At 70.5% G+C, this 95,398-nt stretch carries 81 protein-coding genes and 4 pseudogenes; 46 read left to right on the top strand and 39 right to left on the bottom strand.

Going from position 1 to position 95,398, the window contains the following annotated elements; translation table 11 throughout:
• Nucleotides 1–138: 138 nt before the first annotated feature.
• Nucleotides 139–1,041: an oxygenase MpaB family protein gene (locus tag ACZ37P_RS34675; protein ID WP_391161808.1), complete on the bottom strand. Its 903-nt coding sequence runs from the start codon at nucleotides 1,039–1,041 to the stop codon at nucleotides 139–141.
• A 161-nt stretch (nucleotides 1,042–1,202) separates the two neighbouring features.
• Here ACZ37P_RS34675 and ACZ37P_RS34670 point away from each other — a divergent pair, with 161 nt between their 5' ends.
• Nucleotides 1,203–1,799 carry a GNAT family N-acetyltransferase gene (locus tag ACZ37P_RS34670; RefSeq protein ID WP_467350391.1) on the top strand — a complete coding sequence of 199 codons (597 nt, stop codon included), beginning with the start codon at nucleotides 1,203–1,205 and terminating at the stop codon, nucleotides 1,797–1,799.
• On the opposite strand, the gene ACZ37P_RS34665 is transcribed toward ACZ37P_RS34670, so the two are convergent.
• The 6 genes from ACZ37P_RS34665 to ACZ37P_RS34640 form a co-directional block, all read right to left on the bottom strand.
• Entirely contained in the window at nucleotides 1,775–2,215 is a 441-nt protein-coding gene (locus ACZ37P_RS34665) for a GNAT family N-acetyltransferase (RefSeq protein WP_402711824.1), read from the bottom strand. The genes ACZ37P_RS34670 and ACZ37P_RS34665 overlap by 25 nt on opposite strands.
• 61 nt (nucleotides 2,216–2,276) lie before the next feature.
• Nucleotides 2,277–3,488 (bottom strand): MFS transporter, encoded by a 1,212-nt coding sequence (locus ACZ37P_RS34660; protein WP_391049942.1) that lies wholly within the window; start codon nucleotides 3,486–3,488, stop codon nucleotides 2,277–2,279.
• A gap of 5 nt (nucleotides 3,489–3,493) precedes the next feature.
• Nucleotides 3,494–4,096 carry a GNAT family N-acetyltransferase gene (locus ACZ37P_RS34655; RefSeq protein ID WP_355348379.1) on the bottom strand — a complete coding sequence of 201 codons (603 nt, stop codon included), beginning with the start codon at nucleotides 4,094–4,096 and terminating at the stop codon, nucleotides 3,494–3,496.
• Nucleotides 4,093–5,304 carry a type III PLP-dependent enzyme gene (locus tag ACZ37P_RS34650; protein WP_467350388.1) on the bottom strand — a complete coding sequence of 404 codons (1,212 nt, stop codon included), beginning with the start codon at nucleotides 5,302–5,304 and terminating at the stop codon, nucleotides 4,093–4,095. The genes ACZ37P_RS34655 and ACZ37P_RS34650 overlap by 4 nt, the downstream gene beginning before the upstream one ends.
• An 8-nt stretch (nucleotides 5,305–5,312) precedes the next feature.
• Nucleotides 5,313–6,632, bottom strand: a complete 1,320-nt coding sequence (locus tag ACZ37P_RS34645) for a DUF6271 family protein (RefSeq protein WP_467350386.1) — start codon at nucleotides 6,630–6,632, stop codon at nucleotides 5,313–5,315.
• Entirely contained in the window at nucleotides 6,614–7,675 is a 1,062-nt protein-coding gene (locus ACZ37P_RS34640) for a phytanoyl-CoA dioxygenase family protein (protein WP_391161801.1), read from the bottom strand. The genes ACZ37P_RS34645 and ACZ37P_RS34640 overlap by 19 nt, the downstream gene beginning before the upstream one ends.
• 569 nt (nucleotides 7,676–8,244) lie before the next feature.
• Between ACZ37P_RS34640 and ACZ37P_RS34635 the strand changes: the two genes are divergently transcribed.
• Together ACZ37P_RS34635 and ACZ37P_RS34630 are read left to right on the top strand one after the other, a co-directional pair.
• Complete coding sequence (locus tag ACZ37P_RS34635; protein WP_467350384.1) at nucleotides 8,245–9,756, top strand: glycoside hydrolase family 3 protein; 1,512 nt, start codon at nucleotides 8,245–8,247, stop codon at nucleotides 9,754–9,756.
• Between the two features lie 136 nt (nucleotides 9,757–9,892).
• Entirely contained in the window at nucleotides 9,893–10,855 is a 963-nt protein-coding gene (locus tag ACZ37P_RS34630) for a helix-turn-helix domain-containing protein (RefSeq protein WP_467350383.1), read from the top strand.
• An 80-nt stretch (nucleotides 10,856–10,935) separates the two neighbouring features.
• On the opposite strand, the gene ACZ37P_RS34625 is transcribed toward ACZ37P_RS34630, so the two are convergent.
• The 5 genes from ACZ37P_RS34625 to ACZ37P_RS34605 form a co-directional block, all read right to left on the bottom strand.
• Nucleotides 10,936–12,405 (bottom strand): FAD-dependent oxidoreductase, encoded by a 1,470-nt coding sequence (locus ACZ37P_RS34625; protein WP_467350381.1) that lies wholly within the window; start codon nucleotides 12,403–12,405, stop codon nucleotides 10,936–10,938.
• On the bottom strand, nucleotides 12,402–12,698 hold the full coding sequence (locus tag ACZ37P_RS34620) for a (2Fe-2S)-binding protein (RefSeq protein ID WP_355348400.1): 297 nt from the start codon (nucleotides 12,696–12,698) through the stop codon (nucleotides 12,402–12,404). The genes ACZ37P_RS34625 and ACZ37P_RS34620 overlap by 4 nt, the downstream gene beginning before the upstream one ends.
• Complete coding sequence (locus ACZ37P_RS34615; protein ID WP_391161795.1) at nucleotides 12,682–13,923, bottom strand: NAD(P)/FAD-dependent oxidoreductase; 1,242 nt, start codon at nucleotides 13,921–13,923, stop codon at nucleotides 12,682–12,684. The genes ACZ37P_RS34620 and ACZ37P_RS34615 overlap by 17 nt, the downstream gene beginning before the upstream one ends.
• A gap of 106 nt (nucleotides 13,924–14,029) precedes the next feature.
• Nucleotides 14,030–15,031 carry a proline racemase family protein gene (locus tag ACZ37P_RS34610; RefSeq protein WP_391049962.1) on the bottom strand — a complete coding sequence of 334 codons (1,002 nt, stop codon included), beginning with the start codon at nucleotides 15,029–15,031 and terminating at the stop codon, nucleotides 14,030–14,032.
• Nucleotides 15,028–15,936 carry a dihydrodipicolinate synthase family protein gene (locus ACZ37P_RS34605; RefSeq protein ID WP_467350379.1) on the bottom strand — a complete coding sequence of 303 codons (909 nt, stop codon included), beginning with the start codon at nucleotides 15,934–15,936 and terminating at the stop codon, nucleotides 15,028–15,030. Before ACZ37P_RS34605 ends, ACZ37P_RS34610 begins: the two co-directional genes overlap by 4 nt.
• Nucleotides 15,937–16,378: 442 nt before the next feature.
• Here ACZ37P_RS34605 and ACZ37P_RS34600 point away from each other — a divergent pair, with 442 nt between their 5' ends.
• From ACZ37P_RS34600 to ACZ37P_RS34555, 10 genes are all read left to right on the top strand, one after another.
• Nucleotides 16,379–17,032: a GntR family transcriptional regulator gene (locus tag ACZ37P_RS34600; protein WP_355348412.1), complete on the top strand. Its 654-nt coding sequence runs from the start codon at nucleotides 16,379–16,381 to the stop codon at nucleotides 17,030–17,032.
• A gap of 313 nt (nucleotides 17,033–17,345) precedes the next feature.
• Nucleotides 17,346–18,422: an ABC transporter ATP-binding protein gene (locus ACZ37P_RS34595; RefSeq protein ID WP_355348415.1), complete on the top strand. Its 1,077-nt coding sequence runs from the start codon at nucleotides 17,346–17,348 to the stop codon at nucleotides 18,420–18,422.
• 99 nt (nucleotides 18,423–18,521) lie between these two features.
• Nucleotides 18,522–19,703, top strand: a complete 1,182-nt coding sequence (locus tag ACZ37P_RS34590; protein WP_355348418.1) for an ABC transporter substrate-binding protein — start codon at nucleotides 18,522–18,524, stop codon at nucleotides 19,701–19,703.
• Between the two features lie 118 nt (nucleotides 19,704–19,821).
• A complete protein-coding gene (locus tag ACZ37P_RS34585; protein WP_467350378.1) occupies nucleotides 19,822–21,615 on the top strand; it encodes an ABC transporter permease in 1,794 nt (597 codons plus the stop codon).
• An 88-nt stretch (nucleotides 21,616–21,703) separates the two neighbouring features.
• Nucleotides 21,704–23,299 carry a DUF885 family protein gene (locus ACZ37P_RS34580; RefSeq protein ID WP_467350376.1) on the top strand — a complete coding sequence of 532 codons (1,596 nt, stop codon included), beginning with the start codon at nucleotides 21,704–21,706 and terminating at the stop codon, nucleotides 23,297–23,299.
• Nucleotides 23,296–24,945 carry a gamma-glutamyltransferase family protein gene (locus tag ACZ37P_RS34575; protein ID WP_467350375.1) on the top strand — a complete coding sequence of 550 codons (1,650 nt, stop codon included), beginning with the start codon at nucleotides 23,296–23,298 and terminating at the stop codon, nucleotides 24,943–24,945. The genes ACZ37P_RS34580 and ACZ37P_RS34575 overlap by 4 nt, the downstream gene beginning before the upstream one ends.
• Before the next feature lie 62 nt (nucleotides 24,946–25,007).
• Nucleotides 25,008–25,787 (top strand): IclR family transcriptional regulator, encoded by a 780-nt coding sequence (locus ACZ37P_RS34570; RefSeq protein ID WP_355348430.1) that lies wholly within the window; start codon nucleotides 25,008–25,010, stop codon nucleotides 25,785–25,787.
• Nucleotides 25,788–25,888: 101 nt separating this feature from the next.
• Complete coding sequence (locus tag ACZ37P_RS34565; RefSeq protein ID WP_355348433.1) at nucleotides 25,889–26,875, top strand: succinylglutamate desuccinylase/aspartoacylase family protein; 987 nt, start codon at nucleotides 25,889–25,891, stop codon at nucleotides 26,873–26,875.
• 60 nt (nucleotides 26,876–26,935) lie between these two features.
• Nucleotides 26,936–28,150, top strand: coding sequence for a metal-dependent hydrolase family protein (locus ACZ37P_RS34560; protein WP_355348436.1), 1,215 nt, complete (start codon nucleotides 26,936–26,938; stop codon nucleotides 28,148–28,150).
• A gap of 59 nt (nucleotides 28,151–28,209) precedes the next feature.
• Nucleotides 28,210–29,109 (top strand): aldo/keto reductase, encoded by a 900-nt coding sequence (locus tag ACZ37P_RS34555; protein ID WP_355348439.1) that lies wholly within the window; start codon nucleotides 28,210–28,212, stop codon nucleotides 29,107–29,109.
• 26 nt (nucleotides 29,110–29,135) lie between these two features.
• Here ACZ37P_RS34555 and ACZ37P_RS34550 read toward each other — a convergent pair whose 3' ends face one another.
• Nucleotides 29,136–29,456 (bottom strand): DUF6191 domain-containing protein, encoded by a 321-nt coding sequence (locus tag ACZ37P_RS34550; RefSeq protein ID WP_355348442.1) that lies wholly within the window; start codon nucleotides 29,454–29,456, stop codon nucleotides 29,136–29,138.
• A 132-nt stretch (nucleotides 29,457–29,588) separates the two neighbouring features.
• On the opposite strand from ACZ37P_RS34550, the gene ACZ37P_RS34545 reads away from it, so the two are divergent.
• A complete protein-coding gene (locus tag ACZ37P_RS34545; RefSeq protein WP_467350372.1) occupies nucleotides 29,589–30,104 on the top strand; it encodes a malectin domain-containing carbohydrate-binding protein in 516 nt (171 codons plus the stop codon).
• 115 nt (nucleotides 30,105–30,219) lie between these two features.
• On the opposite strand, the gene ACZ37P_RS34540 is transcribed toward ACZ37P_RS34545, so the two are convergent.
• Nucleotides 30,220–31,026: a LysR substrate-binding domain-containing protein gene (locus tag ACZ37P_RS34540; RefSeq protein ID WP_467350370.1), complete on the bottom strand. Its 807-nt coding sequence runs from the start codon at nucleotides 31,024–31,026 to the stop codon at nucleotides 30,220–30,222.
• A gap of 59 nt (nucleotides 31,027–31,085) precedes the next feature.
• Between ACZ37P_RS34540 and ACZ37P_RS34535 the strand changes: the two genes are divergently transcribed.
• The 4 genes from ACZ37P_RS34535 to ACZ37P_RS34520 all read left to right on the top strand — a co-directional run bounded on the left by ACZ37P_RS34535 (nucleotide 31,086) and on the right by ACZ37P_RS34520 (nucleotide 36,049).
• On the top strand, nucleotides 31,086–31,478 hold the full coding sequence (locus tag ACZ37P_RS34535) for a DUF5997 family protein (protein ID WP_391161785.1): 393 nt from the start codon (nucleotides 31,086–31,088) through the stop codon (nucleotides 31,476–31,478).
• Between the two features lie 191 nt (nucleotides 31,479–31,669).
• On the top strand, nucleotides 31,670–32,503 hold the full coding sequence (locus ACZ37P_RS34530) for a GntR family transcriptional regulator (protein WP_467350368.1): 834 nt from the start codon (nucleotides 31,670–31,672) through the stop codon (nucleotides 32,501–32,503).
• Nucleotides 32,504–32,598: 95 nt separating this feature from the next.
• Nucleotides 32,599–33,738: a glycosyl hydrolase family 18 protein gene (locus ACZ37P_RS34525; protein WP_467350366.1), complete on the top strand. Its 1,140-nt coding sequence runs from the start codon at nucleotides 32,599–32,601 to the stop codon at nucleotides 33,736–33,738.
• Between the two features lie 154 nt (nucleotides 33,739–33,892).
• Nucleotides 33,893–36,049 (top strand): ATP-binding protein, encoded by a 2,157-nt coding sequence (locus ACZ37P_RS34520; RefSeq protein ID WP_467350364.1) that lies wholly within the window; start codon nucleotides 33,893–33,895, stop codon nucleotides 36,047–36,049.
• Nucleotides 36,050–36,208: 159 nt separating this feature from the next.
• Here the strand turns inward: ACZ37P_RS34520 and ACZ37P_RS34515 are convergent, their stop codons facing one another.
• Nucleotides 36,209–36,985, bottom strand: a complete 777-nt coding sequence (locus tag ACZ37P_RS34515) for a CAP domain-containing protein (RefSeq protein WP_391049990.1) — start codon at nucleotides 36,983–36,985, stop codon at nucleotides 36,209–36,211.
• A gap of 276 nt (nucleotides 36,986–37,261) precedes the next feature.
• Entirely contained in the window at nucleotides 37,262–37,825 is a 564-nt protein-coding gene (locus tag ACZ37P_RS34510; RefSeq protein WP_401858425.1) for a hypothetical protein, read from the bottom strand.
• A gap of 35 nt (nucleotides 37,826–37,860) precedes the next feature.
• On the opposite strand from ACZ37P_RS34510, the gene ACZ37P_RS34505 reads away from it, so the two are divergent.
• Nucleotides 37,861–38,559, top strand: a complete 699-nt coding sequence (locus ACZ37P_RS34505) for a response regulator transcription factor (RefSeq protein ID WP_355348469.1) — start codon at nucleotides 37,861–37,863, stop codon at nucleotides 38,557–38,559.
• Nucleotides 38,556–39,923, top strand: coding sequence for a HAMP domain-containing sensor histidine kinase (locus ACZ37P_RS34500; RefSeq protein WP_467350361.1), 1,368 nt, complete (start codon nucleotides 38,556–38,558; stop codon nucleotides 39,921–39,923). The genes ACZ37P_RS34505 and ACZ37P_RS34500 overlap by 4 nt, the downstream gene beginning before the upstream one ends.
• 59 nt (nucleotides 39,924–39,982) lie before the next feature.
• Here the strand turns inward: ACZ37P_RS34500 and ACZ37P_RS34495 are convergent, their stop codons facing one another.
• Together ACZ37P_RS34495 and ACZ37P_RS34490 are read right to left on the bottom strand one after the other, a co-directional pair.
• Entirely contained in the window at nucleotides 39,983–41,137 is a 1,155-nt protein-coding gene (locus tag ACZ37P_RS34495) for a cytochrome P450 (RefSeq protein WP_467350359.1), read from the bottom strand.
• Between the two features lie 455 nt (nucleotides 41,138–41,592).
• The gene (locus ACZ37P_RS34490; protein ID WP_467350357.1) at nucleotides 41,593–42,897 is read right to left on the bottom strand and encodes a family 16 glycosylhydrolase; all 1,305 of its coding nucleotides are present in this window, start codon (nucleotides 42,895–42,897) and stop codon (nucleotides 41,593–41,595) included.
• Nucleotides 42,898–43,320: 423 nt separating this feature from the next.
• On the opposite strand from ACZ37P_RS34490, the gene ACZ37P_RS34485 reads away from it, so the two are divergent.
• Together ACZ37P_RS34485 and ACZ37P_RS34480 are read left to right on the top strand one after the other, a co-directional pair.
• Nucleotides 43,321–45,609 carry a DUF4139 domain-containing protein gene (locus ACZ37P_RS34485; protein ID WP_467350355.1) on the top strand — a complete coding sequence of 763 codons (2,289 nt, stop codon included), beginning with the start codon at nucleotides 43,321–43,323 and terminating at the stop codon, nucleotides 45,607–45,609.
• A 3-nt stretch (nucleotides 45,610–45,612) separates the two neighbouring features.
• Entirely contained in the window at nucleotides 45,613–47,331 is a 1,719-nt protein-coding gene (locus tag ACZ37P_RS34480) for a mucoidy inhibitor MuiA family protein (protein WP_467350353.1), read from the top strand.
• A gap of 33 nt (nucleotides 47,332–47,364) precedes the next feature.
• Here ACZ37P_RS34480 and ACZ37P_RS34475 read toward each other — a convergent pair whose 3' ends face one another.
• A complete protein-coding gene (locus ACZ37P_RS34475; protein WP_467350352.1) occupies nucleotides 47,365–48,540 on the bottom strand; it encodes an epoxide hydrolase family protein in 1,176 nt (391 codons plus the stop codon).
• A gap of 249 nt (nucleotides 48,541–48,789) precedes the next feature.
• Here ACZ37P_RS34475 and ACZ37P_RS34470 point away from each other — a divergent pair, with 249 nt between their 5' ends.
• From ACZ37P_RS34470 to ACZ37P_RS34460, 3 genes are all read left to right on the top strand, one after another.
• Nucleotides 48,790–50,328, top strand: a complete 1,539-nt coding sequence (locus ACZ37P_RS34470; RefSeq protein ID WP_467350350.1) for an alkaline phosphatase family protein — start codon at nucleotides 48,790–48,792, stop codon at nucleotides 50,326–50,328.
• A 148-nt stretch (nucleotides 50,329–50,476) separates the two neighbouring features.
• The gene (locus tag ACZ37P_RS34465; RefSeq protein ID WP_467350348.1) at nucleotides 50,477–51,358 is read left to right on the top strand and encodes an alpha/beta fold hydrolase; all 882 of its coding nucleotides are present in this window, start codon (nucleotides 50,477–50,479) and stop codon (nucleotides 51,356–51,358) included.
• Between the two features lie 315 nt (nucleotides 51,359–51,673).
• Nucleotides 51,674–52,057: a PPOX class F420-dependent oxidoreductase gene (locus tag ACZ37P_RS34460; RefSeq protein ID WP_467350346.1), complete on the top strand. Its 384-nt coding sequence runs from the start codon at nucleotides 51,674–51,676 to the stop codon at nucleotides 52,055–52,057.
• A gap of 36 nt (nucleotides 52,058–52,093) precedes the next feature.
• Here ACZ37P_RS34460 and ACZ37P_RS34455 read toward each other — a convergent pair whose 3' ends face one another.
• The 3 genes from ACZ37P_RS34455 to ACZ37P_RS34445 all read right to left on the bottom strand — a co-directional run bounded on the left by ACZ37P_RS34455 (nucleotide 52,094) and on the right by ACZ37P_RS34445 (nucleotide 56,190).
• Nucleotides 52,094–53,902 (bottom strand): gamma-glutamyltransferase family protein, encoded by a 1,809-nt coding sequence (locus tag ACZ37P_RS34455; RefSeq protein WP_467350344.1) that lies wholly within the window; start codon nucleotides 53,900–53,902, stop codon nucleotides 52,094–52,096.
• Between the two features lie 200 nt (nucleotides 53,903–54,102).
• Nucleotides 54,103–54,774, bottom strand: a complete 672-nt coding sequence (locus ACZ37P_RS34450; protein WP_391050013.1) for a DUF4232 domain-containing protein — start codon at nucleotides 54,772–54,774, stop codon at nucleotides 54,103–54,105.
• Nucleotides 54,775–54,924: 150 nt separating this feature from the next.
• Nucleotides 54,925–56,190: a saccharopine dehydrogenase family protein gene (locus tag ACZ37P_RS34445; RefSeq protein ID WP_467350342.1), complete on the bottom strand. Its 1,266-nt coding sequence runs from the start codon at nucleotides 56,188–56,190 to the stop codon at nucleotides 54,925–54,927.
• Nucleotides 56,191–56,332: 142 nt separating this feature from the next.
• Here ACZ37P_RS34445 and ACZ37P_RS34440 point away from each other — a divergent pair, with 142 nt between their 5' ends.
• The 3 genes from ACZ37P_RS34440 to ACZ37P_RS34430 all read left to right on the top strand — a co-directional run bounded on the left by ACZ37P_RS34440 (nucleotide 56,333) and on the right by ACZ37P_RS34430 (nucleotide 58,722).
• Complete coding sequence (locus ACZ37P_RS34440) at nucleotides 56,333–57,040, top strand: TetR/AcrR family transcriptional regulator (protein WP_467350341.1); 708 nt, start codon at nucleotides 56,333–56,335, stop codon at nucleotides 57,038–57,040.
• A gap of 319 nt (nucleotides 57,041–57,359) precedes the next feature.
• Nucleotides 57,360–57,707 carry an ATP-binding protein gene (locus ACZ37P_RS34435; protein WP_188283376.1) on the top strand — a complete coding sequence of 116 codons (348 nt, stop codon included), beginning with the start codon at nucleotides 57,360–57,362 and terminating at the stop codon, nucleotides 57,705–57,707.
• 94 nt (nucleotides 57,708–57,801) lie between these two features.
• Entirely contained in the window at nucleotides 57,802–58,722 is a 921-nt protein-coding gene (locus tag ACZ37P_RS34430; RefSeq protein WP_467350340.1) for a hypothetical protein, read from the top strand.
• 270 nt (nucleotides 58,723–58,992) lie between these two features.
• On the opposite strand, the gene ACZ37P_RS34425 is transcribed toward ACZ37P_RS34430, so the two are convergent.
• Nucleotides 58,993–59,901 (bottom strand): LysR family transcriptional regulator, encoded by a 909-nt coding sequence (locus ACZ37P_RS34425; RefSeq protein ID WP_391050021.1) that lies wholly within the window; start codon nucleotides 59,899–59,901, stop codon nucleotides 58,993–58,995.
• A gap of 88 nt (nucleotides 59,902–59,989) precedes the next feature.
• Between ACZ37P_RS34425 and ACZ37P_RS34420 the strand changes: the two genes are divergently transcribed.
• Nucleotides 59,990–60,370 carry a DoxX family protein gene (locus ACZ37P_RS34420; protein WP_391162205.1) on the top strand — a complete coding sequence of 127 codons (381 nt, stop codon included), beginning with the start codon at nucleotides 59,990–59,992 and terminating at the stop codon, nucleotides 60,368–60,370.
• 95 nt (nucleotides 60,371–60,465) lie between these two features.
• On the opposite strand, the gene ACZ37P_RS34415 is transcribed toward ACZ37P_RS34420, so the two are convergent.
• Together ACZ37P_RS34415 and ACZ37P_RS34410 are read right to left on the bottom strand one after the other, a co-directional pair.
• A complete protein-coding gene (locus tag ACZ37P_RS34415) occupies nucleotides 60,466–61,101 on the bottom strand; it encodes an NAD(P)-dependent oxidoreductase (protein ID WP_467350339.1) in 636 nt (211 codons plus the stop codon).
• An 86-nt stretch (nucleotides 61,102–61,187) separates the two neighbouring features.
• Nucleotides 61,188–61,463, bottom strand: a pseudogene (locus ACZ37P_RS34410) (discoidin domain-containing protein); the annotation flags it as partial.
• Between the two features lie 26 nt (nucleotides 61,464–61,489).
• Here ACZ37P_RS34410 and ACZ37P_RS34405 point away from each other — a divergent pair.
• The gene (locus ACZ37P_RS34405; RefSeq protein ID WP_467350337.1) at nucleotides 61,490–62,617 is read left to right on the top strand and encodes an SDR family oxidoreductase; all 1,128 of its coding nucleotides are present in this window, start codon (nucleotides 61,490–61,492) and stop codon (nucleotides 62,615–62,617) included.
• Here ACZ37P_RS34405 and ACZ37P_RS34400 read toward each other — a convergent pair.
• Nucleotides 62,608–63,636: a helix-turn-helix transcriptional regulator gene (locus ACZ37P_RS34400; RefSeq protein WP_467350335.1), complete on the bottom strand. Its 1,029-nt coding sequence runs from the start codon at nucleotides 63,634–63,636 to the stop codon at nucleotides 62,608–62,610. The two genes, ACZ37P_RS34405 and ACZ37P_RS34400, sit on opposite strands and share 10 nt — an antisense overlap.
• A gap of 40 nt (nucleotides 63,637–63,676) precedes the next feature.
• A complete protein-coding gene (locus ACZ37P_RS34395; protein ID WP_355348527.1) occupies nucleotides 63,677–63,844 on the bottom strand; it encodes a hypothetical protein in 168 nt (55 codons plus the stop codon).
• Nucleotides 63,845–64,391: 547 nt separating this feature from the next.
• Between ACZ37P_RS34395 and ACZ37P_RS34390 the strand changes: the two genes are divergently transcribed.
• A complete protein-coding gene (locus ACZ37P_RS34390; protein ID WP_467350334.1) occupies nucleotides 64,392–64,736 on the top strand; it encodes a hypothetical protein in 345 nt (114 codons plus the stop codon).
• 439 nt (nucleotides 64,737–65,175) lie between these two features.
• On the opposite strand, the gene ACZ37P_RS34385 is transcribed toward ACZ37P_RS34390, so the two are convergent.
• A complete protein-coding gene (locus ACZ37P_RS34385) occupies nucleotides 65,176–66,468 on the bottom strand; it encodes an IS256 family transposase (protein WP_467350332.1) in 1,293 nt (430 codons plus the stop codon).
• Between the two features lie 152 nt (nucleotides 66,469–66,620).
• On the opposite strand from ACZ37P_RS34385, the gene ACZ37P_RS34380 reads away from it, so the two are divergent.
• Entirely contained in the window at nucleotides 66,621–67,061 is a 441-nt protein-coding gene (locus tag ACZ37P_RS34380) for a hypothetical protein (RefSeq protein WP_467350330.1), read from the top strand.
• A 126-nt stretch (nucleotides 67,062–67,187) separates the two neighbouring features.
• On the opposite strand, the gene ACZ37P_RS34375 is transcribed toward ACZ37P_RS34380, so the two are convergent.
• The 6 genes and pseudogenes from ACZ37P_RS34375 to ACZ37P_RS34350 form a co-directional block, all read right to left on the bottom strand.
• Nucleotides 67,188–67,493 carry a hypothetical protein gene (locus tag ACZ37P_RS34375; RefSeq protein WP_467350459.1) on the bottom strand — a complete coding sequence of 102 codons (306 nt, stop codon included), beginning with the start codon at nucleotides 67,491–67,493 and terminating at the stop codon, nucleotides 67,188–67,190.
• 291 nt (nucleotides 67,494–67,784) lie between these two features.
• Nucleotides 67,785–67,922, bottom strand: a pseudogene (locus tag ACZ37P_RS34370) (ISAs1 family transposase); the annotation flags it as partial.
• Between the two features lie 2 nt (nucleotides 67,923–67,924).
• Nucleotides 67,925–68,047, bottom strand: a complete 123-nt coding sequence (locus ACZ37P_RS34365; RefSeq protein WP_467350328.1) for a hypothetical protein — start codon at nucleotides 68,045–68,047, stop codon at nucleotides 67,925–67,927.
• A gap of 1,292 nt (nucleotides 68,048–69,339) precedes the next feature.
• Nucleotides 69,340–70,083 (bottom strand): HEAT repeat domain-containing protein, encoded by a 744-nt coding sequence (locus tag ACZ37P_RS34360; RefSeq protein WP_467350327.1) that lies wholly within the window; start codon nucleotides 70,081–70,083, stop codon nucleotides 69,340–69,342.
• Nucleotides 70,080–76,895 carry a putative toxin gene (locus ACZ37P_RS34355; protein WP_467350325.1) on the bottom strand — a complete coding sequence of 2,272 codons (6,816 nt, stop codon included), beginning with the start codon at nucleotides 76,893–76,895 and terminating at the stop codon, nucleotides 70,080–70,082. Before ACZ37P_RS34355 ends, ACZ37P_RS34360 begins: the two co-directional genes overlap by 4 nt.
• 182 nt (nucleotides 76,896–77,077) lie before the next feature.
• Complete coding sequence (locus ACZ37P_RS34350; RefSeq protein ID WP_467350323.1) at nucleotides 77,078–81,328, bottom strand: LamG-like jellyroll fold domain-containing protein; 4,251 nt, start codon at nucleotides 81,326–81,328, stop codon at nucleotides 77,078–77,080.
• A gap of 221 nt (nucleotides 81,329–81,549) precedes the next feature.
• Here ACZ37P_RS34350 and ACZ37P_RS34345 point away from each other — a divergent pair, with 221 nt between their 5' ends.
• On the top strand, nucleotides 81,550–82,110 hold the full coding sequence (locus ACZ37P_RS34345) for an RDD family protein (RefSeq protein ID WP_467350322.1): 561 nt from the start codon (nucleotides 81,550–81,552) through the stop codon (nucleotides 82,108–82,110).
• 102 nt (nucleotides 82,111–82,212) lie between these two features.
• On the top strand, nucleotides 82,213–82,506 hold the full coding sequence (locus tag ACZ37P_RS34340; protein ID WP_467350321.1) for a hypothetical protein: 294 nt from the start codon (nucleotides 82,213–82,215) through the stop codon (nucleotides 82,504–82,506).
• Between the two features lie 410 nt (nucleotides 82,507–82,916).
• Here the strand turns inward: ACZ37P_RS34340 and ACZ37P_RS34335 are convergent, their stop codons facing one another.
• Both ACZ37P_RS34335 and ACZ37P_RS34330 read right to left on the bottom strand, forming a co-directional pair.
• A complete protein-coding gene (locus ACZ37P_RS34335; RefSeq protein ID WP_467350319.1) occupies nucleotides 82,917–83,099 on the bottom strand; it encodes a hypothetical protein in 183 nt (60 codons plus the stop codon).
• 438 nt (nucleotides 83,100–83,537) lie between these two features.
• Nucleotides 83,538–84,050 (bottom strand): hypothetical protein, encoded by a 513-nt coding sequence (locus ACZ37P_RS34330; RefSeq protein WP_467350317.1) that lies wholly within the window; start codon nucleotides 84,048–84,050, stop codon nucleotides 83,538–83,540.
• A gap of 100 nt (nucleotides 84,051–84,150) precedes the next feature.
• Between ACZ37P_RS34330 and ACZ37P_RS34325 the strand changes: the two genes are divergently transcribed.
• Nucleotides 84,151–84,573 (top strand): hypothetical protein, encoded by a 423-nt coding sequence (locus tag ACZ37P_RS34325; RefSeq protein ID WP_467350316.1) that lies wholly within the window; start codon nucleotides 84,151–84,153, stop codon nucleotides 84,571–84,573.
• 1,119 nt (nucleotides 84,574–85,692) lie between these two features.
• Entirely contained in the window at nucleotides 85,693–86,109 is a 417-nt protein-coding gene (locus tag ACZ37P_RS34320) for an SsgA family sporulation/cell division regulator (protein ID WP_467350314.1), read from the top strand.
• Between the two features lie 45 nt (nucleotides 86,110–86,154).
• Here ACZ37P_RS34320 and ACZ37P_RS34315 read toward each other — a convergent pair.
• Nucleotides 86,155–86,970: pseudogene (locus ACZ37P_RS34315) on the bottom strand (DnaJ C-terminal domain-containing protein); the annotation flags it as partial.
• A 1,005-nt stretch (nucleotides 86,971–87,975) separates the two neighbouring features.
• Here ACZ37P_RS34315 and ACZ37P_RS34310 point away from each other — a divergent pair.
• The 8 genes from ACZ37P_RS34310 (at nucleotide 87,976) to ACZ37P_RS34275 (ending at nucleotide 93,044) form a co-directional block, all read left to right on the top strand.
• A complete protein-coding gene (locus ACZ37P_RS34310; RefSeq protein ID WP_467350312.1) occupies nucleotides 87,976–88,200 on the top strand; it encodes a dTMP kinase in 225 nt (74 codons plus the stop codon).
• Between the two features lie 508 nt (nucleotides 88,201–88,708).
• The gene (locus tag ACZ37P_RS34305; protein ID WP_467350457.1) at nucleotides 88,709–88,870 is read left to right on the top strand and encodes a hypothetical protein; all 162 of its coding nucleotides are present in this window, start codon (nucleotides 88,709–88,711) and stop codon (nucleotides 88,868–88,870) included.
• Nucleotides 88,794–89,435 carry a sigma-70 family RNA polymerase sigma factor gene (locus ACZ37P_RS34300; protein WP_467350449.1) on the top strand — a complete coding sequence of 214 codons (642 nt, stop codon included), beginning with the start codon at nucleotides 88,794–88,796 and terminating at the stop codon, nucleotides 89,433–89,435. Before ACZ37P_RS34305 ends, ACZ37P_RS34300 begins: the two co-directional genes overlap by 77 nt.
• Nucleotides 89,432–90,211 (top strand): hypothetical protein, encoded by a 780-nt coding sequence (locus ACZ37P_RS34295; RefSeq protein ID WP_467350311.1) that lies wholly within the window; start codon nucleotides 89,432–89,434, stop codon nucleotides 90,209–90,211. Before ACZ37P_RS34300 ends, ACZ37P_RS34295 begins: the two co-directional genes overlap by 4 nt.
• Before the next feature lie 140 nt (nucleotides 90,212–90,351).
• Nucleotides 90,352–90,906 (top strand): hypothetical protein, encoded by a 555-nt coding sequence (locus tag ACZ37P_RS34290; protein ID WP_467350310.1) that lies wholly within the window; start codon nucleotides 90,352–90,354, stop codon nucleotides 90,904–90,906.
• A gap of 285 nt (nucleotides 90,907–91,191) precedes the next feature.
• Complete coding sequence (locus tag ACZ37P_RS34285) at nucleotides 91,192–91,326, top strand: hypothetical protein (RefSeq protein ID WP_467350308.1); 135 nt, start codon at nucleotides 91,192–91,194, stop codon at nucleotides 91,324–91,326.
• A 1,020-nt stretch (nucleotides 91,327–92,346) separates the two neighbouring features.
• The gene (locus ACZ37P_RS34280; protein ID WP_467350307.1) at nucleotides 92,347–92,619 is read left to right on the top strand and encodes a hypothetical protein; all 273 of its coding nucleotides are present in this window, start codon (nucleotides 92,347–92,349) and stop codon (nucleotides 92,617–92,619) included.
• Between the two features lie 158 nt (nucleotides 92,620–92,777).
• A complete protein-coding gene (locus tag ACZ37P_RS34275) occupies nucleotides 92,778–93,044 on the top strand; it encodes a hypothetical protein (RefSeq protein ID WP_391050043.1) in 267 nt (88 codons plus the stop codon).
• 116 nt (nucleotides 93,045–93,160) lie between these two features.
• Here ACZ37P_RS34275 and ACZ37P_RS34270 read toward each other — a convergent pair whose 3' ends face one another.
• Nucleotides 93,161–93,328, bottom strand: a complete 168-nt coding sequence (locus ACZ37P_RS34270; RefSeq protein ID WP_391049368.1) for a hypothetical protein — start codon at nucleotides 93,326–93,328, stop codon at nucleotides 93,161–93,163.
• 417 nt (nucleotides 93,329–93,745) lie between these two features.
• Between ACZ37P_RS34270 and ACZ37P_RS34265 the strand changes: the two genes are divergently transcribed.
• Together ACZ37P_RS34265 and ACZ37P_RS34260 are read left to right on the top strand one after the other, a co-directional pair.
• Nucleotides 93,746–94,027, top strand: a complete 282-nt coding sequence (locus ACZ37P_RS34265) for a hypothetical protein (protein ID WP_467350306.1) — start codon at nucleotides 93,746–93,748, stop codon at nucleotides 94,025–94,027.
• Nucleotides 93,979–94,427: pseudogene (locus tag ACZ37P_RS34260) on the top strand (IS701 family transposase); the annotation flags it as partial. The gene ACZ37P_RS34265 and the pseudogene ACZ37P_RS34260, both read left to right, overlap by 49 nt.
• Nucleotides 94,428–94,963: 536 nt before the next feature.
• Here ACZ37P_RS34260 and ACZ37P_RS34255 read toward each other — a convergent pair.
• On the bottom strand, nucleotides 94,964–95,398 hold a 435-nt coding region (locus ACZ37P_RS34255; protein WP_467350304.1), incomplete at its 5' end, for an RHS repeat-associated core domain-containing protein.

Below are 95,398 nucleotides of genomic sequence, written 5' to 3'. Positions count from 1 at the left end.
AGCGCGACCAGATCGACCGCCCCCACACCCATGCTCGCGAGCCCCCCGCCCCCCCCCCCCCCCCCCCCCCCTCCCCCCCCGCCCCCCCCCCCCCCCCCCCCCCCCCCCCGCCTCTGCGCCGTCTTCCGGCCCCGCCCGTCAGCCTTCTGACGGCCCGTCGGACCGCGCGGCGGCCTCCGGAGCCATCGCCCAGCGGATCGTCCTGGTCAGACCGTGTCCCGCGAGCCGGACGCCGGTCGCCTCGGTGATCGGCAGATACGGCAGCCGCAGCGGGCTGCGGGCCCACGAAGGAAGCAGCCCCACCGCGCCCGCGGCCAAGATCGCGTACGGGCCGCGGGCGGCCCACGGCAGCGGCGGGTCGAGCAGCAGGAAACGCGCGGCGTCCCGCGCCTCGGCCGTGGACCGCAACTCCGGCCGGTACGCGGCGAGCCGGGCGGTCAGCGCCGCCTGGTCGCGCGGCGGGTCGAGGACACCGAGGGCCTCCGCGACCCGCGCGGTGTCCGCCACGTAGGCGTCGCAGCCCGCGGCGTCCAACGGCCGCGCCCCGTACCGCTGATGAGCGCGCAGGAAACTGTCCACCTCGGCGACGTGCACCCAGCCCAGCAGATGCGGATCCGACGCCCGGTACGGCTCCCCCTCCGCGGTCGTGCCGCTGACGCGCGCGTGCACCGCCCGTACCTGCTCGACGGCCTGCCGCGCGTCCTCGGCGGTGCCGAAGGTCGTGACCGCGAGAAAGGTGCTGGTGCGCTGGAGACGGCCCCACGGATCTCCCCGGTAGCCGGAGTGCGCGGCGACCGCGGCCATCGCCAGCGGATGCAGCGACTGCAACAGCAGCGCACGCAAGCCCCCGATGAACATCGACGCGTCACCGTGCACCACGCGGATCGGCCGCTCGGGACCGAACCACCGCGGCCCCCGCGCGTCCTGGATCCGCGCCCGGTTCTCCGGCCCCGAGGGCCCCGCCACCCGCGCCAGCAATTCCGCGCGCAACCGCTGCCGCACGGCTGCGACGCCGGGAATGTCCAGAATACTGACGGCCATGTCGCCACTGTACGACTCGGGCGTGAACGCGGTCGCGCGGGGAGGTGTCGGCGAGATCCCGCCGGAGATGATGTGGGACGGAAACGGGCGGCCGGACCCCGGCGGTACCCGGGCGCGGCGGCCCACGGACGGAAGCACCTGCGCGGGAGAGGCGGAACGCGATGACGACGGCTGAGGCGGGCGCGCTCGGGGACGGGCTGCGCATCGAGCGGGCGCGAGCGCTGGACCCCGGAGCGGCGCACGCGCTGCTGGCCCCGCTGGTTCAGGGCGGCGCCCCGCTCGGCTGGCTGGAGCCGCCCGGCACCGACGAGGTCACGGCCCTCCTCGACCGGGTCCTGACCGCGGTACGGGCCGGCGACGGGTCGCTGCGCGCCGCGTATCTCGGTGAGGACCTGGTCGGTTTCGGCTACTGGCTGCGGTACACCCGCCCCACCCACCGCCCCCACGCCGACCTGGAGCGGCTCGCCGTGGACGGCGCCGCCCACGGCCACGGCATCGGCCGCGCCCTGACCGCGGCGCTGGTCGCCGACGCCCGCCGGGCCGGGATCGAAGTGCTCACCCTCGACGCCCGTGGCGACAACGCCCGCGCCATCGGCCTCTACGAATCACTGGGCTTTCGCGAGTACGGCCGCCTGCCGGACTTCGTGGCGGTCGGGCCGCGCCGCTACGACAAGGTGTTCCACATGCTCGACCTGCGCCCCGGCCGCCACGGCGGCGGCGCGGAGGACGCCGCTCAGGGCAGCCGCAGCGTCACGTAACGGATCGTGTCGCCCGGCAGCAGATACCGCTCGACCTCGACGAAGCCCTGCGTGAGCGCGAAGCGCAGCCCGTCCTCATTGGACTCCAGCACCACCGTCTCGACGGCGCCCGGCCGCAGCTCCCGCGCGTGCGCGAGGCCGCGCGCGTACAGCTCCCGGCCGAAGCCCCGCCCCCGGTGTGCGCTGAGGACCCGCGCGATGACCGTGACCACCGGCTCGTCGTCGGTCGGCGGCCGTACCGTCATGTTTCCGACCAGGACGTCGCCGAGGTAGGCGACCTCCAGGAGGTGGCGTCCGCTGCGCTCCCGGACGTCGTCCAGGGACAGCGGATGCGTGGGGATGACCGTGTTGTGGACGGCGCGCCAGTCCTGGACGAAGGCGTCGGGGCGCACGCGTTCGATGCGAAGTGTGCTCACCTGCACAGCGAAGCGGGCGCGCCCCGAGGCGTCAACCGTGATTCGGGGCGCGGCCCGCGGCTCAGGCGGTCGACGTCCAGCGGATCTGCGTGCTGCACAGGGACACGACCAGCGCCGAGGCGGCCACGGCGCCCAGGCCCCAGACCAGACCGGTCGCGTTGGCGATGAAGCCGATCACCGGCGGCCCCGCGAGCAGCCCCGTCGTGCCCATCGTCGCGACCAGCGTCAGCGCGTCCGAACCCTGACCGGCCGCCGCCACGTACACGCACGGCGTCACGGCGGCGATGCCCAGGCCGACCGCGGCGAAGCCGATCAGCGCCGGGACCACGCCGCCGCTGAGCAGCGCGATGGCCAGGCCCGCCGCGGCCAGGGCGCTGCCCGCACGGACGATCAGGCCGTCACCCCAGCGGCTGCGCCAGCCGTCGGCGAAGAGCCGGGCGAGCACCATCATGACCGAGACGACGGCGATGCCCATGGGCGCCAGTTCGGCCGAGGCCTTGGCGACGTCCTTCATGTAGATCGCCGACCAGTCGTTCATCGCACCCTCGGTGACCGTGCCGAAGGCCATCGCGCAGCCCATCCACAGGGTCATACGGGCGGGCAGTGTCCACTTGCCGCGGCTCTTGGCACCCCGTTCCTCCGCGACCGCGACCGCGTCCTCCTTCTGCTCCTGCGCCTCGGCCGCCTCGTCCTTGGCCGCGATTTGCTCTTGCGTCAGCAGCCCGGTCCTGGCGTACGCGGTCAGCAGGAGCAACAGGACGGCGGCGGCGCCGAAGTGCACCGCCATCGTCGAGGTGACGGTGTTCATTCCGGAGGCGAGCAGGGCCGCGCCGAGCGAGCCGCCGCTGAAGGTCGCGTGCAGCTTGGCCATGGCGTTGCGCCGGTGGACGGCCTCCAGCGCCGCGCCCTGCGCGTTCATCGCCACATTCAGGCAGGCCACGAGCACCCCGTCACATCCCATGACGAGCAGCGCGACCGGGTAGTTCGGCATGACGGACAGCGGGATGAGCAGCAGCGTCAGGCCGACGGCCGAGAGCAGCGACAGCAGCCGCGAGCCCAGCCGCCGCATCAGCATCGCCACCAGCGGGAAAGCGGCGGCGGCGCCGATGCCGGTGGCCATCAGCAGCAGCCCCACCTGCGCGGCGGTCAGGTCCAGATGCGCCTTGATCGCGGGCAGCCGCGACGCCCAGGTGGCGTACTGGAAGCCCAGCGAGAAGAAGAGCGCCCCGATCGCCAACTGCCCGCGCCGGAACGGATCGTGAACGTGCAACACAGGCGTTATCCCACTTCGTTTCGCGTTGGTGCCCCGCTCAGCAGGCCGCTGGTCGGCGTCGGACTCTCGACGGTCGGCGCGGTCGGCAGCGCCATGGACATGTACACCGAACCGGCCCCGTAGCTCTCGGAGTTCACGACCTCCTTCTGGGCGGCGAAGCCGTTCGCCGCCCAGAAGGTGTGACTGCCGCCGACCGCGACGAGCGACATCTGTTCGTATCCCTGCCGGAGCGCCCGCCCGGTGAGGTGGTGCAGCAGGCGTTTGCCCAGGCCCCGGCCGCGCAGATCCTCGGCGATGACGAGGTCGTGCACATGCAGATTGCGCGAGCGGAAGACCACCTCCTCGCCGCGGGCGAGGTCGGGCGCCTGCGAGACCGGGTACGGCAGCGCCAACAGGTAACCGGCGAGCCGCTGTTCGACGTCGAGGACGAAGCACGTCGTCGGCGACGCCCACGCCTTCGACTCCAGCGCGGCCCGCCCCTCGGACAGACCGAGGGAGGTGTAGGCGGCGGCTTCGAGCGCGACGAGGTCCGCCCAGTCGCCGTCGCCGACAGGGCGGACGCGCGCGTGCTCCGTCACCGCGCGCCGGGGTGTCTCGCGGTCGCTCACCTGTCGTGCTCCTTCCGCGGGCGGCCCGGCCCGTCGCCCGCGCCGCGTACGCACACGTACGGCAGTGGGCTGAAGCCGTTGAACCCCTGGGTCATGTAACTGACGGCGTAGGCACCGCTGGACAGCACCCACACCGGGTCGCCCGACTCGACCGACTCGGGTACCGGGACCAGGCTGTGCTCGCGCGAATAGGCGTCGTCGCTGTCACAGGTCGGACCGGCCACGGTGGCCTCGACGCGCGGGGTGTCGGGGTGGGTGGGGAAGACCAGCCGGTACTGCAACTCGTCCATCTCGTACAGGCCGTTGAACTTCCCGCAGCTCAGGTAGAGCCAGCGGTGGGCCGTGCCGTCCGCCGTGTGCCGGGTGGACAGCCGGGAGACGTGCGCCCGGACGGCCCCGTGGTCGGCGACCAGATGGCGGCCCGGCTCCGTCACGAAGCCCAGGCCGTCGCCCGCCGCCTCCCGGCACCGCTGCATGCCCTCGCGGATGACGGCGAAGATCTTGTCGATCGGCGGGTCGAGCGGCCTGCCGCGCTTGTCGAGATAGCCGAGCGCGGGCAGGCCGCCGCCCAGATTGACGTACCGCGGCGGCATACCGCGCTCGCCGAGCACGGTCAGCGTGTCGACCAGTTGCTCGAACGCCCGCTGCCACGCCTCGGCCGTGATCTGCTGCGAACCGACGTGCACGGAGAGCCCGGCCGGCCGCAGCCCGGACTCCCGCGCCTTCTCCAGCACGGCCAGGGCGTCCTCGGCCGAGCAGCCGAACTTGTTGCTCAGACCCCAGAGCGCTCCGTCACCGTCGGTCGCCAGCCGGCAGAACACCCGCGAGCCGGGGGCGTGCGCCGCGACGGCGGCGACGTCCTCCAGGCTGTCGGTGGCGAAGTCCCTGACACCGAGGCGATAGGCCGCCGCGATGTCCCGGTCCGACTTGACGGTGTTGCCGTAGTGAATTCTCCCGACCGCGACGCCGGAGCGTACGGCCTGCTCGATCTCGTTGATACTCGCCGCGTCGAATCCGCTGCCTTTCGCGACAAGACAGGCGAGCACTTCGTCCACGGGACAGGATTTCATGGCGAAGCGCACCGCGATTCTCGGCAGCTCGCGCAGCAGGGAATCGTAGCGTTCCTCGATACCGCTGAGATCGAAGACGATCCGGTCCTCGGCGCTGGCCGAAAGAGCGGCGAACAGTGAGGCGTTCTCGTGCGTCATGTGCGGCGTCAGCCAGGCAGCCGCTGGAGTGTGTCGAGACCCGTTTCCCTGCTCGCCCGAATCATCGCCGACCATGTTTCCGTCAACAGGGCGTAGTCCTCGATGTCCCCGCGGGCCTCGTCTAGCAACCGCTCGCGCCGCTCCGTGAGCGATTCCGCGAATTCCGCGTACCTGCCGCCGAGCTTGCGGTAGGACCGGTCGAGGATGTCCAGCCGCTCCACATTCTCCGCACGGTCCAGCAGAGCGCTGTCCCGCAGCAATTCGGCGACCGCGGCCACCCGTATCCGGTGGTCGTCGTCCAGCAGCGCGGAACCGGCCTCGGCCATCCGGTCGTACACGGCGTTGAGATACAGCATCGACAGGAAGAATTTGGCGAAGCGCAAGTGATACGCCATGAACCCGGCGTCCGTCTTCCGCTCACCGGTGTGGTAATTGACGATGTTCCGGTTGTGCAGGACACCGGGCAGCGTCGCGTCGTGGACGAGGTGGATCAGGAAGTAGTCGCTTCCGATCGTGTCCGTCGCGGGCATCAGCGGGACCTGCTCGTGGACCCCGTGGAAGGCGATGTTGCACATGTCGACCCGCATCGGGTCGACCAGGGTGAGCGTCGAGTGGTCGCCCGCGAAGGGCTCGTGGCCCGCGCCCTTGAAGGACTCGTCGACCAGTTCGCGCTTCTTCCGCGACGACCAGTGGACCGGCGCCCACAGCCCGACCACGTCGTAGTAGGCGTCGCGGTCGAGCCGGTGCATCTCCTCGATGTCGACGGACATCTCGCCGATGAAGGAACTGCCCACCATGGAGACGGTCTTGCCGGTGTGCGCGTCCGCCAGATCGGTCTCGGTCACTCCGGCCGCCGCGTCGGCCGCCCGCTTGCCGAGCGACAACAGCTCATGGTGGACGGGGAAGACCGGCAGACCGTCCACGGACTGGTAGCGGCTGTCGGAGTCCCTGCGGTGTACGGACTCGCAGCCCAGCGCCGCGGCGATCAGGAACGCGCGGTTGGTGCAGGCGCCGTACGAGAGCCCGGCGGGCAGCATCAGATCGAGCAGCAACTCGGGCTTGTCCGGCGCGGCCCGCTCGATGACCCGCCGCAGGAAGTCGCGCTGCTCCGCCTCGCCGAGGTGGTGCACGACGACGCCCGGTACGGCCGGCAGACCGCGCACGACCCGAGCGTGCTGCTCGCGGGCTCCGGCGTCGGAGGAGTCCAGGACCAGCAGACGCACCTCGACGTCGAAGTGCGTGGCGGCGTGGGCCGCCTCCTCGTGCACCGCCGATATCGTTGTCGCGCAGGGCCTGTTGGTGGGAAGCGTCAGGCAGATTCGGCGCATGTCCGCTCCCCGGTCCCCTGGTCCGCGGACGGCTGCTTCCAGGAGTCACGGCCCAGCAGCTTGGCGCCCAGGTCGGTCAGCTCCGCGGGTCCGTACCGCAGGGACTCGTGCCGGGTGGCGTCGCCGACCAGCGTGCCGTTCCACTCCGGAGTGCTGAGCGTCCGCCAGGAGTTGACGCGCGAGTCCCGCAGCTCCTGGTGCGACTCCAGGGCGGGCATCATCGAGAGGTACTGGGCGGCGCGGACGCCGCTCTGCGAGGTGTTGGGCGCGACGCCGTGCGCGAGCAGCCCGTTCCAGATCAGCAGGTCACCGGCCTTGAGATCGGGCTGGATGACGGGGTATTCGGCGCGGTCGACGCTCGGCCGGATCGGGTCGCGGTCCTCCGGCTGGAGCGCCTTCCACTCCTCGAACCGGTGGAAGAGGTCGGGCGCGCACTGGAAGCCGCCCTGGTCGGGCTTGGTGTCGTTGAGCGCGATGATCCCCTGGACGCGCTGCGGGAGCACCTCCAGCGTGGTGTCGATGTCCCAGTGCAGCGTGATGTCGAAGCCGCGCTCGGTCGGCGCGATGTGGGCGCGGTCCCGGTTCTTGATGTTGGGCGGGTTGAGGTTGAGCCGGTCCAGCGTCACCCACAGCTCTTCGCAGTCCCATACGTCGACGAAGGCGTCGTAGACGCGCTGCGACTGCCGGCTGTCCCACATGAGCTGGTGCTGGTAAGCCTCGACGAAACCGTAGATGTGCAGTTCCCTGTCGAGATCCGAGCGGAACTCCCGCTCCTCGTACCAGGTGTCCGGGCGGGCCGGATCAAGTCCCTGGAAATTCCAGGCGAATTCCAGGAGCTCGTCGGCCGCGACGGCGGGTATCGCCTGCCGCACCACGACGTATCCGTAGGTCTGCCAGAAAGTGAAGTCCTCTTCCGACAGCACACGGAGTTTCTGTGTCTTGCGGAGGTTCCGCAGCGGAGTCGGTGTGAGGTAGGTCTCGCCGTCCGAGCTGAAGTACGGGCGTTCGGAAGAGGCTCGAAAAGAATGATCAGGCGCCGACAAAGCAGTCGCTCCAGGGTTCGGTTCTCTGATGCGGATCGCCCCCGGGCTTTCCTTCGGCCGGGACGGATCGGCCGTGTGGGGACAGGCAATCGCGTCCGGTGCCGAGAGTGGTTCTGGGCGACCGCCACTACATGTGCCTACGCCAAAGCACGGCGGAACCGTGCGTTGCCGTCGGTGGGCGAGTGGATGCGTACGGCAACGGACGTTCGCAACTTGCCCATCATTCATGGCACTACGCCGCGCTTGTCGCTCGCTGAACTCGCGTCCCACTAAAATGGATTAGACCAACCGCCCATGTCAACCGTGGAGTTGACGTGTCGCGGCGCCCGAAGGCGGCGATTCGGCCACCTCGTCGCCGTGCGCGATCCGGGCCCTACCACGGGTGACGCGGCTTCCCCGGCGGCGACGGACCAGGTCAGGCGCGGTCTCCCGGACGCCCCGGCCGATGTGGCCGGTGTACGTGCGTCAGGCACTTGACACCCCAGATCACGCTGGGCGAGTATCCGGATGGTCTGTACCAATGTCCGCCGTGTCACAAATGCGTTGGCTCTACGTGGAAGGCCCAGTTGATGTCCTCCAGCACGCCCGACAAGGAGCTGCGACGACTCGCGCTCTCCGTTCTCCAGCCCGGCTTCGTGGGGACGGAGGCGCCGGAGTGGGTGCTGCGGGCCATCGGTGACGGCCTGGCCTCCGTCGTCCTCTTCTCGCGCAACATCGCCTCGCCCCAGCAGGTGGCCCGGCTGACCGCGCAACTGCGCGCCGAGAACCCCGCGTTGATCATCGCGATCGACGAGGAAGCCGGGGACGTCACCCGTATCGAGTCCTCGACCGGCTCCACCCGGCCCGGCAACTTCGCGCTCGGCGCCGTGGACGACCCCGACCTCACCGAGTCCGTCGCCCGCGACCTCGGCCGCCAACTGCACGCCGCCGGCGTCAGCCTCAACTACGCGCCCAGCGTGGACGTCAACTCCAACCCGGACAACCCGATCATCGGGGTGCGCTCCTTCGGCGTCGACGCCGGTCTGGTCGCCCGGCACGCGGGCGCCTGGATCCAGGGCCTCCAGTCGGCCGGAGTCGCCGCCTGCGCCAAGCACTTCCCCGGTCACGGGGACGTCGCCGTCGACTCCCACCACGGCCTGCCCAGCTACGACGCCGACCTCGCGACCATCGCCGCCCAGGCCCTGCCGCCCTTCGAGGCCGCCGTCCGCGCGGGCGTGCGCGCCGTGATGAGCGGTCACCTCCTCGTGCCCGCCTACGACCCGCACGTTCCGGCCACCCTCAGCAGCCGCATCCTCGACGGACTGCTCCGCAAGGAACTCGGCTTCGACGGCCTGATCGTCACCGACGCCATCGAGATGGGCGCAGTCACCGACCGCTACGGCATCGACGGCGCCACGGTGAAGGCCGTCGTCGCGGGCTGCGACGCGGTCTGTGTCGGCGGCGAGAACTCCGGGGCCGACACCGTCGACCTGCTCACCGACGCGCTCGCCGACGCCGTACGGTCCGGCGACCTCACGCAGGCGCGGCTGGAGGAGGCGTCCGAGCGGGTCCGCGCCTTCGCCGAGTGGTCGACCGGCCTGGCGCGGGCGGTTCCGGTCAATCCGGTCAGCGGCGACATCGGTTACGTCGCCGCCCGCCGCGCCATACGCCTCGGCGGCTCCGCGAGCGACGTCCTCCCGCTGACCGCGCCCCCGCACGTGGTCGAACTGGTGCCGTCCACCAACCTGGCCATCGGCAAGGAGACCCCCTGGGGCGTCGCGGCCCCGCTGCGCGAGCGGCTGCCCGGCACCACCTTCGTCCGCGTCCACCACCAGGAACTCGCCGCCGACGCCGCCCTCCTGGAGTCGTACGCGCTCGCGCCCGCCGCCGGGCGCCCGCTGGTCGTCGTCGTCAGGGACGCCTCCCGCAACAAGTGGATGGGCCGCGCGCTCGCCGAACTCGCCGGGGCACGTCCCGACGCGATCGTCGTCGAGATGGGCCTGCCGGGCGACTCCGTCCAGGGCGCCGCGCAGATCTTCACCCACGGCGCGACGGCCGCCTCCGGTGTCGCCGCGGCGGAAGTCCTGGTGGGCGCGCGGTAGTCGGGCCGGGCCCCGGCGGGGTCCGCGCCTTGGGCGGGTCCGACGACCACCGGGGGATACTTGGCCCGAGGCGGTCCGCGGCCGGAGACTCCGGGACGCGGCCACCGCGGTCCGAGGGGGAGCCATGATGCGGACGATGTTCGATCGTGACGATCTGTCGCCGCCGGACCGGCTGGCGGCCCTCAACGAGCTGTTCGTCACCAGCGAGCACCCGATGAGCCTGTCCAGCCGGGAGGCGGAGGACTTCAGGGCGTCGGCCAGGACCGTCGACCTCGCGGCGGTGAACGTGGTCGAGCTGAGGGTCTCGCCCTCGCAGGTCGTCCGCACGCCGAAGATGGTCCGCCAGGCGGATCCGGAACTCCTCTGCCTGGCCATGGCGCCCTCGGGCAAGCTCGTCATGAGCCAGCTCGGCCGCGAGGCGGTCCTGGAGGCGACGGACATCGTCCTCTACGACAGCTCGCGCCCCTTCGGACTTCAACTCGGCGCGGGCGGCGAGCCCACCACACTCGTACGCGTCCACATCCCGCGCGCACAGCTCGGACAGCCCGCCGACCGGATCGAACGCCTGCTGGCCCGGCCCTTACCGGGACAGGCCGGATTCGCGGGCATGCTCGTGCACTTCCTCACCGGCCTGACCACGCAGGCGGCCTACCGCCCCGACGACCTCGGGCGGCTGGCCCGTATATCCGAGGACCTGCTCACCGCCGTCGTCGCCCACCACCTCGACGCGGAAGCCGCCCTCCGCGAGGACTCACGCCGACGCACACTCCTGCTGAGCGTCGAAGCCTTCGTCCAGCAGCATCTGCACGACCCCGACCTCTCGCCGACCCACATCGCCGACGCCCTGCACGTCTCCGTCGGCTACCTCCACCGGCTCTTCACCACGCGCGAGACCACCCTCGCCGCCTGGATCCGCCGCCTCCGCCTGGAGCGCGCCCGCCGCGACCTGCGCGACCCCGCCCTCCGGGATCTCCCCATTCACCGCATAGCCGCCCGCTGGGGATTCAAGGACCACTCCACCTTCACCCGTTCCTTCCGCACCGCCTACCACCTCTCGCCCCGCGACTACCGCCACGCGACGGGGAGCAGCGAACCGTAAACGGCTGGGCTCAGCGGCACCATGTCGTGCCGCATGCCTGAGGACGCCATGCCTGAGGACGCCGTGGCTGAGCGCGCCTCCTACGCGTCAGGACCGCCCCCGTCGCCGTCCCCGTCCGCCGCGGCGATCTCGCCCAGTGGCACGGGGAAGGCCAGCGGGCGGGTGGCCAGGCCGCGGTGGTCGGCGGCGGTGGCGGGGCGGCCGGTGAGGGCGGCGCTGATCGCGGTGGTCGCGAAGCCGCACACACGGCCCTGGCACATGCCCATACCGGGGCGGGCGAGCTGCTTGAGGGTGCGCGGGTCGTCCGCGCCCAGCGTGCGGTGGGCCTCGTCGAGCGCCGCGAAGGTGACCTCCTCGCAGCGGCAGACGACCGTGTCGGGCGTGAGCCACGCCGTCCAGTGCGCCGGGACCGGATGGGCGGTGTGCATCGCCGCGGCGAAGCGGCGACCCCGCCGGATGCCCGACCGCAGACGGCGTACGGCGCCGCGGTCGTAGGACCGGCCCAGGTCGGCGGCCACGGCGAGCCCGCTCAACCGGCCCTCGCGCAGGGCGAGCGCGGCGCCTCCGACCCCGGTGCACTCCCCGGCGAGGTAGACGCCGGGCACGCTCGCGCGCTGCCACGCGTCCACCACCGCTACCAGCGAGCCGTCCACGTCCACCCGCGTCCCCGCGCCCAGCGCCAGCGGCAGTTCGAGAGCGGGGGTGAAACCCCAGCCGAGCGCCACCAGATCCACCGCGACCTCGGTGGCGCGCGCGGTGACGGGGCGGCCGTCGCGGCCCAGCGGCGCCACCCGGACCGCGCGGACGCGCGTCCCGCCGAGGATGTGGGTGACGACGGTCCTCGTCCGGTACGGGATACGGTGGCGCGCAAGCAGCGCCGCGTACCGCGCCGCCTCCACCGCCTTGGCCGGTTCCCGCGCCGCGCCGCCGGCCTCGCGCAGCCAGCCGCGCAGCGCGTTCGCCTCGCAGACCAGGGGTACGTCCGCCCCGGCCGCGGCGAGGCCCGTCGCCACCGGGAGCAGGAAGGGGCCGGTCCCGGCCACCACCGCCCGCCGCCCGGCCAGGGTGCCGTCCGCCTTGAGCAGCGCCTGCACGCCGCCCGCCGCCATGACACCGGGCAAGTCCCAGCCGGGAATGGGCAGTTGGCGGTCGTATCCGCCCGGACAGAGCACCAGGGCGCGCGCGGCCACCGTCACGGCCGGTGCGCGGGCCGTGTCGTGCGCGGGCCGGGTCCTGAGAATGAAGCCGTCGGCCCCGCGCTCGGCCCGCCAGACCTGCCGGCCGTACAGCGTCCGTACCCCGGCTCGGGACAGCCGCTCCGTCAAGTCCGCGTACGTGCCCAGGTGGTGGTATCCCTCGTCGGCGCGCGGTCCCCCCGGTCCGTGCCGCCAGAACTGGCCGCCGGGGCGCGCCGCCGCGTCGACCAGGACGACGCTCAGCCCTGCCTCGGCGGCGGTCACCGCCGCGGCCAGCCCCGCGGGACCCGCGCCGACCACCGCGACCTCGGCCCGCGCGACCTCGGCCTCCGCCGTCGTGGCGACGCCCGTCATCGGTCAGCGCCTTCGTACGTGGCGGGCGCCGTCTCCAGCCGCATGCCGTCGGCCGCCGGCACCTGGCAGGCGCGCTGGTCGCGGTGGCCGTCCACGGTGATCAGGCAGTCGAAGCAGACACCGATCCCGCAGAACAGGCCGCGCGGTCGGTCCTCGACGCGGGTCGACCGCCAGGCGACGATGCCCGCCGCCATCAGGGCGGAGCCGACGCTTTGGCCCTCGCGGGCAGAAACGGGCCGGCCGTCGAGGAACACGGTGCAGGGCGCCGCGAGGTCGTCAGCGTGAGGGGGCACGGGGTTCCTCCTGCGGTTCCTCGGTGGGCGGGCTGGTGTCGAAGCGCTCGGGGGCGAAGGGCGCGAGGTCCAGCGGTACGGCCTGGCCGGTCAGCGCACCGACGAGCAGGCTGGCCGTGCCCGCCGACAGACCGATCCCGGCGCCCTCGTGCCCGCAGGCGTGCCACAGCCCCGGAGCCCGCGGATCGGGGCCGATCACCGGCAGGTGGTCGGGGCAGTAGGGGCGGAAGCCGACGTAGGAGCGCAGCGCCGGGACCGAGGCCAGGAACGGGAAGAGCGCGATGGCCTTGCGGGCCAGCGCCGCGGGGACGGCGGGGGACAGCCGCCGGTCGAAGCCGACGCGTTCGCGCGAGGAGCCGATCAGGACGGTGCCCGCGCGGGTGCCCTCCACCACGGGCGACGTCTGGAGTGCGGCGTCACCGCTGGCCACATCGGCGACGTACTCTGCGGCGTAGACCTTGTGCCGGATGACCAGGGGGAGCGGCCGGGTGACCAGGACGGCGCCGCGCCGGGGGAGCACCGGCACCCGTACTCCGGCCAGCGCCGCCACGTCGCCCGCCCACGGCCCCGCCGCGTTGAGCACGGCCGGGGCGTGCACCGGACCGCGGTGGGTGTCGACGCCGGTGATCCGTCCCCCGGACGTGCGGAAACCGGTCACCTCCGTGCCGGTCCTGACCCGCGCGCCCGCCTCACGGGCCAGGCGCAGCAGGTGCGCGACGACGAGCACGGGCTGCACCTGGGCGTCCTGCGGGTAGAACGCGCCGGAGACCAGCTCCCGCGACAGCAGCGGTTCGTAGCCGGGCAGTTCGTCGCCGGACACCTCGACCGCCTCGACGCCGAGGGTGCGCTGATGCCGTACGAGCGTGGCCAGCGTCCCCGAACCCTGCGCGGTGGCGGCCACGACGAGACCGCCCTTGGGCTCGTACTCCCACAGGCCGGCGTGTTCCGCGAGGTCGTCACGCCACACGCGCAGCGAGAGCAGGGCCAGATCGAGCTCGGGGCCCGGCTCCTTGTCGGAGACCAGCAGATTGCCCTCGCCCGCGCTGGAAGTGCCGCCCGCCAGCGGACCGCGGTCCAGGACCGTGACGTCGAGACCGGCGCGCGCCGCGAAGTACGCGGCGGCGGCACCGATCACGCCCGCGCCGATGACGACCAGGTCAGCGGTGTCGGACGCCGTGGCCGGGCGCGGCGCCGTTCGCGACGCGGGCGGGTGCGGTGTGCGCATGGCGGCCTTCCCGGTCGCAGGTCAGGGGCGGGGGCGTGGGGTTCACGGTCGGGTGCGGACGCGGGGTCCACCGGCGGGTGCGGGCGGGGGGTCCACCGGCAGGGCACTACAGGAGGAATCCCGCGGGAAAGGGGTCGTCGGGGTCGAGCATGTACTGGGCGGTACCGGTGATCCATGCCCGCCCGGTGACGGTCGGTACCACCGCGGGGACGCCGCCGACCTCGGTCTCCTCCACCAGACGGCCGACGAAGCGGGTGCCGATGAACGACTCGTTCACGAAGTCGGTGTCCAGCGCGAGCTCCCCGCGGGCGTGCAACTGCGCCATCCGCGCGCTGGTCCCCGTACCGCACGGGGAGCGGTCGAACCAGCCGGGGTGGATGGCCATGGCGTGCCGGGAGTGGCGGGCGGTGGAGCCGGGCGCGGTGAGATAGACGTGGTGGCAGCCGCGGATGTCAGGGCGCTCCGGATGGACCGGCTCGTCGGCCTCGTTGATCGCGGCCATGACGGCCAGGCCCGCCTCCAGCAGCCGTCCGCCCTCCCGCCGGTCGAAGGGCAGGCCGATCCGCTCCAGGTCGACGACGGCGTAGAAGTTGCCGCCGAAGGCGAGGTCGTAGCCCACCTCGCCGAGGCCGGGCACGGTGACGGTCCGGTCCAGCGCGTGCGCGTAGGAGGCGACATTGCGCAGCGTCACCGATCTGGCGGCGCCGTCCTCGACCGCCACCTCCACGGTGACCAGCCCCGCCGGGGTGTCCAGCCGGATCACGGTGACCGGCTCGCGGACCTCCACCATGCCGGTCTCGACCAGCACGGTCGCCACCCCGATGGTGCCGTGGCCGCACATGGGCAGCACCCCGGACACCTCGATGAACAGCACGCCCCAGTCGGCGTCGGGCCGGGTCGGGGGCTGGAGGATCGCACCGCTCATCGCGGCGTGCCCGCGCGGCTCGTACATCAGCAGGGTGCGCAGATCGTCCTTGTTGGCCATGAACCACGTACGCCGCTCGGCCATGGTGCCGCCCGGCAGGACGCCCACGCCGCCGGTGATCACACGGGTCGGCATGCCCTCGGTGTGGGAGTCGACGGCGTGGAAGACGCGCCGCGCCCTCATCGGCAGCCCTCCGCGACCGCGGCCTTCGTCAGCTCGGTGATCCGCGCGGCGACGTCGTCGGGCAGCGGACCGCGCGGCGGACGGCAGGGGCCGCCGTACCGTCCGGCCACATCCATGGACAGCTTGATGGCCTGGACGAATTCCGTCTTGGAGTCCCAGCGCAGCAGCGCGTGCAGCGAGCGGTAGAGGGCGGATCCGGCCGGTACGTCGGCGGGGTCGTCCGACGTGATCAGGCGGAACATCTCGACGGTGGTGGCCGGGAAGGCGTTGGTGTAGCCCGCGATCCAGCCGACCGCGCCCGCGAGCCCCAGCTCCAGCACCATGTCGTCGGCGCCGACGATCAGGTCCAGGCCCGGCGCCGACTCGGCCAGCAGATAGGCGCGGCGCGGATCGCCGCTGAACTCCTTGACCGCCACGATCAGATTCTCGGCGTGCAGTTCGGCGAGCAGGCCGGGGGTGAGGTCGACCTTGGTGTCGATGGGGTTGTTGTACGCGACCACGGGCAGCCCGACCCGCGCGGCCTCGCGGTAGTGGGCGACGACGTCGGAGCGCGAGGCCCGGTAGGAGTTGGGCGGCAGCAGCAGGACGGAGGCGGCGCCGGCCTCCGCCGCCCGCTCGATCCACCCGCAGACCTCGCGCGACCCGTACGCGGCCACGCCGGGCATCACCCCGAAGCCCTCGGGGGCCGCCTCGATCGCGGTCCGCATCACGCGGGTGCGCTCGTCGATACTGAGGGTCTGGTACTCGCCGAGCGAACCGTTGGGGCACACGCCGTGGCAGCCGCCGTCGGCCAGGAACCGGACGTGCTCGCCGTACGCGTCGAGGTCGACCGAACCGTCGGGGCGGAACGGGAGCGCGGTGGCGACGTAGACCCCGTGCCAGGGCTGCGCCTGGGTGTCGGGCATGCGGTTCTCCTCACGGGAAGGGCGGACGCGCCGCCTCGGCGGTGCGAGGACGACGGGGGCCGGGCGGGCGAACGAGGGCTCGCGGGCCGCGCGTTGGGCGCCTGGACGCTGACGGGGGCGCCGCGACGGGAGCCCGGATCGGTGGTGCGCAACGGGCTACGGACCGGCCGCCGGGACCGTGGGCGCTGCGCTGTCACAGTAGCTGTGCAATGGCACTGACGCCAGACCCCGACGGATCTTCGAGTGAACAGCGCGGGGACGTGCGCCTTTGCCCCTTTCGCTCCCGGCTCGCGCGTCCGTGGATATCATTGCGCCGCACAATGAAACCTCATTGAACCTCCGCCCTGTCGCCGCCGTACCCCGCCCGGCTGTCATCCTGACCTCGGACAGGCGGTGCGTCGGCCGAGCGGCGGGGGCGCGGGAGAGCCGAAGGGCGGGGCACGTGAGCGGTGGGCAGAGCGCCGACGGCCGGGAGACGCAGCGGGACCGGGTGCGCGACGAACTGCGCGCCGCCGTGGTCTCCGGGGACCTGATCCCGGGCGCGGTCTACTCCGCTCCCAGCCTGGCGGCGCGCTTCGGCGTGTCCTCCACCCCGGTGCGGGAGGCCATGCTCGACCTGGTCAAGGAAGGGCTCGCGGTGGCCCAGCCCAACAAGGGCTTCCGGATCACCGAGGTCTCCGACCAGGACCTGGACCAGATCACCGCCGTCCGCCTGCTGATCGAACCGCCCGCCGTACGCGCCGTCGTCCCGCTGGTCCCCGCCGCCGACCTGCCCCTGCTGCGCACGCTCGCCGAGCACATCGTCGTCGCCGCGCGCGCCGGTGACCTGGTCGGATACGTCGAGGCCGACCGGATCTTCCACCTCACGCTGCTGGGCTACACCGGCAACCGGCACCTGGTGAACGTCGTCGCGGGTCTGCGCGCGCGGACCCGGCTGCTGGGCCTCGCGCCGCTGCTCGCCGACGGCAGCCTCGTCGAGTCGGCGATGGAGCACCACCAGCTCACGGACTTCGTGGAGTACGGCGACGCGGTGGGCGCCGAGCTGATGATGCACCGGCACATCGGGCATGTCCGGGGGCTCTGGGCGGCGCGCTGACGTCCCTTCCGTCCGCGTAACACAGGTTTTACCGGGCGGATCGGACGAAATTTTCTCCCCGCCCGGCGGCGCTCCGCGCGGGCTCGGCCCCGTGCGGCCCGGGGGAGTCAACTCGCAGGTGGCGGGCGGGCGTTGAGCGCCCGGACGACGATTTCCCGACCCGCTCGCGAGCCCGGTCGGATGGCTTGAACGGTGCCCTGTGCGTCGTCGCCGATTCAAGAACTTCGTGATCGACCGTTGACCGCACCCTTGTCGCTCACTTAGCGTCCTGCTCACCCCAGTGGAAGCCAAGTTCCAATGAATGGAAGTTCAGGTGAACGCTGTGAACCCGGACGATCCGTCGGCCCTCGACGCCCGATTGACCAATGTCAGCAAGACCTACCCCGGCGGCGAGACCGCGGTGACCAGCATGAACCTCGGTGTCAGGCGAGGCGAGTTCTTCTCGCTCCTGGGACCGTCGGGATGCGGCAAGTCCACCACGCTGCGGATACTCGCCGGTCTCGAACAGCCCACGGAAGGCACCGTCGCCATCGCGGGCAAGGACATGACCGGAGTGCCGCCCAACAAGCGGCCGACCAACCTGATCTTCCAGAGACTGGCGCTCTTCCCGCACCTCACCGTGGCCGAAAACATCGCTTTCGGTCCGAAGATACGCCGCCAGTCACGGGCGGAGATCCGGTCGACCGTCACCGACATGCTGGACCTGGTCGACCTCGCGGGTTACGCCAACCGCAAGCCCGCCCAGTTGTCCGGCGGCCAGCAGCAGCGGGTGGCGATCGCCCGCGCCCTGGCCAACAAGCCCGCCGTACTGCTGCTCGACGAACCCCTGGGCGCGCTGGACCTGCGGCTGCGGGTGCAGATGCAGCGCGCCCTGAAGCAGATCCAGCAGGAGTCAGGGACCACCTTCGTCTTCGTCACCCACGACCAGACCGAGGCGTTCACCATCTCCGACCGGATCGCCCTGATGAACCAGGGCCGTGTGGAGCAGGTCGGGCGGCCCGACGAGCTCTACGACCGCCCCGCCACCGAATTCGTCGCCACGTTCCTCGGCGACACCAACATCATCCGCGGCGCCGTCGCCGACCGGGTGCTGCGCGCGGACGGCTTCACCTGCCGCACGCCGGGGCCCGGCACGGCGCTGTCGGTCCGGCCCGAGGCCATCGCCATGCGGCCCCGGCTGACCAGCGACTTCGACAACCGCTTCACCGCCCGCGTCACGGACCTGACCTTCCAGGGAGCCAGCATCCGCTTCCAGGTGGCCGTGGCCGACTCCAGGCAGGAACTGGTCGTACAACTCCCCGCCAAGGACGCACGGGGGATCGCCACGGGGGACGAGGTCGAGATCGGCTGGCCGTCCGACGCCGCCGTCATGCTCGGCGCCGACTCCTAGGACTCGTCCGCGCGACGGGCCACCGGGCCTGTCCGCGCGACAGTCCCGGCCGAGCGCGGGCCCACCACCAGAAGTGCTGTGACCACCCAGGGAGAGACCATGCACAGCAACACGGGCAGATCGAACGGGGACAAGGCGGCGGCGGCCGGAGCCGCGTCGCCCGCAGGCGAAGGCACCGGCCGTACCCCGGTGTCGCGGCGCTCGCTGCTGACCGGCGGCGGCGCGGTGGCGGCCGGACTGTTCCTGGCCGCCTGCGCCTCGAACAAGCAGCCCGGCACGTCGGCGAGTTCGGGCGCGGGCAAGGGAGCGGGCAAGAAGCTCACCATCACCATGACCCCCTTCGCGGGCGCCGATCTCGGCCTCATGCCCAGGGAGTTCGCCAAGGAGTACCAGGACAAGCACCCCAACGTGCAGATCAAGATCGACGACACGCTCAACCTCGCCAAGCAGACCGCCGCCTACCAGGCAAACCCGCACAAGCCGCTGAACAACCTGGTCTTCTCCAACGGCGGCGCGACGGCCACCGGCAAGGCCACCGGTATGTACCTCAAGCTGGACTACAGCAAGATCCCCAACACCTCGCAACTGCACGCCCAGTTCGTCGAGCGCGACCACTGCGGTGTGGTGTTCGGCGCCGACCAGATGGGGCTGGTCTACAACACCAAGACCTACCCCAAGGGCTTCGCGTCCTGGACCGACCTGTGGTCGCCCGACCAGCGCGGAAAGCTCTGTTTCTTCACCATCCCCTGGTGGGCCATCGGCATGGCCGCCAAGCTCAACGGCGGCGGCTGGGACAACATGGACCCCGGCTTCAAGCTGTGGATCGAGCACGCCAAGAACATCCGCACGATCGTGACGGCCAACCCCCAGTTCCTCAACGTGCTCTCCACCAGCGAGGCCCCGCTGACCTCGCACTACCTGGGCACCTCGACGGCGTGGCACGCCCAGGGCGCGCCGCTGGGCTTCAGCCGCCCCACCGAGGGCGCCTTCTTCGACCCGGTCGGCGTCAACATCAACTCCGGCTCCTCCGACGACCAGCTCGAAGTCTGCTACGACATCGTCAACGAGATGCTCCAGCCCAAGTGGAACCAGCGCTGGGTGGACACCTCGGTCGAGATCCCCGCCTCCAGCACCTCCAAGCTGACCCCGAAGCTCCAGGCCATCCCGGCCATCGCCGCCGGCGCCGACCAGAAGTTCGTGGACGTCGACTGGGACACCGTCGGCAAGAACATGGCCGCCTGGACCGCGCGGTGGAACGAGGAAGTCGTCTCCAAGATCTGACGGCCCCGTTCGTACGACTCAGTTCTTACGGCTCAGCCCTCACGGACCGGTTCCGACAGCCCGGTTCTCACGGCTCAGCCCCGACGACGTCCACCCCACGACCGGAAGGACCTGCACGATGGCGGACAACCCTCCAGGCGGCATACGAGAAGCCGCCCCGGTGAGCGGGGCGGCGACGGCCACGGCGGAGCGCCCGGCCCCGGAGAAGCCGGGACCCCGCCGAGCGCAGCCCAAAGCCTTCACCGGCAAGGGCCGCGACCGGCGCACCGCACTGCTCCTGCTCGCGCCCAGCATCGTGCTGCTGCTCGCGGTGTTCGCCTTCGCCATGGAGTCGCTCGTCGAGTACTCCCTGCAGAAGTACCAACCCGGTGGCGTCAACACCACCAACACCCTGGCCACATGGACGAAAGTCCTCACCAGCTCCTACTACTGGTCGGTGATCTGGCAGACCGTACTCGTCGGTCTGCTGGTCACCGCGATCACCGCGGTCGTCGGCTACCTCACCGCCCTGGCACTGCACCACACCAAGCGGACCGGCTGGCGCAACGCCGGATACGCGGTGGTCTTCTCCTCGCTGGTCTTCTCCGGCATCGCCAGCGTCTACGCCTGGCAACTGCTGCTCGGCCAGGAGGGTTTCCTCAACTCCGCGCTCGGCCTGTTCGGCATCGGCCCCGTCCATCTGCTCTACGAGCGCAGCGCCGTCGTCATCGCCCTCGTGCACACCCTGCTGCCGCTGATGGTCCTGCCGATCAGCAGCACCTTCCGGCAGATCGACGGCACCCTCGCCGACGCGGCCGACGACTTCGGCGCCTCCCGCTGGCGCACCTTCCGCTCGATCACCCTGCCGCTGAGCGCGCCGGGCCTGATCGCCGGATGCCAGCTCACCTTCGCCCTGACCATCTCCAGCTTCACCGCCCCCAGCCTCCTCGGCGGCGGGCGGGTCGCGACCCTGTCCACCAGCATCTACTCCCTGGTCGGCACCACGGACTATCCGGGCGCCTCCGTCTGCGCCCTGGTGCTGCTGATCCTCGCGCTGGTCTCCACCGGAGCGTTCGTCCTCCTCCAGCGCCGGTTCGCCGAGGCCGACCAGGGCGGAGTCACCATCAGCCCCTCGCCGCCCCGCGGCATCCGCGGGCTCGGCGTGTGGATGGCCGTGCTGTACGCCTTCCAGCTCGTGCCCGCCGCGATCGTCGTGATCAGCTCGCTGTCGTCGGTCTCCTACGGGGTATGGCCGCCGCCCGGCTTCTCCACCCGCTGGTACACCAACCTCTACCACCAGGACGGCGTCATGGACGCCTTCGTCGGCAGCCTGTGGATCGGGGCGCTGGTCGCGGTGCTCGCCGTCCTGCTCGGCTCCGCCGGCGCGGTCGCCCTGGTCCGCTACCGCTTCCGGGGCAGCGGGGTGGTGCAGTCGGCGCTCTTCTCACCCGTCGTGGTGCCCAAGATCGCCTTCGGCTTCGCCGTGTTCATGCTGCTCGCCCGGGCTGGTCTGCCCTCCGGCAGGTGGGCGGTGGTCCTCGCCCACACCGTGGCGACCGTGCCGTTCGTGATCGTGCTGCTGTCCGCCGCCCTGACCCGGGCCGACCGCACCCTGGACTACGCGGCGATCGACCTCGGCGCCTCGCCGCTGCGCGCCTTCCTGCGCACGACGCTGCAGCAGATCGCGCCCGCCCTGCTCATCAGCGGCGTCTTCGCCTTCCTCGTCAGCTTCAACGAGATCGACCTGTCGATCTTCCTGCTCACCTCCGACCAGCAGACCCTGCCGGTGTGGATGTACGGCTACCTCAACAACTACCAGGACCCGACCCCCGCGGCCCTGTCCACGATCATGACCGCGCTGTCGGTGCTCGTCGTCGGACTCGGCGCCCTGCTCCTGCGTGTCGTCCAGCGCGGCCGACGACTGGAGCTGTGACCGACCGCCACCACCGCATCGGGCCACGCCGCACCCGCGTCCGCGTACCCGCACACCACCCGCCTTCGTACGACCAAGGAGACCCCCGATGGCTGAGCTGTTCCCACGGCTGCGCCACGTCTGCGACCTGGATGCCGCCTACCTGCGCGAATACTCAGGACTGCACGACGAGTACGACGGCACGATCGTCGACCTGTCGCCTGCCGGGGTGGCCTCGGCGCTGGCCGCGCTGGGCGGTCCCGCGCTGGACGACGCGCACGACGAAGCACAGCTCGCCGCCACCGAGAACGCGATGCGGACCCGGTTCGGCCGTATCCGTCAGCACCGCTGGGACCCCTGGGTCCACATCGAGGCGCTGGACCTGTCGCCGTACGACCGGCCCTACGACGACGACGCCGTACGCGTGCGGGCCAGGCGCCGCCACATGCGGCTCTGGCCGGACGCCGTGGACAACGCGATCGAGGCGCTGGACGAACTGTCGTCCTCCGTCGCCGGGATGTTCCTGCCCGCGGCGCGCGGAATGGCCGCCGAGGTCCGCGCCGACGACGGCGAGGACGGCGTACGCGCCCTGGCCGCGCTGGAACGGCTGACCGCCCACCTCGAACGCGCGGCGCGCGAGGCCGCTCCGGCAGCGGGACTCGGCAGGGCCGACCTCACCGCGCTCCTCGGCTGCGAGGACCGCGTCCCGGTGGACCTGGACGAACTGGCCGCCATGGCCGACAGCGAGTACGCGCGGATGAGCGACATCCTGGACGACGCCGCGGCCCGGCTCGACCCCGCGGGCGCCGACGACCCGGCCGCCAGGACCCGGCGGCTCAGCGCCCGGGTGCGCGCCGATCACGGCGACTTCCCGCGCATCCTCGCCGACACCCAGGCCCAGGTCGCGCTGGCCGCGCGCTTCGTGCGCGAGCGCGAACTGGTGCCCGTCGTCGACGAGGCGTGCGTCATCGAACCCAGCCCGCCCGCGCGGAGTTGGGCCGCGGGCCGGGTGAGCTGGACCGCGCCGTGGGAGACGCGCGGCCACTCGCTCTTCCACGTGACCGGACCCTCGCCGCACTGGTCGCTCGACGACCACCGCGCCTGGCTGTCCCGGTTCAACCGGCCCGCGATGGCCGTGATGGCCGTCCACGAGATCGGGCCCGGCCACTGCAGCCACGCCCTGATGATGGGCAAGGTCGACCGGCCGATCCGCAAGACGCTCTGGTCCGAGCTGTTCTTCGAGGGCTGGGCGCACTACGCCGAGGAGATGATGTGGGAGGAGGGCTACCAGGACGACAGCCCCCTCTACCAGTTCGGCATGGCGCAGGAAGCCATGATGCGGGTCGTCCGCGTCCAGGCCGCGCTCGGCATCCACACCGGCGCCCTCACCCTCGACGACGCCATCGCCCTCTTCGAACGCAAGGCGTTCCTGGCGGGACCGGCCGCGCGGGCCGAGGCGCTGCGCGGTGTGTGGGAGCCGACCTACATCCGCTACACCTGGGGCAAGGTCCTCATGCGGCGGCTGCGCGACCAGGCGAAGACCGCGTGGGGCAGCGGCTTCACGCTGCCGCGCTTCCACCGTGAGCTGATGGCCTTCGGCTCCCCGCCGGTCGGCCTGGTGGCCTCCGCGATGGGCATCGGCCCGGCGCCGCTCCCGCAGCCGGGTCCTGGCGCACCGGCGGACCAGGGGAGCGGACCGGCATGACGGCGGGCCAGCGGCCGGTCGTGGACCGGGCACTCGAACAGGGGCGGAAGGACTCCGCCCACGGCGGCACCGCCATGGTCTCCGCCATGCACCCGGCCGTCGCCGACGCGATGCTCGACGTCCTGCGGCGCGGCGGCAACGCCATGGACGCGGTGCTCACGGCCGTCCCCCTGCAAGGCGTGGTCGAACCGCAGATGACCACCCTGGCCGGTGGCATGTCCGTGCTCTACTACGACGCCGCCCGGCGCGCTTACGACTACATCGACGGCGAACTCGACCACACCCGCGACAGCCCGCCGGTCTCCGCCACCTGGGACCACTACGTGACGGTGGACGGCGCCCTCGGCGCCTCCTCCGGCCGCCGCGTCGCGGTCCCCGGCGCGGTCGCGGGCATGCACCTGGCCATGGAACGCCACGGCAGCATCCCCTGGGCCGACTACTTCGCACCCGCCGTCGAGGTCGCCGCCGCCGGCTTCCCGATGTACTCCTTCCTGTACGGCGAGGCATTCGAGGCCGCCGCGGGCCGGTTGGCGGCGCACCCGTCGGGCCGCGCCGAATTCCTGCCCGACGGCCACGTACCGCCCGTCGGGGAGCGGCTGGTCCGCCCGGCACTGGCCGAGACGATGCGGCGGATCGCCGCCGACGGCCCCGACCACGTCTACCGCGGCGCGTGGGCGTCGCGCTTCGTGGCCGCGGTCCGCGAGACCGGCGGCACCGTGACCGCCCGCGACCTCGACGACTACACCGCCCGCGCGAGCCGCCCGGTGCGGCGCGCCTACCGGGACCACGAGATCGTCGGCGCCCCGCCCCCGTCGTCCGCGGGCGTCCTCATCGGCCTCGTGCTCGGCATCCTGGAACACTTCGACCTGCCCGCCCTGGGCCACTACACCCGCGACGCCGAAGCCCTCGAAGTGCTGCGACGCGCCATGGCGTTCGCCGAATTCTTCACCGAGCGCTTCGTGAAGGACCCGCTGTCCTTCGACGTCCCGGTGGACGAACTCCTCTCGCCCGACTTCACGGCGTCGCTGGCCGCGCTGATCCGCGGCAACACCCGACGCGACCCGGCGCCCGCGAGCGGCGGTACGGTCCGGCCGCCCGGCGCGCCGCACACCCACAACACCGACCACGTCGTGGCGGTGGACGGCGCGGGCAACATGGCGTCGCTCACCCACAGCGTCTACGGCACCACCTTCGGCACCGGCCTGGTCGTGGACGGCGTCCACGTCAACAGCGGCAACAGCTTCCCCGGCACCGGCGACGGCGACGGGCGGCGCGTCCTGTCGCCCTTCCCGCCCACCATGGTCGCCCGCGACGGAACCCCGCACCTGGCCCTCGGGTCACCGGGCCTGTCCGCGCGCGCCACCGCGATCGTCCTGGCCAACCACCTCGGATACGGCCTCGACCTGGCCGAGTCGATCGACGCGCCGCGCTTCCAGGGCGTCCAGACCGACCAGCCGTTCACCGTCGAGGCACGGATCGACCCGCGGGTGCTCGACGCGCTCGCCACCCGCTACGGCGCCGACGTACGACTGACCACCCCCTACTTCTGGCACTTCGGATCCGTCCACGCGGTGGAAGTCGACGCGGACGGCCACCGCCACGGATACTGCGACCCGCGGCGCCCGGGACGGGCCACGGGATGGTGACCGACCTGCCCGAACAGCCGCCCAAAGCAACCGACTTGGGACGACAGGAGACGCACGTACCCATGGCAGAGGACACCGAAGTCCCCGTACCGGCCCCCAGCGAGAACACCAAGTCACCCAGCTACATGGGGCGCATCCTCAACTTGCTGGAGCAGTCCGTGGTCGCCGAGGGCGCACCGCTGACCCTCACCGAACTGGCGGCGGCGGCCGACGCGCCGCTGTCCACCGTGTCCCGGCTGACGGCCCAGCTCGTCACCTGGGGCTTCCTCAACGAGACCACCTCGCACCGCTTCGTGCCCGGCCGACGGCTCGCCGCCATGGCCGCGGCCGTCAGCGAACACCTCTACAGCAACGACCGCCTCCAGCAGGCCACCCGGCTGCTCACCGGCGTCACCGGCGAGAGCACGACCGCCGGACGCATCGTGGGGAACAGCATGTTCATCATCGCCCGCACCGAGTCCGAGCAGCCGCTGCGCGCGGTGAACCGCATCGGCGAGTTCATACCGCCCGACAACTCCGCGCTCGGCAAGGCCATCATGTCCCGGCTGCCCCGCGCCCGGCAGCTCGCGCTGCTGCGCGGCGCCGACGTGGCGGATCCCGAGGCCACGCTGGAGAAGATGCAGCCGGAGCTGGAGGAGGCCAGGCGGCGCGGCTACGCCGTGGACGAGGAGACCTACAGCGTGGGCCTGCGCTGCCGGGCCGCCGCCGTCGTCGGCCCCGACGGCGTCGCGGTCGCCGGACTCTCCATCAGCGGACCCGCCGCCCGCTTCACCCTCGACCTCGCCGAAGGAGCCGTTCCCGCGCTGCGCCAGGAGGCGTCCGCGATCGGCGACATGCGGTGACCCCCGCCGCGGCCGGGGACACCGTCCCCGGCCCCGGCGACGACAAGAACCCGAGCACCGATCCCCGTATCAGTACCCGTATCAGCAAGGAGACACAGCGGATGAGCGACACCACAGCCACCGGTACCCCGGCCGCGCAGCCCGGCCACACCGTCGAGACCGTCCCCGTCACCCGCGTGGACAACGGGCACGACCTCGCGCTCACCGTCCACCGCCTGACCGGCGCCCGGCCGGGGCCCACCCTGGTCGCCTTCGGCGGCGTCCACGGCGACGAGGCCATGGGACCCGAGGAGATCCGCAGGTTCGTCTCGTCGGTCGACCCCGCCGAACTGGCGGGCACGATCGTCGCCGTACCGGTGGCCAACCCGTACGCGTACGCGGCGATGTCCCGCTTCACCCCGCAGGACGGCCTCAACCTCAACCGCATCTTCCCCGGCGACCGCAACGGCTCGGTCACCGAGCAACTGGCCGCCGTGCTCGCCGAGATCATGCTCCAGGCCGACTACTTCGTGGACTTCCACTCCAGCGGCCTGTACTCCACGGTCGAGTACTCCTACATCATGGACGACGGCCGGGAGATGGCCACGTCCTTCGGCGCCGCGCTGCTCTACCACCACGAGCCTTACGAGGGCACCTCCAACGCCTGGGCGATCAAGAACGGCATCTCCTCGACCGTCTGCGAACTGGGCGGCGGCGGGCAGCTCACCGACGCCTTCCTCGACAAGGCCGTACGCCAGGGCCGCAACATGCTCAAGGGCATCGGCATGCTGGAAGGCGCCCCCGAGGCGATCGTCGAGCAGCAGACGGTGATGACCGAACTCGTCACGCTGCGCCCGACCAAGGGCGGCACGATGATCTCCCACTTCACCCCTGACCGGCTCGGCGAGGTCATCAAGGGCGGCACGGTGCTGGGCGAGGTCGTGGACCCGTACACCTTCGAGACGCTGGAACAGCTCGTCGCGCCGTACGACTCCAACATCCTGGTGCTCAGCCGCGAGGGCTACTCCCGCACCGCGCCGGGCGACTACGGCTTCATGGTCGGCAACGCCGGCACCACGACCACCGTCGACGAGCTGTTCGGCGCCTGAGCGCAGGGGCGCGAGCCAGCGGGCGACCGGTGTAGCGGAGACGAGGAGCGGCGTACCGGCATGGACATCAGACACGTCCACGTGGTGGACCCCGAGAGCGAACAGATCCTCAGGGACCGGCGGATCACCCTGGAAGGAGACCGGATCACCGCCGTCACGGCCGACACCCCCGACCCACTCGCGCCCGGCGACGTGGACGGCACCGACCTGTACGCGGTCCCCGGCTTCATCGACTGCCACGTGCACGTCACCTCGGTGACCGCCGACGAGTGGGCCGACACCGGGATGGCGCCCAGCTACGTCACCGCCCACGCGCTACGGGAACTGCGCGCGATGCTCGAACGCGGCTTCACCACCGTCCGGGACGCGGGCGGCGCCGACGCCGGGCTGGCCGACGCCCTGGACGAGGGGCTGGCGCCAGGACCCCGGCTGTACGTGTGCGGCAAGGCGCTGTCGCAGACCGGGGGCCACGGCGACCTGCGCCCCCGTGGCCGTTACCACGCCGACGACCATCCGGCCGTGCCCGGCATCGGCCGGATCGTCGACGGACCCGACGCACTGCGCACCGCCGTACGCGAAGGCGTACGGTCCGGGGCGTCGTTCGTGAAACTCATGCTCTCCGGCGGGATCTCCAGCCCCACCGACCGGATCGACACCCCGCAGTACAGCGAGGACGAGATCCGCGCGGCGGTCGACGAGGCCGCGCGGGCGGGCGTCTACTGCGCCGGGCACGCCTACACCCCGCAGGCGGTGGCCCGCGCGCTGCGCCTGGGCGTACGCACCATCGAGCACGGCAATCTGATCGGCCCGGACGAGGCCCGGCTGTTCGCCGAGCACGACGCGTACTACGTGCCGACGCTGGTGACGTACACGGTGCTGGCGCAGGAGGGTCCGCTCCACGGGCTTCCGCCCGCGAGCACCGCCAAGGTCGCGGCCGTCCGGGACAGCGGCCTCACCGCGCTCGCCCACGCCCACGCCGCCGACGCCCCGATCGCCTTCGGCACCGACCTGCTCGGCGCGATGCACGTCCACCAGTCGCGGGAGTTCGCGCTGCGGGCCAGGGTGCAGCCGGGCTGGGCGGTGCTGCGCAGCGCCACCACCACCGGCGCCCGGCTGCTCGGCGCGGCCGGTGAACTCGGTGTGCTCGCGCCCGGCGCCCGCGCCGACATCGTCCTGACCCGCCACAACCCCGCTGTCCACGTCGAGCGGCTGGCGGACCCGGAGGCCGAGGTCGCCGCCGTCTTCTCACGGGGCCGCCTCGCGGTACGCCGCTAGGCGCCGCCAGGGCCCCGGCGCCGCACGCGGCAGCACCATCACACGAGACAGGGAGCCGTATGCACCACCCACCGCACCTCACCAACCCGACCCGCGCGTGCGGGAGTTCGAAGGTCTTCCCGGTCGGCCTTGGCGGCATGCTGCTGTCCATCGAAGGGCGCCCGGACCGCGCCCGCGCCACGGCGACGATCCACACCGCGCTCGACGCCGGAGTGACCCTCATCGACTCCGCCTCCGCCTACCACACAGGTGCCGACGAAGTAGGGCACAACGAGACGCTGATCGCCGACGCGCTGGAGAGCTGGGACGGCGACGCCTCCGGAGTCACGGTGGTGACGAAGGCGGGCCGGGTCAGACCGGGCGACGGGCGGTGGCTCACCGACAGCAGCCCCGACCACCTCGTCCGCTCGGCCGCCGCCTCCCGCGACCGGCTCCGCCTGGACCGTATCGAGCTGTTCTTCCTGCACGCCCCCGACCCGGTGGTGCCGATCGCCGACTCACTGACGGCGCTGCTCCGGCTGGTCGCCGACGGGACCGTCACCTCGGTCGGTGTCTCCAACGTCACCGTCGCCGAACTCGACCAGGCACACGAGCTGTTGGGTGACGCCCTCGTCGCCGTGCAGAACGAGTTCTCACCCAGCGCCGTACAGCACCGCGCGGTCCTGCGTCGCGCGGAGGAACTCGGTCTGGCCTTTCTGGCCTGGCGGCCGTTGGGCACCATCGGCACGAAGGACGACGAACTCACCGCCGCCTTCACCGAGATCGGCCGCGCCCACGACGCCAGCCCGCAACGCACCGCGCTGTCCTGGCTGTTGTCCACCAGCCCGGCCCTCATCCCCATACCGGGCGCCCGCCGCCCCGAGACGATCCTCGACTCCGCCCGCGCCGCCGAACTGCACCTGGGGGAGGACGAAGTGAGCCGACTGGACGCGGCGGTCGCGAGCCGCGTGCCGTCCTAGGCGAGAGGAGTTCCGAAGGTCGCGCCTCAGGAGCGGGGCCGCGCCATCCGTACGACCGCGGTCCCGCGCTGGAGATCGACGGTCGTACGGTTCGCGGGCGCGCCGTCCTCCTCGTCGTCCCGCAGCACGAGGGCCGACTGCCGCTCCTTCAACTCGTTCTGCTTGCCCGGCGAGAAGCTCGCGTGCAGCATCTCGAAGCCGGTGGACGAGATCTGCCCCTGGCGGCCAGGGCCGCGCCACGGCAGGATTCCGGCCCGCCCGGCCCGCATGAGCATCTGATCGGCGAAGGCCACCAGGGTCAGCAGGATGACCAGACCGGGCAGGGTCATGAAAACGACGAACGTCATGCCCCCAGTATCGCCGTCCGGGCGCCGGTGATCCATGGGCCGACAGAGGCCGGTCCGGCCCGCGCGCCACCGCGTCGGCCGAGCGAGGGGTCCGGCGGGAGGCGCCCTCTGAGCATGGTGCTGGGCGGTCTCGTGACCGCGGGGACCGCTCACGCCGACGTGGCACCAGGGGTGTCGATCGACCTCGGCGGCGCGGGCGGCGGCGACTTCATCGCGGACACCGGCACCGGCGGCAGGCCCGACACCATTCCCGCGGGCGCTCCCAGCTTCCCGAACTGGGGACGGACCGTCGCCCACCCGATCCCCGCCGACATCTGGAACACCTCACGCGTCGGGGACTCCTCCTACAGCATCCCCGGTCTCACGCCGGGCGCCGACTACCAGGTCCGTCTCTACTTCATGGATTGGTACTACACCCACTCCGGTCAGCGTGAGTTCGACGTCACGATCGACGGCGCCAAGGTCCTGACCGACTTCGACATCATCGGCGCGGCCGTGGCGGCGGGCGCGGACGGCCAGGAAGCCTTCGGCGTCGAGAAGGACTTCCCCGTCACCGTGGACGCCTCTGGCACTCTCTCCCTCGACTTCACCCGCGGCTCCGCCAACCAGGCCCAGGTCAACGCCATCGTCGTGACGCCCGCGAGCTGACGACCCGCCTCCGGCACGCATCGTCCACGTGATCGCGGTCGGCCGGCCGGGCGGTGCCTCGATGGCGGGTCCGGCCGACCGCGCTGCCGTACGCGGGACCGGGACCCCGGTCCGGCTACGGGCGGCGGCGGGGCTTGCCGCGCTTCGCGCCGCCCGTACCGCCGCTCTTGCCGCCCTTGCCTCCGGCACCCCGGCCCGGCGCGGGCTTGCGGCGCGCCTGCGACACCTTGTCCGGGCGTTTGTCCTTCGCCTTGTCCTTGGCCTTCGCGGCCTGCGCCCCCGGTGCGGACCGCTCCGGGAGCGGCCGGCCGCGCGTGCTGTTGACGGTGCGACCGCGCACGATGCCGATGAGGTGTTCCACCAGCTCCGTGGTCTCCTCCTGCGGCCAGGACAGGGCGACGCGGGACTCGGGCGCGTCCGGGACCGGACGGTAGGTGAGGTCCCTGCGGTGGTGCAGCCGCGCGAGCGACTGGGGGACGATCAGCAGGCCCACACCCGCCGCGACCAGTTCCACGGCGTCCGCCGTGGTGGCGGGCCGCTCCTTCGCGGGCTGCCCCGGTGGCGTCTGCCAGGTGAGGGTGTCGTCCAGGGGGCGCAGCACGATGTCGTCCGCGAGGTCGGCCAGCGACACCTCGTCGACCGCCGCGACCGCGTGGTCCTTGGGGACGACGACCACCGTCGTCTCCGTGTAGAGCGGGATCGCGCTGAGGTCCGCGCCGTCGACCGGCAGCCGTACGAATCCGGCGTCCGCGCCGGACCCGCCGCCGTCCCGCAGCGCGCCGAACGCCTCGGCGGCGGGCACCGGGACCAGGGTGAGCGGGACCTCCGGCAGTCGCTCGCTCCAGATCCGCACCCACTTGGTCGGCATCACGCCCGGAACGTATGCGAGCCGGAACGAAGGAGGTACTTCCGAACCTGTCACCCCAGCAGGTTATCCGCTGGTGGTCGGAGGCGGCGCACGCGCTCGTTACCCTTGACGGCATGACGTCGCAGCAGACCGCCCAGACCATGAAGCCCGCGACAGCGGCGAAGAAGCTGGGTGTGTACCTCCAGGCCACACCCGCCGAGTTCCAGGAGGGTGTCGTCTCGCGCACCGAGCTCAACGCGCTCCAGGCCGATCCCCCCGAGTGGCTGGTGGAACTGCGGCACAACGGACCGCACCCCCGCCCTGTCGTCGCGTCCAAGCTCGGCGTGTCCATCGCGGGTCTCGCGCGCGGCGGCGTGACCGAGGCGCTCACCACCGAGGAGATCGAGGCGCTGAAGCGGGACCAGCCGCAGTGGCTGGTCGAGGAGCGTGCCGTGCAGGCGGAGGTCCGCAAGGAAGCGGTGCGGATCAAGGAGAAGAACGCGGAGCGCGCCGCCCGTACCCGCTGACCTTTTTCCGCTGACCCGTACCCGCTGACCTTTGTCCCCCGACCTTTGTCCGCTGACTCCGGCGCGGATTCGTTGACCACATATTGACCAGTGGTAAGAACGGGGTCCATCATCGGTGCGTCGCCGAACACCTCGGCGTCCGGACGCCGAGACACCGGCACCCGCCCCGCGCGGACAGGACTGGTGGGCCCATGGTCAGCAGCGAGAGCCGCTGGGAGAAGCGGCAGCGGATCCGTACGCACCTCCTCGACCTCGTCGAGGAGACCGCGACCGGACGACCGCTGCCCGGTGAGCGCCAGCTCTGCGAGACCCTGGAGGTCTCCCGCCCGACGCTGCGCTCGGTGATGGACGACCTGGTGCGCGACGGACTGCTGATCCGGGCCCACGGGCGCGGCGTCTTCGTCGCCGAGGACAAGGTCGCCCAGCGCCTGGGGCCGGCCGCGGGGCCGGGACCGAGCCTGGGCGTCGGCGGTGTGGACGGCGCGTGGACCAGCCGCACCGTGGAGTTCACCGCCATGGCCGCCGGACCCAGGATCGGCCGCCGCCTCGGCACCGCCCCGGCCGACCGGATCCTGCGGATCGCCCGGCTGCGGCTGGTCGACGGCGACCCGATGTGCGTCGAGACGCTGCACATACCGCTGGCGCTGGTCCCCGGCCTCACCGCCCACGACCTGGAGACCGACTCCTTCTACCGCCTGCTCGGCAGCCGGTACGGCATCCTGCTCACCCGCGCCTCACAGCTCATCGAACCGACCGTGGTGGACGAGACCGAGGCCGAACTGCTCGGCGTGCCCGTCCACACCCCGGCCCTGCTCTTCGAACGCGCCGCCAGGGACGCGGACGGGCGCGTCGTGGAGTTCACCCGCTCCGTCTACCGGGGCGACCGGTACCGCATCCTCACCGAACTGTCGCTCGCCCCCGAGCCCGACAGCGGACGCGTCCTGGGCGGCTCCTGGTCTGCGGCCTCGCGCGTACCGGGCGCCGACACCCTGGTCCTCGACCCCTACTGGAACGACAACGGGTAGCCCCCGCGCCCACCCACGACTCCTCCGTCACCCCCCACCCCGCGCCGCCGCCCCCGGCCGACGCGGCGCACCCCCACGCCCCGAAGGGACGGATCATGCTTCGTCGCAGGCTCATCCTCGCCACGGCCGCCGCCTGTTCGGCCGCCCTCGCCGGTGCCATGGCCGCGGGCGCCATGACGACCGACAGCGGTACGTCCGGACCCGGTACGTCGGCCGCCGCGTCGAGCGGCGCCGCCCACCGGCCGCCCGCCGCCCGTACCGCCGCCTCCGCCGTACAGCTACAGACCTGGCTCTACCCCGGCTCCGCAGGCGACTCCACCTGCACCGCGCCGAGCGAATACGCCGACAACCGGGTCAAGAACGGCGCGCTCAAACCCGAGTACTGGAGCGTCACCGGCAAGGGCAAGGTCAGCCTGGAGACCACGGCCGCCGGGCTCTGCAACACCTACAGCGCCGCCAACGTCGCCGACCTCAAGGCGCACTCCGCCTACCAGTACCCGACCGTCTCCGGCATGACCACCGCCGACGTCCACGCCCTGGTCAGCAGCAGTGCCAACCGGAGCGACGCCGTCTCGCAGCTCACCTCCTTCGTGGTGACCAACCAACTCACCGGCGTGGATGTCGACATGGAGGACTACTGGTCCTGGAGCGCCGCCGACTTCACCAACTACAAGACCTTCCTCGGCCAGCTCGCGACCTCCCTGCACGCGCAGGGCAAGAAACTCGTGGTCGACGCGCCCGCGATGACCGAGGACGCCGCCTTCTACGACTACGCCGCCGTCAGCGCCAAGGGCGTCGACGAACTGGACATCATGGCGTACGACGAGGAGTTCGACACCGCGCCCGGCAGCCGCTGCCTGCCGATCACCCCGCTCGCCTGGCTCAAGCAGGTCACGCGGTACGCGCAGAGCAAGATCCCGGACCCGTCGCGGCTGGTCATCGCCCTGCCCTCGTACGGCATCAGCGCGCCCGACCCGTGCGACCTGGACGCGGTCACCGGCAACATCCAGTTCAGCGACATGAAGCACAGCCCCGGCTTCTCCACCGACCCGAGCACGATCGCCGCCCGTCGCGACGCCTCTTCCGGAGAGATCCGCTGGGTCTCCGGAGGAAGGCTCTACGACTACGTGGACAGCACCGCGCTCAACTCCAAGCTGGCGGTGCTGACCTCACTGGGCGTCACCAAAGTCTCCGTCTGGTCCCTCGGCGGCGGGAACCCCTGGTTCACCGGGTGACTCTCCGTCAGTGCGGGTGAAGCGCGCGACCCGCGGGACCGGCCCGAGTCCGGTTCCGCGTACGCCGCCTGACGCGCCCTCATAGGGCACTCGCGCCGAGCTTCACCACGACGGCCCGTTTCCCTCCGCGGTCGGTCGGTGTCAGGCTGTGGCCATGAAGGGGCACATTCCGCAGGAGACAACGAGTTTCGTCGGCCGTACGGCGGAACTCGCGCGGCTGGACATGGCGTTGGCACACCGCCGGCTGATCACCCTCACCGGGCCCGGCGGAGTCGGCAAGACACGGCTCGCGCTGCGGGCGGCGGCGCGCGCGTCGGTCGGCCGCGTCGCCGTGGAAGTCGCCGCGGAACAGGAGCCGGGCGCGGACCGGCGAATCGGTTCTGCGGAAGACACCGACTCCTCCCGCTTCCCCGACGGCACCTGGTGGGCCGACCTCGCCACCCTCGACAGCCCGCACCTGCTGCTCGCCACCGTCAGCGACGCCGTCGACCTCGCCGACCACTCACCGCGGATGCCCGTCGAGGCACTGTGCGAATGGCTCGCCGACAAGCGCCTGTTACTCGTGCTCGACTCCTGCGAGCACCTGATCGAGGCGTGCGCCCACCTCGTCGGAGAACTGCTGACGGCCGCGCCCGGCCTGACCGTACTGGCCACCAGCCGCCGCCCGTTGGCCTCCGCCGTGGAGGAACTGATCGACGTCGCACCGCTGTCGGCAGAAGGACAGGACGCGCTCGCCCTCTTCAACCAGCGCGTCACCGGCCGCCTCGGCCACACCCCGCTCGCGGAACCCGGCGCGGCGGAGGCCGCCGCGACCATCTGCCGCCGCCTCGAAGGGATACCGCTGGCCATCGAACTGGCCGCGGCCCAGGTCGGCCCCGCCACCGTCGCCGACGTCGCCGACCGCCTCGGCTCACGCTTCGACGTCCTGTCCCGCACCGGCTTCGTCTGGCCCCGGCGCCACCAGACACTGCGCACCGCGATCGGCTGGAGCCACGAGCTGTGCACCCCGCAGGAACGGCTGCTCTGGGCCCGGCTCAGCGTCTTTCGCGGCGCCTTCGACCTGGCCGCCGCGGAAGCGGTCGCCACCGGCGGCCCGCTGCGCGCCGCTGACGTCGCGCCGACCCTGGAACGGCTGGTCACCCAGTCGGTGATCATCAGGACGGCCCCCGCCGAGGACGCGTCGAGCGGCGCAGGACACCGCGAGCGCTACCGCATGCTCGACACGATCCGCGAGTACGGCGGTGAGTGGCTGCGCGAGCTGGGCGAGTCCGCCGCGACCGCCCGCCGTCACGCCGACTACTTCACCGGCCTCGCCCGCTGGGCGGACGGGAGCTGGTCGAGCCCCGACCAGCTCCTCGGCTATCGGGTGATCGAGGACACCCACCCCGACCTGCGCTCCGCCCTCGACCACTGGCTCGTCCACGACCCGGCGCAGGCCGCCGAACTGGCCGGGCTGCTGGTCTACTTCTGGACCTGCTGCGGCCACCTCAAGGAAGCCCGCTCCTATCTGGAGCGCGCCCTGGAACTGCACACCGCGCAGGACCGGGCCCGCGCCCGCGCGCTCACCGGCCTCGGGGCCACGGTCACCCTCCAAGGGGACTACGCCCTGGCCACCGAGATCAGCGCCGAGGTGGAGGCCGCGGCCGAAGCGGGCGGCGACCAGGAGGAGCGGATCGCCGCCGCCTGCCTCACCGGCCTGCTGGGCCTGCTCATGGGCCAGCCGCGCAAGGCACTGGACGCGGTACGCGCGGCGCTCGGCGGCGCGCCCGGCTTCGCCTTCGACTCCCCGGACCGGCTGCGCTGCAACCTTGTCGAAGTGCTCTCCCTCACCGCCCTCGGGGACTTCGCCGAAGGCCGCGAGCGGGCCCTCGAACTGCGCGAGCACTGCGTACGCACCGGCGAGGTCTGGACCCGCTCCTACCTGGACTACCAGCTCTCCGTCGTCGCCCTCTTCTCCGGCGCCCCCACCGAGGCCATCGGCTACGCCCGCACCATGCTGGAGAGCAAACGCCTCATCGGGGACGCCTTCGGCATCGCGCTCGGCCTCGACCTGCTCGCCGCGGCCCTGGCCGCCGAGGGCCGGGCCGAGCAGGCCGCGTCGGTCTACGGCACCGGCGGCGCCTATTGGCGCAGCGTCGGCCACCCGCAGCGCGGCGCGCCGGAACTCCAACTGGTGCGCGAGCGCTGCGAGGAGACGGCCCGCGCGGCGCTCGGCGACCAGGCGTACGCCGCCGCGTACGCCCAAGGGTCCACCGCCCACGGCCCGACCGCCCTGGCCGCCGCCCTCCAGCCGGACAACCACACCGCGTGAGCGGCCCGTTCACCCCTGCCGGAGACCCGCGAGGGAACGGCGCGGCCGGTCGGACATCCGTCGGCCGGGGCCGGGGGGAGGTCGGCCCCGGCCGACGGGAACGTGCCGCGCTGTGGGGTTCGCGGCACCGGGCGGGAAGGAAGTAGGAGGCGGCGACGGTCAGTTGGAGAAGTCCTGCGTCATCCAGACCGTGCCGGAACCGTCGCGGTAGACGTCGATGCCGATGTGCGTGTAGCCGCTGCTGAGGATGTTGCGGCGGTGGCCGTCGTCGGGGGCCTTCTCGTCGAGCATCATCTGCGTCAGACCGACCGCGCTCGCGGCGATCGCGGAGGCGGAGGAGCCCACACCGCCGCCCTCGCCGATGTTCTCGCCCGCCGACGTCCAGTGCACCCCGGCGGCCGTCTCGCGGTCACCGAAGGCCGGTTCGCCCGGGCACTGGTGGGACAGGCCGCAGCCGGACGCCATCACCTGATTGTGCGCGGCGGCGCTCTTGTTAAGCCCTTCGAGCAGCGTGTACGGGGCGAGGCCCTCCGCGGCGCGATTGCGGTTGATCAGGTCGAGCACCTGCCGCACGGCGTCCCCGGCGCTCGGCGGGTTCGTCGTGGCGGGCGGCGCGGGAGTCGTCGCCGAGGGGCTGGGCGCCGCCGTCGTGGGCGCGGTGGTCACCGGGGCGCCGGTCGGCGTGGCCGTCGGCTTGGGGCTCGGCCGGCCGGGGCGCGGGCGGTGCGTGGTGGAGATGGTCGCGGCGGGGGCGGTGGGCCGGAAACCGGCCGGCTTGCCGCCGGGCCTGTGCCCGGCCGACGCGCTCGTGTCGCCGGAGCCGGAGCCGGAGCCGCTGTGCCCGGCGGTGGGCGACCCCTGATGCGGTGCCCCGAGGCAGGCGAAGGCGGTGCCGCCACCGAGTACGGCCAGGGCCGCGGCTCCGGTCACCGCCATGCGTATCCGCGGCTTGCGCCTCGCCCTGTGCTGGCCATGGGCGGAGTTACGGGAGTGGGCACGGCGGGACGAACTCATCGCTGGCACCTCGTGGTGGGGGAGACATGTCGTGAGGGGGGACCCGCTCACAGGAACGGTCCGGCGGGCACGACCCTAGGCCGCCGGAGCCGTCCGATCCGCCGTCCGAGCCCAACTTCACGTTCCCCTAAGGAAAGCCGCAGATTCCGCTGAGCCCCGCCCCCGGCCGGGCGGGCGAAGAACCGCGGACACCGCGCCTCACCAGGACACCTCGCTGGTGACCTCCTTGGCCTGCGGACGCAGCGTCGCCGTCAGCTCCGAGCGGTGGCGCGCCCCGGTGAAGGTGATGGTGAGCGTGTCCGGCGCGCTCTGCCGGGTGCTCGTGGTGAAGCCGATCGCGGGCACCGCCGAGACCAGGCACACCGCGTCCGCGCCGAACCGTATCGACGCCTGACCGCCGGTCGACTCGAAACTGTGCGTCCCGGCGCCCCCCTCGCAGTCCGGCGGCCGGGAGGCGGTCGACGGCGGCGCGGCCGGCGCGGAGGACGGGCTGGTCGCGGTCGCCGTCGGGCGACGGGTCGAGGGGGACGGCGACACCGTGGGCTTGCGGGTCCGCGTCGGCGACTGCCGGGGCGTGGCCGTCGGCGAGCCGATCACCACGGAACTGGGCGAGTTGGTGGCGATCCCGGCCGCCACATCCCGCGCGGACGGCGGCAGCGGCGCCGTCGAACCCACCACGAAGCGCACGGTCAACGACACCGCCGTGACGGTGAGGACCGTGCACGACAGCCAGATCAGGAAATGGCGCAAGGACCGGGGCACCGGGCCATCATGGCCGATCCGTTACGGTGTGCCGCATGGCGAGCGTCCTTGTCGTAGAAGACGATCCCGGCATACGTGCCGAACTGATCGGGATACTCACCCGCGACGGGCACGAAGTCCGCAGCGCCGCCGACGGATTCAGCGGATTGCGCGAGGCGACCAGAACGCCGTTGGACGCGGTGATCCTCGACCTCGGCCTGCCCGACCTCGACGGCGGCGACGCGCTGCGCATGATCCGCGGCATCTCCCGCGTACCGGTCCTGATCGTCACCGCCAGGGACGACGAGGCCGAGATCATCCGGCTCCTCAACGCGGGCGCCGACGACTACCTGGTCAAACCCTTCTCCGGCGGACAGCTCACCGCCCGCCTCGGCGCCGTCCTGCGCCGCTCCGCGGGCCCCGACGGCAGGACCGGCGCCCCCAATCTGCGCGAGCCCGTCACCCTCGGACCGCTGCGCATCGACCCCGGACCCCGCACCGTCCACCTGCACGGACACGAAGTCCCCCTGACCCGCCGCGAGTTCGACCTGCTGTCCTTCCTCGCCGCCAACGCCGACACCGTCGTGTCCAAACGGCACATCCTCACCGAAGTCTGGCGCGACCCCTACGTCGAGGATCAGACCATCGACGTCCACCTGTCCTCCCTGCGCCGCAAACTCGGCGAGAGCGCGGCGGCGCCGAGCCTGCTGCGTACGGTGCGCGGCGTCGGCATCAAACTGGTGACCCCGCGGTGAGAGGGACCCTGGCCAGGGTCGCCCTGGCCGTCACCTCGATGGTGGCCCTGTCCTTCCTCATCCCGCTGGGCCTGCTGGTCCGCTCCGAGGCCCGCAACCAGGCGATCACCGCCGCCGAGCAGCGCGCCGCCGCCCTGGCGCCGGTCCTCACGCTCACCGACGACCCGGCCGCCGTACGGCAGGCCGTCTCGGGCCTCGACCCGTCGGGAAACCTGGCGGTCCACCAGCCCGCCGGCCGCTCCATCGGCGCGGGCCACGCACCCCACTCCCTGCTGGTGCGCGCACAGCACGACGGCGAGTCACTGGCGCAGGACCTGCCGGGCGGCGGCTGGGTCTACCTCCAGCCGGTCGTGCTGCCGCAGGGCCGGGTCGCCGTCGTCGAGGAATTCGTCCCCGAAGCCGAGCTGAACCGCGGGGTGAACGCGTCGCTGACCGTGATGGCGCTGCTCGCCGTCGGCCTGGTCGTCGGCTCCGTCCTGGTCGCCGACCGCCTCGCCTCCCGCGTCGTACGGTCCTCCCGCAACCTCTCCTGCGCCGCCAACGCGCTCGGCCGCGGCGACCTGGAGTCCCGCGTCGACCCCATGGGGCCGCCGGAACTGCGCGAGGCCGGGCAGGCGTTCAACGCCATGGCCGCACGCATGCTGGAACTCCTCGCCGTCGAGCGGGAATTGGTCGCCGACCTGTCCCACCGTCTCAGGACACCCCTGACCGCCCTCCAGTTGGCCACCGAACGCATGGGTACGGGACCGGACGCCGCCCCCGTGGCCGCCGCGGTCGCCCAGCTCGAAACACAACTGCACGCCGTCATCACCGCGGCCCGCACACCGCTGGCCGTCGGACACATGGGCGCGCCCCAACTCGACCGGCCCGAGCAGGTGTTGTGCGCCGCCACGGTGATCGTCCGCCGCCGCGCCGGATTCTGGACGACGCTCGCGGAACAGCAGGGCCGCCCCTGCCTGGTGGAAGTGACCGGCGAGGACGCCCTGATCGACCTGCCGGAGGACGACCTCGCCGCCGTCATCGACGCGCTCGTCGGCAACGTCTTCCGGCACACCGCGCCCGGCACCGCCTTCGCGCTGCGCCTGGTGCGCGCCGCCCAGTCCGTCACCCTCACCGTCGAGGACGCGGGCCCCGGCATCCCGGACCCCGACGACGCCCTCGTCCGCGGCGCCAGCACCGCGTCCACCGGCCTCGGCCTCGACATCGCCCGCCGCGCCGCCGCCGCGACCCGCGGCGCGCTGGACATCGACCGCGGCCCGATGGGCGGCACCCGCGTCGCCGTCCGCTTCGGCCTCGCCTCACCGCCGCCCAAGCGCGGACCGCTGCACCGCAGGCGGGCCCGCCTGCGCAAGTCGCCGGTCTGACGCGGCGGCCACGAAGAAGTCCTGCCCCGCGGCCGAGGGCGTGGGCCGCGGTGGCCGATTCAGCGCTCGGGAGCCGGTACCGCTCGCGCGGTGAGCCGGGTCCAGCCGGCGGGCGGCGCCAGAAGCGTACGCACATGCGGCCTGCGCGTGCGCAGCCGCACCTCGCCCCGGTAGCCGCTCAGGATGAGGTGGCCGAGGTGTTCGAGCGCCCTGACGGCGAAGCCGCTCGCCGGACACATGCCCTCGCCCTTGCCGAACGGCAGGTAGGACCGCCGCTGTTCGTCGGTCGGCCGCTCCCAGCGCGAGGGGCGGAAGTCCAGCGGCGCCTCCCAGACGGCCGCCGACCGGTGGATCGCGTGCGTGCCGATGAGGACATGCTCGCCCTCGCGGACCTCGGCCCCGGCGATCTCGTGGTCGGCGGCGGCCACTCTCATCAGCCGCCAGGCGGTCGGATACAGGCGCAGCGCTTCCCTGACCAGGCGGTGGACCTGCTCCCGCCGCACCGTCGGGGTGTCGTAGCCGTGCCGGACCCCGAGCAGCACCACCCATTCGAGCGTCACGCCGGTGAAGCCGACCGTGGACAGCACGAGGCGTTGCAGCACCTGCGCGCGATCGGCCGTCGACAGCTCGCCGGGCAGCCCCAGCACGAGGTCGACCAGATCCCGCGCCCCGTCCTCCTGAGCGGACAGCCGCCCGAGCTGTTCGGCGAGCCCGGCCCGGACGGCGGGCACCGTACGGTGCGAGCGTCTCAGCACATGGCCGACGACGTCGTCGGCGACCACACTCGACGTCACATACGTGTCGGCGAGCGCGTTGATCGCGGTGTGGCTCCGGTCCGCGATGACGGGGCCGAAGTACCGCCGGACCACCTCGACGCCCCAGTGCTGGTGCCGCAGACGGCCGCGACCGTCACACACCTCGCCGAGAGCCGCGTCGAGGTCGAAGGACGACGCGGGATCGTGCCGGGCCAGGACCCTGAGCAGTTCACGCGAGGCTTCGCCCCTGACCGCCGGGGGCAGGGACTCCGGCCCGAGGCGGAAGAATCCGGACTGGGACAGATAGTCGCCCGCCTGCTCGACCAGCACGTCACGGGCCGCGCCGCCGTCGGCCACGAACAGGGTGCCGAAGCGCAGCCGGAACGGCCCGTCACGGCCCGCCGCCTGCTCCTCCCACCGCCGCAGGTCCGGCCACAGACTCTTCCTGTCGAGGAACACGGGTCGCCCGCCTTGTCGGATACGGGACGGAACGCGCGCCGCGTACGGCCGCCCGTCCCGTCCCCGCGCGGAGAAGACGTCAGGCGTTGTGCCCGTACCTGTCGCCGTACTGGTTGCGCCGCGCACGCGCCTCACCGCTGAGCGCGCGAAGGCTCCTGACGATCCATGACATCGTGGCCGTCCTCCTTGTCGGTCCGAGTGGTGCCCGGTCCTGCTGCGGGCGTCAGTCCTGCTGCCCGTAGCCGACGAAGTACCCGTGCCACCGTGCGCGCATCTCGCCGCTGAGCGCCCGAAGGCCGCTGGTCACCCATGACATGGCGTACTCCTTGTCGGTCGGTGCTCCCGGAAGGTGACGGTACTCCCACGAGCGAACCGGGCGAACCGCCGAAACCGGCCAAAGACGGCGCGGGGTGCGCCCGGTGGACCGGGCACGCCCCACGCCGTCGGACCAGGGGTCAGCCGAAGATCCACTTCTGGTTGGCGGCCCCGCCGCACGTCCAGGTCTGCAACCGCGTCCCGTCCGCCGACGCATTGTCCTTCGCGTCAAGGCACTTGTCCGCGCCCGTGTTCGTCAGGTCGTGGGCGTCGGTGTACTTCCACTGCTGCGCCTTGGTGCCGTTGCACGTGTAGAGCTGCACGGCCGCGCCGTCCGCCGTCGAACCGCCGTCCACGTCGAGGCACTTGCCCAGCGCCCGTACCGTCCCGTCGGCGCCGAGCGTCCACTGCTGGGCCACATTGCCGGTGCAGTCGTGGAGCTGGACCGGTGTACGGTCGGCCGACGAGCCGCCCGCCACGTCCACGCACATGCCGCCGATGCCCTTGATCGAACCGACCCGGTCGGAGCCGCCAGACCCGCCGGTGCCGCCGCCCGCCGTCGTGCCGGAGCCGCTGTCCCACTGCGACGCCCGTACGTAGTCGACCGTCATCGTCTGCGGGAAGGACGTCGAACCGTCGGGCGAGCCCGGCCAGTCACCGCCGACCGCCAGGTTGAGGATCAGGAAGAACGGGTGGTCGAACACCCACGTGTTGCCGCCCGCGTCCGACGGCGTACGCGTCTGGTAGACCGTGCCGTCCACCGTCCAGGTGATCGCGCTCGGGCTCCAGTCCACACCGAAGGTGTGGAAGTCGTCCGCGAAGGCCGCGCCGCCGGGCAGTGTGTACGGGGACCCGATACCGGCCGCGCCCGAGTAGCCGGGGCCGTGGATCGTGCCGTGGACGGTGCCGGGCTCCCGTCCGATGTTCTCCATGATGTCCAGCTCACCGCTGTGGGGCCAGCCGGCGCTGCCGATGTCGCTGCCCAGCATCCAGAACGCCGGCCAGATGCCCTGGCCGCGCGGGATCTTGATGCGGGCCTCGAAGTGACCGTACGCCTGCGTGAAGGTCGAGGCCGTGTTCAGCCGCGCCGAGGTGTACTTGCAGGGTCCGTACCAACAGGACAGTCCGGTGTCGGAGTTGGGCCGTGCGGTGATCACCAGGTGCCCGTCGCCGTCGAGAGCGGCGTTGGAGGTGCTGTCGGTGTAGTACTGCAACTCGTTGTTGCCGTTGCCCGAACAACCCTTCTCGTGCGTCCACTTGGCGGGGTCGGGCGCGCTGCCCGCGGGGCCGTCGAACTCGTCGGACCAGGTCTGCCGGCCCTCGGCGGCGTCCGCCCTCGACGTGCCGGGACCGGTCGTCGCCACCAGGACGGCGGCCACCAGAGCGGCGGCGACCAGGACGACCAGTCCGCCGAGCGACCATCTGCGTGCGCGGTGTGCAGCCATGGGTTACGTACCTTGTCTGTGGGGGAGATCAGGGTTCGCGTCGGCGGCGGCCGGGCGTACGGCGTCGGGGGGAGGCGGGGGCCGTGGCCGGGGGAGCGCTCTCACGGGAGCGACGACCGCCGCCGACGGCCCCGATGCTACGCACGGTCACCCTGCCCGCCAACCCGCCCGGACAGCCGCCCGCACGCCCGTGACGTGCCCGAACTGCGAGGACGCCGATCGGCCCGAGGCGCTGATAAGCCGCTCTTAACCGGCCCTTAAGACACGGCGTTCGTGATCGTCCGTCACCGGCCGGACCTCCCGCGCCGCCGGACCGGCACCGACCCTCGGCGTGCCCAGGAGGACTCGGCTAGGGTACGGACGAGTCCGGGCCCCGAGACGTGACGGGCAGACCGGCCGCGGGCCGAGCGTGGGGGAGACAAGGTGGGCGCAGCCGTTCCGAGCGGCACGGATGAGCCGAACGAGCCGTCCGCCGCTGAGTCCGAGGTGACCTCCGTCGTCGTGCACGCCTCCGGAGCGGTCGTCACCCGCCGCGCGCGCGTCACGGTGCCGACCGGAACCGCCGAGACCACCGTCCGCGTCGAGGGCCTGCCGCCCACGCTCTACGAACAGTCGCTGCGCGGCCGGGTGGTGAACGGACCGCACGGGCTGCGCGTGACCGACGTACGGCTGGACGTCGGCGCCACCGTGCACCGGGGCGAGCAACTGCCCTCGCTGCGGCTGGACCTGGAGGACGCCGAGGACCAGCAGTCCCGGCTCCAGGACCGCAAGTACCGGCTGGAGAGCGAGATCGAGGAGGTGGCGGCGCTGCGCGCCGAGCCGCCGCAGCCGCGCAGGGGCGACCCGCCCCGCTGGGCGCCGGTCGAGTCCTTCCTCGCCCTGGCCGGATTCGTCGACACCCGACTCGGCTTCCTGCACGAGCGGTTGCGGGCCACTGAGGACCAACTGGCGCGCGCCGACCACGACGTGGACGTCCTGCGGGCGCGACTGCACCAGTCGTCCACCGCCCTGAGCGCCGAGCGCACCGACCCGGCCGTCGGCGCGGTCGTGACGCTGGCCTCCGAGGTGACCGACGCGACCGACGTACCGGACGCGTCGGCCGACGAACCGGACGCGCCCGAAACCCGCGAGGACACCTCCCCGAACGACGAGGCCCGGACACCCGCCGACGCCCCGGCCGAGATCGACGTGGAGGTCGAGGTCGAGTACCACGTCCCCGGCGCCACCTGGGTCCCCACCTACCAACTCCGCCTGGACGGCACCAGCGGCGAGGGCACGCTCGTCCTGCGCGCCTGCGTCGCCCAGCGCACCGGCGAGGACTGGTCGGGCGTACGTCTCGCGCTGTCCACCGCGGACCTGCTGCGCCGCTCCGACCTGCCCGAACTGCGGTCGCTGCGGATCGGCCGCGCCCAGCAGGAACCGCAGACCCCCGGATGGCGCGAACCGCCGCCAGGGCTCGCCGAGTTGTTCACCGGCTATGACGGCGCCGCCGCGGCGCACCCCGCCGCGTCGCGCGGTCCGGCCCGGCCGTCGGACCCGGGCGCCCCCAGGTCCATGAACGCGTGGCTCGGCGGCGTCGAGGACGACCTGGAAGAGGCCGACCTCTCGCCGGACCTGGCGGCGGGCGGCGCGTACGGACCCGCGGAGCCCGGCGGCGCGGCCGAGGCCGTCGGCTACGGCGGTTCGTTCGGCGGGCCTGTGCCCGCACCGGGAGCGGCGCCGCCCCCGGCTCCGCTCGCCGCCGAGGCGCCCATGTCCCAGGCGCACGCCGAGCCCGCGACGGACCGCGCACGCGGCAGGTCGGCGCCCGTCGCCCGCAGCGCCCGGCGCAAAACCGCCGCGCCGCCCGTACCGCCGCCGTCCACCGCGCCGTCCGTGGACATGCTCGACTACGGCCGCCTGACCGTCGCGGGTCCCGACGCGGGCGCCGAGCGCGGCACGCTGCGACCGGAAGCCGCCCCGATCGCCACCGTGGTCACCGAGTACCGGCGCAGGGCCGAGACCGTCGGCCGCCTCCCGCGGCCCGCGCACGCGGTCGACGTACGGACCTCGGCCGGCTCCTTCGACTACCGCTTCGACACCGCCGCGCCCGCGGACGTGGTGTCCGACGGCGCGTGGCACATCGTGCCGGTCAGCGAGGTGCCGGTCGTGACGGAGTCGCTGCACGTGTGCGTCCCCGCGGTGGACACGGCCGTCTTCGGCACCGTCCTGGTCACCAACACCTCCCCGCACGCGCTGCTCGCCGGTCCGGCCGACGTGATGGTGGACGGCGACTTCGTCCTCACCGCGGCCCTGCCGACCCTCGCCCCCGGACAGCGGCAGGCGGTCGGCGTCGGCGTGGCCGAGAGCGTCCAGGTGGCCCGCCGCACCCACATGCGCGAGTCCACCGCGGGACTGCGCGGCGGCACGACCGTCCTCGACCACACCGTGGAGATCGAGGTCGCCAACCGCCTGCCGTACCCCGTCGTCGTCGAGGTCCGCGAGCGCGTACCGGTGTCGACCGACAAGGACGTCCGTATCGAGGAGCACCGGGCGCGACCGGCCTGGACGGAACCCGAGGAACCGCTCACGGGCCAGGACGGCTCGTACGTCCGCGGAGCGCGCGTGTGGCGCGTGGAGTTGGCACCCGGCCGGACCACGACGCTCACCGGAGGGTTCGAGGTCCGCCTCCCCGCGGGCAAGTCGGTCGTCGGCGGAAACCGGAGGAAGTGAACCGTGACCACCCCGGAGACCCTGACCGACGGGACCGGCGCGCCCGGCGCCGATGACACGCCCGCCGAGCCGGACGCGCTCTTCCTCCCGGTCACCACCGTGACCTGCCTGGAGGACCGCGCCCAGGTCGAACGCACCGGCACCGCGCGGCTCACCGCGGGCGTCCAGCGCCTGCGGATCGGCCCGGTCACCCCGCTGACCGTCGACCGCTCCCTGCGCGCCGAGATCTCCGCGCACACCGAGGGGGACGACGACACGGACCTCGGCGCGGACGGTCCGCGCGTGTTCGACGCCCGCGTCATCCGCACCTACACCCCCGCGCCTCCCGGCGGGCCGGGCCCCGACGCGTCCGAGCTGCGCCGCGAAGTCGACTCCCTGGAACGGGAGATGCGCGAGGTCGGACAGCTGCGGCAGCGCCTGGAGAGCGCGCTGGCCGTGGTCCACCAGGCCAAGGCCGATCTGCACCGCGACATCGTGCAGGGCGCGGGAGCGGGCGCCGCCGACCCCGAGCGCTGGGCCGACCGCCTGGAGCGCGTGGACGAGGACGCCGAGACCAGGATCGGCGAACTCCACCGGCTGCGCCGCCGCGAGCACGACCTGAACGAGGAACTGCGTACGGCGCGTACGGCGTTGGCGGCCACCGAGACCGAGCCCCCGGTGCTCACGGCCTTCGTGGAACTCGTCGTGGAGGCGCCCGAGGCCGGTTCCGCGCGGATCCGCGTCGTGAGCCTCGTCCCGTGCGCGCTGTGGCGCCCCGCCTACCGCGCGACGCTCGCCGCCGACCGCGACAGCGTCACCCTGGAGACCGACGCCTTCGTGTGGCAGGACACCGGCGAGGACTGGAACGGCGTACGGCTGTCCCTGTCCACCGCGCGCCCGACCCTCGCCGCGGCCCCGCCGGAGCTGACCGAGGACGTCCTGACCCTCAGGGAACGCACCGTCGAGGAGCGCCGGACCGTCGAGGTGGACCTGCGCGAGGAGGACGTCACGACCGTGGGCGGCGACTCGGCCGCCGACACCGCGGACGGCGCGGGACCGCTGCCCGGCCTGCACGACGGCGGCGCGGTCCGCGTCCTGCACGCGCCCCGCCCCGTCACCGTCCCCTCCGACCGGCGCCCGCACCGCGTCCACCTGTCGGCCTTCACCGCCGCCTGCCGCACCGAGGACACCTGCGCCCCCGAACTGTCGCCGCTGGTCGTGACCACCGCGCGGTTCCCCAACGCCGCGGGCCACGTCCTGCTGGCCGGCCCCGTCGACCTGGTGCGCGACAGCGGCTACACCGGCCGGGCCACGATGCCCTTCGCCGGTACGGGCGAGGACGTACGCCTGTCCTTCGGCAGCCAGGACACCTTCCGGGTCGTCCGCCACACCGAGGAGCAGCGCGACACCACCGGTCTCGCCGGGATCAACCAGCGCACCGTGATCACCCGTCAGGTGCGGCTCTTCGTCTCCCGCCTGGACCAGCCGAGCGCCGAGCACCCCGGCGACGCCGACCGGCCGGGCGCCGACCTCACCCGCGAGGTCGTGATCCGCGAACGCGTCCCCGTCTCCGAGGTCTCGGCCGTCGAGGTCCGCACCCTGCCCGACCGCTGCCGCCCGGCGCCCGACGAGACCGACGACGACGGCATCGTCCGCTACGTCCAGCGCCTGGCTCCCGGCGAGCGCCGCGAGATCACCCTCGTCTACGAGGTCAGCGCGTCGAGCGCGGTGACCGGTCTGTGACGCGACCCTGACGCCCTTACGCAGGACCGCCGTTCAGCCCGCTGCCGCCCGGTAGGGGCGGAAGAATTCGCGCAACTCCCGCGCGTACAGCTCGGGTTCCTCGAACGCCGCGAAGTGGCCGCCGCGCGCGGGCTCGGTGACGCGTACGGCGTTGGCCGTCCGCTCGAGCCAGGCCCGCGGCGGGCGGGCGATGTCGCCGGGGAAGAGCGAGAAGCCGGAGGGCACTTCGACGCGGCGGGTGAGCTGGGCCGACGGGATCGCGGAATTCGCGTGGTACATCCGCATCGACGAGGCGATCGTCCCGGTGAGCCAGTAGATCGTCACGTTGGTGAGGATCTCGTCCTTGGTGAAGCTCCGCTCGATGTTGCCGCCGCAGTCGCTCCACGCCCGCAGCTTCTCCACGATCCACGCGGCCAGCCCCGCGGGCGAGTCCTGGAGCCCGACGGCCGCGGTCTGCGGCTTCGTACGGTGCATGGCGGCGTATCCGCCCTCGGCCGCGCCCCAGGCGGCGGTCTGCTGGAACCAGGCGCTCTCCTCGGGTGTGAGCTCCGCCGGATCGCCCGCGAAGACGGGCAGGCCGCCGTCGGTGCGGTGGACGGCCACCACCCGGTCGGGGTGGTCGAGCCCGAGATAGCGGCTCACATGGCTGCCGATGTCCCCGCCCGCCGCGCCGAACCGCGCGTAGCCGAGGACGTCCATCAGCTCCGCCCACAGGCCGCTGACGGCGACGGAGTCGAGCGGCCGTCCCGCGGCGGGGCGGTCGGAGTACCCGTAGCCCGGCATGTCGGGCACGACCACGTCGAAGGCGTCGGCCGGGTCGGCGCCGTGCGCGGCCGGATCGGTGAGGAGCGGGACGACCTTCGCGTACCGCCAGAAGGAGTCCGGCCAGCCGTGGCTGAGGACCAGCGGCAGGACGGGCCCCGTGGGCGCGACGGCGCGGGCGTGGACGAAGTGGATGCCGAGCCCGCCGATCGGGGCCCGGAACCGGGGGAGCCGGGCAAGCGCCGCCTCCTGCGCCCGCCAGTCGAAGCCGTCCGCCCAGTAGGCGACCAGTTCGCGGAGGTAGTCCAGGTCGGTTCCGAGCGACCATCCCGCGTCCTCGGGCGCGTCCGGCCAGCGCGTCGCGCGCAGCCGGGTCCGCAGGTCGTCGAGCGCGGCGGCGTCGGCCCGCGGGGCGAAGGGTTCGGGGCGGGACGGGGCATCGGGCATGGGACGCATGCTAACGCCGCGTACCCCGGCGGCCCCGGAACGGGGGAGCGTGGCGAATCCGGACGTCGGCCACTGGTAGCCGACCGTTCAACAGGTCGTCTCCCGCAGGGGTCTGGCCTCCGCCCATGCGTCACGGAAAGATAACAGGTATGGACCGAACGGTCTCGATGTTCCGGGGTGTTCGGTCCCACTGGTGCTCTCCCGCACCGCCCGTCTCCGCCACCTCCGCCATGTCGAACGGAGCAACAGATGTCCGACCACGGGATCTCCCGCCGCAGCGTCCTCGCGGCCACCGCCGCCGTCGGCGCGACCGTCGCCGTCAGCGGCGTCACCGCCGCGACCCCGGCCGCCGCCGCGGCCCCCACGCTGCCGAACGGCACCAGCAAGGACAAGGTCCTCGTCGTGGGCATGGACGGCCTGCGCCACGACAGGATCGACGCGGCCACCGCCCCCCACCTCAAGTCCCTGATGGTGAACGGCACCTACGGCACCAGCCTGCTCTACGCGAGCCCGATGGCGGCCACCGTCTCCGGCGCCGGCTGGTCGACCATCGCCACCGGCGTGTGGCCGGACAAGCACGGCGTGAAGGACAACACCTTCGCGGGCAAGAACTACGGCGCCTACCCGGGCTTCATCAAGCGCATCGCGTCCGTGAAACCGGCCCTGTCCACCTACGTGGCCGTCGACTGGAAGCCGCTCGACGCGCAGGGCACCTTCACCGACGGCGCGGACGGCAAGGTCGTCTACGACGGCGACACAGCCGACTACACCGTCACCGACGCCCAGATCGTCGCCGACTCCGAATCCGTCCTGCGCGATCAGAACCCGGATGTCGCCTTCGTCTACTTCGGCAACACCGACGAGGTCGGGCACGCCTCGGGCGCCGCCAGCCAGGCGTACCTCAAGGCCATCGCCACCCAGGACGGCTACCTCGGCCGCCTGCTCGCCGCGGTCAAGGCCCGTCCCACCTACGCCAGCGAGCGCTGGACGGTCATCGTCGCCACCGACCACGGACACCTGGACGCCGGCGGCCACGGCGGCTCCACCATCGAGGAGCGGCGCACTTTCGTGCTGGCCCAGGGGCCCGGCATCGCGGCGGGCCTGCGGCCCATCGACACCCGCCTGGTCGACGTGGCCGCCACGGTCTTCAAGCAGCTCGGCATCGTTCCCGCCGCCTCCTGGGGCCTGGACGGCAAGCCCATTCAGGAGCGCTCGACCGATCCCTTCGACGCGTTGACGCTCTCACCGCGCACCGACGAGACCGGCATCCCCGCCGGGGTCCTGGGCTACACGCACACCACGCCCAGCGGCTGGTCGATCATCAACTCCGCGATGGGCACCGGCGGTGTCACCGAGTGGCGCGGCTGGTCCTTCGCCACCGACGAGTTCTGGTCCCGCGCCCAGGCCGACCAGTCGCGTGAACTCAACGTCCGCTCGCGCGGGGTCTTCGCGGTCGCCGACTCCGACGAGTGGGCCGACAAGTCCTTCTCCGGCACGTTCGACTCGACGCTCGTCACCCCCGCCCACGCGGTCACCGCGGGCTCCAAGGTGACCCTCGACTACGTCACGCACTACCTCCAGGAAGGCAGCCAGAAGGCCGAGATCCTCGCCTCCTGGAACGGCGGCACCCCGACGGTCGTCAAGACCTACACCGCCGACACGGTCGCCAAGGTGGAGTCCCTCACCCTGACCGCGCCCGTGGGCGCCTTCAGCGTCAGCTTCCGCTTCCACTACACCGGTTCCAACAACTGGTACTGGGTGATCGACGCGGTCAAGATCACCGCCTAGCCGCCCGATGTCCGGGCAGGGGGCGCCGCCACCGGCATCCGCGCCCCCTGCCCGCCCGACCCGGCACCTGAAAGTGCGGGAGAAGACGCAGGTCAGCCCTGGCCGAAAGCCGGATGCGAGGCGATCGGCCGAATGGCAGACTCCGCACATGCCCCATGCAGACGTCGCGCCCGGAGTGTCCCTCGCCTACGAGACCTTCGGCGACCCCGCCGATCCCGCCGTCCTGCTCGTGATGGGCTTCGGCGCCCAGATGATCTCCTGGCACGAGGACTTCTGCCGCGCGCTCGCGGACCGTGGCCGCCACGTCATCCGGTACGACAACCGCGACTGCGGGCTGTCCACCTCCTTCGACGCCCACCCCGTCGACATGGGCCGGTTCATCGCCGCGGTCAGCTCGGGGGACATCGCCTCCGCCCTGGCCATGGTCCCCTACACGCTCCAGGACATGGCCGACGACGGCCTCGGCCTGCTCACCGCGCTCGGCATCGACCGGGCCCACGTCTTCGGCTCCTCGATGGGCGGCATGATCGCCCAGACGATGGCCATCCACCGGCCGTCGCGGGTGTTGACCCTGACCTCGATGATGTCCTCGACCGGCGAGTCCGAATACGGTCGGCCGACCCCCGAGGCGCAGGCGGTGCTCTTCGCCCCGAAACCGGCCGACCGCGAAGGCTATGTCGCCGCGGCGGACAGGGAGTCGGTGTGGGCCTCCCGGCGCTACGGCGACGCCGACGCCCTGCGCGACCTGGCCGCCCGCAGCTATGACCGCGCCTATCACCCCTCCGGCGTCGGTCGGCAGCTCGGCGCGATGATCCTCGGCGGCTCACGCGCGGACGCACTCCGGAAGCTCAAGGTGCCGACCCTCGTCATCCACGGCTTGGACGACACCCTGATCGGCCCCAGCGGCGGGGAGCGCACCGCGGAGTTGGTGCCAGGGGCCGAACTCGTCCTGATCCCCGATATGGGCCACGACCGCCCCCGTGAGCTGTGGCCCGAGATCATCGGCCTCGTGGCGGAGCACACCGCCTGAGCGATGACCGCGCTGCGGTCGCGCAGCGTCCGTCAGGTCGCGGAGCCCCGGCGGACCGGCCTCGCCCGCGTACGGCCCGGCGGCCGTACGGGCGCCGCTCCAGGACGCCCTCGTCGACGAGGCGGTTCAGCGGCTCGGCCGGCGCCTCGCGCGGGATGCCGAGGTCGCGCGGACCTGGCAGGGTTCTCAGTGTGCACGCGTGTCGGTCCACGGATACGTCCCCGGACGCGGCCCTGGGCGGCCGTTCGCGTACACCACCAGAGCCGCCGACCCGTTCACCGGCGCACCCGCACCAGCCATCAGGAGCTGACCACGATGCTCGACCCCGACGTCCGCCGCGTCCTCGACGGCACCTCACTCGCCCACATCGCGACCGTCCTGCCCGACGGCGCCCCGCACACCGTCCCCGTCTGGATCGGCACCCACGGCGACCGCGTCACGATCTTCACCGGCCCGCGGTCCCGCAAAGCCCGCAATCTGCGCCGCGACCCGCGCGTGGCGCTCTCCCTCACCCCGGCCGACAACCCCTTCCAGCCGGTCGTCATCCGCGGCAAGGTCGTCGAATGGGTGGAGGGCGACGCCGTCTGGGAGATCATCGACCGGATGGCGACGAAGTACACCGGCGGCCCCTACTCGCGCGACAACGAGCTCGTCGTCGCGCTCATCGAGCCCGAGCACCAGAGCGTGGGCATGGGCTGAGGATTCCGCAGGGCCGCGCGCCGCCGTCCGGACGCGTCAACGTCCCACGGCGTAGCCCTGCATGCCGCGCGGATTCGCGGCGGCCGACAGCACGCCCGTCTCCGGATCGCGCGCGACGGCGGAGATCCGCCCCTCCGACCAGGCGCCGCCGACGCTCACCGCGTGCCCCCGGCGGCGCAGTTCGGCCACGACATCGGGACCCGTCCGCTCCTCGACGGTGAGGCTGCCCGGCGCCATGGCCCGCGGGTAGAAGGAGCCGGTGAAGCTGTCGGTGTGCCAGTTCGGCGCGTCGACGGCGCCTTGCAGGTCGTAGCCGCCGCGCACCCGGTCGCGCAGCGCCACGGCGAGGAAGAAGTGCACCTGCCACTGGTCCTGCTGGTCGCCGCCGGGGGTGCCGAAGGCGAGGACGGGCACCCCGTCGCGCAGCGCCAGCGACGGACTGAGCGTCGTGCGCGGCCTGCGGCCGGGGGACAGGGAGTTGGGCAGACCCTCCTCGACCCAGGTCATCTGGAGCCGCGTGCCGAGCGGGAAGCCCAGCTCCGGTATCACCGGATTCGACTGGAGCCACCCCCCGCTGGGCGTCGCCGAGATCATGTTGCCCCAGCGGTCCACGACATCGATATGACAGGTGTCGCCGCGCGTGCCGCCGTCGACCGCGACCGTCGGCTCGCCCGCCCCGCCCCCGGTCGGCGCCACCCGCGCACCCGCGCCCTGCCCCGTGGCGGTCGCGTACGCGCTCAGCTTCGGCGTCCGACCCTCGGGGCCGCCGGGCCGCAGTTCGTACGAGGCCCGGTCACCGATGAGTTGGCGGCGGCCGGTGTTGTACGCGGTGGACAGCAGCGCGTCGAGCGGGACGTCCGACGCGTCGCCGTACCACGCCTCGCGGTCGGCCATGGCGAGCTTCGTGCCCTCGACCAGCCGGTGGACATACGCGGCGGACCCGTACGCGGGCAGGTCGGCGGCGCGCGACGGCAGCAGGGCGAGCTGCTGGAGGAAGGCCGGGCCCTGACTCCACGGACCCGCCTTGCAGACCGTCCAGCCGTCCCACTCGTAGGTGGCGGGCTCCTCGTACGACGCGGACCAGCCCGCCAGATCGGCGGCCGTGAGCGTCCCGGTGTGCCGCTCGCCGCTGGTGTCCATGGTCGGACGGGCGGCCTGGGCGACGATCGCCTCGGCGACGAAGCCCTCCCGCCAGATCCGGCGCGCGGCCTCGATCTGCGCGACCCGGTCCCCGCCGCCGTCGGCTTCCGCCTCGGCGATCAGCCGCCGCCAGGTCGCGGCGAGCGCCGGATTGCGCCACAGCTCGCCGGGACGCGGCGCCTCGCCGCCCGGCAGATACAGCTCCGCGGACGTCGTCCACTCCGTCTCGAACAGCTCACGCACCGTCTCGACGGTCGCCGTGACGCGCTCGACCGGCGGATGACCGTCCGCCGCGTACCCGATCGCGTAACGCAGCACCTCGGCGAGGGACGCGGTGCCGTAGTCGCGCAGCAACGTCATCCAGGCGTCGAACGCGCCGGGCACGGCGGCGGCCAGCGGCCCGGTACCGGGCACTAGGTCCAGGCCGAGCGAGCGGTAGTGGGCGACGGTCGCGCCCGCGGGCGCCACCCCCTGCCCGCACAGCACCCGTACCTCCCCCTCGGCGGGCCCGACGATGATCGGCACCTCGCCGCCGGGACCGTTGAGGTGCGGCTCCACGACGTGCAGCACGAAAGCACCGGCCACGGCGGCGTCGTACGCGTTGCCGCCGCCCTCCAGTACGGCCATCGCGCTCTGGGAGGCGAGCCAGTGGGTGGAGGCCACCATGCCGAAGGTGCCTTGGAGGGTCGGCCTGGTCGTGAACATGCGCTGCGCCTCTCTCGGGTCGGGCAACTCCCGTCAAGGCGCGTCCCGTTGCCCGCGTCGAGGGCCGTCCGCCGCCATGACCTGGCACATCACGGTGCCGCGTCCTTGCACGCAGGCTAGCGACCGGGAAGCGGCGGGTCCGCGGCGGTCCACCATCCGGGCCCGCGCGGGCCCTTGACGGTGCGTCAGGCGACCGGCCGTCAGCGCCGCACGGCGCCTATGGTCAGCGGGTGGATGCCCGTACCGGCGCAGTGCTCGGTCTTGTCGGCGAGGAACAGCGCCGCCTTCTGGTTCGGCGGATAGATCCGCAGCCCCTCGACCTTCGTCAGCTTGCACTGGTCCGCGCTGTAGCCGCCCTGACCGTTGCTGTCGTGCAGCTCCGCGTACGCGGTCGCTTTCGGGGCCAGCGAGACGGTGCCGTGCGAACCGCCGTCCCGGTCGGCCGCGGGACCGGCCTGCGCCCCGGCCGTCTTGACGTACGAGACGCCCGGATAGCCCGTCAGCGTGCACGCCGTGCTGCCGGTGTTGGTGAAGACGACCTTCGCGTGGTACTGCCCGGCACCGACCTCGGCGTCCTTCAGCGCCACGCTGAGGTGGTCGCTGGCGCACGCGCTCGGCCCCGCCGCCTCGGCCGACGCGCCGCCGGAGCCGTCCGCCGACGACGTGGGCGTACCGCCCGGCGCGCTCTGCGTACCGTCGTCCGTCGTGGACGGCGCACCGGCGGACGGGGAGTCGGACGGCGCCGCGCTGACCGAGACGGACGAGCCCGCCGGAGCGGCGGACCCGCCGTCGTCCGAACAAGCCGTCAAGGTCAGGGCCGCCGTGGCCAGAGCCGCGGCGGGCACCATCACGCGTACGGACAGGCTGCGCATCGTGGGACCTCCGTGCGTCCTGGGGCCGGAAGACCGACCCCGTCGTACTCAATCACCGTGTGATGCCACGCCTGCCCCTGTCCTCCCTGGCTACACAGGCGCCCCAGGTCCGGGGGCACCTCGGGGCATCCGCCCCGAGGGCGGCGGTGGCTACGCGTTCGGCGCCGGGGCCGCGTCCCGATCCTGCGCGTTCCCGGCCTGTTCGCGCATCGCCCACGGGGACCCGTACGCGACGAGCAGGTCGAGGAAGGGCCGCGCGTCGAACGCCTCGGGGCCGAGGACACCACTGCCGCTCCAGGTGCCGTCGGCGAGGAGTTCGAGGGCGATCACCGGATTGATCGCCGTCTGCCAGACGACGGCCTGGGAACCGTACTCCCGTATCGACCACTGGTTGTCGACCACGTGGTAGAGGTAGACCTCGCGCGGGCGGCCGTCCTTGGTGCCCTTCACCCAGGTGCCCGCGCAGGTCTTGCCGTGCATCCGGTCGCCGAGCGCGGCCGGGTCCGGCAGCACGGCGGCGACGACGTCCCTGGGGGAGACCCGGGCCGGACCCCGGTCGGTGGCGACGGTGACCGGGTCCGTACGGTCCAGGCCCAGGTCGTGGAGGGTCTGGAGCTTGTCGATGAAGTCCTGGCCGAGACCGTATTTGAACGTCACCCGGCGGGCGTCGACCCAGCGCGGGATCAGCAGCACCTCCTCGTGCTCGACGTTCACGCACTCCACCGGGCCGATGCCCTCGGGGAAATCGAAGATCTCAGCCTGGCTGAACGGCGCCGTGGTGTACCAGCCGCGGTCCTTCTCCCACACCACCGGCGGGTTCAGACACTCCTCGATGGTGGTCCAGATACTGAACGACGGCGCGAAGTCGTAGCCGTCCACCGTGAGGTTCGCGCCGTCGCGCACCCCGATCTCGTCGATGCCGTCGAAGAGGTGGTCGGCGGCGTAGCGGGCGAAGACATCGGACATGCCCGGCTCCACGCCCATGCCGACCAGAGCCAGCAGCCCGTCCTCCTCCCACGCCTTCGCCTGCGCGAACTGGTCGTCGCCGAGCTTCGTGCCGCACTCCTCGTGAGGCCGCCGCGCGTGCGGCACCGACAGCGACATCGCCATGTCCATATACGTCGCCCCGGCCCGGTGCGCGGCCTGGAACAACGGCATGACGAAACGCGGGTCGGTCGCGTTGAGCAGCACGTCGCACCGCCGCTCCCGCAGCAGATCCTCCACGGAGAGCTGGTCGGAGGCGTCGATCCTGGCCGTGCTGAACCGGTCCGCCGCCTCGCCCAGTGCCGCGACGGCCGCCTCGGCCCGGCCCGGGTCGTAGTCGGCGACGACCATGTGCTCGAAGAAACCGCGTCGGGCGGCGATCCGGGTGATGGCGCTTCCGACGCCTCCGGCTCCGATGAGCAGTACGCGCATGGCGGGGTTCCTTCCGCTGGTCGAGTGGGTGAGCGGGTGAGCGGTGCGGCCGGGGCCCTCGCACGGGGGGTGCTCGCGCCGTGGAGTGATGGAACCGCCGACGACGCCGTAAGGTCAATGCCGTTGGCGTAAGCTCCCGGCCGTGGCCAAGAAGGTGGTGGACGGAGCCGCGCGGCAACGACGTCGGCCGACGCGGCAGGGCGAGGTGCTCAGCCACGAACTGATCGTGGAGACCGCCCTGCACATGCTGGCGGAACACGGCGCGCAGGGGCTGACCGCGCGGCGGCTTGGCCTGGCACTCGGCGCCGACCCCAGCTCCCTCTACCGCTACTTCCGCGGCATGGACGCCCTCGTCCTGGCCATCGCCGACGAACTGATGGGCCGGGCCCTTGCGGGCTGGACGCCCACCGGCCAGTGGCGGCGCGATCTGCGCGACCTGGGCCTGCGGATCCACCGCGCGTATCTCGCCCACCCGCAGGCGGCGGTGCTGACCGCCAGCCGGGTCAGCGGGGGGAAGCGCGAACTGGCCGCGGACGAGGCCATCCTGGGCATCCTGCACCGCGCCGGCTTCACCGGCCCCGGCCTCGTACGCGTCTACCACGTCTTCATCGACGGCTGCCTGGCCTTCGCCGCCCTGGACGCGGCCTCGCTGGCGCTGCCCGCCGCCGCCCGCGCGGCCGACGAGGAGATCTGGCAGGACACGTATGCGGCCCTGTCGCCCCGTACCCACCCGCACATCGCCGCGGTCGCGCCCCTGCTCGCCGCCCGGATGACACGCAGCGCCTATCCCGACGCCCTGGACATGCTCATCGCGCAGGCCGCCCGCGAACTGCCCCCGGCCACGCGCTGACCGACCCGGCGTCCTTCCCCGGATCCGGTCCCTTACCCCTGTATCGAAAGAACGCGGTAGACCGGTCCGAGCCGGGCAAGCGACCTGAGGAAGCAAACCGCCGGACAATCTGGTTCAGGAGCGTCACATGTACATAGGTATCGGAACCATCGTTCTCATCGTCGTCGTCGTACTCGTCGTCATGATGCTGCGGCGCGGCTGACCTCAGGTCGCACGCGCCGCGGGATCTCCTCCAGAGGTGATTCACGTGAGCGATCCGTCCGATGGCGGGGCACCGGCGGCAACGCCGGTGGCCCACGCCGTGACTGTTTCCCGGCCCATGAGCGCGGCGGAAGCACGCGTCGCCGCCTCGGAGTTCGCGGACACCCTCCACCCTCCGCTGGCCGTACGGACCCTGCAGAATCTGACCCTCGTGGTCTCCGAGTTGGCCGCCAACGCCCTCCGGCACGCCGGAGCGGTACGCGAATTGCGTCTGAGCGCCGCCGCGAACACCCTTCGCGTGGCGATCGACGACCCCAGCGACACCCCGCCGCAAGGCCGCGCGCCCGACTGGAACGGCGCCAGAGGCGGCTTCGGCTGGATGATGATCCAACGGCTGGCCCACTCACTGGCGGTGACCCGCCGCCCCGGAGGCGGCAAGACCGTCCTGGTCACGCTGGCCCGATAGGGCCGCCGGGACCTCGCGCCCGCACCCCGCCCGCCCGTGACCCGACCGGCATCCCGGTGGGGTTCGGGCGTGGCCCCCGGGGCAGACGGGCGGCATGGAGACCGCTGACCAGCCCGTACACCCCGCAGGACGACGGACCGCCCGGCCGGGCGTCCTCATCGCCGTACTGGTGATCGCCCTCGCCGTGACCGCCGCTGTGGTCCTCACCGGACACGGCCGCGACCACGGCGGAGCCGGAGCCGGAGCCGGTGGCCCGGCGGACAAGGGCGCGCCCGGCGCGGGAAGCGATGACCAAGGAAGTGCCGACCAGGGAAGCGCCGGATTCGGCAGCACCGATCCCGACGCCACGGCCCGTCTGCACGCCGACGCCGCCGATCTGTTGGTCCTCGAAGGAGTCTCGGGTCGCGTGCGGATCACCGCCGACGCGAGCGCCCACACGGTCTCGGGCACGTATCACCGCCCCGACGGCGGTACGGCGCGCGTGCGCGGTGTCGTCGACGACGCGGCGGGCCTGCGCACCCTCACTCTGGTCTGCGGTACGGACACCGGTGACGACGGCGGTGACGACGATGGCGGCGACGTCGGCGGCGACGTCGGGGGCGACACGGCGGGCTCGTGCGACGGCGACCTGACCCTCACCGTCCCCGAGAAGACCGGCCTGCGGCTGCGGCAGACCTCGGGCGAGACCCTGCTCGAAGGACTCGGCGGCCGACTCACCGTCAATGTCGCCTCCGACCGCCTCACCGCCCACGCGCTGCACCCCTCCCACGCCGACTTCGCGGTGACCTCCAGCAGCGCCGACCTCGGCTTCAGCGCGGCACCGGACACCCTCGCCGTGGTGACGACCTCCGCGTCGACCGCCGTACGCCTCCCGGTCCCGGCGGGCGACGCCTACGCCGTCACCACGTCCGCCACCTCCGCCGACGTCCAGGTGAAGGTCCCGAACCGGGACGGCGCCGCCCACCGGGTCGCCCTGACCGTGCACTCGGGATCGCTGGCCGTCCTGCCCGCCTGACGTCAGGTCAGATCCCTGAACGGCCTTCGGCGATACGGCCCTTGAGGCGCCGTACCGCCGTCCACGAAGCGTTCCTCAAACTCGCCTGCTGCCTCATCACGCGACGACAGGTCAACTCATTGTGTTAGCCGTTGTCAGACCATGGGTATCCCCAGCGGCCGGAAACGGAATAATGCGAGGGTGGGCTTTTCGCTGAGCGCCGCGTTCCCCGTGCCCGGGTGCCGCGGTCTCCCCGTCCGAGCGCCGTGTTCCCGTGCCCGCCCGTGGTGGTCAGGCCCCTGACGCGTCCGGCCACGGCCGGTCGGTGCAGCAGCTGACGAAGTCCCGGACCACGGGATTGGCGTCGTCGGCCGGTGCCCAGGCCACGCCGACCTCGCTGTCGCTGACGCCGCTCACCGGGCGGTAGGCGATACCGGGCCTGGCGTAAAAGCGGGCGGCGGACGCGGGCGCGAGAGCGACGCCGTAACCGTTGGCGATGGCGCTGAGCCAGTCGTCGGGCAGGTCCGTGACGGCGCCGATCCGTACCGGACGGCCCTCGCGCTCCCCGGCGGCCAGCCATTCCTCCCGCCACCGGCCGGTCTCCGCCGGAGCGGCCACGAACGGCTCGTCCCACAGGTCCCGGAAGGCGATCGTCTCCCGCGCGGCCAGCGGATGCGCCTCGGGCAGCGCGACCCAGCGCGGCTCGGTGAACAGCGGCACCACCCGCAGCGCCTCCTGGCCCGGGAACGGCAGCCGTACCAGCGCGACATCGACGTCCCCGTCGGCGAGCCCGGCGGTCGGATTCGCCCAGGACGCCTGCCGCATCTCCACCCGCCACCGCGGACGCCGACGCGTGAACTCCGCGATGATGTGCGGAGTCGCCTCATTGGCCGCGCTGGCGAGGAAGCCGACCCGCAGCAGCCGCAGGCCCCGGCGCTCCGCGCTCCTGGTCTCCGTCAGCACGCGGTCCCAGTCCGCCAGCAGCGCGGGCGCGCGCTGCGCCAGCAGACGGCCCGCGTCCGTGGGCGTCATGCCGGTACGGGACCGGGTGAACAGCCGCACCCCGAGTTGACTCTCCAACTGCTTGATCTGCTTGGTGAGCGCGGGCTGCGACACGAAGAGCCGCTCGGCGGCGCGGGTGAGGGTCCCCTCTTCCGCGACGGCGACGAAGTAGCGCAGCAGCCGGGTGTCCACGTCCATGCCCCCAGGTTATAGGTGCAGGTATTGGACGGGAAAGTTGAGTGTGACGAGGCTGGTGGTCGCGGGCGCCCGCACCTTCTTCGAGCCCATGACGTTTCCGACCCCGAGGACAAGCATCGTGTTCACCGCGTATGTGATCATCACCGTCGTCACCATCCTGGCCAACGCGGGCATCGCCGTCGCGGACCTCGCCCGCGCCGAGTTCGTCCTGGCGAACTCGGCGGAGGTGGGCGTCCCGCAGAGCTGGCACATCTGGCTGGCCTCGCTCAAGGCCGCCGGCGCCGCCGGTCTTCTCCTCGGGCTCCTGGGCGTCCGGCCCGTCGGTGTCGCCGCCGCCGCGGGCCTCGTCGTCTTCTTCGTGGGCGCTGTCCTCACCCATGTGCGTGCCCGTGTGCTCTACAACATCGCGTTCCCCGGCGGCTATCTGGCCCTGGCGGTCGCGTCCCTCGCGCTCACTGTCGCCTACTAGCGGGTCGGCGGCCCGGAATCCGTTCCTTTGCGCGGGCCCGTGCCGCGCTCACCGGCGCGCGTGCGGTCCGGTACCCGACGCAGCTGTGGAGCGGGTCAGTCGGCGAGCTGGACAGTGGTGTGGAGGTGGGCCGGGTAGGCGGCCTCGCGGAGCATGAAGTGGGCGACGTCGGCGCGGGAGATACGGGGGATTCCGCGCAACGGGAGGCGTTCGCCGGTCCGGTAGCGGCCGGTGAGGGGTCCGCCGACGAGCATCACGGGATAGACCAGGGTCCAGTCCAGGCCGCTGGCGCGCAGGATCTTCTCTCCGGCTGCCTTGTCGGCGAACATCGGTCCGAGGGCCTTGTAGACGGCCCAGTACACCGCCGGCGCCTGGTCGGCGGTGTCGCCGACGCCGTGTGCGGACAGGTGGACGATCCGGTTGACTCCGGTGTCGCGCATGGCCCGCACGATCCGCGGGATCGCGGTGACGGTCAGGGTGGGCGAGGTCAGGCCGTGCCAGGTGGTGGGGCTGCCGAACGCGGTCAGGACCGCGTCCTGCCCTTCGACGGCGGCGCGCACCGCCTCCTGGTCCCCGGTCACTTCCCCGGTCGTGACGCGGAGCCGGGGCCGGGGTTCCGGCGGGGTGGCCCGGGGACGGACGAAGGCGGTCATCTCGTGGCCCGCGGCCAGTCCCTGGGCGAGGAGTTGCCGCCCGGTCCTGCCGTTGGCCCCGAACACGAGGAGCTTCACGTCGGCCTCCCGGACCGGTGTGCGGGGGCGCGGTCCGCGGTGCTCCCGCGGACCGTCACCCGGCCTGTGCGCATTGTCGCCCGCGGCTACCCGGTATAGACCTCAAGACTCACCACATGGGGCGCCGCCGGGCCCTGCGCGGTGTATCCGACATAGCGGGCGGTCACCGGTGTCGCGGTGACCGTCGAGGTGGCGGGGCCCGACGCGGCGACGGGGTCGCCGAAGGGCGTCCAGGCGGCGCCGTCGGATGAGACGTCGATCCGGTACGCGGTCGTGGCACCGGACGCCTGGACCACTGGGCGTCCGACGCACGTGGCCTTGCCCAGGTCGACGGTGAGCGCGGCTCCGGGTGCCGTTGACCGGGCCGGATGCCAGGGGTGTCAGGGCTGTGGGTTTGGCGCTGTTGGACCTTCGTCGTCGCGGTTTCTGTGACCGCCGGGAAAGGGTGACGGGGGTTGTCACCTTTGGGGTGGAGGTTGGGGGGATGGACAAGAACACGAACATTCAGGATCCCGGCCGGAACGTCTCTCCCGCCGGTTCTCCCGCCGTCTCTTCCACGGTCTCTTCCGCCGTCTCTTCTGCTGGTTCTTCCGCAGGTTCCTTGGACGGGAGGATCGCTCTGGTGGCGGGGGCCACGCGTGGTGCGGGGCGGGCGTTGGCCGTTGAGCTGGGCCGTGCGGGTGCGGTGGTGTATGTGACGGGCCGTACGACGCGCGGGCGCGTCAGCGAGGTCGGCCGGGCGACGGAGACGATCGAGGAGACGGCGGAGCTGGTGACGGCGGCGGGGGGTACGGGCGTGGCTGTTCCCACTGATCATCTGGTGGTGGAGCAGGTCCGTGCTCTTGCGGCGCGGATCGGACGTGAGCGGGGGCGGCTGGACATCCTCGTGAACGATCTGTGGGGCGGTGAGCATCTGCTGACCGGTTCGGTGTTCGGGAAGAAGAGCTGGGAGACGCCGCTGGAGGACGGTCTGCGGATTCTGGAGCTGGGGGTGCGCTCGCACGTGATCACCGCGGCGTTGGCGCTGCCGTTGCTGGTGCGGTCGGCGGAGCCTTTGCTGGTGGAGGTGACGGATGGCACGGCGGTGTCGAACCGTCGTTACCGGGAGAATCTCTTCTACGACCTGGCGAAGAACGCCCCGATCCGGATGGCATTCGGGCTGGGTGAGGAACTGGCGGAGTTCGGGGGTACGGCGGTTGCGGTGTCGCCGGGGTTTCTGCGGTCGGAGCAGATGCTGGCGCACTTCGGCGTGTCGGAGGAGAACTGGCGTGACGCTGTCCTGACGGAGCCGGATTTCGCGGTCGCGGAGTCGCCGTACTATCTCGCGCGGGCGGTGGCGGCGCTGGCGGCTGATCCGCAGAGGTCGGCGCGGTGGAACGGCACGTCGACGTCGAGCGGGGAGTTGGCGAGGGTTTACGGTGTGCGGGACGTCGACGGCAGCCAACCGGACGGGTGGGGGTATTTCGAGGATGTGCGGTACGGGGGGAAGGCCGGTACGGCGGACGACTACCGCTGATCCGGCGGCGGGGGGCCGTAGAGGTCGCTGAGGGCCTGCGCGTGGTCGCGGAAGCGGGCGCGCAGGCCCTGCGGGGCCAATACCTCGGCGTCGGCGCCCAGTTGGGTGAGCTGGGTGAAGGCGACGTCTTCGCTTTCGGCGGGCAGGCGGAGCGTGACGCGGCCCGCGGTGTCGGGGGCGTCGGCGCGGGCGAGTGCCTCACCGGTCGCGGCGGGGTCGGTGACGGCGGGCAGGCGGTCCAGTCCCCGGGGGGTCAGGCGGACGGTGACGGTGGTGCGCAGCAGTGCCCGGGCGAATTCCGCGGCCCTGGCCCGCCAGTGCTCGGCGAGGTCGAAGGCGGGGTCGCGGGTGAAGGGCTCGCCGGCGCCGGGGGACAGGGCGGTGATCCGGTCGGCGCGGTAGGTCCGCCACGGGTCTTCGTGTTCTGCCGGTGGGCCGGGGACGCGGCCCACGACGTACCAGACCCCGGCTTTGAGGACGAGGCCGTACGGTTCCAGGTGCCGCGTCACGGTGGCGGGCGGTGTGCCATCGCGTCCCGGCCGTGTGTAGGTGAGCTCGACCGTCCGGTCGGACCATACGGCGCGGGCGAGTTCGGGCAGCAGCGTGCAGGCCGACGGTTCGCGGAACCAGGCCGGTGCGTCGAGGTGGAAGCGGTGCGCTGAGGACTCGGCCGCCGCGCGCAGAGACGGCAGCAGGGTCGCGGACAGTTTCAGCCGTGCGGTGTCCGCGGCGTCGGACAGTCCGAGGTCCCGCAGGGCCGAGGGCAGTCCGGTGAGGTAGAGCGTCTCGGCCTCCCCGGGACCGAGCGTGGTCAGCCGGGTCCGGTACCCCGGCGCCAGCCGGTATCCGCCCGCCCGTCCCCGCTCCGACCGTACGGGGACTCCCGCCTCCTGCAGCGCCTGTACGTCCCTGATCACCGTCCGCTCGCTGACCCCCAGTTCCCGGCCGATCGCGCCGGCGGTCATACCGGGACTCGACTGGACCAGCAGGGCCATACGGATCAGCCGGGCAGCGCGCATCCCCCCATGATCCCGCACCCGCCGACGCGGCGGTGAGGGGTCAGCCTTTGCAGCCGGGGTCGGGAAGTATGACGGGTGCGGCGTCGCGGGTGGTGACGAACGCGCGGTAGCCGGGTGCGCCCGCGACGCATTTGGTGGCGATGTTGGCGTAGTGGTCGGGGAAGTTGGTGACGTCGGCGGGCGCGTTGTCACCCTTGTGGTTCGCCACGGGTGAGTCCCCGGTCCCGCGTTTGTCGCTTGCGCACCCGGACAGAGCGGCCAGCGTGATGGCCAGCGATGCCCCCGCGATCACACATCTCGTCATACGACCTCTCACCGGCATCCTCATCATCCTCGTCTCTGCCCGCAGGGTCTCCCGCGGGTGCGGATGCCCTCAAGGACACTCCGCGCCCGGCCGTGGTTCCCTAACCCCGGCTCGCGCGGTTGGCGTGTGGGTGAGGTGTCCGGCTTGCTGTGATGGCGAGGAAGACGGTCCCAAGGCGGTCGGCGAAGACCTCGCCGACAACGTCGGCGCGGGGTGCAACGGAGGCCGGGGAGCACGGCCAGGAGCGGTGTCCGGCCCGGATTGGGCGAGGGCCGTTGCACCCCCACTGCGGGGTGGTACCTCAACTGTCTCCACTGCCGGTAGTACCCCTGATCCCTCCGAGGGCAAGCTCGCCAGCGGGAAGCGCACGTCGTCTCACCAGAAGAAGGCCAAGCGCGGGCCATGTAAGCACAACCACGTCGGCCAACGGTTCGCGCTGGCCGAAGAGCTGATGCGGCGTCTGCCATGGCCGCGGGCCGCCGACCAGGCCCGGATCGCGTGGGCGGTCAACGAGGTCTCCGACGCGGTCTGGAGCGCCGATGATGTCCTGGCAGCCCTGGACCTGCGCCAGGAACCGCCCGGCGGCGTACGGCGTGCGTCCGGGTTCCTCGCCGCCGGGCCGCGCGGCATGACCACCATGCCCTGCTGGACCACCCGCCAGCAGCGCGCCGTACAGGTCGACCACCGCGACGCCGCCCGTCGACGCCCCCGAGAGCCGCAGCACACAGCTTCGCAACCAGCAAGAACGCAGCGAGAGCACCTGACAGAAGCCGCGCAGCGCCGCCGCATGGCGTGACATCGACCAGCTGCTCGAGCAGGCCCTGACACCCGAGCCCCCGGCCGCCGACATCGAGGGGCTGCCGGAGCTGGCGGGCCCGCAGGACACAACCGCGACAGAGATCCGGCAGATGCGCCGGGCAGCGGCTACGGTACCGGCGACTGCAAGCTGCCAAGGCCAAACGCCCGTCCAAGGCAAGCCCCACCGGGCGCACACCGGTGCGCACCCGGCCGGAGTGTGCGCGGCGACGGACGCGAGCTCCGCGGCCTGGCGGCGGTCTTCCAGCAGCTCGTCACCGAACGGGCCTGAGAAGTCCCGGCCGTAGGCGGAAGCGTGCTCCACAGTGGCCGACCATCGCGCCCGACCTCGCGTACGGGCCGTGTGCCGTGGGGTTCGACTTGCCAATGTCGGGTCCGGCGGGTCTGTCAAATGAACGGTGTAACCAGGGTGGTTGGGGTTATTGACGCGCCGCCGTAAGGCAGCCGTAGAAGGTGATGTCGAAGGCGTTCAGCGCGGCCTTCCAGCGCATGGTCCAGCGGGTCTGTCCCTTGCCGGTGGGGTCGAGGGACATGATCGCCATGTAGACGCACTTCAGGGCGGCCTGCTCGTTGGGGAAGTGGCCGCAGGCCTTGACCGCCCGGCGGATGCGGGCGTTCACGGACTCGATCGCGTTCGTGGTGCAGACGATGCGGCGGATCTCGGTGTCGAACCGCAGGAATGGAGTGAACTCCTCCCAGGCGTTCTCCCACAGCTTCACGATCGCCGGATACTTCCGGCCCCAGGCATCGGCGAACTCCGCGAACCTGTCCAGCGCGGCCTCCTCGGTGGCAGCGGTGCAGACGGGCTTGAGGAGACGGGCGATCTTGTCCCAGTCCTGGCGGGCGGCATAGCGGAAGGAGTTCCGCAGCAGGCGCACCACGCAGGTCTGCACGATCGTGCGGGGCCAGACCGTCTCCACCGCCTCGGGCAGCCCCTTGAGGGCGTCGCAGACGAGCATGAGCACGTCGCCGACGCCGCGGTTCTTGATCTCGGTGAGGATGTGCATCCAGTGCTTGGCGCCCCCGCCGCCGTCGCCGGCCCACAGCCCGAGGATTTCCCGCCGGCCCTCGGTGATGACGGCCAGGGCCACATAGATGGGCCGGTTGGCGACCGCACCGTCGCGGATCTTCACGTGGATGGCGTCGATGAAGAGCACCGGATAGACGGCGTCGAGCGGTCGGCTCTGCCAATCGGCCATGCCCTCGAGGACCTTGTCGGTGATGGTGGAGATGGTCTGCCGGGAGACCTCGGCGCCATAGACCTCGGCCAGATGAGCCTGGACCTCGCCGGTGGTCAGGCCCTTCGCGGCCAGCGAGATGACCATCTCGTCAACGCCGGTCAGACGCTTCTGCCGCTTCTTGACGATCTTCGGTTCGAAGGAGCCGTCACGGTCACGCGGCACGGTTATCTCCACAGGGCCGATGTCGGTCAGCACCGTCTTGGAGCGTTTGCCGTTGCGGGAGTTGCCGCCGTTCCTGCTGGCCGCATCGTGCTTGTCATAGCCGAGGTGGTCGGTGATCTCACCCTCCAGGGCCGACTCCAGCAGCCGTTTGGTCAGCTGCTGCAGCAACCCGCCCTCACCGGTCAGCTGCAGACCCTCGGCTCGGGCGCGGCCCACCAGCTGATCAATCAACTGCACATCCACGGCCTTCACCGGCACGGCCTCCGTCGATCCAACGGCCTCGTGCTCAGCCACGTACTCACTGGTCATCGATGCATCTTCCATGATCGAGAGTTACACCGAACGCTTTACAGTCCCCGGGGAGGTTCCGGTCGTTCGGGGTGTGGTGGCGAGTCGACGGGACAGACCATAGTGAGAGTTATCAGTTCGAGGCGCAGGCTGACGAGCGACGCGCTGAGCTGATGGCCGCGCTGCGGCTGGGCGAGCAGTTCGACACCACCACGGGACTGCCAGCCCAGGAACTGCGTACGAGGAACACGTTCGCGTGGTTCGAGCACGCCGTGGACTACGCGCAAGTAAAGTGGCCGCGCATCTCGGCGAAGCACCGGGCGGGCATCGCTGACGCTCAGGCCGCCGTGACAACAGCCCTCACCCTGCCACCGGCGCAAAGTCTGGCTCCGCCAGGCCTGCGTGCAGCGCTGCTCTCATGGGCATTCCGCATGCAGGGCGATTTCAAAGTCCGGCTGTTGGTGCGTCTGTGCTGGTCAGCGGAGTCCGAGGAGGGCCAGGGGACGGGTGAACGGTTCGTAGGACATCTCGCGGGGTCCAGCGGCGATGTTGTGGTGACCGGCGGTACGGAGGCAGTTGATCGCGAAGCTGCGCAAGGCGGCTATGTTCTCTAGGCCATGCTCGGTGTGGACTTTGGAGGTGTCCTTGCGGAAGGCGGTGTCCCGGACGAGGTGGAGCCGGTTTCGATCACCCACTGCGAACGGATGATCTTCGCGAGCCGTTGTGGGGAGGTTTCCTGGCTAGTCAGGTCGGTGATGACGTAGACCGTCTCGCGGCTGCGTCTGCCCGGTCTTCACGCAGGTGCGGTGGCGTACGACCTGTGCGGCGTGCGGAAAGTCGAGGTCATCGACGGTCAGGACCTGCACCACACGGGTCTCCTTGCGGCCGTGCCGCTGGGTGCGGTCGTAGAACTTCGCAGTCACCTGCATCCAGGGCAGTGCGTGCAGCCGCTCGTAGAGACCGGCCTGGTTCTTCTTCACGCACAGCGCGTAGTGCGCCTCCTTGTTCTTGACGAGGAAGCGGGCGAGGCTGCACTGGGCGTGCATGGCACCCGCGGTAGTCACGGTCACCCGGTCAGGTCGAACGGGGCCAACAGGTTGGCGAAGCAGGTGATTTCGTTCGTCTTGTCCGGGACTCGCAGTTGCGTGACGGTCGGCCCGCCACCAGTAATGGCGGCGAGCAGATGCGCGGCCGGGGGTGTCACCGTGGCGGCAGCCGCAGGCGCCCCTCGCCGTCCACCGCGAGGAGCGCCCGCGGTGGACGGCGCCGAGCAGGTCGGCAAGGCCGCCGGGACAGGTCCGGTCAATGATCCGACGGATGGTCGCCATGCTCGGCGCGACGCGGACAGAGAACACGCTAGTGGTTCGGGCACCGAGCCGGGTAAGGGCCTCCTGCGGGGCGTTCTTGGCCCACTGGCCGATCGCGGCGAATGAACGCGCTCCGCTCAGCACGGCCGAGCACGCGATCAGCAGCACGCTCACGAACGGGTGACGCTTCCCGCGCCGATGCCTCGGACGGCCAGCGTGGCCAGCCACTGGGGCAGTCCCGGCAGCGCGCGGTGCTGACGCGAGGGCGACTTGATCAGGCAGGCTGACGGCATATCGAAACTCCGGTTCACAGGGCGACTTGAGAGGTCACCTGCTCCAACCGAAGCTTCGTTGTGTGAGAGACGGGTCGACCGGGAATCGGCACGCCACCGCGACCTGCGACTTCGCAGGATCACTCGGACTTTGAAACAGCCCTGATTCCGCATGAGCCGCCGCCAGAACGGGGAATGGGCGCCCTCCAGCAGATGTAGCCGTCGGATTGGAAATGGATCGCACGCCACTCGCTGCCGCTGGCCGAGGCCGTCCGGCTGGAGAACCTGCACACAGCACTGGGCGCGATCGCGCGGAAGCTCGACGGCGGCCTGCGACGATGTGCACGCGGCGCACGGCCGCCCGCCGAGCTCGACTTGCTGGAGCCAGGACTTCAGCCCGAGACTGGAGCGGCGGTACCGCTCGTTCAACCCGCTGACCTGCTCGACGTACGTCGGCCTCCGGCGCTCGGCCAGGTTGTGGATGACCGCCTGCCCCTCAGTCTGACCAGCAACTTCTTCCCTGTCGAAGGTCGCTGGACCAGAGAGCGTTTGTAGCATGAGTGCACCCGCCAAGCCCTGGCTCGGCATTCCAGGCATCTGAGTGGCGGACCGCACACGGCCGTCACCGGAGCCAGGACGTCCGCCGTGAAGTCTATGGACTCTATCCGCACATCGACGTCCGAGAGCGCGTCATCCGGCGAGCAAACACCCACCAGCAATGCGTTCCTCGCCGAAATGTTCCCGCATACGTCCTCTTGGCCTGGGAATTCACGGAACTCCGGGCAGAGCCATGTCAGTGTTGTGCAACATCTTTTGCGGCTCGTGCGGCGGTCAGGGGCTGCCCGTTCCACTCATTGGTCATGAAGCAAACGGCGGCGTGGTGGGCCTGACGCCTTTGTTCAGGTCGGCGACGACATGGGCGCCGTTGACCGCCTCCGTGGAGAAGCACGCGGGGTTCCTGACGATGAGGTTGATGCCGATCCGCAACTGGGCCGGGGCTGGTTTCGAGGAGCTCCTCCTGGCGGTCGAAGTCTGTTTTGACGTCGGAACATGTCCGGGTGGTTTGCGGAGAAAATGGGAGTCGCGCCCGAGGTATGAGCAGTGCCCTCGCCGGTGGTGCAACTGGCGAGAACCAGGATCAGCAATACGCCAACAACGGCGGCCGTCACAGATATGCGGACAGGCGGCGACGGAGTGCTCATGAGCCGACTCTGCGACAGGCAGAGTGGGGCCATCCGAGCGTATCGGCGACCCTGGCGCTCGGCTTCCACGATCGCGAGGAGCCAGGTCCAGAGTCGGCGAGAACAAAATTCTCACTCGGCGATGCGCTTGAGTGCCTTTTTGGCCTGGTCTCGAATATTCATGTCTGGGCTGGTGAGCAATCCTTCGATCTGTTCACGCGCTTCCGTGATTCTCATCTTCCCGAGAGCCTCGATTGCGAAGGCTGAAACTGTAGAATCTTCCAACAGGCTTTGCAGTATCCTTGGGGTTCTATCGTCCTTGGTCTTGGGCAAGGCGAGAACGATCTGTGAACGAGCCTGGCCGTATCTTCGATCGCACGCAAGATCGAAAAGTTCATCAGTTATTGATGGATCGGCGAAGATCCCCAGTCCATTTCCTAGCACCCATCGTAGGTGTTCTTTTGGTGGCTCAGAATTCTCTGGTCGCATCGGATCTTCAACTTCCGGCGGCTCACGGAAGAGTGTCAAGAATTTAGGTGCAGCCTCTTTTTTGGCGAACCCGACCGATAGTGTCCGCGTGATGTCTTCTGCGAGTGGCAAGTATGAAGATCGGGGCAGCCAGTCGAGCAGTATTGGTACAGCAGTCCGGTAGTTCAAACGTAGCCGAAGCAGCTCTCCGACGCTTTCAATCGAAAAACCCACACTTGCGAGGTCCGCTAGCACCCCGCCAGCGCTATTGGCGTAGAGTTGCCGACGCCGAATGACCTGGTTATTGCGTGATTTCGCCGCTCGGGCAATAGGGTCACCGTGCACGACCTCACTGATCTCTTCGCGACTGAGGCGAGTGCTACTCACACGCGGGTCTTTTTCCGTCATGGAAGGTTCCTGATCAAGTTAATGTCACCCGAATTGACCAAATCCTGAAGTGGCCTGGAAATTCGAGTGGTAGAGCGGATGTAGAGATTGAACTGGTAGCCGTTTGCGTTGGCGTAGGACAAGTCGTCCTTTATTTGCTTCGATAGGTGCTGGTACTTCACGTTCTTAACTTCTCCGATCACACCTGCCGCAGGGTCGAGTTCATCGGGAATTCTGGTCCGTCCATTGATGATCAGTTTTTGAGTATTCTTGGTAATTCCGGAAGCTTTCTCGCCTTGCTGTCCGAGCTGGCAAATTATCGTTCCGCCGCCATTGTGGGCCAGGATTGGTGTGGTGCCAGCGAGTACATAGTACGTGTGGAGCTGTTCGATGGTGAGGTTGTACATCGCGGCGGCGCCGGGCCGGCCGGCGACAGAGAGGATGCGGGTGTGCTTGTTGTCCTCCGTGTTGAGGACATGGCCTGGTATGAGCTGACCTGCCTCCACCCAGGTGTGGCTGGTGTCGTCCCAGAAGGGGTGGCGGGAAGTGGTGTGAAGCGTCTTTGTCTCGCCGGTCGAGGCCTGGACTGTGACGTCGGTCAGGTCGTCGTCGTGGTGGACGAGTCTGGCGGTTACGCGGCGGGTGCCGATGTGTTTTCCGGTTTTCGGGTCTGCCGCTTCGACCTCGTCGCCGGGCTTGATGTCCTTGATCGGCTTGAGTTTGCCGTCTTTCATGAGCACGAGGGTGGACGGCGAGAAGCTGTTCGTCAGGCATCCTAGAGTGCCACCGGTGTACTTGTTGCCCTCGCGAAGCGCTGCCGCAAGGACTCTCAGCTTGCTCTGGAATACGACGCTCGCCTGGAGTTCCGCGCAGGCTAGGAGGTCTCCGTTTCTGCATGACTCAAAGCCAGAGATCCCGAGCATTTCCTTCTCGGTGTCCCAGATTTTCTGTATCGTGCGGTTGAACCCTTCGGACTTGGAGAGCGCGTAGCACAGGACTTCGTTGTGCTGGCACCATTCACCAAGGTTGTGTGTTGCCTGGCAGCCGAGGACACCGCACTTGTAGGCGTCCCTCATACGCTGGCAGTCCTGGTCGCAGGAGGACGGGTCCGTGTCCGCGCTCGTCGTTACGGGAGCGGGGCTGTTTCCGGTTTGTTTGCCGTTGTCGGGCAGGCCGTTGCCGTTTTGGTCGTTCTTGGGGCAGGCGGCGCCGTCGCGGCTGCTGCTGCCGCAGTCGGTACGGAGGCCGGTGGGGTCGCTGTAGGTGACCGGGCTGTTGTTGCTGTAGCTGTAGCCGTTCATCTGCTGCGGGTCGGCGGTGTCGAGGATGGGGTCGGCACTGATGAAGCGGCCGGTGGCGGGGTCATAGTCGCGGGCGCCTAGGTGGGTGAGGCCGGTGCCCTGGTCGATGGTGCCGCCGATGAAGCCCTTGCTGCCGGGCCAGTTGGCCGGTGTGGTGCCGCGGGCTCCGCCGAAGGGGGTGGAACGGCGCTGCTGCATGGCCAGGTCGGTTGCGGCGATGGCCAGTTGGGCAGTGCCGAGGTGGTCGCCGATGAGGAAGCTGAGTTTGTTGTCGTCGGTGCGGATGGCCTGGGTGCCGCCGCCGAGGTCGTAGTAGCGGGTGGCCTTGGCCTTGGTGGCGCCCTTGGTCAGGGTGATCTCGGTGGAGCCGAGGTAGACGGTGGTGTCGGTGGCGGTGCGGGTGATCAGGCGGTTGCCGTCTGCGTCGTAGACGTAGGAGGCGACGGTCTTGGTGCCGCCGTTTCCGTCGTCCTCGGTGACCTTGGTGAGGTGGCCCTCGGCGTCCCAGATCAAGGTCTGCTTGTCGCCGCCGACAGTGCGGGTGGCGGTATTACCTGTGGCGTCGTAGGTGTAGTAGTCGGCCGCTGTTCCAGTCGCTCCGTTGGTGTCGACTTCGCTGAGAGTGTGCGGCCGCGCCGCTGTCGCGCTCGGATGGATGTAGGCGCGGTGGACGTCGTTGGCCGTCACCCCGTTGGGGTCGTGGAGTGTTTCGGTCTTGCGGTTGCCGCTGAGGTCGTAGGTGTACGACTGCCAGTAGGGGGCCGGTCCGCCGAGAAGCGCGGCGCTGGGGTCGCCGCAGGTGGCGGCCGTCTGGGCCCAGGTCTCGGTGAGACGGCTGAGGTAGTCGTAGGTGAAGCACTGACTGTCGGTGCCGTCGCGCGAGACGTCGTTGATCGAGGTGACGTTGCCGGCTTCGTCGTAGCCGTAGGTGGAGGACTTGTCGGTGCCGGGGACGTCCTCGCGGTCGACGCGCGCGTTGGCCAGGCGCTGTGTGCCCCACTGGTAGGTGTTGGTGACCTGGGTCTTCTTGCCGCCGCTTTGGTAGGTGTACTGGAGCGGCTTGCCGGTGAAGCTGTAGACGGCATCGGTGAGGTATGTGGTGCCGCCGGTTCCGGTGAGCTTGACCGGGCGCAGCACGTCGTCGTACGTGGGCACCAGGACGTCGGCGGCCAGGGAGCCGGCCGCGGGGTAGCCGGTCGACTGGAGTGTGCCGTTGGCGTTGTACTTGACGTTGGTCTGGTATGACCCGGCCAGTGTTTCCTCGCCGGTGACCGACGGGATAGTGGTGGTGATCCGGTTGGGCCGGTAGAGGGCGTCGTAGATGTTGTACGTGGTGGTGTACGCGGTCCCGGTGGCTCCGCCGACGTAGCGGGTGGCGGAGGCGAGTTGGCCTTTGTAGTCGGACGGATCCCAGACGTGCCTGGTCAGCAGCGGTCCGGTCGCGGTGCCGTCATGGGTCTCGGTCTCGCGGCCCAGGCCGTCGTACACATGCGTGATCGTCTGGTGGTTGGCATCGGTGGTGGAGACGAGCTGGTTGCGGTCGTCAAAGACCGAGGAGGTGTCACCCTTGTCCGGGTCGTGCGCGCTGGTCTGGTTGCCACGCTGGTCGTATCCGTAGGACCAGACAGTGCCCGACGGGTCGGTGATCTTCTCCAGCTTCCCGGCGGGCGTGTAGCCGTAATGGGTCGTGTCGGCCGCTCCGGTGGGGGTGGCTGCGTGGTACTGGAGCAGGTCGGTGGTTCGGCCGCGTGCGTCGACCACCGTGGTGGTCGGAGTGGCTCCCCTCGGCGGCGTGACCGTAACGCGGTCGCCGCCGTACGTGGTGCTGGTGGTTGCCAGAATGCCACCGCCGCCGCTGTTGCCCGAAACCTGCTGGGTCTGGACGACGCGGCCCAGGCCGTCGTAGGTGTTGCGGGTCTGGGTCTCGACACCGAGAGCGTCATCGAGCTTCAGCAACTCCGACGAGGGTGCGCTGGTGTTGTAGTACGGGGCGAAGGCCATGACAACTTGACCGCGCTCGTCGTAGAACGTGTCCGTCACCAGACGTCCGCCGTTCGGGCCGGGCGCCTGGGTCTGCCGCGGCTGAAGGAACCCGTCGTACAGGGCGTAGGAGGTCTGCTGCCCGGCGTCGCTCTTGAGCGTTTTGGTGGCGACCGAGATCGGTTTGGTGTCGGTGATGGTGTAGACGAACTGGTAGTTCGGGATGTCGCTGTTGGCCTTGGACCGGTCGGGCAGCCAGACCTTCAGACTGCGGCCGAGGGCGTCGTACGTCATGTCGGTGCGCTTGTTATTGGTGTCCAGCGCGGTGAGGGGCAGGCCGCGCAGCGTGTCGTAGGTGGTCTTCGTCGCCTGTGAGGTCGATGCCGTGCCTGGCACCGCTGGCGGCGAGGTCACGGTTACGGTCGTCGGAAAGCCTGTCGCCGGGGCGTAGGCCGTGGTCATCGTCCGACCGTCGGTGCGGTTGGTCCGGACCGGGCTCGTGGTTTCGGTGGCGGTGACAGTACCGGTGAGGTCCGTCGCGGTCAGCGGCCGACCGTAGGTGCTGTCGTATGTGGTGCCGGCCTCAAGGTAGGTAGCTTTGCTGCCGTCATGGCTTTTCAGGGATGCCATGTGGGTGGCGTCGCCCTTGGTGGGCGCGACACCGTAGTCGAGTCCGTCGTAGGCCGTGCGGACATCGGAGAGAACGTCCTTGGCCCGGTTCGGGGTGGCGGAGCAGTTGACGGCAACGGTCTCGCTGCGTGCGACGGCGGTGAGCAGCCACACGCTGGTGTTGTCCGCGTAGGTGACGCGGGTGCACTGATCGTCGGCGGGAGTGCTTTCGTCACCGAAGTCATCGGTCTTGACGACGCGCCCGGCGGTGTTCTCGAAGCTGTTGACCTTGTAGGTCTGCCGCCAGGTGGTTCCCGCGCCGTTGTCCAGCGAGGCCCAGGTGCGAGTGTTCGCGGTACCGGTGAGGTCGGCCGTGGTCGTGCCCCAGTCCCGCACCCGCTTGGCCGTCTCGTGGAACCAGGGGGTGTTGACGGTCTTCGACAAGACCTTGCCGCCCGGCGCGCTGTACTGCTCGGTCTTGTACTCGAAGCCCGCCACCGGGTCGCTGTCGGTGATGGTGCCGCCGTGGTCGTCGGAGACGGTGACCGGGTTGGTGCCGCCCTTGTCGCCGTCCATGCCTCGCAGGAAGTAGTGGTCGGTCTGGGTCTTCATACCGACCGGGTCCTGACCGCCGGTCTGGACCCGGACGTGGCCGTAGCCGCGCCAGGTCGACCAGGTCTTGTACTTCTCCTTGGTGAGCCCTTCATCGTCGTCGTAGTGCCAGGCCGCCCCGTCGAGGTAGGAGTAGCGGGTGACCATGTCCGGCGACGATTTGGTGCGGTCGGTCCGGACGACGGTGTCGACGACGTATTTGTTGAACCACTGCAGAGTGGGATCCGTGTCGCCCTGCTTGGTGAAGTAGACCGGGAAACAGCGGGTGGTGTTGGACGCCGGCGTCGGCAGGTGGGCAGCGTCGCAGGTGGCCGCGGAGTAGGTGACGTCGAGTTGTCCGCCGGATTCGTCGACGACTGTGGCCAGCCGCTCCTTGATGAACGGTGCCGTGTCGTCGCCGGGTTGTTTGAGGCGGTTGGTGCGCTGGTCGTATCCGAAGGTGACCGGCGGCAGGGAGATGTTCGGAGTGGCCGACTTGCCGGTGTGCTTGACCGACTTGAGGAGCAGTTGGTAGTCGATGTCGGCCATGCCCCAGCCCTGGTCCAGGTGCCAGGTGTCGATGGGGTTGTAGCCACTGCTGTCCGGCTTGAGGACTTGGGTGGTGACGTCGGTGAGGCGCTTGCGGGTCCAGAACGTGGGGGACGCGGACTTCGTGCAGTCCGCGCCCGCGGCGCAGTTCAGGTCCCACGGGGTGTCGTACCAGTAGAACGACTTGTCGTTGATCGTGCCCGCGTCGCAGGTGACGCCGGTTTCGGGGATGCAGCGCTCGGCTGAGGCGAAATCGACACGGGCGAGTGCCTTGGCGGAGTAGACGGAACTGTCCCGTAGCCCGTACTCGATGTGGTCGAGGCTGCCGCCGCGGTCGTACGCGGTTTCGTCGGCGGGCTTCAGGTTACGGGCGTAGGTGTTGGTCTCCTTGTTGTAGAAGTAGGCGATGGCGTTGCCGTGGACGTCGACCGCGTAGTCGAGATTCCAGCGCCAGCCTTGCTGGCACCAGGAGTTGGCGAACGTGGCCGCGTTGCAGGGCTCACCGGAGTCGTCGCCGTAGACCGGCACGGTCCAGGCCGAGTTGGTGACTGCGTTGCCGGTGGCCCAGCCGGGGAGCCGGTTGTAGCCGAAGTAGTAGCGGGTACCGTCGGTGGTCGTCACCTTCCAGTACTCGTCGTTGCGCGCCCCGTTGGCCCGGACGTTGTTCGTGTCACCGTAGACGCGGTCGATCTTGGTGCCGTCGTCGCCCTTGAGACGGAAGGTGTTGGTTCCCGTTGCGATGAGCTCTCCTGCGTGCCCGTTGAAGGAGAGCGTCGCGTTGTCATAGGCCCAGCACAGGTCGCCGGGAACCTTCCCGTCGGCGTTCTTCACGTTGTCGTCGGCGCATGGCTTGTAACTGCGCTCGATCGAACCGGACCAGAGGTTGAAACCGTCGCCGGCCCAGGACGCCTGATTGTTGGAGTTGGACGTACGTCCGTCCAAAGAGTCGGAGGAGTAGGCGAGCTTGACAGTCGGAGTGAATTTTCCTGGCACATCCGGTGTGGGCATCGGATAGGACCAGGTGAAGTCACCAGTGTTCAGGTTGGCGTTCCACGTCGCGGACGACGACAGCGGCGTCGCCTTGTAGTCACCGTGATCGCTCGATGTCCCGGTGGCCACGGCGAGCAGCAGCGACTGGCCCGCGGCAGGCACGCCTACCGATGCCGCGGTAAGGCTGTGGGCAGCCAGGTCGTTACGGGCCGGAACGGGAGTACGCGTGGAGCAGGACGGCTCTTCAGGCGTGGTGGCCGCGCAGGCCGGGAGCTGCACCAGTCGGACCCGGGCGGCGTAACCGCCTCCGTAGACCTGGGAGAAGGCGCTGTAGTCCACGGTCAGTCCCACCGCGTTCCCGCGGGCTGCGTTCTGGCGGCTGACAGAGAAGAGCATGCCGTCCACGCCGGCCCGCTGGGCGGCCTGATGGTCAAGCACCCGCACGGTGGCGGCGCCTTCCAGGGGCGTACTCGCCGTCTTCGCCCGGGCGGTCTGTGCGGTCGCGGTGGTGAGCGCCACCGCGGTGCTTCCGGCGCGGACGGCGGTGGCGGTCTTTCCGGGGGCGGGGAGTGTCACCTGCGCGGTACTGGCCTTCGGCCAGTTCTGTTTCGGCGTCCACTGGGGGATGCCAGGCGCACCCTTGGTCTGGCGGGGAGCCATCTTCACGTCGTGGCCGCTCAGTGCCTTCTCCGACGCCGGAATCCCCGGCATGTCGTCGGCTTCCGCCACAGGGAGGACCGCCCCTTGCAACAGGGTGGCGATCAGGGCGCCGGAGACGACTGCGGCGATCCTGCGGCGAATCCGTCGTCTCATGCCCGCAGAAGTCGTCGCTGTCCTTGCCCGCTTCATCATGAAATCCGTCCTGGGCCGCACAAGCCATGCCCCCTCGCCCCGGTTCGGGGCAGTCCGCCGAAAGGTCGTGGTCAAAAGGGTGGTACTGGGACTGCTCTGCGGGGTGGGCGCACAGTTGGTGCGGCCACCCCCCCCATGGCCGGTCAGGGGCCAGGGTTGGTGGGGATCGCGTTTCCATTGGCCAGAATTGCGATCTGCTCGTCGTTGGCGGCGCCTTGGAAGACCCACACGTCGTCGATCGCGCCCGACCAGTTCTCGCCGAAGACGCCGCCGTTCAGGGAGCGCCCGATCTGCAGGCCCTTGGTCGCGTCGAAGGGATGCGCGTCGGAGTTCCAGGACACCTTCGTCGTACACGTCGGGTCGTTCTGCGTGCCGTCGCCGTCGTCATCCGCGCACACCGACTGACGCAGTCCGCCGTCGACGTACAGGCGCATCTGCGCAGCGAAGGCGTCGTAGACCACGGTGATGTTGCTCCAGCCGTCGTCCTGGAAATTGGTGTGCTCTGCGAGAGAGTGTTTCGCGGCGCTGTCGTCTGTGGTGGCCATGTCCAACTGCCATCGCCCGGCGTTCGGGTCGTCCGGGTCAGGGACGTAGCGCACGGCGAAGGCGGAGTTCTTCACACCCGCCTGGCTCAGCACGGTCCGTGGCGATGTCGGCCGCGGTCCTTTGACCCAGGCACTGACGGTGAAGCTGGTGTTGGTGTGGATCGGTGACGCCGTGGTGGAGGCATAGCCGTTGCTCGTACCGTCAAGCAGCAGACTGCCCGGCCCCACGTAGCCGCTGGTGTCGATACTCGCCCCGGTACCCAGATTCAGCGGGTGCCGGTCCGCTGCTGTGGGCAGATCGTCGGGAGAGACAGCGGGGCTGCCCGAGACGGCGTCCAGCTTCCACCGGCCTGCCACGATCGGCCTGGACCGGTACAGGTCGGACACCTCGGGACCGGACAGCGCCCGGTCGAAGAGCTGGACGTCATCGATCTGTCCGGGGAAGAAGTCCCCCGCGACATGGTCGAAGGAACTCGCACCGATCTGTACGCCGCCAGTGCTGTAGAAGGGGGTCGCGAAGCTGGTGGTGGTCACATGGACGCCGTTCACGTACAACTGCATCTCATCGGCGATACCGTCGTAGGTGCCGACCAACTGCGTCCACACACCGGCCGGGGATGTCGTTGTGTCGCCTTGTGCGGCCCGGACCAGTGTGGCGCTGGGAGCGTCCGTGGTGAACTGGCCGAACGTCCAGCCGAGTGCGTTGGAGTAGTAGATCTCGAAACTCGGACGTGAGGCCCCTGCCTGGGTCACGACGACCGCGCCGTGGTCGGGCTTGACCGAGAGCTTCGCCCACGCCACCACGGACATACTGTCGACTGCGTTGACGTGCGGGAACGTAGTGGCCGCGTAGTCGTCGACTCCGTCGAGCGTCAGTGCGTTGCCGTAGACACCTGGTTGACCGGGCGTCGCCCCGCCCTTGTACGTGGCGGCCTGCACGTCTGCGTGTCCGCTGATCACCGTGGTGGCAGCGCCGTCGTCCTGCGTCGCTCCCTCGTCGAGGGAGAAGACGGCTCGGGCTGGGCGTCCGGTGTCCAGCGGCTGCTTGTTGGCCAGCCTGGTGACGTCGTTCTGTACCAGGGGCTTGTCGTAGATCCGTACGTCATCGATGGACCCGGGGAAGAAGGAGGTCGGGTTTCCACCGTGGGAGCCCGCGCCGATCTGCAGTCCTCGGCGGGCGTCCCATGGGGTGGCGTACGCCTTCGTAACCGCCGCGACTCCGTTGACGTAGAGGGTCATCAGGTCGGCCGCCGAGTCGTAGACGCCCGCCAGGTGAACCCACTCACCCGGATGGACGCCGCCGCCGGCGGCCTGCGCCGCTTCTACTGGTGTCGCTGAAGTCGTGTCGGCCGTGTACTGGTTGAACGCCCAGCGGTCGGTCGTCTTGTTGTAGTACAGCTCGAACCCTGGACTCTTGTTGCCCGGCTGCGCGGCCACCACCGCCGAGGAGCCCGGCATCGTGGACAGATTCACCCACGCGGCGACCGAGAACCCGTACGACGTGTGCACCGTGGGGATGTCGGAGGACAGGTAGTCGTCGATCCCGTCGAACGTGACCGCATTGCCCACGGCGCCCGGAACACCCAGCGTGGGGTTGCCCGCGATGTCGAGCGTCCGCTCTCCGCCACTGCCTTCGGCGGCGGTCGCACCGGCCGGGTCGTCCAACTTCCACGCGGCCCTGGCCGGCTGGCCGGCCTTCACCTTGAACATGTACGACGTCGGCGCGCGCTTGTTGCCCAACGAGTCGAGTGTGGAGGCATAGACGATGTTGACACCGGATTTCGTGGGGCGGAACTTGATCGTCTTGGCCGCGCCCGCGGTGGTGGTGATCACGTTGGCCGATGACGGCTCTTCGTTCACCCCGTACCAGTACTTCGTGGTGCTGCTGTCGGTGGGAGAGGAGATGGTGAAGGTGCCATACCGGCCGACACCGTCATAGCTCGGGTCCAGCGGATCGTTGACGTTGATCGGCGGGTAGTCGCCGGAGGTGATCGTCGGGCTTGCCGGTGCGCTGGTGTCGTAGACGAAGTAGCAAGCGGTCGCGGCCCCGTCGTACGACCAGGGGGAGTAGCTGTACCGATTTTCCTCGTCGTAGTCCGCCACACGTACCGTCCACCCGATCTTGAGGTTCTCCGGGATGGTCGAGGGGAGGGCGATCGAGAAACTGGAGCCCGAGGCCTTGGCCGTCGTCCACGCTGACGTCCAGTGCGTCGTCCGGTTCGTACCTCTGCTCGCATCCCACAGAAGCGCGAACTGAACGGCGACGTGGTCTCCGTCGGGGTCGGTGACGTTCACCGCCGAGACCGTGGGCACAAACCGCGTGGAGCTCCCGAGCGGATTGCACGTCCCGCCCGGATTCATCGACAACTGCGACATCTTGATCTGCGTCGGCGGCTTGTTGTACTTCACCCGCAGGAACGCGTCGTCGGAGAACCGCTTCCACGCGTACTTGTCCCCCTCTTCCGTCGCCTTGAGACCGAACGTGGCCGTGGAAGAGCCGTGAGAGACCGCGTACTTCACACCGTCCGTGGCCTCGAACTCCACGTCACCGGCCGGGCATCCCGAACCGCCGCCCTTGGCGACATCGGCCGTGCCGAGTGCGTCTGCCCAGAATCCGCTGGCGAGCTGCGTGTTCCACGTCGTCGACGAGCTGATCGGCTTGGTCCGCCACAGCTCGACCACGCGTTTGTCGCAGCTCGCCGAGTGCGTCTCATGCCCGACGAAAGTGGCCTTGACGATCGTCTTGCCGATGAACTTCGACGTGGAGAACTGGTAGAACAGCCGCTTCAGGTCGTACGGGGCGCAGTAGTCCCAGCCGCAGTAGCCGACACCCGCGTCGGAGTCCCCGTTGAACCGCCACTGCGGTGAGGACGCCCAGTACCGCGAGACCATCGTCCACGACGACGCCTTCGGCGTGTACGTCTGCGGGTCGATGAACACCGGGAACTGCGTTCCCGCGTCGCTCAGCATGTCCTGATCAGGCGTGAGGTGCAGTTCACTGCCGTCGGCCGACACCTCGACATCGATCGGCGCGACTGTCGAAGCGTCACCGGGACCGTGCTCATCGGCCGCTCCCGCCGTCTCATCGGCAGAAGCCGCCCGGCCTCCTGCGGTCTTGGTGGCCGTCTGCGTGCCCGTCGGGCTCGCCGAGTCCCACATCAGCGGCTGGGGGGCCTCGAATGCGACACCTCCGCCCGCCTCGTCGGTCGCCTCCAGGTCACCGTCGGCCGACTCGGCCAGACTCAGCCCCTGCGTCTGAACTCCCAGTTTCAGTTGGGCGAGCGCCGGGTTCTTCGCCGCTTCGGCCGGCATCCGCAGATCGACGTCAGGGAAGACGTTCTTGTACGTGGCCGTGTCCCCGTCGAGTACCGGCGCGGGAAGCGGTGCGGGCCACGTGTAGGTCAGCTTCTTGCCCGCGTTGTCCAGCGACACCAACGGGCTACTGCCGCCGCCGGAGAAGGTGATCCCCACAGTCGTCGCGTTCGGGACCACTGTTCCCTGCGCCGTCGCGGTCAGAGTGTTGTCAACCGGCTGCCACCCGCCGCGAATCCGGGCACGCACCGGCCGGACATGCTCCACCACCTCGAACTGGCCATCGGCCGTGGCGTACGTCTCGCTCGACTCCGACCGCAGCGACGTGATCTCCACATCTGCCCCGGTGGACGCGGCCTGTGCCTTCGCGGCGTCCTCGGTGAGGGCCGAAGCGGCCTTTCCCTGCGGGGACTTCTCCGCTGTCTGCGAAGGAGGAGCGGCGAACGCCTGCCCGCCCGCACCCAACGGCGCGAGGCCGCCCGTCACCATTACCGCCGCCACGGCAGCAATCAACGACCTGCGCGCATGTGTGCTCACCACAGAGCTCTCCCCACCCCAGCCCCAAAGTCCCCACCCGGAGCCACAGAATTCCCACAAGTTCGCAGATCTTACATGTGATGTACATGCTCAGGTCAAGACCACCCCAAGACACCCCCCCCACGCCGGTGAAAGCCGGGGGCGCTCGCGCGTCCCGGAGCGGAACTCCAGCCGGAGACGGTGCAGATCGCTCCGATCGCATGATCTGCTTTACTCCGCGCATGAACGACGCAGACCCCTCACCCCCGGCCGACGGCCCCGGCGTCACGCCCGCTCCGGACGGGCACCGGCCGTACGGCGCCGGGCCGCACCTCCCCGACCAGCAGGCCGGACTGCCGGTCAGACCCGGCGACAGTTCCGGAGACCAGGGATCCGACGCCCGCCAGCCGGCCGGGGCACCGCGGTTCGCCGGATGGGCCTGGCGTGTGCTGGCGGCCGTCATCGACGGCCTGATCACGTATCTGCCCGACCGCGCGGCGGCCTATGCGATCGGCGGCTACGCCGGGGCAGTGACGGGCGCGAGTCTTGCCCTGGTCATCTGGCTCGGCCTCAGTTACATGGTGGGAGCAACGGGCCAGACACCGGGAAAGAAAGCAGCCGGCATCCGCGTGCAGCGCGCATCCGACGGCCGCACCATTGGATTCGGTCTCGCCGTCGGCCGCTGGTTCCTCCATATTCTCGACAGCATCGCCTGCGGTATCGGCTGGCTGTGGCCGCTCTGGGACGACAAGAACCAGACCTTCGCCGACAAAGCCGCCCGCACCGTCGTCGTCAAGCTGTGACCGGTCAGTGGCATTCGGGCTGAGCAACTGGCGCCCGCTCATCAAGGAGTCCTTATCATCAGCCCGTTCCGCAGACCCCGGGCAACGGCCGTCACCACCGCGGTGACGGTCCTGACTGCCGTCCTCGCCGGATGCACAGCCGACACGGACACGCCCGCCAGTCCGGGCCGCATTTCCGCGACGCCCCTGACCTGCGCCCAGGTCAAGGCCGACCTGGACCGCCTGGACAAGCAACTCGTCGGCGTCACGCCTACCCCGGCACAACTACGGGCCGGGGTAGAGCTGATGTACGACCACCCGCTGTGCTTCAACCCCGAACTCGTCAAAGGTGCCAAAGCCGTCCTGAACGACCTCGATCACGGCATCATGCCGACCACACCCTCCTACGGCCCCTGACGGTGCACCCGGCACCGCAGCCCACGACCCTCAGCGGAAACTCGTGGACGTGGGGCGTCAACGCCGGGCCCGCTTCTGGAAAGGGACCGCCTTTTATATCCCGTGGCTTCAGGATCTACGGATGGGTCGCTGCCGCAGGGCTCCCGGGATACTTCCTCTACACCGTGATCGACGCCGTCAGGGATAGTCAGGATTCCGGGCGGACCACGGGAGCCTGCATCTGCGCGTTCTTCAGCGGCGCCATCCTCACCACCCTCATTAGCGACAGGACAAAGGTCCGCATCCGGCAGCGAACAAAGGACTGACGGTCGTTCTGACTGATGTCGGTATGTGTCTGGCCCGGCTGCGGCTGTAGTTATCCGGGGCGGTCTGTGGGGTGCTGTGGGTGTGTGCAGAGCCCGTGCGGGTGGTCAGTTGATGATGGTGTTGAAGAAGATCACGGCGCCGGCGAAGGTGGCTCCGCCGGTCAGGATGGCGGCGGGGGTGCCTTGGGTGAGGGCGGTGAGGATGCTGGCGCCGAGGGCGGTGAGGGCGCCGAGCAGCAGGATGATGGCCGCGCGCTTGGTGAGGAGGGGGCCGTTTTGTTGGGACACCGTCAGCTCCTGTGGGTCGGGGACGGGGTCCGCCTCGGTGGGGTGTGTCGCTGAAGGTGTAGGCAGGGAATCACCCCCACCTCATGTGTGATGTGAATCACACCCTGTCGTACGGAAAATGCGGCGCCGTCCGCGTGGGGCAACACGGAATGCGCGCCTATGACTTGATACGTGAGGCAGATCCCGCAGGGCTTCGGGCCCGCCGTGCAGCAAGGGAGCCACCGTGGCGGATGACACCAAGGACGGCAGCGCTTCCGCCGGCCCTGTGCCGTTGCGCCTCGGTGAGCCCGTCGCGGAATTATCGGGTCCGGCACTGCGGGGCCTGGAGGCGGTACTCGCGGCGTCCGGTACGGACGACGACGCCGCACGTGGCCTGCGCAGGCAGGCCGATGCGGTGACCGTGGAGCGGCTGCGGGCCGACGGTTTCACCGGCCCGCGCTACGAGCAACTGGTGGGCCGGCTCACGGAGTACGGCTTCGCCGTGATGATGAAGTGGAACGCCAGCGGGATGATCTTCAAGAAGTCCCGGCAGATCGGCCGTCCGGTACCGCGGAGAAGATCACCCTGGACTGGGAGTGGGAGGAGCGCCGCGATGTCGCGGTCGACACCCTCCTGGAAGGCGAAGTGCTCTTCCGGGAGCACGGCTTGGTCAAAGGCCAGTGGAGTCCTGACGGCGGTGCGAGCTTGGCGACGTATTTCGGGGGCGCCGGCATCCGTGTCTTCCGTCCGGTCTACCTGCGCTGGCACACCACCCGTACGTCGATGCACGCCGCCCTGGATGAAGCCGCCCGGGGGCAGGACCCGGACAGCCTGCTGGACGCGATCCCCGATCAGCGGGCCGAAAGTCCCTTCGAAGCCGCCGACTTCTGGGACCAGTTCGACCGGCTCGGCATCACCGATAACAAGACCCGGGGCGGCCTGTACTGGTACGCCCAGGGCTACACCCAGCACGAGGCAGCTATCAAGGTCGGGCTGACACCCAGAGCACTGGAGGACGAATCCGCCGACTGCGCCAGCAGATCGGCAACAGCCCGGGGGAAGAGGGGAAGCGATGACCGTCCGCAACGAGCAGTCCGACAGCCCGGCCGTGGCCGACGACTACGACGACTTCGAAGCACTGCTGGACGCCTCCAGCCTGGGCGCCCCGCACGTCGTGGCAGCGGGTGATGGTGTTCCCGGGCAGGTCCGCGAGCACCTGCGGACGGCAGCCGCCGCCCGCAGTGCCCGCGAGGAGCAGGAGGCGGGCACGGCGGATTCGGAGGCGTGGTGCCGGCCCGGCGAGCGGACGCAGGTCGTGGACATCGGCGGCGGCACCACGGACATCGCCACCGCGGGCATCAAACGCTTCTCGTCCTTTGGGATCGACCTCGGCACGAGCTACTCCACCATCGTCTACCCCGGCCGCCGGACTGCTGGACCTCCCCGGCTTTGCGCGGGTACCGCTGGTGTACCCCGGGCTCTGGACGCTGATTGATCCGTGGGCCGCGGCACCGGGCGCGTCCCTGCGGCCCGAACGGCTCTTGGTGGCCCTGGACTTGCTGGAGCGTGTGACGGGGGAGGCCGGGCTGCGGCAGGATCCTGACACCGATGCCTTCGCAGTGGGGAACGTCATGGCGTCCACCGGAAGGAACGGAATCTGCTGGTACTGCCCGGACCCGTCCGTGGTCCGAGGTCCGTGGCTTCCCCCACTGCGCGGTGTCTTCGCGGACCTGTTGCCAGTGAGCAGGACGTGGAAGTCCGCGTTGCGCGGGGACCGCGTTCTCTCTGTTCCGTTCTGGCATCCGGGCTGGGGGCGTGCGTTGCCGGCCCGCGGGCACGCAGGAAACAGCCTGCTGATCGTCGAGACGCCGGGAGGGACGGCGCGCATGCGACCGGGCGTACCGGCGACACAGGCCTGGCGGTTCAGACGGTTGGGGGAGCCGGAGCGGTATCGCGCAGATGCCGCATGCAGCGGAAGCCGTCCTGCGCTCCTGCCTGCGGCGGCCCCGCGCAACCAGCAGTACGTGGTGGGAGGACCTCTTCCTCCTCGCAGGCGCGGAACCTGTGAGCTGGGACCGGGCCGGTTGGGAGGACCGGGTCCTGGACATGGTGACAGGTGCCGGTGCGGAACAACTGTGGCAGCCATGGTGGCGGCCTGCGGTGCTGCGGTATGCCCTGCTGGGGTCGGATGCGCTGACGGCGGCGGGTGCCATCGGGCATGACGCGGAGCAGGCGGTCCGGGCCGCCTGGACGCGATGGGCGGCAGTCGTGCGCGGCGGGGGCCCAGGAGTGTGGCGGCCGAGAGGAACGAGCACCGTCCGGGACCGTGCTGCGGCACTGTGGGCGGCACTGGCGAGCCGGAACGCGAGAGGATGGCTAACAGGACAGGCAGTGGGCAGCCTGATGCCCCGGCAACGGGAAGCGCCCGGGTTCTTGCCCGCGGCACCGCCTGCCGCGGACGGTCTGCTCACAGGACGCAGGGGGGGCGTCCGGCAGCCGTGTCCTTTCGGTGCTTGCCCACGAACCGGCCTCGCCTCCCACGTTGGACTGGCCCCGTCCGACGGTGGGGAGCCTGAGGGAGGCAGGGGAGCGGCGGAGCACACAGCGGAACGTGATGGCCCGCCTCATCGATGGCGGGGGGCGGGTTGAAGGCGTTCCTACCCGCCTTGCGTACCAGGCGGCCGAGCCGTACGCCGTGTGCCTAGTCTTCCGCACACCGCAAGGCGACGTCGTGTGGAACCTGGCCCGCGATGTGCTGGCCCAGGCCCTGGACCGGCGTGCCGGAGACGGCGACGCGATCGCCTGGAGCCAGAACGACTGGGTCCCCGACGCAGACCGCTGCACCTTCCTCAAACTGCGCCCCGGCCCCGGCACCGCACTGGTGGCCATGCCCCGAGAGCAACTGCGCGGGTACCTCGCACAGACACAGCGCATCGTCGAGCCGGGTACAGAGCACGGGCATTTCAACGCCGCACGACCCGACATGGACGAGCAACTCCGGGCCATGACCGGCCCCGTGGACAAACCGTGAGCCGGTGGCACCCCGTCGTGGGCTTCGTGGTTGTTCGGTCGGGTCTCAGCGGCCGTTGAAGGCATCCTTGAGGCGGGACAGCAGTGTTGGCTGGGCGAAGCCAGTCGGGTGCTCTTCGCCGCGGAGAACAGCGAGCCGCCGGACGAGTTCCTTTTCTTCGGCGGTGAGTTCGTCGGGGATGAGAACTTCGATGTGGATGATGAGGTCGCCGCGGCCTCCGCCGCGGAGGTGGGGGATGCCGTGGTGGGGGAGTGGGACGGTCTGGCCGGACTGGGTGCCGGGCCGGATGTCGATCTCCTCAACGAGACCGTCAAGAAGATCGATTTGGCATTCCGTGCCGAGGGAGGCGGCCGTCATGGGGATGGAGAGGGTGCAGTGCAGGTCGTCGCCACGCCGCTGGAAGACCGGGTGCGGCTTCTGGCGGATCTCGACGTACAGGTCACCGGCGGGGCCGCCAGCGGGGCCGACTTCTCCTTCACCGGCGAGTTTGATGCGTGTGCCGCTGTCGACGCCGGCGGGGATCTTGAGGGTGAGCTTCCGCCGGATGTGTACGCGCCCGGTGCCCTCGCACTCGGGGCACGGGGTGGGCACAAAGGCGCCGAAGCCCTGGCACTGCTGACAGGGGTAGGACGTCATCACCTCGCCGATGAAGGATCGGGCGACCTTGGAGATCTCGCCGCGGCCGTGGCACATGCTGCAGGTCTGAACGAAAGTGTCGGGCGCGGCTCCGTCTCCGGCGCAGGTGCCGCAGGTGACCGCGGTGTCGACGCCGATGTCCCGGGTGATACCGAAGGCCGTCTCGTTAAGTTCCAGTTCCAGGGGGATTGTGCCGTCCGGGCCGCGTTGGGTGCGCGAGCGCGGATACGTAGTGTCCGACACGGTGTCGGCAGCGGGGGGTCTATCGTCCTGGCTGCCAGTGGCTTCGGATGCGGGGACCTCGGACTCAGCGGGGACTGCTGCTTTGAGGACTTCGGCTTCTTCTTGGGCTTGCTTACGAATGCGGACGGCGTCCTCGGAGGCGCGTTGCCGTTGCCGTCGGGCTTCTTCTCTGGCGGCCGCGAGTTCAGCGGCTACCCTGTCGCGCAGCTGTGAGAGTTCCGCCGATGCCTGGTCGCGTTCGGCCTGCGCCTCATTGCGCAGTCGCTCTCCATAGGCGCTGGCGACTTCCTTGATGGCCTCAGCCTGTTTGCGGGCGTCACGCAGCACCGCGTCCGGTCCTGGTTCAAGGCCGACTGCTTCGGGGGAACCGGGAAGCGCGTCGATCGGCGGTGCCACGTTGGTAGGCCGGGAACGTGCGGCGGAGCGAAGAGCGTCAAGCCGGCGCCATCTGTTGCGCCAGGAGGCAATGTCGTCGGAGCGGGGACCTGGGGGAGAGCAGGGCTCGCCGTCTTCAGTGAACGCCAGCAGGGTCTGGATGAGGGTCAGCAGCGTTTCCCACCGCGGCAGCCTGTTTCCTCCCAGGATCTCACCGACAGTGGCCGGCGGCAGCGGCCGCAGACCTAAATGGTCAGCACGTCGCTGGATGTCCCGATAGGAGCGCTGTCCGCGATGCCGGCGTAACTCCGCCAGATCTTCGGCAAGTGATGAGAGTTCCTGGGCGAACTCCGCCTGCCGGTCCTGCGGCGAGACAGTCGGCACCTCGTCACCAGGCATCCTGTCCCCTCCACAAATGCGCCTGGTGACAGACTAGAAGAGACCGAACGGAACAGCAGCGGACTTGACGGAACAATGCCGGACAGTCCACGGACGAAGCAGTCACGGGTACGGAACACCCGTCCCGTACGGGATCGTTCACGACTGATCGCCTTTCACCGAGTCCGTTCCCTACGCTCGGTGAGCGGCGCCCGGTGCGCTTGTACTTGCAGCATGACTTTTCCCTGGCTGCCCTCGCCCCGCCGTCTCGGCGCCCTGCAGCGCGTTCTCGTCGTCGCGTTGCTGACCCCGGCCGTCCTGCTGGCACTGCTGGTGACGCTTCCCGCGCTGTCGGTCCTGCCGTTCCTGTCGGAGGGCACGGACCGGTACATCAAACTCCTGAGCGCCCACACCGCTTACCTGCGCACCCTCCTGATCGACAGCAGGCCCTCTCCCTGACCCGCGGCCACATGCCCCGGCCGCATGCCCTTCGGCTGGCCGGACCCGTCTTCTGCACGGAATCACCGTGCCGGGCCGGCACAGGGCGGGCCGCAGCCGGGTCCACACGTCACGGTGTGCGGGCCCGCCCCGTTGTTCAGGCTGCACGGTCCGGCCCGAACTGGACGCGGTCCGTCCGTTTTTGATTGCCCGTCGGGCGGCTGTGGTGTCGGTCACATGGGGGTGTGCGCCGGTGCGCGAACCACGAGTGGACGCCTGTGCGTGGAATGCCCGGTTCAGGTAAGTCGCTCCTGGTGGTTGACGCAGGGTGGACCGGACCTGTCGGTGGGTAACGGTCGCGGGGAGTTGCGAAACTGACTGGTCGGTAGCTTTGTGTCATTTTCTGCCCCATGGGTCGGCTGCACGTTCGGGCTCTTCCGGACGCTATGTATGCAAGACCGTGCTGATGCGGTCCCGGAGCGATACGGGGAGCCGCTTCACCGCCGACCCGAGAGGACCGTCTGGTCCCGTGACGAACCATCAGATCGAAGTCGTGCTCACGGCCGCGGCCGTGGCCCGCGCCTACGGGCCCGATGTGCGCCGTGCCGTGCGCCGTGTTCTGGCGGCGGGCGTGCGCATGGGCGCCTCCGAGCTGGTCCGCAGCCGCAGCGGCCGGGAGGACTCCAGGTGACCGACAACCGTGTGCGCGGGGCGGTGCCGCGGCAGGCCCACACTTGCGAGGAGCGGCAGCCGCTGGGTTTCGGCGCTTTTCATGGCCTGTACCGCGGCGCCTATGTGCGGGGGCCGAGCTCTACCTCGGCTCCCGGGCCGATGCCGAGGACGCGGTCCACGATGCGCTGCTGGAGCTGCTCAACAAGTGGCCCATGGTCATCGCGCAGCCCGAACCGGCCGCGTATGCGTGGTGGCTGGTGGAAAACCGGGTGCGGGACGCGGCCCGCGCGCGCAGCCGCCGGCAGAAGATGACCGACGCCGTCTTCGCCACCCAGGCCCTGTACGACACCAACACCGTCGACCCGATCGCGGAGCTGGAGACGAGCATGGCCCTGTGGGAGGCCGTCGACGCCCTACCCGAGCGCCAGCACGACGTGTTCCTCATGCGCTTCAGCCTCGGCTACTCCACCCGCGACACCGCCGGGGTCCTGGGCATAACCGAGCCCACCGTCCGTGCCATCCGCCGTCGGCTCGCTGAAGCGCTCGACCTCAACCTCACCCCGGAAGAAGGCACACGCCGATGACCGTACCCACCACCGTCGACCAACTCCTGGCCAAGGCCCGGCTCGCCTCCCCGCACTACACGGCCGAGGAACTCGTTCTCGCCCGTGCCCGCCTGTACGCGGGCGCGGCCGACAAGCTGGTGACCGGCGCCCTCAGCTTCGACGACGCCACCGCCGCCGACCTGTGGTGCGAGCCGGTGCGGCCCAGCGACCTGTGGGAGCCGGTGCCCGACGACACTGGGACCCGCGACCGGATCGACGCCGCCGACGACCGGCGCCACATATGCAAGCTCGTCATCAGCCAGAACCACGCCCTGCACGCGATGTCGACGTTCATGGGCGGCACCGCGGACCCCGACGGCGACGCCAACCGGATCCTGGAACCCGACGGGGCCCGGGTGCTGGCCTGCGTTCTGCACCTGGCCGGCCGCGAGGACAGCGCCCGCTTCTGGTGGCAGTTCGCCGCCGGTGCCGACGACGGCCTTGGCAAGTTCTGCCTGTTCCTCCACCACTTGGCCCTCGGCGAGATCCAGGAAGCCAACTGGTGGCACGACCAGGTGCCCCCCTCCGGCCGGGAACTGTGGGCCCGTGCCGTCCAGGAAGGCCGCGACCAGAAGACCACGGCCGCCGCGACACGCCTGCACGCCGTCGCCCGCCACAAAGCTGTCCCCGACGCCGCCAACGCCGTCGTGGTTTACGTCAAGACCGCCGTGCGCTTCGTTGACGACGACATCGAACTCCCGCTGCCCGCCGACGGCTTCGCCGCCCGGATAGAGGAGATGACTGCCGGCGTCTGACCGGCACCGCCCGCGACCCCGGCACCGCCCCGGCAATCCTTTCCCCACCACACCGCCTCGCGCCGCCGACGGCAGTATGCGGCACGTCCCAACCCCATCTCACTCACGTACCGGTCACCCCGGACAGCGAAAGGCCCCGGATGTTCTTCACGTTCCGCTCGTACCCGAACTCCTTCCTCGAGGACTACCTGCTGGACCGGCTCAACCTCGACTTCGACTTCGACGAACTCAGCGTCCGGCACGTCGTGGACGTCGCCGTAGTGGCGGCCGCCAACGCGGAAGGCTTCCTCGCCACCGAGCACCTGCTCTCGCTCCTGGCCGCCCTTCCTGACCCCGCGCAGGACCCCGAGTTCTGGCGGTCCCTGGAGACCGCCTCCAGCGACGCCTACCTCAACCCCACCAACATGAAGGACATGGTGCTGCTCGCGATCGACGGCGAACCCGGCGGCCTGGCCGGACAGATCATGTCCGCCCTCCAGGCCATGACCGCCACCCACCGGGAGGCGGCCGCCGACCTGATCGGCGAACACCTCAAGCCGGACATCGGGCGGACCTTCAACAGCCACCGCACCGGCAGCCTGTGGCTGGAGGACGCGGAACGCACCGCCTGGCGCGTCCTGCTGGCCACCTCCACCCAGCCCGAATCCGCAGAGCAGGCCCGCCACGCCTTCCGCACCGCATGGCAGAACGCCTGACCCCGCACCGGGGCGGTCTCGAACCGCGCCGGGCAGTGATCAGGCCAGGGGGACGTCGATCATTCCGTCCGGGCATGTCTCGGTGAGGTGCTGAAGGGCGGTGTGCTCTACGGGATCCACACTGAGGTTCCAGCGGCAGCACACGCTGGAGCGGATCCTGGTCGCCGCGTTCGGCATCATCTCCGAGACCGGCCACGGTGGACGGGCCCGCGGCTGGCGGAGCTCAACGCCGCCCCGCAGGCCCGCCTGACCTTCCTCCTGGCCGAAGCCCCGCGTCAGCAGGCGGTGCTGGCCGGCGACGACCTGGTCACCGCCAAGCACATCGGGATGTCGGTCCCGGGGGCAGTCCACGCCGACGCCGACTCCGACGCCCTGACCCTGCTGCGCGCCCTGCGCAGCGATGTCCTGCGCCCAGGCTGACCAGGCCGGGCCGGTCGTTCACCGGCGTCACCGCCGCTTCGACGCGGCTCCTGCCGATGCCCCTTCCAGGACCAGCCACGCCTTCTACCGAACCGCCGAGGCACCAGGGGCTACTCTGGAATCCGCGGTTGGAGTAAAGCTACTCTTTTTTGGGTCCTCGAATAATCAGAAAAAGCATCACAAGGGCACAAGTGAGAGCGACGATCCCTGCTGCTATGATTACAGCATTTCCGTTTACCCCCTGAGCGATGCCAGCGATTCCCAGTGCTGCGCAAATAATTATGAATATTACCAGCGTTCGTGTTGCGTCTTTGCTCATTTTTCCCGTTTTCTATTATTGGCGAGAAGCCAGTGCGGACTCCCCGAACGGTTGGCCAGATCACCTGCTGGGGCGTAGACGCACGTGCCGGTGTTGGTCGACGCGGTGACCACGGATCCGAACGGCACGGGATCACGGCCATAGGCGGGGCCGGGTGCTGGCGCAACCACCGCGCCGGCACCCGGGGAAAGTCACTCTTTTCGCTGGAATACCCAGAAGGCGATTCCCGTCAAAACCATGCCTCCAAGCAGAGGTGGCCAGGCCGCTGCTGCCAGGGCAAAGCACCCTGTCAAACCCAACATGACAGATGCTGAAAGGGACTTCACGCCGTACGATTGACGGTCGCGCCATCGAAAGAGCGCTCCACCGATGAAAACTATTCCAGCAACCACCAACAGCACTTCGAATAATACGTGCATTATTTTTTTCACCTTACCAAATAGTGAATTCGTCGCCCTCGTGGTCCACACTGGTGACCATGAGCGACGCACAGAACGAGGGAGCCCGGTCAGGCACCCGCCACCGGCTCAGCAGCAGAGTTTCGCTGACACCTTCGCCAACCCGGCACTCGTCGGCACGGAGAAGAAGAGCGACGACCCGCCCGTGGTCACCCGGGTCGACCGCCCTGGAGAGACCCGGCAAGGCTGAGCGAGCGGCCCTGCTCTTCGATGCTCCCGGTGCCGAGCACCGGGAGCATCTGCATGTCCGCAGCACGCGGCGAAGTGCTTCCGCCGCCGCACAGGCGGCCTGTGTCAGGAGCGTTCGGCGGCGTACTGGCTGCCGATGGTCCACCAGTTGCTGAGGTCGGTGCCCGGCGGGAGCGGTTGACCGAACAGGCCGACCGCGTGGGCGACCGCGTCCTGGGTGACGTAGTGGTCGGCGTCGCAGCAATGGAGTTGGCGGTGAATCCGGTCGTCGCCCAGCCCAGCATCTGGAAGAAAGCGCCATTGGTGCCCACTATCATCTGCGTGTAGGCGTGGGCGTCGGTCATGGCGTAGGACGACAGGTGGACCCACTCGTACAGGTTGTGGGGGAGCCGCTGCGATCCGTAGCGTCCGGACTCCGCAGGCACAGCCGGGGCCCGTTCGTTTCACGGGACCCGGCCCCGGACCAGGCTGCGCCAAGTGGTGAGGTGAGTCCCGGCAAGCGCTCGCCGCAGGACCGGTCGACCGCCGTGGTGCTCCACGAGCAGCCCGCCCTTCCCGATCCGGCCGACACGGACGACGACGGCCAAGAGCAGCAGTTGGTGCTCAGCCCGGAGCGGCTGGCCTGGCTCGAGGAACTGCGGCGCCGGATCGGCGCGCTCGCCCGCGAGACACCGAAGGCCAAGCCGCGCAAGCGCCTCGACGGGACCGCGACCCCGCAGCGCCATCCCGGCTACCGGCACCCCCATCGCTGAGAGCCGTGCCGTCAGGAGTGTTCGTCGGCGCCGTACTGCTCGGTCGTGGGTGACCGTTGTTCACGGGTCAACTGACTGTGTGGTTCCGCTCCCGCCGCTGCCAGCCCCCAGTAGAATCATTCACGCCGCGGACCGCGCAGCATGAGATAGGTCAGCGTTCCGGCGGCTGCGAGCGTAACGATTCCCACGCAGATGAATGCCACTCCGCCTGCGCCCTCCTCGTTACTTCCCTGGATGATAAGAAATACGGCAGCAATGAACGTGATGATGATGAAGATTACCATTCGCCGCGCCATATTCGGACCCGATTTTCTCATTGCGCACCAATCTTAATATAGTTGACCTGATAAGGGGTGTGAACGTGTGGCATTGAGCTGGTCGCGTGACCGCCGGTGCTGCGGCGGGGAACACGGCGAAGACCTCTTCGGGCCGCCTGGCCGCACGGGTGGGCGGCCCGAAGATCACCCTCACGCGGTCGCGCCCTATGCCGCCGTGCGCTCGGGAACGGCGGCAAGGAGCCAGCTCCCCGGGACGCCGTCCGGTGCAGTGAAGAAGCCGTGCGCCGCCGCTTGGAGGTCGCCGACAGGTCTGTGATCAGGTAAAACGATGGTTGGGTCGATTGGTGCCACTCTGTTGGCCCGGGTATGGTCCGAATCTTAGCGTCCGCTTGGAAGCGGTTCTCCGACGACGCCTTCCTGCGCGTGGAGTACAACCGGCCGTCGGCACAGATCAGCATGTCGCAGCTGACGTCGAATCCCGGAGGCACGTGCGGCAAGCCGGGCGCGGGTAAGTACGTTCGCTCGCTGCCCACCCTCACGGCGTACAACGTCACCGATCTCGACGGCGGGGGCATCGACGGCGACAAGGTCGCCGTGCAGTTCGCGGTGAACTGGGACACCGGTGACGGTAGGGAGATGATTCCCCGATGGGCGTCGCCGCTGTCGACCTACAAAACCCCCGGCACAGAAGCCGCCGATTGCTGATCCGCCGCAACCGCAGCACCGGCTAACTCGCCTACCACCGTTGCTACTCGCCCGCACCGGTGCCGCTGAACACCCTGGTGCGCGTCGCCGGATCACGATGGCGAGTGGAGGAGTACTTCCAGGCCAGCAAGGGCCTGGCCGGCCTGGACGAGCACCAGGTCCGCCGCTACTCGTCCTGGTCCCGATGGGCCACCCTCGCCATGCTGCGCACGCCTTCCTCGCCGTCGTCCGCGCGGACGACGGCGACCGCCACCCCGCACCCGACACCCGCACCCCGCTCACCTGCAACGAACAACCCGTCTACGGCACGGACCACCGGCTCGGCTGGTCCGACTGGCGACGTCACTACCGGGCCCGCTCCCAGACCAGCCGCTACCGACGACAAGCAACTCAGGCTTGAAGATCACGAACTACGACTGGAGTATTAACCCCGATGTTGCGAGACCAGCCTCGTACCCGAGTTGCAATGTCGCGCTACTTCTTATTTTTGAACCTGAAGATGAAGAATATTACGCCTGCTACGACGGCGCACACGCAGGTAATTGCGGTATCCGTTCCGGTGCTACTGGGTAGGCTCGTCCCTCCGGCGGCGAAGCTTATTGTCGTCATTGTGACTCCTGCCGCTTGTATTGGATGCCATGCTTACTCGTGTCGGGCCTATCGGAGGCCATTTTGCTTTTGCCTTCGGTATCGGACGAATCCGATGCCTAGGAGTGGGGCGATCAATACAGGGAGTGTGCCGCCCCAGGCCGAAGCCGCGCTTTTTCCGCTGGCGGTCATTATGAATCCAACGATCACGTAGAAGCCCAAGAAAGCCGCAGCGAGGTACAGCCAGCCGAGAGCGGAGTTTTTCTCGATTTTATCGGAAATGAATATCACCTCTCGAAGGGGGCTGGGGGGGGGCTCCTGGAGAGAGCGCTCCCCCAGCGATCTAATTCACGACAGAGCTACCTGCACTGAATATGATGCGGCCACACCGAACGCATAGCAGCCTACGGTGGAAAGTCCGGCGGATTCAGGGGCTGTTGCTGCCTCACATACGGCACCGGCCACCACTCCGGCGCTGATGCTGGCGAACCCAGACGCCGCTCCTGAAATGTCTCCGCTCAGCAGGCTAGTGCCTGCCTGCAGCCAGTCATAAGCGTCGAGCCCTTTTGCGAGGCCACTAGTCACCGACGACAGTCCGATTTGCCCTGTGGGGTCGGTGTTGTTGATGGGGTCGTCGCCTGCGTAGGCGTAGCGGTTTCCCTGGGCGGGGTCGGCGAGGAAGGAGTGTGTGTCCTGGGTGGTGAAGCGGCCGGTGGTGGGGTTGTACCAGCGTTGGCCGTATTTGATCCAGCCGGTGGTGCGGTCGTAGGTGCCGCCGACGTA

Source organism: Streptomyces sp. NPDC024632 (assembly GCF_055559175.1).
This window is presented reverse-complemented; position numbering and strand designations above follow the sequence as displayed.

Excerpts from the sequence above, each read along its gene's own strand:
- ACZ37P_RS34325 (WP_467350316.1), top strand. The coding sequence starts at position 84,151 with ATGACCGTCCGCAACGAGCAGTCCGACAGCCCGGCCGTGGCCGACGAC.
- ACZ37P_RS34520 (WP_467350364.1), top strand. The coding sequence starts at position 33,893 with ATGAAGGGGCACATTCCGCAGGAGACAACGAGTTTCGTCGGCCGTACG.
- ACZ37P_RS34675 (WP_391161808.1), bottom strand. The coding sequence starts at position 1,041 with ATGGCCGTCAGTATTCTGGACATTCCCGGCGTCGCAGCCGTGCGGCAG.
- ACZ37P_RS34380 (WP_467350330.1), top strand. The coding sequence starts at position 66,621 with ATGGCCGCGCTGCGGCTGGGCGAGCAGTTCGACACCACCACGGGACTG.
- ACZ37P_RS34455 (WP_467350344.1), bottom strand. The coding sequence starts at position 53,902 with ATGTTCACGACCAGGCCGACCCTCCAAGGCACCTTCGGCATGGTGGCC.
- ACZ37P_RS34420 (WP_391162205.1), top strand. The coding sequence starts at position 59,990 with ATGACGTTTCCGACCCCGAGGACAAGCATCGTGTTCACCGCGTATGTG.
- ACZ37P_RS34610 (WP_391049962.1), bottom strand. The coding sequence starts at position 15,031 with ATGAGGGCGCGGCGCGTCTTCCACGCCGTCGACTCCCACACCGAGGGC.
- ACZ37P_RS34555 (WP_355348439.1), top strand. The coding sequence starts at position 28,210 with ATGCACCACCCACCGCACCTCACCAACCCGACCCGCGCGTGCGGGAGT.
- ACZ37P_RS34585 (WP_467350378.1), top strand. The coding sequence starts at position 19,822 with ATGGCGGACAACCCTCCAGGCGGCATACGAGAAGCCGCCCCGGTGAGC.
- ACZ37P_RS34430 (WP_467350340.1), top strand. The coding sequence starts at position 57,802 with ATGGAGACCGCTGACCAGCCCGTACACCCCGCAGGACGACGGACCGCC.
- ACZ37P_RS34575 (WP_467350375.1), top strand. The coding sequence starts at position 23,296 with ATGACGGCGGGCCAGCGGCCGGTCGTGGACCGGGCACTCGAACAGGGG.
- ACZ37P_RS34490 (WP_467350357.1), bottom strand. The coding sequence starts at position 42,897 with ATGGCTGCACACCGCGCACGCAGATGGTCGCTCGGCGGACTGGTCGTC.
- ACZ37P_RS34630 (WP_467350383.1), top strand. The coding sequence starts at position 9,893 with ATGTTCGATCGTGACGATCTGTCGCCGCCGGACCGGCTGGCGGCCCTC.
- ACZ37P_RS34560 (WP_355348436.1), top strand. The coding sequence starts at position 26,936 with ATGGACATCAGACACGTCCACGTGGTGGACCCCGAGAGCGAACAGATC.
- ACZ37P_RS34270 (WP_391049368.1), bottom strand. The coding sequence starts at position 93,328 with ATGGTAATCTTCATCATCATCACGTTCATTGCTGCCGTATTTCTTATC.
- ACZ37P_RS34605 (WP_467350379.1), bottom strand. The coding sequence starts at position 15,936 with ATGCCCGACACCCAGGCGCAGCCCTGGCACGGGGTCTACGTCGCCACC.
- ACZ37P_RS34425 (WP_391050021.1), bottom strand. The coding sequence starts at position 59,901 with ATGGACGTGGACACCCGGCTGCTGCGCTACTTCGTCGCCGTCGCGGAA.
- ACZ37P_RS34390 (WP_467350334.1), top strand. The coding sequence starts at position 64,392 with ATGCGGCGTCTGCCATGGCCGCGGGCCGCCGACCAGGCCCGGATCGCG.
- ACZ37P_RS34650 (WP_467350388.1), bottom strand. The coding sequence starts at position 5,304 with ATGACGCACGAGAACGCCTCACTGTTCGCCGCTCTTTCGGCCAGCGCC.
- ACZ37P_RS34470 (WP_467350350.1), top strand. The coding sequence starts at position 48,790 with ATGTCCGACCACGGGATCTCCCGCCGCAGCGTCCTCGCGGCCACCGCC.
- ACZ37P_RS34310 (WP_467350312.1), top strand. The coding sequence starts at position 87,976 with ATGACTTTTCCCTGGCTGCCCTCGCCCCGCCGTCTCGGCGCCCTGCAG.
- ACZ37P_RS34645 (WP_467350386.1), bottom strand. The coding sequence starts at position 6,632 with ATGCGCCGAATCTGCCTGACGCTTCCCACCAACAGGCCCTGCGCGACA.
- ACZ37P_RS34580 (WP_467350376.1), top strand. The coding sequence starts at position 21,704 with ATGGCTGAGCTGTTCCCACGGCTGCGCCACGTCTGCGACCTGGATGCC.
- ACZ37P_RS34535 (WP_391161785.1), top strand. The coding sequence starts at position 31,086 with ATGACGTCGCAGCAGACCGCCCAGACCATGAAGCCCGCGACAGCGGCG.
- ACZ37P_RS34445 (WP_467350342.1), bottom strand. The coding sequence starts at position 56,190 with ATGCGCGTACTGCTCATCGGAGCCGGAGGCGTCGGAAGCGCCATCACC.
- ACZ37P_RS34635 (WP_467350384.1), top strand. The coding sequence starts at position 8,245 with ATGTCCTCCAGCACGCCCGACAAGGAGCTGCGACGACTCGCGCTCTCC.
- ACZ37P_RS34360 (WP_467350327.1), bottom strand. The coding sequence starts at position 70,083 with ATGACGGAAAAAGACCCGCGTGTGAGTAGCACTCGCCTCAGTCGCGAA.
- ACZ37P_RS34385 (WP_467350332.1), bottom strand. The coding sequence starts at position 66,468 with ATGACCAGTGAGTACGTGGCTGAGCACGAGGCCGTTGGATCGACGGAG.
- ACZ37P_RS34400 (WP_467350335.1), bottom strand. The coding sequence starts at position 63,636 with ATGCGCGCTGCCCGGCTGATCCGTATGGCCCTGCTGGTCCAGTCGAGT.
- ACZ37P_RS34515 (WP_391049990.1), bottom strand. The coding sequence starts at position 36,985 with ATGGCGGTGACCGGAGCCGCGGCCCTGGCCGTACTCGGTGGCGGCACC.
- ACZ37P_RS34590 (WP_355348418.1), top strand. The coding sequence starts at position 18,522 with ATGCACAGCAACACGGGCAGATCGAACGGGGACAAGGCGGCGGCGGCC.
- ACZ37P_RS34355 (WP_467350325.1), bottom strand. The coding sequence starts at position 76,895 with ATGAGACGACGGATTCGCCGCAGGATCGCCGCAGTCGTCTCCGGCGCC.
- ACZ37P_RS34435 (WP_188283376.1), top strand. The coding sequence starts at position 57,360 with ATGAGCGCGGCGGAAGCACGCGTCGCCGCCTCGGAGTTCGCGGACACC.
- ACZ37P_RS34550 (WP_355348442.1), bottom strand. The coding sequence starts at position 29,456 with ATGACGTTCGTCGTTTTCATGACCCTGCCCGGTCTGGTCATCCTGCTG.
- ACZ37P_RS34460 (WP_467350346.1), top strand. The coding sequence starts at position 51,674 with ATGCTCGACCCCGACGTCCGCCGCGTCCTCGACGGCACCTCACTCGCC.
- ACZ37P_RS34525 (WP_467350366.1), top strand. The coding sequence starts at position 32,599 with ATGCTTCGTCGCAGGCTCATCCTCGCCACGGCCGCCGCCTGTTCGGCC.
- ACZ37P_RS34505 (WP_355348469.1), top strand. The coding sequence starts at position 37,861 with ATGGCGAGCGTCCTTGTCGTAGAAGACGATCCCGGCATACGTGCCGAA.
- ACZ37P_RS34345 (WP_467350322.1), top strand. The coding sequence starts at position 81,550 with ATGAACGACGCAGACCCCTCACCCCCGGCCGACGGCCCCGGCGTCACG.
- ACZ37P_RS34475 (WP_467350352.1), bottom strand. The coding sequence starts at position 48,540 with ATGCCCGATGCCCCGTCCCGCCCCGAACCCTTCGCCCCGCGGGCCGAC.
- ACZ37P_RS34465 (WP_467350348.1), top strand. The coding sequence starts at position 50,477 with ATGCCCCATGCAGACGTCGCGCCCGGAGTGTCCCTCGCCTACGAGACC.
- ACZ37P_RS34570 (WP_355348430.1), top strand. The coding sequence starts at position 25,008 with ATGGCAGAGGACACCGAAGTCCCCGTACCGGCCCCCAGCGAGAACACC.
- ACZ37P_RS34375 (WP_467350459.1), bottom strand. The coding sequence starts at position 67,493 with ATGCACGCCCAGTGCAGCCTCGCCCGCTTCCTCGTCAAGAACAAGGAG.
- ACZ37P_RS34530 (WP_467350368.1), top strand. The coding sequence starts at position 31,670 with ATGGTCAGCAGCGAGAGCCGCTGGGAGAAGCGGCAGCGGATCCGTACG.
- ACZ37P_RS34565 (WP_355348433.1), top strand. The coding sequence starts at position 25,889 with ATGAGCGACACCACAGCCACCGGTACCCCGGCCGCGCAGCCCGGCCAC.
- ACZ37P_RS34450 (WP_391050013.1), bottom strand. The coding sequence starts at position 54,774 with ATGCGCAGCCTGTCCGTACGCGTGATGGTGCCCGCCGCGGCTCTGGCC.
- ACZ37P_RS34290 (WP_467350310.1), top strand. The coding sequence starts at position 90,352 with ATGTTCTTCACGTTCCGCTCGTACCCGAACTCCTTCCTCGAGGACTAC.
- ACZ37P_RS34280 (WP_467350307.1), top strand. The coding sequence starts at position 92,347 with ATGTCCGCAGCACGCGGCGAAGTGCTTCCGCCGCCGCACAGGCGGCCT.
- ACZ37P_RS34615 (WP_391161795.1), bottom strand. The coding sequence starts at position 13,923 with ATGCGCACACCGCACCCGCCCGCGTCGCGAACGGCGCCGCGCCCGGCC.
- ACZ37P_RS34365 (WP_467350328.1), bottom strand. The coding sequence starts at position 68,047 with ATGCCGTCAGCCTGCCTGATCAAGTCGCCCTCGCGTCAGCACCGCGCG.
- ACZ37P_RS34295 (WP_467350311.1), top strand. The coding sequence starts at position 89,432 with ATGACCGTACCCACCACCGTCGACCAACTCCTGGCCAAGGCCCGGCTC.
- ACZ37P_RS34625 (WP_467350381.1), bottom strand. The coding sequence starts at position 12,405 with ATGACGGGCGTCGCCACGACGGCGGAGGCCGAGGTCGCGCGGGCCGAG.
- ACZ37P_RS34670 (WP_467350391.1), top strand. The coding sequence starts at position 1,203 with ATGACGACGGCTGAGGCGGGCGCGCTCGGGGACGGGCTGCGCATCGAG.
- ACZ37P_RS34320 (WP_467350314.1), top strand. The coding sequence starts at position 85,693 with ATGGCCCGCCTCATCGATGGCGGGGGGCGGGTTGAAGGCGTTCCTACC.